The organism is Pedobacter cryoconitis, assembly GCF_014200605.1.
GTDB classification, from domain to species: Bacteria; Bacteroidota; Bacteroidia; order Sphingobacteriales; family Sphingobacteriaceae; genus Pedobacter; species Pedobacter cryoconitis_B.
The window spans coordinates 341,656-456,998 of the sequence record NZ_JACHCE010000002.1; the positions used below are offsets into that span (position 1 = coordinate 341,656).

Consider the following 115,343-nt stretch of genomic DNA (forward strand, 5'->3'; position numbering starts at 1 on the left):
GATGGTTTTATCTACTGTTTTTATGGCTTCTAAAAGATTAAATACACTGAGTGTATTCAATTGGAATGTTCCGATCGGTTGTTGAAAAGAGAGTGACACAGAACTTTGTGCAGCCAGATTGTAAATATGCGCAGGTTTAACCTGTTGAATAATCTTTATGATTTGTGAAATGTCTAGCAAATCGCATGGCATCAGTATAACTTTTTCTTTTATACCGAGGTAGGAAAGTCCGTTTAAATTGTCATTACCGCAACTACGTGTCAATCCGATTACTTTGAAATTTTTACGAAGTAATAATTGGGCAAGGTAAGCCCCGTCCTGTCCTGTAATACCGGTTATAATTACAGTTTTCTTCGTCATACTACTGATTGATAAATTTTCAAGCATTTATCTGCTGTTATTTTCCAGCTAAATTTACCTGACTGAACCAATCCTTTGAGTTTATATTCCTGCCTGATCCGGGTATCATCTAAAAGTGTGATTAGCTTTTCTTTTAACTCTGAAGCATTGTTAAGTTCGAAATAAATCCCTGCATCTCCAGCCACTTCTGGAAAAGAGCTGTTCTTTGTAAGTACTACCGGGCAACCGCATGCCATTGCTTCGAGTATAGGGATACCAAAACCCTCATATTCTGAAGGGAAAACGAAGCAGATGGCTTTTTTATAGTAACCGGCTAATTCTGAGTCTTTAAAGTTACGCTGTATAAGCTGATCTTTGACTCCTGATTCATTAATCAGTTGATTTTCTTCTTCATTAAAGCCGTTCCCACCCGCACAAAGGATAAAAAGATCCTTCCTACTCTTCAGAATAGGTAAAACGGCTTTCAGGAAGAAAATGAAGTTTTTATAAATCGTTCTGTTACCAACAAATAAAATATAGTTTTCAGGGGCCTCTATTTCTATTGGAGCCTCTGTGTTTATACTTGGTGCTAAATAAACAATATCAATTTTTGAAGCAGGTGTATCTGGATAGATTCTCAACAGATCTCTTTTGGTGTTTTCTGAAACAGTAATTATCCTGGCTGCTTTTTCTATTAATAATTTCTTGTTCGGAACAGTAATCTTATCATTTGTAAAATAATGAGGATATAATTCATGGATCATATCATGCACAGTAAGTACAAATGGTTTGTTTTTTATGTAAGGGAGAAAATAAGGATCATAATATGTAGGAACGAAAACATCGAACTCTTGCTTTTCCAGTATGCATATTGCCTCGGTTTTACTTTTCTTTTTTAGTTTTCTAGGTAAATAACCTCTGAATAACTGGCTGCATTTTACTAAAATAGATTTTCTTTTCTGGTAGCTGTTCTCTAAAAGAGAGCTTTCATTGAAATGAATATTATCTGTATAAAGAATTGGACAGATGACTTGTATTTCCGGATTATTTTCTAATGCATCATATACCTCTGTGTAATATCTGGAGATACCACCAAATTCCTGTGTAATAAATATTTCCGGGTCCAACAGTATTCTGGTCATGTTATGTATGCTGTTCTATGTAAGAGGTAAATGTAATGAAACTGTATTGACTGTGCTGTCTTTAATTAATTTGAATTTCTAATGAGTTGATTATATTTTCTTTCTTTGAATAAAAAACAGGATTGTTTTGATACATATCTTTAAAATTTTCCAGGCAAAAGGATGTTCTTTAATAAAAAAGAATTGCTTCACTCTCTTGTGTTCCAGTTCCGAAATCTGAGTATAATCACTTATGAAAGTGGGAAAGTGCTTCATCAGGGATATATTACGCTCCTGATACATCATTTTCAGATTTTCAGAATTCGATGAGATGCCATTCCCATCATAAATCGTCGTTAATATATCCAGATGTTTATAGGGTACATTCTGTTTACAGATTGCATAAATAAAGAATTCCCAGTCTGATACTATTTTAAAGTCCTCATTATACAAGAATATTTCATCGAAAAGTTTTCTTTTAATAAAGGTTGCCTGATGTGATAAGCTCTGTTTGAAAAAAAAAGTAAAGGATAAGGTATCAGGAAATACTACTTTCTTTTTTTGTTTGGGCTCATCAAAGATAATATCACAATAGTAAATGCCGTAAGTACCATCTATCTCATGATCCACCTGCTTTATTACCTCATTATCGAACAGTACATCACCGCTATTTAAAAACAGCAGGTATTTTCCGGTAGCCATTTGAATACCTTTATTCATAGCGTGATAAATTCCACGGTCAGGCTCACTTATCCAGCGTATAGAATGATCCCTGTTTTGCTGCAGAAATTCTTTACTTCCATCACTGCTGTTACCATCAATAATTATAAATTCAAAATTTCGGAGAGATTGATTTAAAACACTGTTAACTGTTTTTTGCAATCCTGAGTTGTCATTATAATTGACGGTAATTATTGATATTTTAGTGTCCATAATTACTCTTTAACGCCCCTTACTGCCAATTTAATAAGGCATATAAAAAAGCGAAGGTAAGGTTAATTTTATTCAATTACGGCCGAAATCAAACCAGTTTGTTTTTTTGTAAGTTTGTAAGCTAAAAGCATATGTTTATGAAAAAAATCGCCTTCATTGTGCAGCGATATGGTTTAGATGTGAATGGAGGTGCGGAATATCATTGCAGAATTCTTGCGGAAAAGCTGAGTTCAATTTATGAGGTGGAAATTCTGACTTCATGTGCTAAAGATTATTTCACCTGGGCTAATGAATACCCGGAAGGTATTACGACAATTAACGGGATAAAAGTAAGACGTTTTAATACACCTCAACAAAGGAATAAGCGTAAGGTACATCGTTTAGTCAGAAGATTACAATCCAGATCCCTTTCTCAAAAATTATTGCGGTTATTTGGACTTCCGGATCGTACAGATTTTGAACAGATCAGTTATGAGTGGTCCAAACAACAAGGGCCATTTACGCCAGGGCTGATTAGTTACCTGGAAACAAATCAGCACCAATATGATGCACTGATCTTCTTTACTTATCTCTATTTTCCTACTCTTTATGGACTTAAAAGTGTAGCTGACCGCTCTATTTTAATTCCTACTGCACACGATGAAGAATCAATTTATCTGCCTGCATACACCTCTTTTTTTAAATTGCCTAAAGCAATTTTATATAATTCACTTTCTGAAAAAAAACTGGTTAACCGTTTGTTCAATAATCAGGAGATCTATAGTGATATTGTTGGAGTAGGAATTGAGAATATAATACATGAACGAAAATTCGACTCTGCTGAGCTCTTAAAATCTGATCTGCCTTATCTGATTTATATCGGCAGAATTGATCCTGATAAAGGAGGCGAAATCCTGTTTCAGCATTTTTTAAAATATAAAGAAGTTACTCACAGCCCGGTTAAATTAGTGTTGGTTGGAACACCATTTATGGATATTCCTGCACATCAGGATATTATTAGTATGGGATTTGTTGATGATGATGTAAAGCAGGCTTTATTGGAAGGCGCAAAGGCACTGATCATGCCTTCATTTTATGAAAGTCTTTCACTGGTTACTTTAGAAGGAATGCTGGCAGGAGTTAATGTTATTGCTAACCGGGATTGTGAAGTACTTAAAGATCATATTGAAAACAGTCATGGAGGGTTTACTTTTAATGATTTCAAAAGCTTTAAGTTTGCTGTTGATAAGGTGTTAAGTAATGATGCAGATCTGCATATTTTGCAGCAAAATGCAAGAAAATATGTAAATGATAACTATAGCTGGGCTACCGTAATCAGGAAAATGACCAGTGCAATTGACTTTGTCTCAGCATAGATTTTATTGAGCCATTGTCTCTCTGTAAACTTTCCAATAGGCTTCAGCACTGTGCTGCCAGTTAAACTGTTTGGTATGGTTGATGATTTGCTGTATGGGTTGAGTTCTATTATAGTTATTCATCCCGTCCTCAAAAGCTTTTTTCATATCGGAGGGCTCAAAGGTGTTAAAATAATAAGCTGCATCCCCTCCGATTTCCGGTAATGAAGTAGCTCTGGAGAGAAAGGTTGGTTTCCCAAATCTCATAGCTTCTATAGGAGGAATACCAAATCCTTCAGCAATGGATGGAAATAAGAAGGCCTCACAATTTTTATAGTACCATAATTTTTCCTGATCAGAAACCGGACCTATAACTTTTACTCTGTCTGCTACCTGATATCCGGCTGCTTCTGACATTATTTTATCCCTGTAATCAGGTTCTATTTTTCCTGCGATAATCAATTCAAAATCATTACCAGCCAGCAAGGGTATTAAAACATGGAAGTTTTTCTTAGGGTTTACTGTGCCTAATGAAAAAAGAAATGGGCTTGCAGATACATATGCTGGTTTAGTATCAGCTGATAATATTCCTTCGGCACAGCCATTATAAATGACGGTTATCGGCTTATTTCGTATATCCAGATTTTTCAGGATATCTTGTTTTGTGAAATTTGAGATAACTACAATATGGTCTGCTAAATCAATGTTTTTCTGGTGTTTTGCCAGGTACTTCCGTGTTTTAGCAGAGGATTTATTTTCGTGTAAGAAATTCAGATCATGAACTGTAAGTACACGTTTAATCGCTTTACTGGTTGGGATATAGGACGATAACTGATAAGTGGTATGCCATAGGTCTATATCCTTATGTCTTGGAAAGATAAATTTCTGGAAGCTGTTCTGATCTAGAAATTTATCATTGCTATCAAAATATTGCTGAAGATTTGGATTGAGGTAATAACTAATCTGATCTGCAAAACCTTTGTCTTTCTTTAATGCCTGCCCTAATTGATGACAATACTCAAATATACCGGTATGGGAATATTTCATTCTTTCACAATCAAAGGCTAATCTCATTTCAGCTAAAGGGTTAAGGAGCTTTATTAATGTTTGTTAATCTACAAATGTTTGCATGTCAATAAGTCTTCTGTAAAGACCGTTCATCGCAAGTAATTCTGCGTGAGTACCTTGTTCCAGAACTCTTCCACTCTCTATTACTATAATTGTATCAGCATGTTGGATGGTACTTAATCTATGTGCGATTACAATAGAAGTTCTGTTTTTCATCAGGTTGTTTAGTGCATCCTGAACTAATTTTTCTGATTCGGTATCTAATGCCGAAGTAGCCTCATCAAGCAGCATGATAGGAGGATTAGCTAATACTGCTCTGGCGATGCATATCCTTTGTTTTTGACCGCCTGACAATTTATTTCCTCTATCTCCTATATTTGTTTCATATCCTTCATCAGTATTCAGAATAAAATCGTGCGCGTTAGCAATTTTGGCAGCGGCGATGATTTCTTCTTTGGTCGCTTCTGGTTTTCCAAATGCGATATTATTATAAATGGTATCATTAAAAAGAATAGATTCTTGATTTACAGTTCCCATCTGATGTCTTAAGCTATTGAGTGCAACATCTGTTAAGTTGATTCCGTCAATAAGAATCCTCCCGGATTTCGGGTCGTAAAATCTTGGAATAAGATCTATTAATGTGCTTTTTCCACCACCTGATGGACCTACTAATGCAACAGTCTGACCTTTAGTGATTTTAATATTAATATTTTTTAGAATTTCCTTTTCAGCATAGTTGAAATATACATTTTCAAATTGAATACAGTCCTTAAATTCATTGAGCTGGATTGCATTTTCTTTATCAGTTAATTCGGGTTTAATATCAACCAGATCAAGTACACGTTCACCAGCAGCTATTCCTGAATGGATGGCACTGAATGACTCTGTAAGAGCTTTAATTGGCTGCATTACCTGTGAAAACATGGCTATATAAACCAGAAATTTCGAAGGGGTAAGGTCTCCCTGGTTATTTAGGATCATAGACCCTCCGTACAATACGATAAATACCACAACCAGTACACCCAGTGTTTGAGATACCGGAGAAGCCAGTTGCTGCCTGCGGGCCATTTTTCTGGTTAGATCAGAATAGATAACATTTTCATGATTGAATTTATCCTTTATTCTTAAGGTTGCATTAAAGGCTTTAATAATTCTTATTCCTCCCAAAGCCTCATCCAGAAATCCAATCATTTTTGCAAAACTTTCATGAGCTTCTCTTGCCTGCTGTCTTAATCTTTTTACGATTTTACTGATAATAAATCCTGAAATCGGAATAACAAGCAAAGAGAAAACGGTTAGTTTAATAGAAATGGATAGTAGAACTACGATATAGAATATGACCTGAACAGGCTCTTTAAAAACAACCTGCAGCGTACTGGTAACTGTTCCTTGTACCACCTGAACATCTGACGCAATTTTTGATATAATATCGCCTTTTTTTTCATTGCTGAAATAACCGATATGCTGATCCATGACGTTATTAAAAACGGCCCTGCGTAGATTGAGTAAAGTATGAACTCTAAGATCTTCCATGAACCGCTGTGATAGATAGCGGAATAAATTGGAAAGAAACACGCAGATTACAATAGATCCGCATACTATTTTTAAGGTATATAATTTGCCATATTCTGTAATGGCAGAATTGATATAGTTATTAAACTGGCCGATAAAGTCAAAAGCTGAAGCTTTTTCTATTAAAGTTTCATGGCCTAATGACATTTTTGTAGTGGCGAATAAGGTCTCTAAAAGTGGGCCTAATAAAGTAAAAAGAAATGTATTGAAAAATATAGCCAGCAGCGTTACCAGAACATATGGAATGGCATATTTTTCAATTGGTTTTGCAAAGCTTAATAACCTGAAATAGATCTTCATTGGAATTTAAAAATTTTTCAAAGCTACGGATTTACTAGCTTTGTTTATAATAAGTGTGATTTACCGGATTTCTGTAGCTTATGCTGTGAACAACTATTTAATGAGCTTATAGTTTTTGTATTCTCCAATCCTTATTCCGGTTAGCTTATATATTTTTAATAAGAATTTGATACGAAAACTATCATTATTCTTTGTTTTAGTAGGATCAATGCTAAATTTCCAGTTAACCTTCTCTATGCGGGCTGCCATTACCGCAGGGTGGGTCCCTTTGAAATGAATTAGTTTATCAGCATTTCCATAGTCAAAAGTAGCAGTTACCGGCACTTCGCGGACCACGGCATCAGGATTATAAAAAGTATTAAAGTTTAGTCCTTTTTTTACGAGGCCATGAGGTGGTTTTACCCAGCCGTAGTGATTGATAAAAGCATCAATTAATTTAACGTTTATTTTTCTTCCATCAATTCTGAAGCCCTGAGCATCTCTGTAAGAGTTAACATTCAGATTTCTTCTGACAATGCGGATCTCTCTTCTGTACCATCTTCTTGATTCGGCGGTATAATCATAAGAACCATAGAAATGATTATATTTAAAAAGTAAGCCCTCCACTTCCTGGTTGTTCAGGTTATCATTCATCTGCTTCAGGATTTCGGGAAGATCATTCTCATGTACACATTCATCTCCTTGTATATAAAAAGCCCAGTCTATATCTTTTGAAATATTTGCAAAAGCTTTATTTGTTTCCGATGCAAAGACAGCTCCGCCCTCTCTGAGATTTTCTTCCCAAATGGTATCAATGATTTTTATTTTAGGAGAATCAATTCCTTCAATTAATTCTCTTGTTCCGTCTTCTGATTTACCGACTGCGACAATAAACTCGTCACAAATAGGAAGAATAGATGAAATTGCTTCAACAATAGAGTAATCATTTACTACTGCATTTTTAATAAAGGTAAAACCAGCAACTTTCATAGTTAATTTTGATTGGATTTTTTATGGTGACAAATATAGATTTATTCAGGCTTCAGAACCGGTTTTGTCAATTGTGTTTTTGTCCAATGTTCTTCTTTTGTGTAAAGTGCCTTGCTGAATTGATATTTGAATTTCAGATGATTTTCATAATCTACTCCTAAAACCCGGTGAGCAATGTCTGGTGATTCTTTTAAACATTCAAGAATAGCTTTTGTGTAAACTGTAGGCCCGGTCATTTGATGTACGTCATGCGGATATCTGTTGGTTCTGATGTTTTCACACATCAGGTCCAGTGTTTTTTGCATAAAAGGGTGGTTTGGCGAGAATACCAATGCCCATTGTACAAATAGGTCAGGATTTCCTTCCCGGGAAATTATTGCACTATCGCTGTCCAGAATGAAATCATCAAGACGGCCATTAATTCCACTATCAATATCAAGATAAACCCCTCCCTTTTTGAGTAGTACAGCGTATCTGAAAAAATCGGCTTTGGCAGCCCCTATATTAATCCTTTGATATAGAGACAGTATATCCTTACCAAATTCGTCTGATAAAAATGCTTCAATCCGTTCATCATCATAAAATTCGTACCAGTAACCAGGATTTTTCTTTCTGAATTTTGCTATATTCCAGCGTGTGATCAGTGGTAATTTAGAAGTTTTATAGGTTTGATGTATGATTTTTGGTATTGACATTATTTATAATTGTTACTGTTTAAATTTAACTGTTCATAATTTCTTCGATTTCTTCAGCATCAATGGGAATGTCTGCCATGAGATCAATGTTGCCATCTGCGGTTAATAAGATGTTATTCTCCAGACGAATACCAAAACCTTCTTCAGGAATATAGATTCCCGGCTCACAGGTTAATACATTTCCCGCCTGAAAAGGGGTATACCTGTGCGCAAAATCATGTACATCAAGACCAAGATGATGGCTTATGCCATGCATAAAATATTTTTTATAAGCAGGATAAGCAGGATTTTGATTTTTCACCTCTTCCATGGTAATTAAACCAAGTCCAACTAGTTGTGCAGTCATTAGCTCACTAACATTTTCGTTATAATCATTTCCTGAAATACCAGGTTTCAACAGTTTTTTAGCTTCCTTCAAAACATGTTGGACAGACTTGTACACACTTTTTTGTCTTGGTGTAAACCTGCCGCTAACAGGAATGGTACGGGACAGATCTGCATTATAATTTGCATATTCGGCACCAAAGTCCATCAGGATCAATTCATTTTCTTTACAAATCTGGTTGTTATCGCCATAATGAAGAATGTTTGCGTTATTTCCTGAGGCGATAATTGGAGGATAGGCATGCCCGGTAGCCCGCTGTCTGATAAATTCGTGTATGATCTCAGCTTCGATTTCATACTCAGTTACTTGCGGGCAGGTAAATTTAAGTACTCTGATGAAAGCATCTCTGGTGATATCACAAGCTTTTTGAATTAATTGTACTTCTGTCTCAGATTTCGTCTCACGCAAATGACGTAATATCGGTGCTGCCCTTTCATAATGATGCAAAGGGTATCTGGACTTCATTTCTTCAATAAACCGGATGTCACGGTAAGCTATAGGCTGAACAGTGTTGTTATTTTCATTTGTATTCAGGTAAATATGGTCTGCATAAGATATAATACTGTGAAGAATATGATCAAAATCTTCCAGCCAGCAGATTTTTTTGATACCCGAAGTCTGTTCTGCCATTGATTTGGTGTATTTAAGGCCTTCCCATATCTTAATATGCTCATTTGTCTGTCTTAAAAAAAGGACTTCTCTATATAAAGGATTAGGACAATCAGGATAAAGCAGCAGAATAGTTTTCTCCTGGTCTATTCCAGAAAGATAAAACAGGTCACAATTTTGTTTGAAAGGAAAATTCTGATCCCCGCTTCTAGGGAATTCATCATTAGCGTTGAAAATAGCTAATGAATTGTTTTTAAGATGTTTAATTAAGTTTATCCTATTGTTAACAAAGAGTTTGTTTTCTAAATTCTGATATTTCATATCCAGCCTAATGGGTAGGCAAATAAAGTCATTTATATCGAATTCTTAAAATCTGTTAAAATTGGAACGGAGTTTGTATATACCTTGTGAGAATTAAAAATTTGTTTAATTTTGCTACACAAAAAAATTATACATTTTTAAATTTGTTTAACCTTAAAAAAGAAAAATTATGAACTATTCTACTTTAAAGAAGGGTTTAGCAGTTTCTTTTGTTGCAGTAATGGGTGTTACCACTCTTGCTTCTGCACAAACAGATTCTACTTCTACTTCAACTTCAGCCAAAGTATTTGGCGGAAGAGGCCAGTACAGAACTTGGTCAATTGGTGTTAATGCTGGTGTTTTATCTCCATTCCTTGCGATTGGTGGGTCAAATGACTTCAAAAATGCTGACGTTAACTTAGGTTACGGTATCTCATTGAAAAAACAACTAGGTCATGCTTTTGGTTTAGAAGGTAACATTTTCCGCGGAAAAGTTTCTGGTTCAAACAAAGACATGCCAGGTGGTCAACAATTTGGTGTAACTAATTTTGAAACTCAAATCGGTTATGCAGCTGACATCCGTGGTGTTGTTAACGTTGCTACTGTAGATTTCTTACGTCGTGAAAACTCAGTTAACTTCTTCGTTACTGTTGGTTACGGTTTAGTTGCTTATGCTCCTAAAGTAACTTCAGTAGGTGGTGGTGTTAATGACTGGAAAGATCACGCTGGAAAAGACGGTAATAAAACTTACGTTAAAGAAGCTTATATCCCAGTTGGTGCTGGTGTTAAATTCAAAGTTTCTGACCGTGTTGCGTTTAACTTAGGTTACACTATGCACTTTATTGACAGTGATAACTTCGACGGAGTTTATGCTAAAGGAACTACTAAAGATAAATTCTCATACGGTTACGCTGGATTAGAATTCTCATTAGGTTCTAAATCTAAACCAAACCTGGATTGGGTTAACCCACTTGCAATGATGTATGATGAATTGAAAGATCCTTCATTACGTCGTGAAGTTGAAGCACTTAAAACTCGTGTTTCTAACGTTGAAAAATCTGTTGAAGATTTGAAAAAAGATAGCGATGGTGACGGTGTTTCTGATCAATTTGACAAATGCCCAGGAACTCCTGCTGGTACTGCAGTTGACGGATCAGGTTGTCCACTTCCAGTTGCTACAACTGTAGCTCCTGTTAATAACAACAACTTAACTGGTTTCGAAACTATCCAATTTGAATTCAACTCTTCAGTTTTAAAAACTGAATCATACCCAACTTTAGATAAATTATCTTCAGTGTTGAAAGAAAGCAATGGTAAAGCCTTAGTAAAAGGTTATGCTTCTAGCGAAGGTACTGCTGCTTACAACTTGAAATTATCTAAAGACAGAGCAAACTCAGTAAAAACTTACTTAGTTAATTCTGGAGTTAGTGCTAGCAAAGTTGCTACAAAAGGTTTAGGTGAAGCAAATCCAATCGCTTCTAACGATACTGAAGAAGGTCGTATCCAAAACCGTCGTGTTGAAACTTCAAGAAACTAATATTTCTTAAACAACATAGAAAAGGGTTCTGATTTATCAGAGCCCTTTTTTTATGCGCTGGATTTTATACATTTGTGATATGTACTTTTTTAGAAAAAAAGATCCTGAGAGGCCTACTAGTATTGACATCAAAATCATGCATGTCATCAATGCGCTTGCCATATCAATTTTCATAATTGGAATCACCCTGAAACTTTTACACTGGATATAATGAAGACAATCATCAACACCTCGAATGCACCAGCTCCAATCGGTCCTTACAGCCAGGCTGTATTAGCTAATGGATTTTTATATGTATCCGGACAAATTCCAATTAATCCTGCAACAGGAGAGCTTACACAGTCTTCTATTAAAGAAGAGACACAACAGGTTATGCGTAATCTGAATGCCGTATTATTGGAAGCTGGATTTGAATTCACACATATACTGAAATCAACTATCTTTTTATCAGATATGGATTTATTTGCAGAAGTTAATGAAGTTTACGGTTCATATTTTGAATCTGACTTTCCTGCACGTGAAACTGTAGCAGTAAAAGGACTTCCTAAAGGGGTAAATGTTGAAATCTCAGTGATTGCTTATAAAGGATAAATTGGCGAAGTCAAATGTACGTTACCTGCTGGCAGGATTCATTCCCTTTGTTATCTGGGGATGCTTTTCTATCCCGCTAAGGAATATCAAGGGCTTCCCGTCCGAGGAAATTCTGTACTACCGTATATTTACTTCATTGATCCTGCTCTGGATCGCGATCTTACTTTTTAGAAAAAAACAATTGAAGACAGATATCGCTTATGTGAAAGCTGTATCTAAAAAGCAGAAAGCGACCTATATGTGGCAGATCCTGGTGGCAACAGTATTTTTGGTGCTTAACTGGTATACCTTTATTTATGCAGTCAATAATGTCAGCCTGACTTCCGGAGCATTCGCTTACATGGTCTGCCCATTGCTGACTGCATTTGGTGGTTTTGTCATCCTTAAAGAGCAGTTGTCAACGCTTAAGCTGATTTCATTGGTTGTAGCACTGATTAGCGTAGTTTTTCTGGCTACAGGTTCATTGAGAGATGTGATATGGTCAGTGATCATTGCTGCTTTTTATGCTGGTTACCTGGTTATTCAACGGAAGATGCAGGGAATTGATAAGCTCAATGTACTGGCTGTCCAGTTTCTGGTAGCCTGTTCAATACTTCTGCCATTTTACATTTATCAGTTTCGGGGTGTCCCGCAAAGCGGATGGTTCTGGATGCATATTCTCATTATTGCTGTTGTTTTTACGATTATACCTTTATTTTTAAGCCTTTATTCGCTTATTGGTATACCTTCATCTACACTGGGAATTCTGATTTATATCAATCCGATTATTGCTTTTGCAATAGCTGTCCTGTATTTTGGGGAATCGATCAATGCTAATCAGTTATATTCATATCTGTTATTATTGTTTTCAGTAGTTTTATTCAACTGGAATCTGATCAAAGAAATGTTTAATGTCAAAATAGTTAATGCCTAATTTCAAACAACTTGTTCGCTTCTGATTTAGATACAACGATTGAATTTTTGAAAGGTGTAGGTCCTAAACGTGCCGAAATCTTACAAAAGGAGTTGGGTATATTTACTTATGCCGACTTACTGGGCTATTATCCTTTCCGGTATATTGACAGAACACGTTTCTATAAAATAAATGAACTCCATGCCGATTTACCTTATGTTCAGATCCTGGGACGTATTACCGGTAAAGAAACCATTGGTGAAAAACATAAAAAGAGAATTGTAGCCAGATTAACTGATGAGACAGGAACTATTGAGCTGGTTTGGTTTCAGAGTTTAAAATGGGTCGATGAAAATGTGATGCGCGGTAAGGTATATATCGCGTTTGGCAAGCCTGCTGTTTTTAACGGTTCTTACAGTATATCCCATCCTGAAATGGAGTCTTATCCAAGACCGGCCACAGTCACTGGAAACCTGACTTTACAACCAGTTTATAACTCTACAGAAAAGCTAAAGAAGTTTTCTCTGGACAGTAAGGGGATACAGAAAATGCAGGCATTAGTCATTGAACAATGTCTGTCTGAAATCAGAGAAACAATACCTGCTTATATTTTAGATAAATACCGGATGGTTAACCGCCGGGAGGCACTGCTGAATATTCATTTTCCAAAAGATACCACAGCTTTACAGAATGCAGAACGCAGATTAAAATTTGAAGAATTATTCTTTATTCAGCTGCAGTTATTAAGCAATAAACAATTCAGAGAGCTCAAGTTTAAAGGACATCTTTTTAGTACAGTAGGTGAAAGGGTCAATACCTTTTATAAGGATATTCTTCCATTTGCACTTACCGGGGCGCAGAAACGGGTGATCAAGGAAATCAGAACTGATACACAGCGTGGTATTCAGATGAACCGCCTGGTACAGGGGGATGTGGGAAGCGGAAAAACTGTAGTGGCCCTAATGAGCATGCTGCTTGCAAATGATAACGGTTATCAGGCCTGTATGATGGCGCCGACTGAAATTCTGGCCCGTCAGCATTATCATTCTATATCATCTTTACTGGATGGGGGATTAGTTAAGGTTGATATTTTAACTGGTAATACGACTAAAAAGCAAAGAATACAACTGCATGAGCAGCTCGAAGCAGGAGAAATTGATATCCTTGTGGGCACGCATGCATTGATTGAAGATAAGGTAATATTTAAAAACCTGGGCCTGGTAGTTATCGATGAGCAGCATCGTTTTGGTGTGGAGCAAAGAGCTAAGCTCTGGCGTAAAAACAGTATCCCTCCGCATATTCTGGTGATGACCGCTACACCTATTCCAAGAACGCTTGCAATGACCTTATATGGGGATTTGGATGTTTCCATGATTGATGAGCTTCCTGCGGGCAGGAAACCTATCGAAACTAAACATTTACTCGAAGGACAGCGTCTGAGAATGTTCGGGTTTATGAAAACTGAGATTGCCAAAGGCAGACAGGTTTACGTGGTGTATCCGTTAATTAAAGAAAGTGAAAAACTGGATTTACTTCATCTGGAAGCTGGAATTGAGCAGATGCGTTATCAGTTTCCATTACCAGATTATCAGATCAGTATTGTCCATGGGAAAATGTCCAATAAGGATAAGCAATTTGAAATGCAGCGTTTTATAGACGGGCAGACACAAATTATGGTGGCAACAACGGTAATTGAGGTGGGTGTGAATGTACCTAATGCTTCAGTTATGATTATCGAGAATGCGGAAAGATTTGGACTGTCACAACTGCATCAGTTGCGTGGGAGAGTAGGAAGAGGTGCTGAGCAGTCTTTTTGTATCCTGATGTCTGGAGAAAAACTAAGCAAAGAAGGAAGAAAGCGTCTGGAAACCATGGTGATGACCAATAATGGATTTGAAATCTCTGAGATAGATCTGGAATTGCGGGGCCCGGGAGATCTTTCGGGAACTATGCAGAGTGGAGTGCTTGACCTTAAACTGGCAGATCTGGTCAAGGATCAGCAGATTTTGCATGAAGCAAGAAATACAGTGATTGATGTTTTCCAGCAGGACCCTACACTTTCTTTACCGGAAAATGCTTTATTAAAGCGCTTTGTCGATAAAAAAAGCAGAGGGATCGCTTTGGATAAAATATCTTAATTTTTGTTTAATCTTCGTCGCTTCCTGGCATAGAACCGGTTCCTGTATAAGCGCCTTTTCTGATGACCGGAACACCAAGGTGTTTGTACAGATCATCCAGGTGCATCAGACTTCCGTTAGTCAGGTTACCGAGAAAAATAATTACAATGTTCTTTTGTATGTCGCGCACATAAATGTGGCGGAAACCATGCCACCAGCCAGTATGATAAACTACTTTACGTCCGTTTTCCCCATCATACATTCTCCAGCCGTAACCGTAATTAAAGTGGCCATTGACAGCTTTATTATGTCCTGTATAGGCAGAGTCCAGGCTGGATTGTTTTAATAGTCTGCCTTTCTTTAATGCATTGTCATACAGAACAAGATCATGAATTGTGCTGTAAATTCCCTTATCGCCAACCGGGCCGTCAAGGAAATTTTGTACGACTGAATATTTCCAGGTACGGTCATGGCCAACTACATCAACGGGGATTTTTGAATAAGCGGTTGTCGAATATACATGTGTATGTTTCATACCTGCAGGTTTGAATACATGTTCCATCATATAATCTGAATATTTTTTACCGGTTACTTTCTCAATAATTGCACCCAGTACCATGAAGTTGGAGTTGTTATAGTGAAATCTGGTATCTGGTTTAGCGTAACGGTTAGGTTTATATTGTGCAATGAGGTTCATCACATCAAGATTACTCATTGGTTTCTTTTTGTCTTTCCAGACACCATCACTGAAATAAACATAGTTCATCATTCCACTGCGGTGGGTAAGCAATAGCTTGACATTGATTCCTTCATAAGGGAAATCAGGATAAAACTTTTTCACGTCATCCGTTAATTTGAGTTTGCCCTGTTCAACCAGCTGCATAATAGCAACACCTGTAAATGTTTTGGTAATAGAAGCCAGTTCAAATTCAGAATTGATCTTCAAACTATCACGGTGAAGGTAATCGGCCCATCCGATAGCTTTTTCATACAGTATTTTACCGTCTTTAGCGACCAGCATATTTCCATTAAAACCAAATTTCTTATGCAGGTTGTCTACAAAATTGGCAATCCATTTATCCCCTTTGGCCGGATCGTATGCAATGAGAAGACTATCTGCCTTATCGTCGTGTACGGTTCTGATTTTAGGATCAGGAGCTTTTTTGTTAGCATGTGAACAGGCACTAATGAGAAAAGTGGCCAGTAAAGCCACGGGAAAAAAGGTACGGTAAGTCATGAATTAGATTAGTCTTTTTTGAAGGCCGAAAAATAAACAATATTAACCCTTTAAACGCAAAAGAGTTTTAAACATTATCATATACTTTACATTCTTCTATAGAGATAAAAGCTTATTTTTGAAAAAAAACAAAAGAAATGAATTTTAGAACCGAACACGACACCATGGGCGAAGTGCAGGTCCCTGCTGATAAGTATTGGGGAGCACAGACTGAACGTTCACGTAATAATTTTAAAATTGGTCCTGAGGCTTCAATGCCAAAAGAGATTATCCATGCTTTTGGTTATCTCAAAAAAGCTGCGGCCCTGGCTAATCAGGAACTAGGTGTACTTGCTAGTGATAAGGCAGAATGGATTGCTAAGGCATGTGATGAAGTGATCGCCGGGAAATTAGACGATCAGTTCCCACTGGTTATCTGGCAGACAGGTTCCGGAACGCAGAGCAACATGAATTCGAACGAAGTGATTGCAAACCGTGCGCATGTATTGAACGGTGGTAGTCTGACGGATGAGAAGAAAATTCTGCACCCTAATGATGATGTCAATAAATCACAATCTTCAAATGATACTTATCCTACAGCTATGCACATTGCGGCATATAAACAAGCTGTAGAGATTACTATACCAGGATTAGAAAAACTGGAGAAAACATTACAGGGTAAAGCAGCTGAGTTTGCTCAGATTGTTAAAACCGGCAGAACCCATTTTATGGATGCAACTCCATTAACGCTTGGGCAGGAGTTTTCAGGTTATGCACAGCAAATCACTAACAGTATCAGAGCAATTAAAAATGCTTTGGTGATGATTACTGAATTAGCTTTAGGCGGAACTGCAGTAGGAACAGGTTTAAATACACCAAACGGATATGATGTTTTGGTAGCACGCAAAATTGCTGAGCTGACTGGTTTACCTTTTGTAACTGCTCCAAACAAATTTGAAGCATTGGCTGCACATGATGCAATGGTAGAATTATCAGCTGCTTATAAACGTACTGCTGTAGCTTTAATGAAAATTGGTAATGATGTAAGAATGCTGAGTTCAGGCCCGCGTTCTGGTATTGGTGAGATCATCATTCCTGACAATGAGCCGGGATCTTCTATTATGCCTGGGAAAGTTAATCCAACTCAGCCTGAAGCATTAACTATGGTTTGTGCACAGGTAATGGGAAATGATGTAACTGTAGGTATTGGTGGCAGCAACGGACATTTTGAACTGAATGTTTTTAAACCGGTTATTGCGGCTAATGTATTACAGTCCGGAAGATTATTAGGTGATGCCTGTGTATCATTTAATGATAACTGCGCTGTAGGTATTCTGCCAAATTTACCTGAGATTAAAAAACATCTGGAGAATTCTTTAATGCTTGTTACAGCACTGAATCCGCATATCGGTTACGAAAATGCTGCTAAAATTGCTAAAAAGGCACATAAAGAAAATAAGACACTTCGTGAAGCTGCGGTAGAGCTTGGTTTATTAACCAGTGAGCAGTTTGATGAATGGGTAAGACCAGAAGATATGGTAGGTAGTTTAAAATAATATGAATAGATACCATTATCTGATTATTCTAATTTGTTTGACGGCGTTTCTCAGTTGTGAGAGACGCCCAAATGTTCAGGGTAATGGAGAGAAATTTTTACAGGGTGTCTGGAGCCAGGATAGTATTGCCAGTGCAGCTAAACTGATGAATTATACACAGCACCAGATAAAAATTACCTGTGATTCTTTCTATGTTGACCTGACTACGCACTCTAAAGTCAATTATTATGAAGATCCCTGTTACAATAACGGGGTTTGGAAAGAATATGCAAAAGGTGTATATCAGGTAAGAAAAGATAGCTTGTTTCTGGAAGGTACCTATACAAAATCCAATTATAAGCAAAAGGTTTCCGGTTGTTATACCATAGGCATATACAGGAAAAGTTTCCTGATTAAATCAAAAGATGCCACTCATCTTTCTTTACAAAGTTTAAGTGATCAGCGGGATGTTAATCTTGTCCTGAAAAAGAAAATCACGTGTATACCACAAGAATTATAAAATAAAAACAATGATTTCAGTAGTTAAAATAAAAAGGGTTTGTATCGCTGTCGCACTGATTGCCTACCTGCCATTGAACGCCGCTGCCTGGGGACAGACAGGGCATAGAATTGTTGGACAGATTGCTGATTATTATCTGACAGCAAAAGCCCGTAAAGCAGTAAAACAGGTTTTAGGAAATGAAAGCATGGCAATTGCGAGTAACTGGCCGGATTTTATAAAGTCAGATACAGCTTACAATTATCTGAATAGCTGGCATTATGTAAACCTTCCTGCTGATTTAGATCAGAATGGAGTGTTTAATTTCCTGGAAACAAGTAAAGAAGCTAGTGTGTATAATAAGATCCCTGAGATGATTGCGATCCTTAAGGATAAAAAAAGTACTGCAGAGAAGCAACAATGGGCTATGCGCTTATTGATACATATGGTGGGTGATGTTCATCAGCCGATGCATACAGCCAGAAAAGAAGACCTTGGTGGTAATAAAATAAGTGTCATGTGGTTTGGACAGCGTTCTAATCTTCACCGTGTCTGGGATGAGGACCTGATCGACAGACAGCAGTTGAGCTATACAGAATATGCGGAAGCGATTAATCATCCTTCAAAAGAGCAGTTTTCTAAATGGAGCCATGATTCTTTAAAGGAAACAGTTTATGAATCTTACATGGCTTGTAATAAAATATATGACAAGACTAAAGCGGATGATAAATTGAGCTACCGTTATAATTTTGATTTTATTGACCTGCTGAATGAGCAGTTGCTAAAAGGCGGTGTGCGTCTGGCACAGATTATTAACGAAATTTACGCTTAATAAAGATGAAGATCCTGATGGTTTGTTTAGGTAATATCTGCCGTTCTCCTCTTGCAGAAGGGATTGTGAGGCAGTTAATTGCTGAGGAAAAATTGAATTGGGAAGTGGCCTCAGCAGGGACAGGGGACTGGCATACCGGTCAGCCTGCTGATCATCGTAGTATAGCCATTGCTAAAAATTATGGCTATGACATTTCCAGACAGCGTGCCCGTCTTTTTGGAAAAGAGCTGTTTGATGAATTTGATCATATCCTGGTCATGGATAAAAACAATTTGCGGGATGTATTAAAACTGGCTGCAAATGAGGAGCATCGTAAAAAGGTGAGGCTGTTTTTAACAGAAGATCAGGAAGTTACAGATCCTTATTTTGATGATCAGTTATTTGATCCGGTTTTTTTAACTATTGAAGAAAGAGCGAAAAGATTGATTGAGGAATTAAAAAAATAAAGAATGGGATCTCTAAAATTATATCAATTATTATTGGGATGTAAACCTGCTGGAAGGAATACGGAACAGCATGATGTGTTGTTTGCTGTAGGAACTTGTTTAAAAGATTTGATTCCCGGGATATTGAATTTCTGGCCCGAAGCTGATGGTAGAATACATGTGGACGCCTGGAGGGAAGTTAACTTTGTTGAAGGATTCCAGATACAGATTGTTGAAAAAGAATCGGCTTCCGGACAAGCAGCAGAAGCTTTGTTCTTTCTTAACCTGGGCGGCTATAAAAAAGATGAATTTGATGAGCTGCATTATAAAATGCTTTTGATCGGAGCTGATAAAGCCGAAGTGATCAGAAAAGCTAAAGAATCTGCATTTTTTCTGCATACAGGTTTTGCCGGAGCGCCCTCTCATATCGATGATAAATATGGTGTTGATGTAGATGACTTATTTGAAATTGAAGATGTTTTGCCTTCCGGGGTGAAAGAAAAATACAGAATTTTAATATCAGCTTCTGAAACGGTTGTTAAGGACGAAATCCACCTGGGATATCTTCCATTGAAAAATTTGTAAAACTTTTCGTGGGGGAGCATGTTAACCTCTGACATCAATTTTGTTAGAGATATGGAAAATACTAAAGTAAACCCGGAGACACTGAATGACCTGATTCAAATTAACAATGATCGTATAGCAGGGTATGAAAAAGCTATTCATGAATTAACACCGGAAAATAGCGATCTGAAAGATTTATTTGTTAAAATGATCGCAGAAAGCCATAAAAACAAGTTGGCTTTAGCTTCTGCGGTTCAGGGTACGGGAACTGAATTAGAAACCGGAACTACAACTTCTGGTAAGATTTATCGTGCATGGATGGATATCAAAGCAGTATTCACAGGACACGATCGCAAAACGATACTGAACAATTGCGAAGCTGGAGAAGACGCAGCACAAAAAGCTTATAAAATGGCTTTAGAGGAAGAAGACTTGTCTGCTCCTACAAGAAGTCTGATTGAAGAACAAAAAGTTAATCTGCGTGCTTCACACGATCAGATTAAAGGATTAAGAGATCAGACTGCATAATATTTTGTAAATAAAAAAAGCCGGAGATAATCTCCGGCTTTTTTTATTTAGATACCGAATTCCTTATCCAGATATTCTGTTACCTTTTCTATTGCACTGTCAATAGTATCACTCAGAATAGTAATAAATGAGCCTGGTTTTGCTGTCGCAATCAGGAACCTTAAACAGTCAGCAGAATCATTATTAATGATAATTTCCATATTAGGTTTGACTTCCCTTATTCCGGAGATCAGCAGATCTATAATATCCTGCGGCTGACGGCCACGCAGATATCTTTCCTGACAAATAATAATCTTATCAAACATCTGTGCCGAAATACGGGCAGTTTCTTTAATATCTTCATCGCGTCTGTCACCAGTACCAGAAATTACCCCAATATGTTCAGTGGCCTCAATAGTTTTCAAATAGTCTTTGATCCCGTTGAATCCATTAGAATTATGGGCAAAATCTACAAGGATTTTAAACTCTTTGAATTTAAAGATGTTCATTCTTCCCGGAGTTTGTGCAGCCGAAGGGATGAAAGTCTCCAGTGACATCCTGATATCTTCAATCTTATATCCCCAAAGGAAAGTAGATAATGTTGCAGCCAGTACGTTTTGGATCATGAAATCTACGCTACCCCCAAAAGTCAGCGGGATATGGGTAACCTTATCAACCCTGATCTTCCAGTCTCCTTTTTTAATCGTGATATATCCATTTTCATAAATTGCTGCGGAACCACCTTTTTTACAATGTTCTACAATAACAGGATTGTTTTCATCCATACTAAAGTAAGCGACTTTGCAATCTGCATTTTCAGCTATTTTAACACAATATTTATTATCTGCGTTTAATACTGCCCAGCCGTCTCTTTTAACAGCACCAATCACCACTGCTTTTACCCTGGTCAGATCATTCAGGCTATGAATATCTGCAATTCCAAGGTGATCTTCCTGTATATTGGTTACCACGCCAATGTCGCAGCGTTTAAATCCGAGTCCGGCTCTTAAGATACCACCTCTTGCAGTTTCCAATACCGCAAATTCTACGGTAGGGTCTCTCAATATAAATTCTGCACTGACAGGGCCGGTAGTATCGCCCTTCATCAGCATGGTATTCTGAACATAAATACCATCCGAAGTAGTGAAACCTACTCTGGTACCATTGCTTTTTACGATATGTGCAATTAGCCTGGTCGTAGTTGTTTTTCCGTTGGTGCCAGTAACTGCAATGATTGGGATTCTGTTTGCTTTACCAGGAGGGTATAACATATCAATAACCGGAGCGGCAACGTTTCTTGGCAGGCCTTCACTTGGTGCAAGGTGCATACGGAACCCCGGTGCAGCATTGACTTCCAGAATTACACCGCCATTTTCTGTGAGTGGTTGTGTAAGGTTTTGTGCCATGACGTCAATACCGCAAATATCCAGACCAATGATACGGGATATACGTTCACTAATGAAAATGTTTTGAGGATGGACAAGATCTGTAACGTCTATAGATGTTCCGCCAGTACTTAAATTAGCTGTTGATTTTAAATAAACAAGCTCTCCGTTTGGTACAATTGTTTCTAATGTATAGTTCTTTTTAGAAAGCAGATCCATCGTGTCACGGTCAACAAGTATTTCTGTCAAGACATTTTCATGTCCATATCCGCGGCGTGGGTCTTCATTTTCTTTATCAATCAATTGCTGAACAGTCGCAATTCCGTTTCCAGTCACATGGGCTGGTACACGTAATGCTGCTGCTACCATTTTGTTATCAATAACCAGTATTCTAAAATCGTAGCCTGTAATGAAGCTTTCAATAATTATTCTTCTGGAATACTTTTTAGCATGTTCAAAGGCAAGTATTGCAGCTTCTGGTGTTTTTACATTGATAGATGCACCTTTACCATGATTACCATCGAGAGGTTTAAATACAAGAGGAAAACCAATGCTTTCAATGGCATCATTCAGTTCGCTGATATCAGAGATGGTAACTCCGTTTGCAACCGGTATGGCAGAATCTTTTAAAATACGTTTAGTTTCGTCTTTGTCACCTGCAATATCAACAGCAATACTATTTGTTTTTTCTGTCATGGTAGCTCTGAAGCGCACCTGGTTTTTACCGTACCCTAACTGAATTAAAGAACTTTTGTTCAGTCTGATCCATGGAATATCCCTTGCGATTGCTTCATCTACAATAGAGCCGGTACTTGGGCCAAGGCGTTCCATTTGTCTTAACTCTCTTAATCTGTGAATATCAAATTCAAGATCATAGTCCAGATTATCAATTAAGGCTTCGGCAATTCTAACACTGGCCTCAGCGGCATAAATGCCAGCTTTTTCTTCCAGATAACTGAAAACAACATTGTAAGTTCCTTCAGTTTTAGTCTGTCTTGTCCTTCCAAAACCAGTGTCCATTCCCGCCAGAGTTTGTATTTCAAGGGCAATGTGTTCTATGACATGGCCCATCCATGTCCCTTCTTTGATACGGGCAAAGAAACCTCCTGGCTCACCTTTCGAGCATCTGTGTGTAAATAAACTTGGAATCATTTTTTCCAGACGATCACCAAACCCATCAATTAAATTTGTAGGACGTTGTTCCATGTCCTCCAGATCCAATCTCATTTGTATTAGTTTTTTTCTGTTGACCGACCAGATATTTGGTCCCCTTAGCACTTGAATGCCGAGTATTTTCATATATTTTCTATTGTTTTTTTTCGAGGTACTTATTTTTTTAATTGTTCTCAAGAGCACTTCGTTGTTAATGGTGATGAAGCTTGCCGGCTAAAGGGCCAGGCAGGTTTCATATGTTGTCTATTGTTCGAAAGAATTATTGTTTTAACAGGTTGGGGCTGATCCGCCCGTCTTTAGGTAATGCGACTTATTTGAAGCCCATTTATGCTCATTTTTTTATAGATAACGTTTTTTAGCAAAAACCTGTTGTCCCTGAGGGGCACCTGGTTTAGGTTGTTCTGTTCTGAATTTCAATAATAACTATATATGGATAATGACCAGTTGTTGTCTGATTGGATTTTATTATCAAAAACACTTATTAAACAGGTAATTAATATACGATTTTTTTTTATAAATAGTGTAGGTTATCCGCTTAAAAACAATTAAACATAAACGTGCATAAATTTAAACAAAGAATTGGATTATAAAGGAATAATTGTTGTTTGCACACAGATTATTGATGAATTATGGTAATATTTAAAGTAATGCATATATATTTGAGATTTTAGGTTAAGAAAATAAATAAAATGGCTCCAAAAGGCAAATTGATAATTATTGGTGGTGCAATAAATACAGGAAGTTTTACTGAAACACAGTTTGGTCTGCCTCAGAATATGAATTTTTTTGAGCGTGGTATTTTAAAACGTATTACTACGGAATCTGTAAAAGATACATTATCCCGTTTCGAAATTATTACTACAGCCTCATTGGTTCCCGAAAAAGTCGGAGAAGAATATATAAAAGCCTTCGCACAACTTGACGTCCATGATGTAGGTGTATTAAACATCGTGAACAGAGAGCAGGCAAATGATCTGTTAAATTGTGAACGTGTTAAAGCAGCCGATGTATTAGTGTTTACAGGTGGAGATCAGCTCCGTTTGTCTTCTATTTTTGGAGGTACAGCTATACATGAGATATTACTTGATAAGTATGCAAACGAAGAAGTCGTAATTGCAGGAACATCAGCAGGTGCTGCGGCAAGTTCCAAAAACATGATCTATCAGGGCAACAGTAAAGATGCTTTACTGAAAGGCGAAGTGAAGATTACTGCCGGATTAGGATTTATAGACGGCGTAATTGTTGATACCCATTTTGTACAGCGTGGACGTATTGGTCGTCTGCTTTATGCAACGGCCAGCAGCCCGGGAATACTTGGAATTGGTTTAGGTGAAGATACCGGTCTGTATATCTCAAACGGAAATACGATGGAGGCGATAGGTTCTGGAATGGTTATCCTTGTAGATGGCAGAAGTATGTCTGATACGAACCTGACTGATGTTGAAATGGGGCAGCCTGTTTCTATCAAAAATATGATCGTACATGTGATGTGTGACGGAGATATTTATGACCTTACTGCACATCAGTTAACTATTCATCATCCTAAGGTTATACCTACAGCTTAATTCCTATGAAGTTAATTATTCACGGTGGTTTTTTTAGTGAATCCTCCACAAATCAGGAAACTAAAAAAGCAAAGCAAGATGCTTTAGCAGAGATTGCCACAATGTCTCATGCTTATCTGCAAGCTCATACCGCGTTGGAAACAGTAGCTTATGCAATTAAGCTGCTGGAAGATAATGTGCTGTTTAATGCTGGTTTAGGTTCACAGATTCAAAGCGACGGTAAAGTAAGATTAAGTGCATCTGTGATGGATGGAAAAACACAGAAATTTGCCGGTGTAATTAATATCGAAGATGTTCAGCATCCGATCGAAATAGCTTCCTTATTATTAAATTATGAAGACAGTGTATTAAGCGGGGAGGGGGCTTTGGCTTTCGCCAGGGAAAATGGATATACTTATTTTGATCCCATTATACCTCAGCGTTTAGCTGAATATGAATTGAAACTTAATCAGCAGCATAGACAAGGAACAGTAGGTTGTGTAGCTCTCGATGCTGCAGGGAACCTGGCTGCCGGTACCTCTACGGGAGGAAAAGGATTTGAAATTCCATGCAGGGTAAGTGATTCTGCTACTGTAGCGGGTAATTTTGCCAACGCCCACGCAGGTATCTCCTGTACTGGTGTGGGTGAAGATATTGTTAGCGTAGCCTTGTCTGCAAGGATAGTTACCAGGGTTACTGATGGCTTTACTTTGAAAGATGCCTGTGATAAATCTTTCACCGAACTTAAAGCTATAGATGGCTTTGCGGGTGTAATTGGCATAAGTGCTGCTGGCGAAATTTACCATACTGATTCACATCCTTATATGGTGTGGGCTTCTTTTGATCTTAGTTTACAGGTGTTTAACTAAAATATATATATATTTGTAATATGTATAAACTCTGTTTCGCTCTGCTATGCCTGGGATTCTCCGGTTCGGCAATGGCACAAACAAATACTTTTGTTCAGCAGGAACCACTGTCAAACAATGGTTCTATCACTATTGCTGTATCCGGAGCAGATGGTGATTTCTATTTTGAACAGGCCGAAAAGAATGAAAAGAGCGGAGATTTAAATGATGCAATTACCCTATTTGGAAAGGCTGCCTTTGAATATAATAACTCTAAGAATTTTTCCCGTTACGGTGCATCCCTGCTAAGGCTAAGCAATGTTCATTACTTAATGGAGCATTATACAGAGGCAGAACAGGTTACTTTAAATGTTGCGCTTAAAACCTATTCCCGTTATGGAAACAGGTCCGGACAAATGGCTTCTTATAATCAATTGGGTAAAATTTATCTGGCTGCGAATAAGCTGACACAGTCGATGTGGTTTTTTACTCAGCAGGGAATTTTAGCCAGACAGGTTAATAATAACCCGGCTTATATTGATTCGATATTAGGTCTTGTACAGGTGAAATTGAGAAAAAAAGAATTTTCACTTGCTTTAAAAGATGTTAACCGTGCAGAGTTATTCGCTAAAACATCAAAAATCAATCAGTTTAACGGGCAGTTTAAACAAGCAAGGACCTCTATCGCAGAAAAAAGATCGGTTTTAAAATAAAAATAATCCGTGTTTTTTTGGATGTAAAATGCTGTTTATTTGTGTGTTATCCTGTTTTTTAATCGTTAATTCAGGTCTTGTTATAGCGAATTTCATTATATTTGATAAAGATTACAGAAAAGAGACAGTATAATGCTGTCTCTTTTCTGTTTATTTGAGAAATTGGTATCATATTGGTTGTTATAATAAAAATGGATTTTAAATTATTTAAAGAGATGTTAAAAAGAATATTACTGGTAACCTTCACTGCAGCTGTACTTGCTTGCTCTGCCGCTCCAAAACCACAACAGCTGGTTGAAGGTATCCCTAATATTAAGCCTGATGAGCAACAGAGTTTGGTATGTAAGGAGATCGTTGCGCTCATAGAAAATTACAACTATAAGAAACTCACGGTAAATGATTCTATTTCATCTCTCGTACTTGATAAATATATCAAGGCATTAGATCCATACAGAAGTTATTTTCTGGCTTCAGATATTAAAGATTTTGAAAGGTTCCGTACGACACTGGATGATGCTTTCAGAGCAGGCGATTTAAGTGCCCCGTTTTATATCTTTAATGTTTATTCTAAAAGATATAATGAAACCCTTGATTATGCTATCGCTCATATCAAAGACAAATATGATTTCAATCAGAATGATACTTATGTTTTTGACAGAGAAAAAATGCCCTGGGTAACTTCTACCAATGCCTTAAATGACATTTGGAAAAAGAGAGTTAAATATGAACTGATCAATTTAAAAATAGCGGGTACACCAGAAGCCAAAAATGTAGAAACATTAACTAAAAGGTATCAGAACCTGAAGTCACAGTCTTCTAAATTAAATAATCAGGATGTATTTCAGATGATCATGGATGCCTTTACGGAAACTATTGATCCGCATACCAATTATTTTAACCCGGCTAAAGCTGTACAGTTTAATGAAGATATGGCACGTTCTTTTGAAGGAATTGGTGCACGTCTGCAATTAGAAAACGATATTCTGAAAATCTCGGAGATTATTCCGGGAGGACCGGCTTTTAAAAGTAAACAATTGAATTCCGGAGATAGGATCATTGCTGTAGCACAGGCTACCGGAGAGTTTGAAGATATTATCGGTTGGAGAATAGATAACTCTGTAGCAAAGATCAAAGGTCCTAAAGGGACTAAGGTAAGATTGAAAATTATTCCTGTAGGTCAGGATATGTCTTCTAAACCTATCATTGTTGAAATGACCAGAGAGAAGATTGTCATGGAAGATCAGTCTGCTAAAAAAGAAGTAAAAAGTATAGAGTCTAATGGTAAAACCTATAAAATAGGGATCATTAGTGTGCCTGCATTTTATGCCGACTTCAAAGCAGCTAATGCTGGTGATCCAAATTACAAAAGCACAACACGTGATGTAAAACTATTAATTGATACCCTGAAAAATAAAGATAAAGTAGATGCGATCGTAATGGACCTTCGTGCCAATGGCGGTGGTTCTTTACTGGAAGCAATTGACCTGACAGGGTTATTTATTGATAAAGGCCCTGTTGTTCAGGTTAAAGACTTAAAAGGAAATGTAGAGGTAAGCAATGATGAGCATCCTGGTACTGCATGGAACGGGCCTTTCGCTGTTATGGTAGATCGTTTAAGTGCTTCGGCATCTGAGATCTTTGCCGGTGCGATACAAGATTATGGCAGAGGAATTATTATCGGTACACAAACTTATGGTAAAGGAACTGTTCAGTCTTCTATTGATTTAAACAAACTGGTTAACCCTTCTATACTGCAGCGTTTAGCCAGTCTTGTTCAGAAAGGTAACCCGGGATCCGGCCTGACTATTAAAGGAGGAAAAGATACACCTCAGTTAGGACAGATTAACTTAACTATGGCTAAGTTTTACCGTGTAAATGGTAGCAGTACCCAGCATAAAGGGGTAATGCCTGATATCACTTTACCTTCTTTCTATCCTATGGATAAAATAGGTGAGGATACTGAAACGTCTGCATTACCATGGGATGAGGTTCAGAGATCGAATTTTACACCAGTTGCTAATTTGGCACCACTTAAACCAGAACTGGTTAAACTGCATGAGGCAAGAATGGAAAAATCACTGGATTATAAAGTATTGATTCAGGGGATTGCTGATATGAAAAAACGTGACCTGGAAACATCAGTAACGTTAAATGAGACTAAACTTAAAGCAGAAAGAGATAGTCTGGAAGCAAAATCTTTAGAAAAAACCAATAAGTTAAGAGCTTCGAGAGGTTTGCCACCAGTTAAAAAAGGCGATAAGATTAAGAAGAATGAAGACTTTGATTTCTTCCAGGATGAAAGTATGAGAGTGATGGCAGACTATATTCAGTTAAAGAAATAAGGCTTAAATCAATAAAAAAAATGGCCTTCTCTTAATCAGAGAAGGCCATTTTTTTTATAGACTATCCTTTAAAATTAATTCTTAGGTTTCTGGAATTGCATAGCCATCATTTCTTTCATTGTTTTGTTCATCCCATCAGTAGAACCATCCAGGAAAATCACATTACCATCGCTGTTTTCTGCAAAATGTTTGATAGACTCTGTCCACATGGTGAATAGAATTACTGAAATATCAAGGTTAGCCTGTTCCATTTCCTGAGCAGCTTTAGTCATCCCATGCGCTACTTCTGCCCTGAATAAAGCAATACCCTGTCCACGTAACTGTGCAGCCTCACGTTCGGCAGCAGCAGCGATCTTAATGGCATTACCATCAGCTTCGGCACCTTTAGTCTTTGTAATTAATAAAGCCTGACCTTCATTCTCTGCTGCTGCTTTAAGATTATTTGAGGCTACGACACGGCTCATGGAGCGCATAATTTCATCATCAAAAGTAATATCATTTAATTGCAGATCCTGCAAATGATAACCCCATGATTCCAGTACAATATCAATCTGTTCTTTTACGTGCATTACAATCTCATTTCGCTGCGCTAAAACATTAGCCTGGTTCTGAGTGGCTACATAAGCCCTGATAGAGCCTTCAATAGTACGGATCAGTGCCTGCATTAAATTGGTCGCATCTACGAATTTAAAGGCAACATTTTTAATAGTTTCCTCATCGTGATTCAATACCGAATACAAGAGCATGGCCTTAAAATAGACATTGGCCTGATCTTGCGTCACTGCCTGAAAGGACAGTTCTACTGAGCGGTTCTGAATTGAAATTCTAGAGTGAATAACCTCAACAAGAGGTATTTTAAAATTTAGTCCCGGCCTAAGCTGGCGTCTGTATTTTCCAAAGACCGTAACTACAGCGATTGTCCCTTGTTTTACCGTTACAAAAGAGCTTAACAGCACGACTATAACAAAGAAGAAAAAAATGTAAATGGCGTAATTCATGATTAATAATTAAATAAGTTAAACTTTTTCAAGATACGCAATAACTATCATATGCGAATCTTCTGATGCTGAAAGACTCCGGGCACAGATATTGTATAAGAAGATCTGAATTAACCTAATCATCATGAATGTAAAAAGAATTTTTGGTACAATCTTAACTATCCTTGGCATTATCGGTTTGATCTATGCAGGAGTTGGATTTGTAAAACACACGATGATGACGCGTGAACTTTTGGTTTCGGGCCTGATCAGTATAGTATTCTTTTTCTCAGGTATAAGTCTGATTAAGAACACAAAAGACGAAGCTTAATCCTGAACCCGGATCTTTTGGTCTGCAAACTTTAAACGATGCCCGGGAAAGTCCGCGTCTGTTAAAGCGCTCATTTTTTTGAAAGCCGTATTTGCGGTATCCAGCGTAAGCCTGTGAACTTTATCCTGCTTAACAGAAATTACATCAGCATAAAGGAAATCTCCTTTTCCATTGATCTTAACCGTTAAAAGGGGGGCAAAACCATTTGGCCCCTTTAAACTGAACATACCGTAGGTACAGAAATTTCCAAGACTGTAAGCAATAAATTTATTTTTATAAACTTCAACAGCACGGGTCACATGAGGGCCCTGGCCCAATACAATATCTGCACCTGCATCTATTACTGCATGGGCAAAAGCATAAACATTTCCCCTGTTTTCTTTATAAAAAATCTCATTTGCTCTGGGTACATGTTCAAATCTTGCCCCCTCACCACCACCATGAAAAGATACAATTACAATATCTACTTGTTTTTTAAGGAAAGCTACCAATTGTTTTGCACTGTCAACCTGGTTAATTGAAACTGTATTTTCATTAGGTGCAAAAGCGCAGAAACCATATTTCACACTATCCTTTTCAAAAATCGTATAAGGATGAGAAGTTAAACCAGCATATTTAATCCCAAGTGAATCCAATATTTCAGCACTGCGTTTTCTTCCTTTCCATCCAAAATCCCCAACATGGTTATTCGCAACACTCAATAAGTTAAAGCCCGCTTCCTTATAAATTCCCGCATAACGCTCCGGCATTCTGAAAGCAAAACAGCTGTTACCTATCGTGTCTTTACATTTTGTAGATTTTCCTGAGTTGAGAAAGCAACCCTCTAAATTACCAAATACAATGTCGCCCTTTAAAAAAGAAGCTACATTTTTGAAGCTGCCAACTGCATCATCGGCAGGAAGATTAGATTTTGAAGGGTAGGCAGAGCCCAGCATGATATCGCCGACTGCAGTAATGGTCAATGTATCTTTCCTGTTTTTTAACGTGGTATCCCTTTTTACGGCTGCTTCTGATGTGTTTTCGGCAGCCATATTCACATTTCCTGTACAGCTTAAAAGTATAAGGCTGGTTATTAAAGCAAGCAGAATAAAGCCCGTTATTTTTAGTTTCATGGAGATTGGTTGTTGTCTTAATACTTATGGCATAAAAAAATCCTTCTAAAAGAATCTAGAAGGATTGTATAGCTTTTTTGACAGAAGATGTTATTCCTCTATTAAATCTTTTTTGGCTGATTCTAATATCCGGCCCCCTTTATAGAAAAAGCGCGAATAATAAGGTTCATTCAGATTGCTGATCACGACTCCTCTTGACGAAGAAGCATGTGCAAAACGGTTGTCACCTAAATAAATTCCTATATGTGTAATTCTTGTACTTCTGATTTTAAAGAAGACCAGATCTCCTTCTTTTAGTTCATCTTTAGGTAGTGGGTCTACCATACTGAAGATGTCTCTTGAATTTCTTAACAATGTAGTGTTGAAAACTTTATCGTAGATCGCCTTTGTAAACGCAGAACAATCAATTCCTTTCTTAGTATTTCCTCCAAACCGGTAGGGAGTTCCAATCCATTCGTAGATGAATTTGTAGAGCTTCACGTTTGAAGTTGCGTCGACCGCGATACCCATAACCTGGGAGAAATATTGGGAAGCTAAGTTGTCAGGATCCTCTAATTTGTTGGTTTCTTTTGTTTTAGTTTGTGCGTTTAAAGCAGTTACGCTGCACAAAGCAATAAGGGCAGAAAACAAAAATTTTTTTATCATGTTACACTGTTAAGTTTGGGTAAAAGGTACTTGCACTTAAACGTACACCAGCTAAGGCTTATTGTCAGGTTGTCAAAACTATGTAAATTAGATATGTTATCCAAATGTATTTTGATGAATTGCATGAGTTATTAACATTTTACGGTCATTGATCACATCCATTTTACAGTAATGCTTCGATATATTACAATAAAAAAGTAGATTTGCTCTCATAAATAAAAATCAATAGCCAAAAATGAGTGCAGTAGAAATTAATAAGGATACCTATCTGAAGTGGTTTGAGTCGATGCTACTAATGCGTAAATTCGAAGAGAAAACTGGTCAACTTTACGGACAACAGAAAATCCGTGGTTTTTGTCATTTATACATCGGTCAGGAGGCTGTAGTTGCCGGAGCGATTTCTGCATTGCAACCTGAAGATTCTATGATTACCGCTTATCGTGATCACGCTCATGCTTTGGCAAAAGGTGTAAGTGCAAATAGTATAATGGCAGAGATGTACGGTAAAGCTACCGGCTGTTCCAAAGGTAAAGGTGGTTCAATGCACATGTTTAGCAAAGAACATAATTTTTATGGTGGTCACGGAATTGTGGGCGGCCAGATACCATTGGGTGCAGGTATTGCATTTGCTGAAAAATATAAAGGGACTAAAAACGTAAACGTTTGTTATATGGGTGATGGTGCAGTTCGTCAGGGCGCACTGAATGAAGCCTTCAATATGGCTATGTTATGGAAACTTCCTGTAATCTTTGTTTGTGAGAACAATGGTTATGCAATGGGAACTTCTGTAGAACGTACAACGAATATGTTAGATCTATATAAAATCGGTTTAGGATTTGATATGCCATGTGCTCCTGTTGACGGAATGGATCCTGTTGCTGTTCACAATGCAATGGACGAAGCTGCTCAGCGTGCACGTAATGGTGAAGGACCAACTTTCTTAGAAATGAGAACTTACCGTTACCGTGGACATTCCATGTCTGACCCGGCAAAATATCGTACTAAAGACGAATTAGAAGAATATAAAGCTAAAGATCCTATTGAATCAGTAAGAGAAACTATTCTTAAAGAAAAGTATGCTGATCAGGCATGGATCGAAGAAATTGAAGTTAAAGTGAAACAGATCGTGGATGAATCTGTGAAATTTGCTGAAGAGTCACCATGGCCGGAAGCATCAGAATTATATACTGATGTTTATGTTCAACAAGACTATCCATATATCCAAGATTAATTTTACAACCTATTTTCAATTGATATTATAGAATGGCTGAAGTAGTTAAGATGCCCAAAATGAGCGACACCATGACCGAAGGGGTAATGGCGAAGTGGCATAAAAAAGTTGGCGATAAAGTTAAAAGTGGAGATGTTCTGGCAGAAGTAGAAACCGATAAGGCGACTATGGATCTGGAGTCCTACTGGGATGGCACCATCCTTTTCATTGGTGTAGAAGAAGGTAAAGCTGTTCCTGTTGATGCTGTAATTGCAGTTATTGGTAAAGAAGGCGAAGATTATAAAGCTGCCCTTGATGCAGAAGGTGCTGCTGCACCAGCAAAAGAGGAAAAAGCTGCTGAAACAAAACCTGCTGAAGAAGCTCCTAAAGCTGAATCAAAAGGAGCTGCGGTAACTGATGCTGACCTTGAAAAACAAGGTGTGACAGTAGTACGTATGCCTTTGTTAAGCGATACAATGACTGAAGGCGTAATTGCTGAATGGCATAAAAAAGTAGGTGATAAAATTAAAAATGATGATATCCTTGCTGATGTAGAAACCGATAAGGCAACTATGGAAGTAATGGGTTATGCAGATGGAACTTTATTACATATTGGGGTAGAAAAAGGCGCTGCTGCTAAAGTAAATGGTATTATCGCAATAGTAGGTCCTGAAGGATTTGATATCAGCGGTATCTTAAACCAGGGTGATGCTCCGGCAAAACCTGCTGCGGACAAAGCTGATGCTCCTGTTAAAGAAGCTGCTGCTGCTCCTGCAGAAGCACACGAAGAAACACATACTGCTGATGGTTCACGCCTGAAAGCATCTCCTTTAGCCAAAAGAATTGCAAAAGAAAAAGGTATAGACCTTGCACAGGTTGCAGGTAGTGCTGATGGTGGCCGTATCATTAAAAAAGATATCGAAAACTTTAAGCCTGCTGCGGCAAAAGGTACTGAAGCTGCTTCAGCACCTGCTTCTGCTGAGAAATCAGCACCAGCTCTTGCACAATATATCGGAGAAGAAAAATATACAGAGAAACCAGTTTCTCAAATGCGTAAAGTAATCGCGAAAAGATTATCAGAAAGCTTGTTCACTGCACCGCACTTCTATCTTACGATGAGTATTGATATGGATGCTGCTATGGATGCACGTGTGAAGATGAATGAATTCTCTCCGGTTAAATTATCATTCAATGATTTAGTAATTAAAGCGGTTGCTGTTGCCTTAAAACAACATCCAAACGTAAACTCTTCATGGTTAGGTGATAAAATCCGTTACAATGAGCATGTTAACATTGGTGTAGCAATTGCAGTTGAAGACGGATTATTGGTTCCTGTAGTACGTTTTGCTGATGGAAAACCATTATCCCGTATCTCAGCTGAGGTTAAAGATTTCGCACAGCGTGCAAAAGCTAAAAAACTTCAGCCTTCTGACTGGGAAGGTTCAACTTTCACCGTATCTAACTTAGGTATGTTCGGTATTGATGAATTTACAGCTATTATTAATACGCCTGATTCTTGTATCCTTGCAGTTGGCGGGATTTCGCAGGTACCAGTAGTTAAAAATGGTGCTGTTGTTCCAGGAAATGTAATGAAAGTTACTTTAAGCTGTGATCACCGTACGGTTGATGGCGCTACAGGTGCTGCCTTCCTTCAAACATTCAAAGCATTATTAGAAGAACCAGTAAGATTATTGGTTTAATCCTATTGAAATATTTAAAAAGCTGCTCCGGCAGCTTTTTTTATGCCCTTTAGTTTTTGTACTTTTTGTACTTTTGCCCCCATGTCAAACATTAAACCGTCTTTAGCAAAAGGAACCCGTGATTTTTCACCTCAGGAAATGGTGAAACGTAATTACATATTCGATACCATTAAAAAGGTATTTAAGAAATATGGTTATGCTGAAATACAGACACCTGCGATGGAAAATCTCTCTACGCTGACAGGTAAATACGGGGATGAAGGTGATAAACTGATTTTTAAGATCCTGAATTCGGGAGATTACCTTTCTAAAGCTAATGCAGCTCATTTAAGCGCATTAAATTCCAATGCATTGATTTCCTCTATCAGTGAGAAAGCATTACGTTACGATCTGACAGTGCCCTTTGCACGTTATGTAGTGATGCATCAGAACGATATTTCTCTTCCATTCAAGCGTTTCCAGATCCAGCCGGTATGGAGAGCTGACAGGCCGCAAAAAGGACGTTACCGTGAATTCTATCAATGTGATGTAGACGTGGTAGGTTCAGAAAGCTTATTGAATGAAGCAGAGTTTGTGCTGATTTATCAGGAAGCCCTTTGTAATTTAGGAATGACTGATTTTACCATTAAGCTAAATAATCGTAAAATTCTTTCTGGAATTGCTGAAATCATTGGCAAACCAGAATTGATTATCGATATGACAGTAGCAATTGATAAACTGGATAAGATCGGTTTTGAAGGGGTGACCAAAGAGTTATTGGAAAGAGGGTTTACTGAAGATGATATTACAAGATTAAAGCCAGTTATTCTGTTAGAAGGTACTAATGCGGAGAAATTAGACAGGTTAAAAGAAGTTTTAGCAAGTTCTGAAGTTGGATTGAAAGGAATAGCAGAAATTGAAACTGTATTCACCTACGTGCATGGACTATTAAAAAACAGCGAGCTGAGACAACCGGATCTTGAACTGGATATTACTTTAGCCCGTGGTCTGAATTACTATACAGGTTGCATATTTGAAGTAAAAACAAATGAAGCAGCTATGGGAAGTATTTGCGGAGGTGGCCGGTATGACGACCTGACCGGAATGTTTGGATTAAAAGGACTGACAGGTGTTGGGATTTCTTTTGGGGCAGACCGTATTTATGACGTTTTACAGGAATTAAACCTGTTCCCTGAATCGGCAGCTGCCGGTACAAAAGTACTGATCAGCAATTTTGATACAGAATCTGAACTTTATGCTTTGCCCTTATTACAGCAATTAAGGGATGCAGATATAGCAACTGAACTTTATCCCTCAGCAGCGAAACTTAAAAAACAAATGAGTTATGCTGATGCTAAATCTATTCCTTATGTAATCCTGATAGGAAGTGATGAATTGCAGAGCGGTATATTAACTTTCAAAAATATGCATACTGGCGAACAGCAGAAAATCACAGCTGACGCTATTGTAGAAATACTTAAAGCAGAAATATTAGCCAGTTAACTGGCTAATATTTCATCGAAGAACAATAACAGGTGTTTCCATGATCTTTTGGCTGCAAGTTCATTATAGGCCGCGCCTTTTGAATTGTCATTGCCAGCCTCACGGTCAGTAAACGCATGTACAGCGTTTGCATATTCAATCATTTGCCAGTCTGCTTTAGCTGTCCTCATTTCCTGTTGAAAGCCTAAAACCTGTTCTGCAGTCATAGACGGGTCATCGGCGCCATGCAATACCAGTACTTTTGTATGAATAGGATTCACTGGTCTTTCTCCTGCATACTGTGCAAGGCCGCCATGAATAGACACTACACCTTTGACGGGGAAGCCTGCTCTCGCAGCTTCCAATGCGCCTGTACCTCCAAAGCAATAACCAATCACTATGATTCTTGAAGGATCAGCGCCAGCTTTAATCAGCTGATCCATAGCCAGCTTTATTCTTTGCTGATATTTAGTAACGTTCTTTTTGTAATGACCGGATTGCTGACCGGCCTCTTTGGTGTCTTTTGGATAATTACCTTCTCCGTAAATATCAGCGATAAAAGCATAATAACCCTGCTGTGCTAACCTGACTGCAGCTTCTTTTGAATTATTGTCTATTCCTTTCCATGCCGGAAGGATCAGTATCCCTGCTTTTTTCTGTGTGTTTTTTGCTGGTGTGATTACCAGACCTGTTAATTTTTGCGTACCATCCTGGTAAGGAACAGGTTTTAGCTGTGCAAAAGTGCTGGATGCGATAAGTGTCATAAGGATTGTAAGAACTGGTTTCATCTATCTATTTATTTAATTGTGTCGGGTTCATAAAGGTCTTTTTTAATAATAAAAACAGGCCTGGAATGTTTAATCCTAATTAAGTATTAGCTGCCATAAATAAACGCAGGTTTTCTGCTGCACGTTTACGGATTTTGTTTTTCAGGAAGTCTGTCCAGCCTAACAATATCCCTGGTAATCCCAATGCCTGGCTGGACCATTTATAAAAACTAAAGCTATCCTCATGTTTCACGATTTTGCCGTTTTCAAAAACGAAAGAAGCTTTGATTTTGTTTACCACTTTTTTTCCGGTTGCTGAAAATGTATAATGAGCTACCCATTCTGCAGTACCTGTATTCTCATCGGCCTGCACATGATTATACTCCAAACGCAGATCTTTGCCGCTTTTAATGAGCATTTCCCACATGCTGCGTACCTGTGTGGCATTTAGATTTCTAAATGCCTCATCATTGAAAGTAGCATGATCTGCATAACATTCCTGCATTCCTTTAAAGTCCTTGTTCTTAAAACAAGTGTAAAAATGATGAATAAGCTCTTCGTTAGTTTTCATTACACTAATATATGTATAATTCTATGGTACTAAATATGCTGATTACCAGTATATTCTTAGATTAAGATCTAACAACGCTGATTTGAGAGAAAACATGTTAAGATGTTTAAAAAAAATTATTATTGCATTGAAACCTTTTGAGTTCATTTACGTCTTATATACAAGTTTTTAGGTTAACAGAGGTATAGTTGTGGCGACTATACCTCTGTCTTTTTAACATAGGCAGTAAGCTGTCTGGCCATGCCTTTAAACAGAAAAAAGTGAAAAGGGTACATGGAATACCAGTAAATTCTTCCCCATAAGCCCGAAGGCCTGAATGTTGCAATCTGCGATAGAAAAGACTGTCCGTGAAAGCTGATCACTTTGAATTCAAGCCATGCTTCTCCGGGAACTTTCATTTCCGCATAAAGCAGTAATCTGGAGTTTTGCTGATCAGCAAGGAGTACCCGCCAGAAGTCAATCACATCACCCGCATGAATAGAAGTATTGCTTGTACGTCCTCTTCTGGTACCCACTCCGCCAAATAATTTATCTATAAAGCCTCTTAAATTCCATAACCAGTCTGCATAATACCAGCCTCTGGTGCCACCAATGCTCCAGATGTTTTCAAAGACCTCTTCTGGTTGTCGTTCAAAGGGCATTTTAACTTTATATTCTAATGTCCCATTTTGTGGTACTTTGATCTGATCCATAAATGACGTGTCCAGATATCCCCTGTTTAATGCATCTTTCCAGCTGGAAACAATAGAATGCTGTTCAATCTTTTCAAAAGCCAGCTTTAAAGCCTTTTTATAGGTGAAGCATGTTCTGGGCACAACCTCTTTAATCAGGTTATTTTTACAGATTACTTCATTTTTCATGCTGTCAACCAGGCTTCTCGCTAATGAATAGGGAACAGCGGTGACCAGATAGAGCCATAAGGAGGATAGTCTGGGTGTAAGTACAGGAACTGTTAATATCCAGCGTTTCAACCCTCTGGAAACAGCATACTGGAGAATCATTTCTTTATAAGTCAGAATATCCGGACCCCCGATATCAAAAATCTGGTTTAGTGCTTTCTCATTCATTAATACCCCAGTCAGATAACCCAGTACGTCTCGTATTGCAATAGGCTGGCATTTTGTATTCACCCATTTAGGCGCTACCATAACTGGTAATTTTTCTGCCAGGTCACGTATGATTTCAAAAGAAGCACTTCCTGAACCGATAATTATGGCGGCCCGTAAAATTGTGAAAGCAATTCCAGACTTTTTCAATTCCTCTTCTACGGTAAGCCTTGAAGTCAGGTGTACAGAAAGGTGGTCGTCATTTGCAATACCTGTCAGGTAAATCAGCTGCCGGCAGGTTGTTTTTTGTATGGCCTTAACAAAGTGCATAGCAGATTCAAATTCCTGTTCAGCAAACTTTGAACCTCCTGAGGACATAGAATGTACCAGATAATAAACAGCATCAATATCTGCAGGAATACTTTTCAATGTTTCTGGTTGGAGTAGATCGGCAGTAATGATCCTGACCTGATGATCAAAATCAGATTCTTCAGCAAACCGGCGTTTATCACGGACCATACAGACCACCTCATGCCCCTGTTCTAATAATACAGGTAATAATCTGGTTCCTATATAGCCGTTTGCACCGGTCAGCAGGATTTTCATGTAATGTGCGGATTGTAGGTATTTGTGTTGATGAAAGCCTTTAACTCCTGTAAAATCGTATATAAACCAAAATTTGTGCGGTTGACATAAATGAAATGTTTCACCCCTCTGGCCTGTTTAAACTCTGGCATTTTAGCGATCTTCTCTCCAAAAGCGTAGAGCTGAGCGAAAAACTCAGGCTGACTGAAGTCAAAAGTTTTACTCGTATAAGGTTTGGCAAATAACCGGATCATTTCAAGATAAGCTTTATAATAAAACTCAATCTGTGTTGCGTCATCATCCTGGTGGATCATTTCAAGCTTCCTGAAAGCTTCAATAGTTTTATCTTTATCCTTAATCACATCCGATGAAATCAATGAAAAGAATGGAATGTAGAAATCATCGGGCAACTCTTTAATACAGCCAAAGTCTATGACCCCTAATTTTTCATCCGGTGTAATCATGAAATTTCCTGGATGAGGGTCTGCGTGTACAGCTCTCAGTTCATGCTGCTGGAAATTGTAAAAATCCCATAAAGCCTGTCCGATTTTATTTCTGAGTTCCTGAGAAGGATTAGTCTGAAGAAACTCTTTAAGGTGCAAGCCTTCAATCCAGTCCATCGTGATGATCCTTTTACCCGAAAGTTCGGGATAGTAAGTAGGGAAAACTACATTATTTAAAACCTTGCAGGCTTCAGTAATTTCAATAGAACGGCGCACTTCCAATTCATAATCGGTTTCTTCCAGTAGTCTTTCTTCAACCTCTTTAATATAAATACTGAGTTCTTTCTCGCTCATTCCCAATAAACGGAAGGCAAAAGGCTTGACTAATTTCAGGTCTGAAGAAATACTGTCCCCAACTCCTGGATATTGAATTTTAACAGCCAGTTTTTTTCCATTCAGTTCAGCCTCATGAACCTGTCCGATAGAGGCAGCATTGGTAGAAACCAGGTTGAATTTATCATATATGGCCTCTGGCGTTTTGCCGAAGTTTTTAGTAAATGTCCTTACAATCAGCGGACCTGAAAGCGGGGGGGCATTATATTGAGATTGGGTGAACTTGTCAACATATGATTTAGGAAGTATGTTTTTATCCATACTCAGCATCTGTGCAATCTTCAACGCACTGCCTTTCAGTTCACTTAAGGATTTGTAAATATCGGTAGCATTGTCCTCATTGAGCTCATCCCTGCCCAATTGCGGGTTAAACAGTTTTTTGGAATAGTGCTTAATATAATTTCCGCCAATCTGGATACCGGTCTTTACAAATTTAGCGGAACGTTCTGTTTTAGTTACGGGAATACTGTTCTGTTCTGCCATGTTATCGGTTACTCCTATTTTCTGCAAACTTCCCATTTCTGGATAGAAACTTTCCATATTCAAACAGGTTGTCAATAGGAGATCTTTGAAATAAATCAAAAGTCACATTGATTCCCTTTTCAATAGCTTCATCTGTTTTTTCGAATTCGGCACTGTCATCATTAACCCAGAAGTTGATGATAAAAGCATATTGAATCCAGAGGGCATCTTTATATCTTTTGGAGAGGAATTTTCTGTCAGCCAGTTCGCCGGATTCTATTCCTTCATTGATCAGTCCTTCTGCAAAGTTCTCAAAAATAGGTTTTACACCAGATAACACTTGCGGGGTTGCAAACCGATCTGTATGACTCTTTAAACTATATACAATAAAACTCCTGTGCTTTTTTAGTAATTCAACATAACTGTAGAAAAAAGAAAGCATTCTGTCTCTTGAAGAATATTGAGACCAAACCTCTTGTTGTTCGATAGCGTCTATAGTTTCTACAGTGAGATCAACCCAGACCATTTTTTCAATGCTCTCAAAAGAGCTATAGAATTCATAGAACTCAGCTTCTGAAATCTTTAATTTTTTCACGAAACTATAAACAGACTTGGGTTTTTCGTCCTGCGTTAATACATAATCGATGTAAGCAGTTCTGATTTGTTGAGACGTTGCCATACCTTTTTTCTTTTATTAACGATTTATAGACTGGAATAGTTTCTCTATTGCTATAATAGGCTAAGTTTTAGTGGAATAAAAGCATTCGGATGACATATCTTTTGCAGAGATCTTTCAGGTTATTTTCATCCTATAAAATCATTGTTACCTGAAGATTACCTGAATTATGCAGATTTGTTTACTTTTGTGCCTCATTGAACAATAGACGCTTACATATCAACCGGATATTCGCAACGTTACTGCTTTGGGTATTTGCCATTGCACTAACACCGTGGAGCTCTCTTCATCACCATGAAGAGCTGCCAGACTATTGCGTGAAAGATGGTAGAGAATGTATGCATAAAGTGCATGTTGGAAGTGAAAGACATAACTGTCTGATCTGTTCCGCACATTTTGAAAAAGACTATTATACTCCAGCGGTACCTTATTATTCAAAACCCGAAAGCAAACCTGTAGTAAGAAACTATGCGCTTACAGGATTTGCTTATACTGCATTAATCGGTACCTCTCTCCGTGGTCCCCCTGCAGTCTGATTTTCCAGGACATTCTAATTTATTGATATAACTGAAGGGTTTTAACCGGATCGTTATAGGCAATTTATTCACAAGACACACATAAATACCATCTGAATGACCTCTTAAGCTCATGAAAGCTTTATGTCATTGAAAAAATAACGAATACTATGAAAAAGTTACATCTACTTTTAGTTGTACTGCTATCTGCTTTTATTTTCAACAGCACATTTGCTGCTGATGTTGCCGAATTTAAAGGCAAAATTATTGATGCTCAGACTAAGACGCCATTGCCAGGCGCTTCAATTACTATTCCCGATTTACGTACTTCGGCTATTACGAATCAAAACGGGGAATTTACTTTTAAAAATGCACCGGCGCACGGACGTTTTCTTGTGCAGGTAAGTTATATAGGTTATAGAACGATCACACAATCGGTAGATTTTTCTAATCCCGGGAAACTGGAATTTGCTTTAGAGCCAAGTGTTATTGAAGGCAGAGAGGTTGTGATTACAGGTTCAGCATCCAGTTCTGATAACCGTAAAAACAGTACCTCGGTAACCACGGTTAGTAAGGCCGATTTACTATACCGCCCGTCTACAAACCTGATGGATGCAATTTCACGCGTTCCGGGAGTATCTCAAATCACTACAGGGCCGGCAATTTCAAAACCGGTTATCCGTGGTCTGAGTTATAACCGTGTCGTTACTTTGAGTGACGGAGTTAAACAACAGGGACAGCAATGGGGAGATGAACATGGAATTGAAATCGATCAGTATAGCGCTGATCGTGTAGAGGTTTTAAGAGGCCCTGCAAGTTTAATGTATGGTTCGGATGCTTTGGGCGGTGTAATCAATATTCTTGATGGATTGCCAGCACCTGATGGTACACTGAGAGGTGAGTTTCTGACCAATTATGCGACCAACAATGGAATGTCAGGAAGTTCATTAATGCTTCAGGGTAATGAAAATGGATTGATTTACAAGGTTCGCGGGTCTTATAAAAATGCTTATTCTTATAAAACGCCTACAGAATATGTCCCTAATTCAGGTTTCAATGAGACTAATTTTGAAGGACAGATTGGTTTGAATAAAAAATGGGGATATGCACATTTAGATGCATCCAGTTTTCGTACTAATATTGGTTTCTACGATCCGGTAAGAAACGATGCTGGTCAGCTGGTAGATGCTGATGGAAATCCTTTTACAGATGCTCAGAATAAAGACAGAACGCTGGCTTATCCTAAACAGGACGTTCGTCACTACAAAATAGCTTTAAACAGTAATATCCTTTTGGGAGAAGGAAGTTTAAAAGCAACTTTAGGTTATCAGCATAACTTACGCAGAGAACTTGGTGAAGCAGGCGAAGGACCTGATTTGTTCCTGAACAGTTATACTTACAGTTACGACCTTAAATATTCATTCAAAGAAATCAATGGCTGGGCACCAGTAGTTGGTGTTTCAGGAGAATATATTCACAGTTTAAATACGACAGGAAAAGAACAGTTAATACCTGATTTTGATACCCAGGCAATTGGTGGTTTTGCTTTCGTTAAAAAAACGTGGGATAATGATACCTTCAATGCGGGTATTCGTTTTGACTACAGAAAAATGACTGGTAAAGAATTTAGCGGTGAGTCAAACTATCCTGCATTCAGCAACAAATTTTCACATATAACCGGTGCATTAGGTTATACGCACGAATTTAATGAAGCTTTTAGTTTTAAGGCGAACGCCGGAAGTGCTTTCAGGGCGCCGAATATTGCAGAATTAGCATCTAATGGTGTACATGAAGGCGTATTCCGTTACGAAGTAGGTAATCCAAATCTTAAGCCAGAGCAGAGTTACCAGTTTGATGCTTCTTTTGATTATCAGAACCAATATGTAAGCGCAAGCTTAGGTGGTTTCGCGAATTATATCAATGATTATATTTATTACAATACAGACGGAACAACTAAAACAGTAGAAGGCAGAGATTATCCGGTTTATAACTTTGTGCAGGATAATGCCTTTTTACGTGGCGTTGAGGCCTCATTAACTTTACATCCGGTTAGTTTTATCCATTTTGAAAACGGATTCTCTTATACCAGAGCAACTAACCGTACCACTAAACAATCCCTTCCTTTTATCCCGGCAGCAACTTTACATAACGAATTGCGTTTTGAACCGACTATTGCCGGAACGTCACATTCTTATGTTTCTGTAGGAATCGATAACTATTTTAAACAAACCAGGATTGATAGTTTTGAGACTCCAACTTCGGGCTATACTTTGTTAAACGCATCGATCGGAACAACTCTGAAACTAAGCAAACACCAGGACATCACTATTTATGCAGCTGGTAAAAACTTATTAAACAAAGCTTATTATGATCATTTGAGCCGTTTTAAACCTGGAAGACTGAGTGATGAAGATCCAACTCTTGGTATCTACAACATGGGCCGTAATATCACTTTTGGTGTAAACCTTCCATTTACATTAAAAAAATAACACACACAGACGATCATCACACACACACGTTTGAGACAAAGCCCCGCTTCCTGTTTAAGGAACGGGGTTTTTCTGTAAAATAATTGTTAGTTTTAGAACTTTCAGCCTCTTGTTTTGTTTGAAGGCTACAATCATAGAAATTATATGTTCAGAAAAATACTTCTTCCTGCTCTTTTTTTACTTTGCCTGTCTCTATCCTTATCTGCACAACAGACAGATACCTTGTCTATTACTTTAGAAAATGTGAAATACCCATATCCGGTAAAATACTTTCCAATTCATACCGAAGGACAGGATATCCGGATGGCTTATATGGACATTGCGCCGATACAAAATACAAATGGCAGAACGGTAGTCCTTTTTCATGGTAAAAACTTTGGTGGATATTACTGGACAAACGTAATCAAGGCTTTAACCGGCAGAGGGTTTAGAGTGATTGTTCCGGATCAGATTGGGTTTGGTAAATCTTCAAAACCCTATATTCATTATAGCTTTCATCAGCTGGCACGCTGGAATAAAGCGCTTTTAGATACTCTGGGTATACATAAAGCCAATATCCTTGGACACTCTATGGGAGGGATGCTGGCTACAAGGTTTGCTTTAATGTATCCGCAGACTACTGAAAAGCTATTATTGGAAAATCCTATTGGCCTGGAAGATTACCGTTCTTTTGTGCCTTATGTAACTACAGAAGATCAATATAAAACAGAGCTTAAATCAAATGCAGAAAGTATCAAAAAATACTATCAGAGCTCTTACTTCACCGTATGGAAACCAGAATATGATGAGCTGGTGAAAATTGCTGCTGGAGTAACCTTTAGCGCTGATTATGCGAGATGGGCAAAAGTTGCAGCCATGACCTTTACAATGATTTATGAACAGCCGGTTGTTTATGAATTTCAAAATATTACTGTTCCAACTATTCTCTTTATCGGGAAGGAAGATAAGACTATTGTTGGAAAGGGTTTATTAAGCCCACAGGAGCAGGCCATGCATGGCCAGTACAAAGTGCTGGGAAAACAGATTGCATCCAGAATACCGAATGCAAAGCTGATAGAATTTGATGGCAGCGGACATATCCCTCATCTGGAAGTGCCCACTGAGTTTACAGTAGCTTTATTAGGCGGGTTATAAAAGCTTGTGGGTCCGGGTTCCGGTCATTATTTTTTCGCCGGATCCTGTGAAAACGTAGCAGAAAGAATTTGATAAAGTTCTGGATGTTTATCCTTGAACTGTGCCGGCTTTTCAAAGAAATATTCTGAGACTACCGCAAGAAATTCTGCTTCATTGGTTACCGCATAAGGATTGATATCAGATTTTCCAGCCTCAATTTTATTAATCTCCTGGTGGATCATCTTTACCCAGGGGATAATATACTGGTGAGGCATCAGGTTTTCAGGAATGCCATCAGTTGCACCATCCGATTTATCCAGTAAATGTACAAATTCATGGATAGCCGTATTTTCTTTGTCAGCACTGATAGAAAAGCCTTCTAATAAGGCAGAACGCGATAAGATCATTTGCCCGTTCATATAGCCCGTACCTACCATTCCCAGAATATTACGGTCACCACCTTCAAACTGAAAATCTTTGTTAAATGTATCCGGATATAAAATTACGGCATGCAGATTCTGATATTTCCAGTGTCCAAATCCAAAGACAGGGATAATTGCACTGGAAGCAATTAATAAACGATCTGTAGCATCCGGAGTCAGGTCTATTCCTTCAATACGTACATAGCTTAAAAAGTCTCCGAGCATATGCTCAAACTTTGTCCGGTTTGCGGCATCCAGGTTCTGATAATAAGCGACATGACTGAGCAAAATTTGCTGGTCAGCTGTGTTGATCGTGTTTTCGGGGAGCTTTTTGGCTTTTTTATCTCTGAATATAAAATACAAAGCAATTAAAAATGCGGCGAGTAAAATGAGATATGGTGCCATTATTCAGCTTCCAGAATTTCAATTTGCTCCAGTATTTCTTCCTGTAAGACAGGGAATGGCTTGTCATTGACCAAAGACTGATATACAGCTTCAAAAAGAGAAATATAGCTTGCAGGTTTAGAAGGGATCAGACGTTCGGTTCTATCACCATTCTTATCGATCAGTGTCAGTTTTCCTTCTTTCCCTTTGGCTTCAATTCCAAAGCCAGGTTCATTTGGTTTGATACCTTTCAGTAGTTGTTCTTCCTGTACATCGGCCCTGTCTTTGATAAAACTGCCATTTCTTCCATGAAGTACAAAAGAAGGCTGTATATCAGTAATCATCATGTTAGAATGTACAAAAACATTCAGGCTGTCCGGATAACTCAAATGGACGGACAAAAAGTCATCGACCTGTGTGTTTTCCCTGTTTCTGCCTAAAATCTTATGGAATGAATCAGGTTGTCCGAACAGGCTGATTGCCTGATCCACTAAGTGAGGGCCTAAATCATATTGTAAACCACTGGCGGCAACACCAGACTCTTCCTTAAAGCTTTTGATGCCAATGCTTGCCTTATATCTGTCAAACCTGAAGTGAACTTCTGACAGTTTACCTAATTTATTACTTTTAACTATGTTTTTTACTGTCTCAAAATCACTGTCCCATCTGCGGTTCTGGTAAACAAAGACTTTTTTATCCAGGCTTTCTGCCAGTTCAAATATTTCAACCGCTTGATCGGAAGTCGCTGTAAATGGTTTTTCAACTAGAATATGCTTGCCGGCATTTAATGCTTGTTTAGCATAGTCGTAATGGGTATAGTTTGGGGTATTGATAATAATGAGCTCAATGCTTTGATCATTCAGCAAATCCTCTATATGGTCATAACTGGTGATTCCTGTGAAGTCTTTCTCCGCATTCTTTTGATTACGTTCCGTTACTGCATGGAGTTTAAACCCCGGATGTGCAGTAAGAAAAGGGCCATGAAATATCTTGCCTGACATGCCATAGGCCATCAGGCCAGTTGTGATTACTTTATTCATCAATTTCTATATTTTAGGGGCTAAATTAGTGAATCCAAAAGCTGATGTATTAATAATATTGTCATAAACCGTTTTTATATTTTTTATCTTTGGAGTATGAAGCCCGCAGAAATCAACGCAAAATGGAAGATTCTACAGCAAAAGATTGCTGAGGAATTTGATTCAGATATACCTGATTTAAAGGTAATGTTATTCTTGATAGGCGTTCAGGAACTCGGCAAGGGGCCAGGTAAGTATAGCAAACGTCAAAAAGAAGAGCTTATGCATATCGCAACCTGCCGTTTAATGAGTGAAATGGGATTTTATGAGCTTGAAGGACTGGATCAGGACGGGTGGCCACACTGGAAACTGGTCAAACAGGTTCCATCGTTTGCAATGATGGAACAGGAGTTGCTTTTAAAATCACTGGCTATTCATTACTTCGAAGACATCTATCAATAACAGGATAAAAATCTATCTCAATAAAAAGCCGGAGTATAATTACTCCGGCTTTTTTGTTATTAAAATAGGTAGATCTTAATATTTTTAGTTGTTAGCTTGTTGCGCTTGTTTTTTCAATTGATCATTTGCTACAATAACAATCTCAACCCTACGGTTAGCTGCTCTTCCTGCATCAGTTGCATTATCTGCAATCGGCTCAGAGAAACCTTTACCTACAGTAGTCATACGACCAGAAGGCACACCCTGAGAAACTGCATAAGCTTTAACCGCTGCTGCTCTTCTTTCAGAAAGGCTCATATTATATGTTTCAGTTCCTTTGCTATCTGTATGACCAATAACTTTGATCTCAGTATCAGGATATTTTTCTAAAGATCCGGCTAATGATTTTACATTGTCTTTAGCCTGTGCTTTTAAGTTTGCACTATCAAAATCAAATAAGATTCCACTATCAAATTTTACAATGATACCTTCACCTTCACGAACTACTTCTGCATTAGGTATCGCATTCTGAATTTCAGCAGCTTGTTTATCCATACGTTTTCCGATGAATCCACCAGCAGTACCACCAATAGCACCACCTAAGATCGCTCCAATTGCAGTGTTACCAGCTTTTTTTCCAATAATAGCACCTAGAACACCACCTGCAGCAGCACCAATACCAGCTCCTTTTTGTGTTTTAGTTAAACTGTCACAGCCTTGGAAAGCCATTGCGCTTAACGATAATGCAATACTGAATGTTGCTATTTTGAATTTCGAAGTAATCATGATAATAATTTATTTGTTTATAAAGGCATTTACTCAAAGGTAATGCCAATTGTAAGTTTTTTGTGATTTCTTATATAAAGACAGAGATTTTGCATAAATTCCGATGCACAACTGACGTAAGATTGTCTGAAAATGTTGAGATTGACTACAATTCTGTACAATTTATTTTAAAGGATATATGCAATTGGCATAAATATTCTTCACTGCCAAATAACGTTTCTTTGCTGGCAGTTATCCTGTTCCATTGCTGGCATTAACCGCTCAGCTAATCAGGAACTAGTAGTCATATTTATCCTTCCAGTTCTGCTTTAATTTTTCTCTGAGTTTATTTTCAGCCGGATTATTGCCCGGATCATAAAGTTTAGTGCCGCTGATCAGGTCAGGTAAATATTCCTGAGGGGCAAAATTTCCTTCATAGCCATGCGCGTATTTATAATCTTTTCCATAACCAATATTCTTCATCAGTTTGGTGGGCGCATTTCTGATATGTAAAGGGACAGGTAAATTTCCGGTTTGTTTGACCAGTTGCTGTGCATGATTGATGGCTTCATAAGAAGCATTGCTTTTTGCTGAAGACGCGAGATAAGTAACTGCTTGCGCAAGAATAATCCGGGCTTCCGGATATCCGATTACATTGACCGCCTGGAAACAGTTATTAGCCAGTAATAAAGCATTGGGATTGGCATTGCCAATATCTTCAGAAGAGAGGATAAGTAATCGTCTTGCGATAAATAGAGGGTCTTCACCGCCTTCTATCATCCTGGCCAGCCAGTAAACAGCTGCGTTCGGATCACTTCCTCTGATCGATTTAATAAAGGCAGAAATAATATCATAATGCTGTTCACCTGCTTTATCATACAGGGCAAGGTTCTGCTGGGCATGCTTTAATACGTTTTCGTTGGTCAGGACAATAGTCTCTCCTCCGATACCATTAATGGCAATTTCAAGTACATTTAATAATTTTCTTGCATCCCCGCCAGATAAGCGGATCAGTGCCTCATGCTCTTTGATTGTGATTTTCTTTTCTTTAAGGATCACATCTTCGCGGATTGCTGTTTGCAGCAGACCTGAAAGTTCCTCTTCATCCAATGATTTCAGGATGTATACCTGGCAGCGGGATAGTAAAGCGGAAATAACTTCAAAAGAAGGGTTTTCTGTTGTGGCACCAATAAGTGTAACCAGGCCGCGTTCTACCGCTCCAAGCAGGCTATCCTGCTGAGATTTACTGAATCTGTGGATCTCATCAATGAATAAGATGGGTAAACCAAGAAAGCTATCTTTTAATAGTGCCGCTTTGTCAATAACGTCACGTATATCCTTTACTCCTGAATTAATTGCACTCAGATTAAAGAATGGACGGTCAAGCGTTTGAGATATAATATATGCCAAGGTCGTTTTCCCGACTCCCGGAGGGCCCCAGAAGATCATAGAAGGAAGCTGTCCGCTTTGTATAGCTTTACGCAGAACTGCATCAGGACCTACCAAATGTTGTTGTCCAACATATTCGTCCAGATTTTGCGGACGCATGCGTTCTGCTAATGGAGGTAGGTTTTGCATAAATGTAAAGATAAAAAAACAGGAGCAATAAAAATTACTCCTGTTTTGGAACTGCTTAATTTTACACAAATAAGCATTAACTGGTTTGAAAATAGAATTTTCTTATGTTATTCAGCTTGTGGTGCTGAGCCTTCTCTTTTTGGCGCTGTATTTTCTGCTCTTGTTGTGGCGCCCTCTGCTCCTGAAGCAGTACCTCCGGTTTTGGGTTTCTTTTTCCAGAACTTACGCTGAGGTGCTTTTTTATGCTTGCGCTCTGTTCCTGAAGATGGTGTCGCAGCCGTTTCTACAGGTGCCTCGCCCAAATGTTCAGGTAAAGGCATTCTGTCAATCGTTTTGTCAATCAGCTTTTCTATGTTCGCAAACTTACGTTTATCCTTATCATTCACCAGAGTGATTGCAGTACCAGTCGTTGCAGCTCTTGCTGTACGGCCAATTCTGTGGATATAATCTTCCGGATCATGCGGTACATCAAAATTGATGACCAGTGAAATTCCTTCTACATCAATACCTCTTGATAATACATCGGTCCCGATCAATACAGGAACACGTTTATTCTTAAATTCTGATAGAATAGCTTCTCTTTCTTTTTGTCCCAGATCTGAGTGAAAAGCTTCTGCTTTAAAGCCAAGTCCACGGAAAACTTTACCCAGGTTTTTAACTTTTTCTTTAGTAGAAGCAAAGATTAAGATACTTGGGAAGTCTACATTTTTCATCAGCTCTGTCAGTAATTTTACCTTTTGGGTATCATGTACTAAATAAGCCTGCTGATTGATTCCTGCGGCAGGTTTTGAAATTGCAATACTGATCTGCTCTGGATCTTTTAATAAAGTACCTGCAAGCTTTCTTATTTTAGGAGGCATTGTAGCCGAAAACAATACGGTTTGTCTTTTCTCAGGAAGGAAGCTTACGATACGCATAATATCATCGTAAAAGCCCATATCCAGCATTCTGTCTGCTTCATCTAAAACAAGGTGCTGTAACTGATCCAGTTTAAGTAATCCTGAAGAAAGATGAGAGATCAGTCTGCCTGGTGTAGCTATGATAATATCAACACCTTCACGCATACTGCGTTTCTGCTGTTCATAGGCAATGCCATCACCACCTCCATATACGGTAAGCGAACTGATATTGGTGAAATAAGAAAGTGCTTCAACCTGTAAATCGATTTGTTGTGCAAGCTCACGGGTAGGAGCAAGAATAAGCGTATTGTTATGTCGGTTCTCCGTCTGGCTGATCATATTCATGACCGGCAGCAAATAAGCACCTGTTTTTCCTGTACCCGTTTGGGCACACGCTATCAAGTCCTTTTTTGCTAAGATAAGGGGAATTGCTTCCTGTTGTATAGGGGTTGCATTTCTGAAACCCATTGCTAATAAACCCTCTAATAAATCAGGGTTAAAATTAAAATCTTTAAAATCCAATATACTTGTATGTTATTCGTAATTGTTCTGCATAAAAGTAGCCTTTATTTCTGGCTTTTTTATTTTTTCTGATCGGCATATCCGAATACCTTTTGAAGTACCGAAGTTGTGCGTCCGCCTAAGTTATTTCTGATCGTTAATTCTTCCTGTGCAACCTGGATGAACATCCCTTCTACAGCTTTTTGAGTTACATAACCCGAAAGGTCTGTTGTTACTGGTTTAACCATTGGTAATTTATTGTACTGATTTGTGGCGTCTCCCCAGTATTTGGCCGCGCCAACTTTACTTAAGCTCGTATTCACAACAGGCCTGAATTTTTCCATCAGCTGTGCTGTAGTCGCTTTTTTAAAATATTCAGTTGCTGAGTTTTCACTTCCCAGTAAGATATTTGTTGCATCTGTGATGGTCATTTGTTTAATCGCAGAAACGAATATAGGCTTAGCCTCTTTCGCAGCATCCTCTGCGGCTCTGTTTAAACTGGTAATTACATTGTCAGCCAGCGAGCCCAAACCAATACTCCTTAATGTTTTCTCTACTTTTTGTGCTTCCGGAGGGAATAAAATTTTAACGGCCATATTGCCCAAAAAACCATCTTTCATGGACAACTGATCTGCGCCTTTAGAAATCCCTGCTTCCAGTGCCTGTTTAATCCCTGTTCCAATTTCTGAGGTGGTTGGTTTATCTGCTGTAGAAGTCGTTGCCGTAGCTGCGGACTGATTTCCTGACTGTGCTGCCGGGGTTTTAGTCTCTGTTGCTGATTTTACTTTCTTTAAAATGCTTCCAAGTGATTGGCTTTGTGCATTGTAGCTAAACATTGTGAGTGCTGCAAAAGCCAGGGATAATAGTTTGATTTTATTCATGTTTTTTGTGTAAAGCCAATAGTAAGCAAATTTCCAGCCATTAAATGCTGATTATCAATTTTATCCGTTGATAATCATATCCTTTTGATGATTTTTGAGATAGAGTCAGAAAATATTTTTATACTTGAAGAGAATTTTCCTCCATAAATACTTTGAAATTTATAAAAAATACAACAGGAATCAAAGATCTCGATGATGCAGCCCTTCTTTTACGGTACAAAAGTACAGGGAGTCTGGATGCATTGGGTATGCTTTATAATCGCTATATGCACCTTGTTTATGGAGTTTGTCTTAATTACTTCAAGGAAGAAGAAGCGAGTAAAGATGCAGTGATGCAAATCTTTGAAGAATTAGTTGTAAAGCTGAAGATCCACGAAGTGCAGAATTTCAAGAGCTGGCTGCATGTGCTGACAAGAAATCATTGTTTGATGGCATTGAGGAAGTTAGCAAAAAACAATACAGTCTCAATTGATGATACTTTTGTGGAAAATACCGATTTTGTGCATCTGGATATAGACGATACCAAAGAGAAGCAATTGACCGTTATGGAAAAATGCATGGAGACGCTGACAGAAGAACAACGCAAGAGTGTGGATTTATTCTATCTCCAGGAAAAATGTTATAAAGAAGTGGCGGAGCTAACGGGTTATGAAATGGTTAAAGTAAAGAGCTATATTCAAAACGGAAAACGCAATTTGAAAATTTGTATAGAGAAAAACAGCAGTGAATAACGATTGGTTAGATATAGAATTACTGGAAGATTACCTGGATGGTAAACTTGATAGCAAAGCTATGCATAAGCTTGAAAAGCAGGCGCTAGAAGATCCTTTTGTTGCGCAGGCCCTGGCGGGATTAAGTGAATCCAAAGGAAAAGCCGGACATACTGTATCTCTGCTTCAAAAACAATTATACGAAAGGATAGCACAGCAGCAGGTTACTAAAAGAGAAACTGTGTTTACCTGGCAGCGGTTAAGTGTTGCTGCGGCTGCAGCTGTTGTATTTATTTCGGTGAGCATCATATTCTTTATGAAGGATAGGGCAAAACGAGAAGAAATAGCCAGAAATAATCCTAAAAAGGTCGAAGTTAATATCGCTCCTTTACCTAACCAGGCGGTTATAGATTCTGCTAAAAATGATATTTATGCGGCTAATGTTCCGTCAAAAAGAGAAAAGACAGTCGTTGCCGGACAAGCAAATCCGAAAAAAGAGATGCACGAAGAAATAGCTATGGATAAAGCTGTTCAGTCTTATGCGATCCAAAGTGCGCCGGTCAATAGGGGGGATAGTACCCAGGTGCCTGTACAAGCAGCAATGCGTAAAATGAGTAAAGCAGTGCCGGCAGCAGAAGCAGCACCGCTGGCAGGTAAAGTTGCTGGAGTAGCTGTGGCTACGGCTATGCCTGCAGTCTCTACTCCGGTGGGTGGATGGGTTAATCTGGATACTTATCTGAATGATCACAATAAATTGCGCGGTGCAGGTGATCAACTGGTAGAATTAAGCTTTTTAGTAGATAACGAAGGAAAGCCTGTTGATTTGAAAGTTACCAAAGGCATTAACAAAGAATTTGATGAAGAAGCTATAAGGCTGATTAAGGAAGGCCCTAAATGGGAGCAACCTAAAAATAAAGAAACCAGGGTAACTTACACGGTTTCATTTTAAAAGAAAAATCCCTTGAATATATATTCAAGGGATTTTTTATGTTTGAAGTATTAAGTACTATCTAGATAACCACGCCTAAACCAGGGAAGAAGAAATCAACCAGTTTAAAGATAATTGCGGCTAATAATGCTGAAACAGGAATGGTTAATACCCATGCCCAAAGCAAACTTACCGTTACTCCCCATCTTACTGCTGAAACTCTTTTTAATAAACCAACCCCAACAATAGAACCTGTAATAGTATGCGTTGTAGATACCGGAATACCAAAGTGTTCTGTGATTCCCAACGTTACCGCACCAGCAGTTTCTGCGGCAACACCTTCAAAGGCATTTACCTTGGTAATTTTTGAACCCATTGTTTTTACTATTTTCCATCCGCCACTCATCGTTCCTAAAGAGATCGCTGCATAACAGGTAAATGGAATCCACTCTGGCATAGTGTCACCTGTCTTTAAGACTTTAGCTGCAACCATAGCTACGTAAATGATACCCATTACTTTCTGTGCATCATTTCCACCATGGGTGAAACTTAAGGCTGCAGAAGAGATCAATTGTAGTTTCTTAAACCATTTCTCTGCAACCGAAGGTCTTGCATTCTTAGAAAGATGTAATAAGATGATCGAAATAATCACCGATATAAACATCCCGATCACAGGGGCAAGAACAATAAATGCAATGATTTTAAGGATTGGAGCAAGGTTAATTGCAGACATTACACCAAAACCCAGTGAACCAGCCTTAGCCATACCAGCTCCGGCAAAACCACCAACTAAAGTATGTGATGAACTGGAAGGAATACCGTACCACCAGGTAAATAAATTCCAGGTGATCGCTGCAATCAGTCCGGCAAGGATAACCTCGAGCGTAATGAAATTCTCCACAACCGTTTTAGCAATTGTGTTTGCAACTTTATGATCCGTGAAATAGAAGTAAGCAGCAAAATTAAAAAGTGCTGCCCATAGTACCGCCTGAAAAGGGGTAAGTACTTTTGTTGATACAACCGTTGCAATAGAGTTGGCTGCATCGTGAAAACCATTGATATAATCGAAACCGATAGCCAGTACAATTACGACGATCAATAAGGGTGTAAGCATTTCGTTGAATTTTAAGCGTTTTTAACCAATATAGATTCCAACACATTTGCTGCATCTTCACATTTATCTGTAGCCATTTCAAGTGTCTGAAGAACTTCTTTTTGCTTGATCAGTTCAATTGCATTGGTTTCAAATTCAAATAACCTTGCAATTGCGATATTACAAACGTAATCCGCCTGATTCTCGCCACTATTAATACGTACACAAGCATCAGCAATTACACGGATATTTTTAAAGCTTCTCAATTCTTTGATCGCTTTATCTAAATCTGTACACATCTCAACCAGTAGTTCTGCCAGTTTAATCATGGCATCACCGATATTCGTGATGTTATACAATTCAATATTACTAGCCGAAGCATGAATATAATCTGCAATATCATCTACTGCACTTGCCAGTGCATGGATATCTTCTCTGTCGAAAGGAGTGATAAAATTTTTGCTTAATTCTAAGAAGATAGAGTGAGTGATATCATCACCAACGTGCTCAAGGCGTTCAATCTCTTTTATATATTCTTTTCTTTTTTCCAGATCTTTGGTACTTAAAGCAAGAAAAAGTGCTTCTGAGATCTTTAATACATTACTTCCGGCTTGTTCAAACAGCGGTTGGAATTTTTTGTCTTTTGGTGTAAAGAACTTAAAAATATTATTCATGTTAACTATAAGATATGGTTACAAAAGTAGGATCGCAATGTTAAGTTAGTGTTAAGTGTTAACATAAAAGGAATATTTCTTTAAATTTTAACCAACTTTTTGCAATGTAAAAGCAAAAGTTGTCCCGATCTGAAGCGTACTTCTTACCGATATAATTTGCTGGTGCGCTTCCAGAATGTGTTTTACAATAGCCAGTCCCAGGCCTGTCCCGCCTACTTCTCTGGAACGGTGAGAGTCTATTCTATAGAAACGCTCAAAGAGTCTTGGCAAATGTTTTTCATCAATTCCAATTCCATCGTCTGTGACTTCAATCAGATACTGATCATGCAGTTCAAAGATTTTAATTGCTGTAGATCCGTTCTCTTTTCCGTATTTAATTGAATTGGAGATCAGGTTAATCATGACTTGTCTGATCTTTTCGCGGTCGGCATTTACAAACGCAGGGTGCATATATTTTTCTTTGAAGGCGAGGTGAACCTTTCTTTTACCCGCTTTATCTTCTAAGGCTTCCATCACTTCTTTGGCCAGCAATACAAAATCGAATTTCCGGTAATCAATAGGTACTTCACCCGATTCCAGTTTAGAAATTGCATCCAGGTCATTGATCAGATAACTGAGTCTTTCTACGTTTTTCTCTGCTTTTTTTAAGAATTTCACTGCCATTTCAGGATCATCAAGTAAACAATCCTGTAAAGTTTCTATATAGCCCTGTATCGCAAAAAGTGGGGTTTTAAATTCGTGAGAGACATTAGACAGAAACTCTCTTCTGAACTGTTCCTGTTTTTTCAGCAGATCAATCTCTTGTTTTTTTGCGCCTGCCCATTCCTTTACTTCATGTTCTACATCATTGATAGGGTCAGTACTGACATATTCACCCAATGCATCTTTCAGGTCTTTACCTAATTTAAGATTATGGATCAGTTTATAAATCAGTTTGATTTTGGAATAGATATACTTTTCCAGAAGATAATAAAACATAATAAAACTTGTCACAAACGAGACCGCGAAGGAGACAAGCATAAAATACCAGCTTTGCTGGAAATGGAAATTCACCAACCCGATAGACAGGCCGACTGCGAGGGCAGTAATTAGCACAAGGACACTTAACTTCATAGAGGCAATTTACAAGATAATTTTAAATGCAGATGGGAGTCTGTTTAAAATTCATCTAAATTTAAAATAGGCTTGTCTATAAATCAGTCTAATCCTGATCAGCTTGTTTTTCAGTCAGATATTTCCAATATCTTTTAGGAACATGCTGAACATGTAATTTCGTGTTCTTCCTGGCCTGGATATTGGTACTTTTAAAATAGTCTTTCCAGAGTACGGCATACAGGCTCTCTTTTTCTGCTAACACAGGATTTGAAATCCCTTTCATGCCTGGCTGCTGCTTAAAATCTATCTGTATCTCTTCTACCTTTTCCAAATCATAGAACAAGCCATAATCTCTTTTGATATCATAAATGATCCACTGCTGATCGGCATAGCGGTCTTTGAAATGTTTGACAATTAAAGGCAGTACATTGAAGTCCGGGTCTATGCCGCAATAATATACACCATCTGCGTTTTGCTGAAAGCGGATGAAAGCTTCCATCCTGTGTTTCTCCCGTTCTACTTTTTTTGCAATCTGGCTTAAGGCCAGGACATGAGGGTTGCCGTAATTTTTTTCTATCTCTGCGCCTGCTGTGAACAGGTAACAGGCAAATTCAAATAATGAAGTATAACCTTCATCAAGCTCGGATAAATAGGTGCAATAAAATTTCCGGATTGAACTTTTGGATAAATGAGCTTGCAAACCTTTCCAGACCCTATCCGCTTTTTCCCGTTCATTGACTATATGCAGACAGGGTGTAAAAGCATCCGGTTGAAAAGCTGCCGCTGTCTGTAACTTTACAAGACCAGGTTTGCGTTCAAACCAGTTAAATACAGCACACAGCAAACCTTCAAAACTTCCGTCAAAAACGTAGCTATACATTTAAAAAAGAATAAGCTGGCTGGTGTCGTATTTCAAATATTTACTTTGACTTTCGGCCTGTATAAATGATTTGATCTGATTGCCCTGGTAATCTTTTAACTGATAAGGACTGTCAGCACATTGAATAAAATACTTAGCCCGGTTATAAGCTACTCCAATCTTTTTGAGCTGATCGATGCGTAATTTCCCAAATTTACGTGCCTGTACAATTTTCTTGGCAGAAGTCACCCCGATCCCTGGGATACGAAGAATAACCTTATAAGCTGCGACATTAATGTCAACCGGGAAATGCTGTAAATTACGTAAGGCCCAGCTTAATTTGGGATCAATGTCGATATCCAGATGTGGATTGGCATCATTAAGCAGTTCATTGACATGAAATCCATAAAAGCGCATCAGCCAGTCAGTTTGGTACAACCTGTTTTCTCTGATTAATGGGGGCTGAGAACCGAGCATAGGTAACCTTGAATCGTTACTAATTGGTATATACCCTGAATAATAAACTCTTTTTAATGAGAAATTCCTGTAAAATGTATCAGCCGTCTGCATAATTTCCTGATCTGTTTCGGGAGTTGCACCAATAACCATTTGGGTGCTCTGGCCTGCGGACACGAATTTTGGGGTGCTTTTAATGAGTTTGCGTTCCTCTTTAAACTGTACAATCTGGTTCCTGACAAAATTCAGCGGCTGGATCACTTGCTGATGACTTTTTTCTGGTGCCAGCAATTTGAGGCCGCTTTCGGTAGGCATCTCCAGGTTAATACTCATCCTGTCTGCATATAAACCGGCCTCCATAATGAGTTCTTCACTTGCGCCAGGAATAGTCTTTAAATGGATATAGCCATTGAAGCGTTCTTCCAGCCGGAGTTTTTTTACAACGCGCAATAAACGCTCCATAGTGAAATCGGCATTCTTGAAAATGCCCGAGCTTAGAAACAAGCCTTCAATATAGTTTCTTCTGTAAAAATTCATGGTCAGCTCTACCACTTCCTCTACAGTAAAGGCGGCCCTTTCGATATCGTTGCTTTTTCTGGAAACGCAGTACGCGCAATCAAAAATACAGTGATTGGTAAGCAGGATCTTGAGCAGAGAAACGCATCGGCCATCCTCAGTATAAGTATGGCAAATTCCAGAAGCATGGCTGTCTCCTAAACCTTTATTGTCATTTTTTCTGTTTCCTCCGCTAGAGGAGCAGGATACATCATATTTGGCAGCGTCTGCCAGGATATTTAGTTTTTCTCTAAGACGTTCAGACATAATACTATATTTGCTAACAAATATAGTATTATATTACTAACTATTTTAGTTTAAACCTTCCCATTCTGCATAAAAATGATCCAGATAGAGCAGCATGAACTCATGGCGCTGTGCGGCAAGTTCTTTACCTGCTCCAGTTTTCATCAGATCTTTTAGACGCAGCAATTTTTCATAAAAGTGATTGATTGTAGGCGCTGTAGAATTTTTATAGGCTTCTTTGCTCATATTCAGGTCGGGCTGAATTTCAGGGTCATAGAGTACTCTGTTTTTGAATCCGCCATAAGTGAAGGCCCGGGCAATTCCGATAGCACCTATGGCATCCAGGCGGTCTGCATCCTGTACAATGTCCAGCTCCTTAGAAGAGAATTCTATTTTGCCAAGACTTGCTTTATAACTCAGGTTTTTAATAATCTGCTGTACCTGCAAAATAAGTTCGTCAGCAATGTTTATTGTTTTTAGGAACTCACCTGCAATCCTGGGGCCTATTTCTTCATCCCCGTTATTGAATTTACTGTCTGCAATATCATGTAATAATGCAGCAAGAGTAACAATAAGCAGGTCACCGCCTTCTTTCGCGTTGATGCTTAAAGCTGTTTTATAAACCCTTTCGATATGAAACCAGTCGTGACCCGCTTCCGCTCCTTCGAGCGTTTTTTTGACGAAGCTGATCGTTTTTTCTTTAATATTATCCAAGTCCATTTGCATGAAACAAAGATATTATATTCCCGGTTATTCGGTTAACTGATTCAGATTAACACCGTGGCTATGATCTACGACAATAAGCTGCATAACTTTAACGTCAAGTACAGCTGCAATCTGGAACAGCCTCTCTACAGTAAGTTTGCTGTAGCCCAGTTCAATTTTGCTATAAGCATTCTGAGAAATTGCCAGCTTGGCGGCAAGGTAATCCTGAGTATAATTTCTGAACTCTCTGATTTTTCTAATATTAGCTGCTACAATTTCCGGTTTTAAATCCAGGACATCTTTCATAATTGTAAGTTAAGCGTACATAATGCCTAACTAACGTAAATTAAGAATGCGCGGATTTAGAATTGAAAAATATATTCCTGATGGGGGTATAGGAACGTATTTGACGTATAAGTTCAGGCTATATAAGTCCTTTATGTTGAGAGGGGGTTGAAAGGGTCATTGACCCTTTCAACCCCCTCTCAACATAAAGGACAATACGACCAAAATAGGTCTCTGATAGGATTGCCTGTTTTAAAAACAGGTTAGTCTTCTGTATTTTCCGCTTTAGGCGTCTGTGGCTTAGGCTGAGGTCTTTCTTCTTCAGCTCTGCGGGTACCATCATACAATTCATATTCCATCATACGGCAATCTAATTTACCATTATAGAATTCAACTTTGCGTGATGCTTTTAAGCCGATTTTCTTAGCCAGATCAGGATTACCAGTGAAAATATAACCACTATAACCTTTACAGTCTTTCTTTAAGAAGTCACCGATACGTTTATAGGTAAGTTCAAGCTGAGAGTGAACACCTAAACGCTCGCCATATTCAGGATTAAATACAACGACACCTTTTCCACCTTCAGGAACCTGTGTGTCTGCGAAATCACAAACTTCAAATGTGATTAAAGTATCTACGCCAGCTGTCTGCGCGTTTTTACGGCTCACTTCAACTGCATCTTCAGATAAATCTGTAGCGACAATCTGCAGCTCAATATTTTTAATAACCTGTTCTTTAAGAATCCTGCGTTCAGCAAAGAATACTTCTTCGTCATAACCGATAACATGCATAAAGCCATAGTTCATACGAAATAAACCAGGTCTTCTGTTTGTTGCGATTAAAGCCGCTTCAATTGCAAGCGTTCCGGAACCGCACATCGGGTTGATAAATGGTGATTTCTGATCCCAGTTTGTACTCATCACCACCCCTGCAGCAAGTGCTTCGAGCATAGGTGCTTTTCCAGGGATTTTACGATAACCGTGTTTAGCTAAAGTTTCTCCCGAAGTATCTAAGAAAATATCTGCTTCGTCATCTTTCCAGTACAGGTGAACGACAGTTTTATTCGCATCTGAACCTGAATTCGGACGCATTCCTTTTTTATCTTTTATTCTGTCAACGATAGCATCCTTAACTTTTAAATTGGTAAAAAGAGGGGTAGTTATCGTTGGGTTATCTACGTTAGAAGTAACCGAGAAATAGCCCGAAAAATCAATCAGATCTTCCCATGGCATATCTACCAGTTCGCGGTATAATTCTTCGGGATTATTGACTTTAAAGCTGTTTAAACAGTATAAAATCTGACTCGCACATCTTAAGTTTAAATTCAGTTTAATACACTCAGTCAGCGTGATATTCAGCTCAACCCCGGTAGGGAAATCCCTTACGATTTCATAGCCAAGCGCTTTTACCTCTTCTACCAAATAAGGAGAAAGTCTTTTGTTACAGGTTAAAATAACCTTACTTTTGTTGTGGAAAACTTGCATAATTATTGTGCTAAGTTATCAATAATAATATAGAGATTTGAACTAGTCAATAGAATAAAAGAGTTATTGTTATGGAATTAAAAGGAAAAGTGCACGAAATTGGTGCATTACAGCAGGTGAGTGAGACTTTTAAAAAGCGTGATCTCATTATTGAATATGCAGAAAACCCAACTTATCCTGAATATATCAGGTTCGAGGCTTTACAAGATAAAACTGCTTTATTTGATAGCTTAAAAACTGGTGATGATGTTGAGGTTTCATTCAATCTTCGCGGTCGTCCGTGGACAGATAAAATGGGAAAAGTTTCTTATTTCAATAGTTTAGTAGTTTGGCGTATCAATGCATTGACTAACAGTGCAGCTGCGGCTTCTACTCCACAATATGCTCCACCTGCAGATTTAAACAATGCACCAGGTGAAGAAGATGATTTGCCATTCTAAGAGATCTTTTTACAGAAAGCAAATGGTATAAAATTGCCGGGAATCAGTTCCCGGCAATTTTTTTTTGCCCCCGATATTAAACCACTCGTGTTAAATATTGTTAAAATAGAACTTATTGCTTCACTCTTCCTTATTTTTGATTCCAATAAATGAAGAAAAGAAGTCTTTGGCTGATTACTGCCCTGATGACCATAGCTTTGCTTGGCGTGTTTGTAATGCAATTGTATTACATCAGGGAAGCCTACAGGCTTAAATCCCAGCTTTTCGAACAGGAAGTAAACCAGGTATTAAGTTCGGTAGCCGATAAAGTCCAGCGTTTAAATGCCGTCAATCATATCAATAAAAAAGGTCTGGAATGGCAGATTAAATTAGAAAATCAACGCCGTGACCGGACGCGTCAGCTGATAGATCTGGATCAGAAGTATAAAGAAGAAGAGCGTAAAAGAAAGTATGATCAGCGAAAACAGATGATTGATGAACTTAATTATCAGGATGCTATGATCAGAAAAATGTATCTGAGCCCTACAATCATTTCTGAAACTGATTTTTACAACCTGGCCAACCAGGAAAGTACCCCTTTAAATGTAGATGTGAACGTTGGTTTTGATGCAAACCTGAATATGATTGGAAGTAACGTGCAAAAGACTTTCAAACTCGGTTCTGCTAAAACCTTTGATATAGAACCTAAAAAATTACCTGATAGCATCCGTTACCTCGTATACAGCCGTTATGACAGCCGGCCTTTAAGGGTTTCTCTGCCTAGTCTGAACGGAGACATGCGCATCAAATTCAAGGTAGAAGATGAAATTGCTGCCAGAAGAAGAAACCATGCTTTAAAAGAATTACAGGCAGATACAGTCCGCTTACTGGATGAACGTAGTTTTAGTGTAGTAGAAGCAGCAGCTAAAGAGATGAGCCAGATTGCAGTCCCCTTAACTGACCGGGTTTCAAAAGCAACGCTGGATACTTTGCTTCGTGCAGAGCTGATCAATAAAAATATTGACCTGGCTTATAATTTCTGGCTCAAAAGTACGGTAAATGATTCTGTGCTGTTTCGTAAAGTATCTTCTGTTTCTGGAGAGATGCTGCCTGCCAATACCTATAAAACAACACTTTTCAGTAATGATGTGATCCGGGATCCGGGCATGCTGTATATTAACTTTCCTGACAAGAATACTTTAATTTTTAACAATCTTAGCGTAACAATGGCCTCGTCCGCAGGACTATTAATTGTGTTGATTTCTATCTTTTCTTATACGCTTTATGCCATATTAAGACAGAAAAAAATTGCGGAGATGAAAACGGATTTCATTAATAATATGACCCACGAGTTCAAAACTCCTGTTTCCACAATTATGATTGCCAGCGAAGCACTGAGAGATCCTGATATTCTGGAAGATAAAACCAGGATAGGCAGACTTGCAGGCATTATATATGATGAAAATGTGCGTCTGGGTAATCATATCGAGCGTGTGCTGAGTATCGCCAGGCTGGATAAAAAGGAATTGAAGTTAGAGGCAGAAGATGTCGATATGAATGAGCTGATTGCCGCTGTAGCAGACAGCATGAGTTTGCAGCTGCAAAAAAGGGGTGCTGTTTTAACTTTAAACCTGGACGCTGTTTGTCCGGTAGTTACAGGAGATGAGCTGCATTTATCAAATGTAATCTATAACTTAATAGATAATGCAAACAAGTATAGTCTTGAAACGCCTCAGATTATAGTCACTACAAGAAGTACGGGTAAAAGTCTTTTTATAGATATAGAAGATAAGGGTATAGGAATGACAAAAGAACAGTGTAAGCGTGCTTTTGATCAGTTTTATAGGGTCCCTACTGGTAATTTACATGATGTAAAAGGGTTTGGGCTTGGCTTAAACTATGTTCTGGACATCGTTACACAGATGAACGGAACAATTAAGGTAAAAAGTGAAAAGGATAAAGGAACAGTATTTGAAATAATTATACCGCTGAAATAACATGAAAAAAATTCTATTAGTCGAAGATGATCCTAACCTGGGAATGCTGCTGCAAGATTATTTACAGCTAAAGGGTAAATTTGATGTCGTGTTATGTGTAGATGGCGAAGAAGGCCTGCGTACTTTTAATAAACAGGCTTTCGATTTATGTATTCTGGATGTGATGATGCCTAAAAAAGATGGTTTCGCATTGGGTAAAGAGATCCGGAAAGTCAATGAAAATATCCCTATTATTTTTGCTACTGCAAAAGCAATGATGGAAGATAAAGCTTCTGCCTATGATCTGGGGGGGGATGATTATATTACCAAGCCATTCCGGATAGAGGAGCTGCTGCTGAGGATTAATGCGTTATTGAAACGTGTTTCTGCTAAGGAAACCAAGGTTACTGAGCCTGTTCAGTCTCAATTCCAGATAGGCAGTTATACTTTTGATTATACCACACAGCTGATTCAGCATAACGGCCAGCAGCAGAAACTTTCGACTAAAGAAGCGGAGTTATTACAACTGCTTTGTTTAAAACAAAATGCAGTGCTTACACGCGAAGAAGCTTTGCTAAGTATCTGGCATGATGATAATTACTTCAACGGAAGAAGCATGGATGTTTTCCTGAGCAAGCTCCGTAAGTATTTAAAAGAAGACCCAAAAGTGGAAATCTTAAATGTACATGGCAAGGGCTATAAACTTTTGATTAATTAGTTTCTAGAAAGCTTTAGTACCTTTGCTTTTCAAAATTGGTACAAGATATGTCTGAATACAACCCTGCTGAGATAGCGGCTAAATTTATCAATTATACTTCCCGGCACATTTTCCTTACGGGGAAGGCTGGAACCGGGAAGACTACTTTTTTGAGAAATTTAATTGAGCTGACGCATAAAAAGGCAGTTATTGTGGCGCCTACAGGTATTGCCGCAATTAATGCTGCAGGGGTAACTATTCATTCACTTTTTCAGCTTCCATTTGGTACCTATCTGCCTAAACAGCCTGCAGCTGAGCCTGTTAATCAGCAGTATAATACGCCAAGATCTATTGTTCGTCATTTACAGATGAACACCACTAAAAGAAGAATATTTCAGGACCTTGAATTATTGATCATTGATGAAGTGAGTATGCTGCGTGCAGATTTACTGGATGCAATTGATATGGTGCTACGTTATATCAGAAAAAATAACGCGAGTTTTGGCGGGGTACAGGTTTTGTTTATCGGAGATTTACATCAGTTACCTCCGGTAGTTAAATCTAATGAATGGCAGCTTTTAGGCGAATTTTATCAAAGTGTTTATTTCTTTGATGCGCATGCCTTACATCATCATCCGCCAGTATATATAGAGCTGGAGAAAATATACAGGCAGGCTGATTCTGTCTTTATTAATTTATTGAACAACCTGCGTAATAATGAGATTACAGCAGAAGATATCACCCTGCTGGATAAATATTATAAAGCTGGATTTGAACCTGCAAAACAAGATAAATACATCACACTGACCACCCATAATCAGCGTGCAGATACTTTAAATAAGAAAAGCCTGGAAGAACTGGGCGGGAAGTCTTATTTTTTCAAAGCTACTGTTGAAGATGAATTTTCTGAAAATTCTTATCCTGCCGAAAATATACTGGAGCTAAAGTTGGGTGCGCAGATCATGTTTATTAAAAATGATCAGAGCGGGGAACGCCGTTATTTCAATGGTAAGATTGCAACGGTTATCGGGCTTAGAGAGGATGGCATAGAAGTAGAAACAGAAGGGGAACGGGAAAAGATTATTCTGGAGAAGTTCACCTGGAAAAATATAAAATACACCAACCATAAAGTTACCAATGAAATTGAAGAAGAAGTAATCGGTAAATTTATCCAGTACCCAATCAAGCTGGCCTGGGCAATTACTGTCCATAAAAGTCAGGGTTTGACTTTTGATAAAGCAATCATTGATATTGGAAATGCTTTTGCGCCCGGACAGATTTATGTAGCACTTTCACGTTTGCGTTCACTGGACGGCCTGGTGCTGACCTCTCAGATTTCAAGAATAGGGATCAAGCAGGATCAGAATGTAGCGCTGTTTTCAAAAAATAAACAGCTGGAAGAAGAACTGAATACTCAGATTAAACAAGAAAGTGAGGCCTTCCTGAAAAGTTATCTGCTTACTTGTTTTGATCTGACTCCGCTTGATAACTATGTTTATGAACACGTTCATTCTTACAGCAAGGATATCAATAAATCTGCAAAGCAAAAACATGTGAAATGGGCGCAGCAGTTGCTAAAAGATCTGAGTGAGATCAAAGCAAATGCGAATAAATTCCTTGCGCAAATCCAAAGATTAAGTAATGACCAGTCTGAAGAAGGGCTTGCCAGTTTGCTTTTGAGGACTACTGCTGCAGAGAATTATTTTAATCCGCTGATTCTGGATCTTTCTAAACGGATCTTTGACCGGATGGAACTGGTTAAGCAGGATAAGCAGGTAACGGCTTTTCTGACTGAACTGCTGGAAATGGAATCACTGTTTTATGAACAGTTCAAAAAGATAAGAAAAGCAACCGGGTTATTACAGGCCACGATCAACGGGACCGATTTTACAAAGACTGATGTCGGTTCTTTATTGAATCAGAAAGAACGGGAGGCACAAATGAAAACGGTTTATGCGATGCCGAATAAACTGGATTTTACAGCTAAAAAAGAAAGAACTAAAAAACCTGCTGCTGTTAAAGCGCCTAAAGAGGATACTAAAGTTGTTTCTCTGCAGTTGTTTCAAAAAGGAAAGAGTATTACTGAAATCGCTGAGGAGCGAAAGATGGTTATAGGGACTATAGAAGGGCACCTTGCTCATTATGTAGCTTTACAGGAGATTTCTGCTAAAGATATCCTGGGCCGTAAAAAGCTGGAAAGTATTCTGGAGGCTATTAAAGAATTGAAAACAATGAGTCTTGCACCGATCAGGGATCATTTAGGCAAGAGCTTTACTTTCGGTGAAATCAAGATAGGCATTGCTGCCCATCTTGCTGAAAATTAGCTGGTGTCCGGCAGGAATTAAATCCGTCCTGCCTTAAAATTATTTAATGTTTCCTTCAAAAACCAGTTCTGCAGGACCGCAAAGAAATACGTCTGTGAATTCTTGACCGTCATAATTGAAACTTACCCGGAGATTTCCTCCCAAGACTTCTATTTCAGTCACCTGTTTTCCGGTTTTTCCGTTGTGTTTCGCTATCGCAAGTGCAACTGCGGTTACTCCGGTGCCACAGGCAAAAGTTTCATCTTCTACACCCCGTTCAAAAGTGCGGACAAACAGATGATCGCCTTTGTCTTCTGCAAAATTTACATTGATGCCATTTGCTTTATAGGTAACATTATTGCGGATTGCTTTACCTTTTTCATAAACATCCATTTCTTTGAGTCCGGTAACCTGTTCCACATAATGCGGAGAACCAGTATTCAAAACATAGGCTGATCCATCAATACTGATGTCACGAACGTTAATCATTTGCAGGTCTACCCAATTCCCCTCAGCTGTAATTTTGGCATAATGAGGACCGTCTACTGCCAGAAAGTTAGTCTCATTGTCAATGATACCCAGGTGTTTGGCGAAGGCTACAATACATCTTCCTCCGTTTCCGCACATGCTGCCTAAATTTCCATCTGCATTAAAATAAAGCATTTCAAAATCGTATTCCGCATGGTTTTGCAAGAGCATTAAGCCATCGCCCCCTACGCCAAAACGCCTGTCACACAATTGGTGGACAATATTATTATCCTTATATTCAAATGTTTGACTACGGTTGTCTATAAGAACAAAGTCGTTTCCTGCTCCCTGGTATTTATAGAAATGAGGTTTTAGCGGGTCAATGGATTGGATATTTAACATTTTTTAACAATTAAGGGATGCTTGGGTGACACAAATATCGTTCTATTGGTATTAAATTTGACTTGTTTGATAAAAGAAATTAAATTAACACACAAATGAGACCTGTATGAGCTTATTTTGCTCAAATTAAAGAATAAACCTAAGCCCATGCAAGCTTCAACACCATTAAAATAATAAATTAACAAACTGATGAAAAAAATAGCATTGATAGTTTTAGCTGCATTCATTGGAGGTGCAGTAGCAATTGGCGGTTATAAAATGTTAGAACGTAATACGAGCGGAATGACACTGGCTGAAAAGCAAAATGTTCTTTTTGCAAGTAATCCATCAAAAATCTCCTCTACAGGAGCGGTAGATTTCGTACAGGCTGCTGCTGCGGTTTCCCCGGCAGTAGTACATATCAGAACAACTTTTAAATCGGAAGGTTCAGATGGAGGCTCAGGTTCTCCAATGGATATGATGGAAGAGTTTTTTGGTGGCCGTGGCGGCAGAAGATCACGTGCACCAAGAGCAGCTTCTGGTTCAGGGGTAATTTTGACGCCTGATGGTTATATCGTTACCAATAACCACGTGGTAGACAATGCAGAGAAAATACAGGTAGTTTTATCTGATCGCCGCAAAGTTGACGCTAAGGTAATTGGCAGAGACCCTAATACAGATCTTGCTTTAATTAAAGTGGATGCTACAGATTTACCAGTGGTAAAAATGGGTAACTCGGATAATGTTCAGGTAGGTGAATGGGTATTGGCAGTAGGTTTCCCTTTAGACTTACAGACTACGGTAACAGCTGGTATTGTAAGTGCGAAATCACGTGCAATCGGTATCTTAAACAGAGATCAGCAACCTACAGAAGAAGAATATGAAGAGTATCAGCGTACTGGTAAAGCACCTGCAAGAACAAATAGCGCGATAGAATCTTATATTCAGACTGATGCGGCAATTAATCCTGGGAACAGTGGTGGTGCATTAGTAAACGCTAACGGTGAGCTGGTTGGTATCAATGCAGCAATTGCTTCTCAAACTGGTACAAATGAAGGTTATGGTTTTGCGATTCCGGTAAATCTTGCTAAAAAGATTCTGGAAGACTTTAAGAAATACGGAAGTGTAAAACGCGGTTATGTAGGCGTTACTTTCCAGGAACTGAATGCTGATGCTGCAGATAATCTGAAGATCAAAGATATTTCAGGTTTATATGTAAATGACGTGATGCCAAATGGCGGTGGTGCAGCAGCAGGAATCAAAAAAGGTGATATTATCAAAAAGGTAGAAGGTAAAGAGGTATTTGCATCTCCGGATCTGCAAGAAAAAATAGGTCGTATGAGTCCTGGTGATAAAGTGCAACTGACTATTTCAAGAGATGGAAAAGAGCAGAATGTCAATGTAACTTTAAGAGGCGATGAAAGCATAAATAAAGCTAAAAGTGCTTATGCTGCAAAAACAACAGGAACAACAATGAGCAAATTAGGTGCTTCATTTGCACCTGCTTCACCTGAAATTAAAGCTAAGTTTGGCGCTAAAAATGGAGTAGTTGTAACTGCAGTTGAACCAGGTAAAGCCTTTGATAACCTGGATATCCCTAAAGGATTACTGGTAACCAGCATTAATGGTAAACCTGTTAACAGTGCAAAAGATGTGGAAGCAGCATTACCAACTTCTAAAAACGGAAAAACGACTGTTTCGGGAGTTGGACCTAATGGAAACTATACTTTCAGCTTTAACTAATCGTTCAGAGTTTAAAGATTTTATAACGGGGGGCAGTGACAATTGCTCCCCGTTTTTTTATGCCTTCTAATTCGTGTGAATTGTACAATAACCCCTTAAAACCATAAAACTTAGAACGTTTCTAAATAGTTTATTTATTGATTTTAACTGGAATTCTTGTATAAATTAAGTCATTTATTAAATACTTTTGCAGGAATAGAACTCAAAAATATAAATCTAATGGCTAGTTTCGGAAACGCTTTTTCCTCGTCTATAGGAAAAAAACTAATAATGGGTATCACCGGCCTGTTTCTTATTTTATTTCTAATTGTGCATTGCTTTATCAATTCGTTGATATTTCTGAATGACGGTGGATTAACATTTAATATTGGTGCTCACTTTATGGCAACTAACTGGTTAATCAGAGGATCTGAAGTTATCCTGATGGCTGGTTTGCTTTTACACATTGTACAGGGCCTTCGTCTGACTTTCCAGAATCAGGCTTCCCGTCCGGTAAAGTATGCTGTAAATGATGGAAATGCAAATAGTAAATGGTATTCCCGCTCTATGGGATTATTAGGGACATTATTGCTGATCTTTTTGATTGTGCATTTATCTAATTTCTGGGTAGTATCGCGTTTTACAGGTATCCCGACTACAGATTCAAATGGACATGAAGATTTGTACGCTGTAATGAGAGAGACTTTTCAAAATGTTTGGATCGTGGTTTTATATGTCCTTGCAATGGCTTCATTAGCTTACCATTTATTACATGGTTTTGCTTCTGCATTCCAGACATTGGGCTGGAACCACAAGAAGTACAGTCCGCTTATTAAAGGATTTGGTGTATGGTATTCAATTATCATCGCTATACTTTTTGCAGCTATGCCGATTGCAGTGCATACAGGACTTATTAAATAAAATTTCGAACGTATAAAACGCTAAATAAAATGGCAGATTTTAATGCAAATATACCGGAAGGGGAACTGACCGTGAAATGGACTAAACTGAGGTCTTCAATGCCTCTGGTTAATCCGGCAAATAAAAGAAGTATAGAAATTGTAGTAGTAGGTTCAGGACTTGCAGGTGCTTCGGCAGCAGCGACCCTGGCTGAAATGGGATATAAAGTTAAATGTTTTTGTTTCCAGGATTCACCTAGAAGAGCGCACTCTATTGCGGCTCAGGGTGGTATCAATGCGGCAAAAAATTATCAGAATGATGGTGACAGTGTTTACCGTTTATTCTACGATACCATTAAAGGTGGTGATTACCGTGCCCGTGAAGCTAACGTTCACCGTTTAGCTGAAGTGAGTGCAAATATCATTGACCAGTGTGTGGCTCAGGGTGTTCCCCTGGCCAGAGAGTATGGTGGATTACTGGATAACCGTTCATTCGGTGGTACCCAGGTTCAGCGTACCTTTTATGCTGCCGGACAAACTGGTCAGCAATTGCTTTTAGGTGCATACTCTGCTTTAGAGCGTCAGATTGGTATGGGTAAGGTGGAGATGTTTACCCGTCACGAAATGCTTGAAGTTGTTAAAATTGAAGGTAAAGCACGTGGTATTATTGCACGTAACTTAATTACAGGTGAACTGGAACGTCATTTTGGTCATGCTGTATTGTTAGGAACAGGTGGTTACGGAAACGTATTTTACCTTTCTACCAATGCCATGGGAAGTAACGTGACTGCTGCCTGGAAAGCGCACAAAAAAGGGGCTTTCTTTGGTAATCCTTGTTTTACCCAGATCCACCCTACGTGTATCCCGGTATCAGGAGATCACCAATCTAAATTAACCCTGATGTCAGAGTCGTTACGTAATGACGGACGTATCTGGGTTCCTAAGAAAAAAGACGATCAGCGTAAAGCAACCGATATTCCGGAAGACGAAAGAGATTATTATTTAGAACGTCGTTATCCTGCTTTTGGTAACCTTGTACCACGTGATGTGGCTTCAAGAGCTGCTAAAGAGCGTTGTGATGCAGGTTATGGTGTGGGTGTTTCCAAACTTGCTGTATATCTGGATTTCAAAGCAAATACAGAGCGTTACGGACGTATTGAAGCTTCAGTGCACAATATCCACAATCCGGATAAAGAAACCTGCATGCGTTTAGGACGTGACGTGATCAAAGAGAAATACGGAAACTTGTTTGACATGTACAAACAAATTACCGGTGAAGATCCTTACGATTTACCAATGCGTATTTATCCTGCGGTTCACTATACCATGGGCGGACTTTGGGTAGATTATAACCTGATGACAACTGTACCGGGCTTATATGCTTTAGGTGAAGCTAACTTCTCAGACCATGGTGCTAACCGTTTAGGTGCTTCTGCTTTAATGCAGGGACTTGCGGATGGTTACTTTGTGATTCCTTATACTATTGGTTCTTACATCTCTAAAGAATTGGCGACTAAAGCAATTCCTTTAGATCACCCTGCATTTGTAGAGGCAGAGGCCAGTGTTAAAGCTATCCTTGATAAATTCATCTCTATTAAAGGATCTAAATCTGTAGATTTCTTCCACAAGAAATTAGGTAAAATCATGTGGGAAAAATGTGGAATGGCCCGTAATGCAAAAGGACTTTCTGAGGCGATTGTTGAGATTCAGCAGTTGCGTAAAGAATTCTGGTCTGATTTACGTGTTCCAGGTTCAATAGATGAGTTCAACCCTGAATTAGAAAAAGCTGGCCGCGTGGCTGACTTTATTGAGTTAGGTGAGCTGATGTGTATTGATGCATTAAACAGAAATGAATCATGCGGAGGTCACTTCAGAGAAGAATATCAGACTGAAGAAGGTGAGGCTTTAAGGGATGATGAAAACTATGCTTATGTATCTGCATGGGAATACAAGGATGATGTGAAATTTGAACTTCATAAAGAAGAATTGAAATTCGAAAACATCAAAATTGCACAAAGAAGTTATAAATAATCTAGTACTAAAATCTCAATACCATGAGTACAGGAAATATGAATTTAACGCTGAAAATCTGGCGTCAGAAGAATAACAAAGCCAAAGGTAATTTGGTAGACTATAAAATATCAGAAATTTCTCCTGATATGTCTTTCTTAGAGATGTTCGACGTTTTAAATGAGCAGCTAATTAATAAAGGTGAAGAACCGGTTGTTTTCGACCATGATTGCAGAGAAGGTATTTGCGGTGCATGTTCAATGTATATCAACGGAAGACCACATGGACCAAAAGAGGGTATTACTACCTGTCAGCTGCACATGCGTTCTTTCAAAGATGGCGATACCATTGTTGTGGAACCATGGAGAGCAAAGGCTTTTCCGGTAATTAAAGATTTAACCGTAGATCGTACTGCATTCGATAGAATTATTGCAGCAGGAGGGTTTATTTCAGTAAATACGGGTAATGCACAGGATGCAAACGCATTGCCAATTCCAAAGTTTCAGGCGGATTTGGCTTTTGAGGCTGCGGCTTGTATTGGTTGTGGTGCTTGCGTGGCTACCTGTAAAAATGCTTCAGCGATGTTATTTACTTCTGCTAAGATCTCACAATTAGCGTTATTGCCTCAGGGTCAGCCAGAACGTTACCGTCGTGTACAAAGTATGGTTGCGCAGATGGATGCAGAAGGTTTTGGTAACTGTACCAACACAGGTGCCTGTGAAGCTGAATGTCCTAAAGGAATTTCTTTAGAAAACATTGCGAGAATGAATAGAGACTTTTATTCAGCAAAATTTGTTTCTGAGGAAGAAGTTTAATAGATTTAGACAACGAGACAAGGATTTAACACAAAACCCCGGCTATTTTAGCTGGGGTTTTGTGTTAAATAGCTCAGGGAATTTAATTCTTCTTTTTAGTGGTAATGACGATTACCCCGTTTTTGCCTGCTTCACCATAAAGTGTTGTGGCATTTTCATTTTTTAAAACGGTCATTGATTCAATATCATTTGGGGATAGATCCTGCATCGCTTCCTGATCTGTTACCTTTTTACCATCTATAATATATAAAGCATTTGCCGGTGGTCTGGCTGGTGGCGGTGGCGGAACTTTATGATCCGGCCCTGTCATTGTAAAAGAGATCGGGATATTATATTTCACACGAACCGGGGATTCATTCTGATAACCTGGTGTCCATTTTGGAGAATTCTGTAAAAGCCTTACTGCTTCTTCGTCAGTTCCTCCCCCAAGTTTACGTTCTACTTTGATATCCTTTAATTGTCCATCTTTTTCTACAATAAACGATAGAAATACTTTCCCCTGGATGTTGTTCCTGATGGCTTCTTCCGGATATCTGACGCTTGCTGCAAGGTATTTATAAAATTTATCCATTCCTCCCGGGAATTCGGGCTGTTTAGTGATGGAAACAAAATCATAAACTTTAGCATCATTGTTCTCAGGTTTTTTGCTATTGTAAGCCGTAATGGTGATTAATTTCAAAGGTTTATAACCTTTTAATGTGATGTTAGCTTTATTTTCCACTGGGGTATTTGCACCGTCAAGTCTGAAAGCCACTGTAATGGTAAACTGTCCATTCTCAGCCGACTTAAAGTCTTCAAAATCCAGGATAGTCTTCATGACTGCAGCATCACAGCCAGAACCCAGTTGATTGATTGCACCGACATTCTTAATTTCGCCATTTTGAAGCGCAAACTTAATCGTTACATTTCCTTGCAGCTGCTCCTGATAAGCAATAGCCGGATACTTGATGTTTTTAGCCAGATATTGATAAAACGGGCCCCATATGCCTGTTTCTTTTTTAACAATGCTGCGGGTCGGTGTTGGTAATGCTGATTCAAATGGTGACGCTGGAATAGAAATCGGGGCAGAGATTTTTTCTGCTGCCTCCTTTAAGCTTTCATTCCTGCTGATTGTCGCAGACGATAATAGTAAAGTGACTGCGAACAGGGGTAAAAACAAGCCATATTTCAATATAGCTGTTTTTGCGGAGCGTTGTTTGTACAGCATAAATACTCGTTTTTTAATTAGTGATTTGTTGAAAAAACTATTGGTTAATACATTTTGATCTACTCCAAATGACTGGCTCAGGATCAGCATAGCATAAGCTTCTTTGTCCCCCTGAAATATTGCGGCTTCTTCGTCTGCCAGATATTCATGGATATTCCGGATAGTCGTTTTATATAAAAAGATCACCGGATTACACCAGACAAGAATTCCGAGCAGTTCGAAAAAGAGGATATCCAGTGTATGGTGCTGTCGGATATGGATATCTTCATGCCTTTCGATCGTAGCTAATCCCGGGATTGCAGGATCGATTACTTTCTGACCAAAGAAGGAAAAGGCCATGCCTGTGGTGTGTGTTCCTGTAAGCATTTTTTTAACCGCATACAGCTGAAAAATAAACCGGACAAGGAAAAATAGTACTCCAATAAGATAAACGATTACAAGCGCTTTAATCAGGCTGAACTGATGATTTTCATCTGGTGAGACAGTACCTTGTGCCATCATCATATTCAGCTGGTCGATACTGATCTTGATTTGTTGGGTTGCTGGCTGTCTGACGAACCATTCGGGTCTTAAAAATGGGATAATCAGAGAGAGTCCGCCTGCAGCAATCAGGTATATCCTGTTCAGCACAAAGTAGGTTTCTTTATCCAGTAACAATTTATAGAATGCGTAAAATATAACCAGGTATATATTTACTTGCAGAAAGTAATGGGCCCACGTCATTTTGATTTGTCTTTAAGTTTGCTGATCATTTTAAGAATTTCATCCACATCACTTACATCCATCTTTTCTTCCTTCACAAAAAAGGAAAACATACTCTCTACTGAGTTTTCGAAATAGCTACCCAATAATTTTTCGGTTGCATGTCGTTTATAATCTTCTTTTGATATCAGGGCATAATAGCGGTGTGCTTTTCCAAAGGCCTCATGACCAATAAAACCTTTAACTTCCAGTATCCTGATAATAGTGGAAACTGTATTGTAAGCAGGTTTGGGGTCGGGTAAGAAATCCATCACATCTTTGACGAATCCTTTTTCAATTTGCCAGACAATCTGCATCAGTTGTTCTTCGGCTTTTGTGAGATCTTTAATTTCCATATAGCTAGTTTTCTTGGGTTTAGGTTAGAACTAAAAAAGTAGTTATATAAATGTATAAACTAATTCTTTAGTTTCAAAATATAATAACAAAAAAAAAATGGGGACCATCCAGTCACCATTTTAATTAACTATTAACTAAAAACTAAATTATAAGGGAGTGCCCAGGGTTATTTCACCTGGTAATAAGTAGTTTTTGCAATTTCATTTACCGGAGCAGATTTCACACTCAGCTCATCATGCTGAGTGATGCTTTTATTTCCGGTTACTGCAAAAATCATCATTACAAAAACTGGGATCAGCAAAAGGATAAATGGAGAGACATTCGTTAATTTTTTCATGATATAAGTATTTACATTATTCAGTTTGCTGATTTCTAAACGATATGAATCCTGCAGTCTGTTATTTAAACTATTGTTATATGTAATAGATGCTGTTTTCATAATTGTTTCGTTTTGATGAAACAAATAGACTTATAAAATAATTCTCACTAAAATGTTTTATACCAAGTGGATATTATTATAGATAAACGGGTAATTTTGCTGATCAAGATGGGCAGGTGTTGTTTTTAAGAGTTCGTAGAAGAAAAATGCCAGTTCGTCGAAAGCTATGGATGAAAAACGTTACTTTCACTACTTTGGAACCTTAAGCAGAGAAGTCTGCAGCTAATAATAAATTCAAATGAACGATAAAAGAGCATTGATAGCGCATTCTGTTTACTGGCTGATTATCGGCGGAATTATAGGGCTGGCGATGCTTTTTAGTAAAGAACCGATAACCAGATCAGAATTACTGGTAGGTTTTGGTTATTACTCTATTATTAACATTTCTATATTTTATATTAACTATACGCTGCTCATCCCTCAGCTGCTCAAGAGATACTGGTTTTATGTAATCTCTATCATTGTGCTGATCATCTTAATGGCTGGAGTTAAAACAGTTTTGGCGGTACTTTACAGGGACATAATCCTTCAATATAACAACCCTAAAACTGGTGCGATTGAATATAAGAGCCTGACTTCTTATCTGACTGTGACTGTATTTGTTTCCGGATTCTTTATCATTTCGAGCTGTCTGATTAAGTTCATGCTTGACTGGTTTAGCAACACCCGTATTCAGCGTAGCCTTGAGACAGAAAAAAAGGATATGGAGCTGCAATTTCTGAAGTCGCAGCTTAATCCGCATTTTCTATTCAATTCATTAAACAATATCTATTCGCTGGCTTATCAGAAATCAGATAAAACGGCAGATGCTATCCTGAAGTTATCAGAAATTATGCGTTATATGATTTATGAGAGTAATGATAGCTGGGTGGCCTTAAGTAAAGAAATTGAGTATGTGCAAAGTTATATTGAGCTGCAAAAGTTAAGATTCAAAAATGGTGCTGCTGTAGAAATGACGCTGAATGGCGAAATTGATGATCAGCAGATCATTCCATTGATTCTGATCTCTTTTGTGGAAAATGCCTTTAAGCATGGGGTTGCAAACGATCCTAATGATCCTATCCGTATAAATATTATTGCTAACCAGAAGATCCTGCATTTCAGCATCACGAATAAGAAAAGTAATGGGAATAAAGATCAGGTAGGTGGGGTAGGCTTAAATAATGTAGAGCGTCGTCTGCAGTTACTTTATCCTGAAAGGTATAAGTTAAATATTGTAAATTCGGCTACCCATTATACAAGTGAGCTGATGCTTGATATATAAAGACAGTCAAAAAAATAAAATAATTACAAATGATATTAAAATGTATAGCCGTAGATGATGAGCCTTTAGCGCTGGATATCATTGAAGATTATGTCTCAAAAGTACCCTTTCTGGAGTTGGTTAAAAGGACAGAAAATGCGATTGAGGCTTTGCAGCTTGTTCAGGCCGGGGGGATAGATTTAGTGTTTTTGGATGTACAGATGCCGGATCTGACGGGAATTCAGTTTCTTAAAATTGCTAATAATAAGGCCAGTTACATTTTAACCACCGCTTATTCACAGTATGCGCTGGAAAGCTATGATTTGAATGTTTCCGACTATTTACTAAAACCGATTGCTTTTGACAGATTTTATAAAGCTGTTGAAAAGGTGCATAATCAGTATAAAAATAATACAGAAACTATAGCCGTGCCTGCTCCGGTCGCTGTGGTAACACCTGTGCCTGCGGCAATACAGCCAGTTCAGGATTTTATCTTTGTAAAGACGGAACATAAAATTCAGAAGATTGAGCTGAATGATATTCTTTATATTGAAGGGCTGAAAGATTACATTTCAATTTTCACAAAGTCTGAGCGGGTAATTACGCTTCAGAATATGAAAAAGATGGAAGAGACATTGCCATCGGCCCAATTTATCCGGGTACATAAATCTTATATTATTGCGCTCGATAAAATAGAGAGTATAGAGCGCAGCCGGATTGCGATCTGCGGAAAGATAATTCCAATAGGAGATACCTACCGGGATGAATTTTTTAAGCGTATAGAGAACAAGAATATCTAATCCTGCAATCAGCTTTAAATAAATTATTGATTTAAGGCTTTTCTGATAGCCTGTTCAGCTGCCAGTGTCAATTCTTCGGGATTCAGACCTGCCGTTTGAACAGGACGAAGGACAGTCCATTTAATCTTTTCTCCACAACTTAACGGGAAAGCCCCGTACTGTACAATTTTCCATGAGTTCTCGATAGCTATCGGAACGATCATTGCATTGGGCGCAGCCTTCAGTAAGGTTGCAATCCCACCAACCTGGAAAGGTTTCATCCGGCCATCTTTTGCCCTGGTACCTTCGGCAAAGATCATTGCAGACCAGGTATTATCTTTCATTCTGCGGCCTAATTTAATAATCTCAGACACTGCCTGTTTGCTATCTTTACGGTTAATGTTGGCACCACCCCCATGTTTCAGGTTAAAAGATATCGATGGGATCCCCTTTGTCAGTTCAATTTTTGAGATGAACTTCACATGATGTTTCCTTAAAAACCAGATGATTCCGGGAATATCGTACATACTCTGGTGATTGGCTACAAAAATAATCGGTCTGTCAGCCGGCAGGTCCTGCTGATTAACAAACGTTGTTGAATTACCTAAAAACACCTGGCAGTAGGTCAGGAAAAAATTCAGGTAATCTACCGATACCTTATGTGCTTTATAGCCAAAAAAGCGAAAGCATATCCATTGAATTGGCTGAAAGATGATCAGGGTGAGGAAAAAGAAAATGTAAAATACAGGAGTAAAGATATATCCCAAAAATTTGTTCATATGATTTCTATAGTTTGCCTTCGAGTAATAATATTTTGGTTTTCAATAATGCTGCAACGCTCATACTATCTGTGATCCTGCCGTCCATTGCCATTTGATAAGCTTCTTCAAAGGGCAACTTCCGTAAAACGAGCTCTTCAGTTTCTTCTGGCTCGGCCTGTCCCATAGTGAGTCCTTTTGCCACATAAATGATCGCAAGCTCATTGCTTACTGAGTTTGACAGATGCATTCTTTGTATCTCTGTCCATTCACTGGCAGCCAGACCGGTCTCTTCCTGCAGCTCACGTTTAGCGCTATCCAGCGGCGGTAAATCCAATGGGCCGCCTCCTTCAGGAATCTCCCAGCTATAGGCTTTAAGCGGAAAACGGTATTGACCCACAATCCAGGTATTCATCTCTTCGTCCAATGGTAAAATGCCTATGGCATAATTCCGGAAATGGACCTCTCCATAAATACCTTTCCCGCCAGAGGGATTGATTACCTGGTGTTCGGTTAGCCCAATCCAATTATTCTCATAAATCTTGCGGCTATCTAAAATAGTCCAGGGATTGTGGTCTTCCATGTCCGCAAGTTACAAAATTTCTAAAAACCGGCTATTGTATATTTATAATAGGAGCCCCAAAGGCCTTTAACAAAAGCAGTAGAAGTTCATAACTGTATAGTGAAATCTGAAAAATTACTATGTTTAGCGGAAGAAATAGCAACAATTTGTACAATAAACTGTTCTACTACTAATTAACAATTCAGACAAATCAAAAATCATATGTGGGGAGATCAACCATGGGATAATGATGGCGCTGCCGACTGGTATGGCTTGATGATGAAAAAAACAGGCCTGCCAGCTTACGTCCGTAAAACCTTGTCAGAAGAACTCAACAAAGATAGTGCTGATGTACTTAGAGCTGCGGCTTTTTGTCTCGTACAATTTGGTCGTGTTTATGTATGGCCAACCGGGGAGCTGAAAGATGATCTTAAACTTGGAATAGCGGCATTGCAGCAGGTTCTGAATGATGACGATTATTGTCATTCTATAGAAATCACTATGGATGTCCGTAATGAACTGGCACAGCTCGAAGAGCGGTTGAAAACTATCATCTGGAACGCTTAATCGGGGGGATTCCCTGAAAATTATGTTTCGCGCTGTCTAAAATATCTTCAAGATGCTATTCCTAAGGCGCTGTCTAAAATATCTTCAAGAGGCTATTCCTAAGGCGCTGTCTAAAATATCCTCAAGAGGCTATTCCTAAGGCGCTGTCTAAAATATCCTCAAGAGGCTATTCCTAAGGCGCTGTCTAAAATATCTTCAAGAGGCTATTCCTAAGGCGCTGTCTAAAATATCCTCAAGAGGCTATTCCTAAGGCGTTGTCTAAAATATCTTCAAGAGGCTATTCCTAAGGCGCTGTCTAAAATATCTTCAAGAGGCTATTCCTAAGGCGCTGTCTAAAATATCTTCAAGAGGCTATTCCTAAGGCGCTGTCTAAAATATCTTCAAGAGGCTATTCCTAAGGCGCTGTCTAAAATATATTTAAAGGATTATCTCCAGAACGTTGTCTGGAATTATAGGTCTCGCCTAAACGTACCTCTTAAAAATAACATATTATCCGGTAGGTTTTTATTTCCCATGACGCAGAAGGAAAGCCCGATGTCATGTGTGATTTACTTATGAGTTTTAAAAAAAAACAGTTCAAATTTCTGGCCTTATTCCTCGTTTCAGAGGAATTCCGTCAGAAATCTGAACTGTTTTTTTTAAAACCTTTCAGAAAATCCCCTAGACGAAGCTTCCTTAAAAGGAACCTTCGTCCGGTTTACTCTCCTGTTGTTCTGGTTTCTTATTTTTCTTTGTAAAACTGGTTTTTCCAAATCTGTAAGAAAAGGTCAGGTTTCCTACTGGTCCTTGCTGGTATCTTTGGAATGCGACAATAGAGTTTGCGTCTTCCGTAATTATGCCCCATTTCCTGGTATTAAAGATATCCCTCACATTTAAGCTAAGTGAAGCCTTCTTATTTTTAAAATCGTATTTCGCACCACCATCAACCCCGTACATCGCCTTTCTCGTGCCCTGAGCCATAACCTGCGATGAATTATAATCCGCTCTGATCTGAAGCGTAATACTATGTGGCAATATAATATTATTAGTCAGGTTAGCATTCCAGCTAAAGCCTGAATTGCCAGCAATCTGATAAGCAGGTACTGCATCAATCTTACTGTGGTAAATATTTACGTTTCCTGTGAAATTCCAAATCTTTAGTGCATCAACTTTCGCGATAAACTCCAGTCCGCTTGAAAGATCTCTCGTTAAATTCTGAGGGGTAGTGATAATAACACCATCTGCATCAGGAATAGAGCGTACCCTTTGGATCAGATCATTCGTTTGTCTTACATAGGCGCTTGAAATTAAAGTCACTTTAGGCCAGAATTTACTATATCCTAACTCAAAAGAGTGTACATCTTCAGGCAGCAGGTTTGGGTTACCCTTACGCCAGTTCAGCGGGTCAGAATAATCAATAAACGGGTTCGTGTCCCAAGGTCTCGGCCTGTTTACCCTTCTTGTATAGCTCAGTTGGATTTGCTGTTCACCCTTAAACTTCTGCGTTAAATAAACACTTGGATATAACCTTGTATAAGCGATACGGGCAGGCGCAGTACTAAATTGATTCGTCTGATCATAACCACCAGAATTTGTATTCAGTAAAGCATCCTCAGCTCTCAGGCCAAACTGGTAACCGAAATTCTTAATCTGGTTCTGATAATTTAAATAAATCGCATGAACCTGATCTTTACTATCAAAAGTATTTGACAAAGGGAGGTTATCTACATAAGTTCCCGAAGCATTGTCAAACTTTTTAGCTACTGTATTGGCATCAGAAAACTTGATCTGGCTTCTGTAGCCCGTCTCTATTTTTCCTAATTTGCCCAGCGGCATGGTATAATCCAGCTGTATATTGTAGTTCTTATTATTTCCGTCATTCGTATTGTTCAGTAAATTGGGGTCCTGTGAAACAGGCAGCCCGTTTACACTATATACCGAAGTATTGTAAAGCTGAAAATTATCATTTGTTCCGGTTGCGTAGCCAAAATTAAAAGTCAGTTCCTGGTTAGGTTTAAACTTATGGCTATAATCGAAATTTAAATCATAGCTATGTCCTGTCCCGTTATTCGTATTCACCCGCTTGCTAAATTCAAGGGGAACCCTTCCTTGCCTGTATTTATTAATATCAATAAATTCTGTACGGTCATTTTCCCTGCTATTGAATCCTGCCGAAAAGCTTAAAATATCTTTATCTGTCAGGTAATAATCCAGGCCAGCTTTTGCATTATGGGTTTTATCAACTGATTTCCATTTATTAAGCTGATCTGCATAAGCCAGAGAGTCTTTGCGGGTCAGGTACTGGATATTATTATAACCACCACCTGGACGGTTGCCATAGCGATAACCATAATTTCCATAGATATTAACTTTCTTATTCTGGAAACTTAAACTCATATTCCCATTATAATTATCTCTGTTACCAGCTGTCAGGGCAACATTTCCGTTAAAGCCCAGTTTCGTATTCTTTTTCAATACAATGTTGATAATACCAGACTGGCCTTCTGCGTCATATTTTGAAGAAGGATTGGTAATCACCTCTACAGTTTCAATAGAGCTGGCGGGAATAGAAGCCAGTACCTGCGCCACATCACCACCTGCAATCAGAGAAGGTTTACCGTCTATTAAAACTTTTACACCAGTAGAACCCCTCAGACTCACATTGCCATCAACATCAGTTTGTACAGAAGGGACATTCTGTAATAAATCACCAGCAGAACCACCTTCACTGACCAAACTCTGGTCTACAGCGAAAACTTTCTTGTCAATCCCCAGCTGGATCGGGCTTTTTTGACCTGTAATAGTTACTTCACTCAGCACATTTCCTTTTGCGGGTTTCATTTTTATGGTACCTAAATTAATCAGCCGCTGAGTTTTGGTGATAGCAACAGAATCTCTCACCATGGTCTGGTAGCCAACATAGCTGATTTTAAAGGTAAATACACCCGCAGGTACATCATTCATAATTAATGCCCCGTCTGCATCCGTCTGAGCTACTTTTACTGTTGCTTTTGTTTTTCTATTAATTAATACTGCTGTCGCAAAAGGAACTGTTTCATTATTTTGGATGTCTACTACTTTTCCTGTAAGTTTACCGTTAGGCAGATTTTGTGCATGTAGCTGAAAGATTACAGTGCAAATAATGAGTGTTACAAATAGAAATTTATAAAGATATTTCTTCATTTAGAATAGTCTGTATTTATGGTTTTTATATAGCGGCAAAGTAACGGCGTGGGAATGAAAAAAACAGGGGGTAACTATTTTATTACAGCGGAATTATGATGAATTACAGTAATATTTTTGTGAATGAAGGATTGACCTATTCTCAATATAGAGATTTGATAGATTCTCTTCTTAAAAGCAATAAAACAACAGGTGAAGACAATAGCGATGCTATGCTGCACTATAGTAAAATGAACGTACAGCGGATGCGCAGGGTTGATAAAACTGCTGTGCTCAGCGAAGATTTTATTCAGGCTATTGGTCAACTGAAAAATAACTATCAGTTACTGGTAATTTCCGAGGGTTGGTGCGGAGATGCGGCACAGATTGTACCTCTCTTTGATAAAATGACTCAGCTCGCACCAGATAAATTTACTTTACGTTTAGTGCTCAGGGATAAAAACCTGCCATTGATAGATGCGCACCTGACTAATGGGGGCAGGGCTATTCCAGTATTGTTAATATTGGATGCAAATGGTGAGCTGATTTCGAAATGGGGCCCAAGGCCCGATGTCCTGCAGCATTTATTAAATGAGTGGAAAACTGAGATATCCGATATGTTTGAACTGGCCGAACGCCTGCACCTATGGTATGCCAGAGATAAAACACAGGCTACCCAGCAAGAGTTAACTACCTTAATCAGTAAGCTGGAATAAGATTTTAGTCTACAGTTACCGTTAATCCTTCCTGCTGAAGGATTTTACGGTAAACTTCCATTTCAGTGAAAGAACCTTCCAAAACAGCACATTTACCTTTATTGTGTACTTCCCAGGCAATTTTCTCTGCTTGTGAATCCGTATAATCAAGATATTTTGTCATACAGTAAATTACATGGTCAAAAGTATTTACATCATCATTCCATAAAATCAACCTGTGTGAGGTTTTAAGTGAGGTTAAGATCTCTTCGAGTGTAAATGTTTCTTCTTTTGTTTCTGTTGACATGACACAAAAATAAGTTATTATTAAGAGACTGTTTAAAAATAATTTTAAACAGTCTCTTATCTTTAAGAATTATAGCTTTAAGAGCAGTTTAACTTCCTTTAGCTGATCGGGTCATTTGTTCAAAAGCATCCCACATCTCATTCGGAATTGCTTCCAGTCCATTGAATTGTCCGGCTCCCTGCAGCCATTCACCGCCATCAATACTAATCACTTCACCGTTAATATATCCGGAGAAATCGCTGACCAGGAAGGCTGCGAGATTGGCCAGTTCCTGATGTTCACCAACACGTTTCAGGGGAACACGGTTTTTAAAATCAAATTTTTCTGCCAGATCGCCTGGAAGCAGACGTTCCCATGCACCTTTAGTAGGAAAAGGACCAGGTGCAATCGCATTCGTCCGGATTCCATATTTCCCCCATTCAACAGCCAATGAGCGGGTCATAGCCAGTACGCCACCTTTAGCACAGGCCGAAGGCACAACGAAAGCCGAACCCGTAAAAGCATAGGTAGTCACAATATTTAAAATGCTTGCCGCTTGTTTTTCTTTGATCCAGTGTTTACCAAACGCAAGCGTACAATTAACGGACCCTTTTAAAACGATATCTATCACTGTAGAAAAGGCATTGGCTGATAAACGTTCAGTAGGAGAGATGAAATTTCCCGCTGCATTGTTCAGCAGGCTATCCACCCGTCCAAATGTCTTAAGCGTTTCTGCCAGTACATTTTCTACCTGCTCGTAATCACGTACATCACAGGTTACAGCCAGCACTTTGCCACCTGTCTCTTTTTCCAGCTCATCAGCTGTCTTTTGTAATACATCACCTTTACGGCTCGTAATGACCAGGTTTGCGCCAAGTTTTAGAAAGTACGTTCCCATAGCCTTGCCCAGACCAGTACCGCCGCCTGTAATTACAATTGTTTTGCCTTTTAAAGCATCATCTCTTAACATCGGTTGATTATACATAGCTTATTTCTTTTGCAGGTTATCAATGATCATTTTCAAAATATTTCTGGTGGATGGAGACCACCATTGTGCGAGCATAATTTTTAAGGCCTCAGACTGATCAGCAGCAGTTGCAGTAATCAGCTCTTTTCTGATGTTCAGTTTACTCTGCTGCCAGGTATTAGGCTCTAAAGCCATATATTTTCTTATCCTGCGTTCAGCAGCAGTCATAATGCTATCCTGGTTAACCAGTTCATCTACCAGGCCAATTGCTAAAGCTTCTTCCGGACTGAATAATTTCCCTTCCAGCAGACTCCTTGCCGCATGTCCCTTTCCTAGCCAGAAAGCGTATAGGCTGAAAATACTTTCAGGTACAATAATTCCAACAGGAACTTCATTCAGACCAATAATAAATTTGCCTTCGGCCATTATTCTGGCATCACAAGCCAGGGCGATGACACATCCTCCGGCAGGGGAATGACCATTGATTGCAGCAACCATAGGTTTTTTAAAAGCTGTGATTTTTGCGATGAAATCAAGAAATAAATGCCAGAAAGATTCAGCCTCTTCTTCATTATAACCATACAGCTCAATCAGGTCGAGGCCGGCAGAAAAGAAATTCTCCCTGCCTGCGATGATTACACCGCCAATATTGTCATCATTGGCTATATTATGGAGCATATCAGTAAGCTCAGTAATCATTTCCCTGTTCAGGGCATTAGACTTACCCCTGTTAAGAGTTATTAGCGCTAAACGGTCTTTTATTGTCACATTTATTGTGTTCATAGCTTATTTATTTTACTTCGTAAGTATATACTTTTCTGGCCGGATGACCTTCGGCATTGATTCCTTCTATAACAACTCTATAAGTTCCGGATTCGTCTGTATTGTAGAAATTAAATTTAGCAGTACCTGTAGTGGTAGTTGTTAAATGCGGGTTCCAGTAAACTGTAGTTCTCTTATCGGCGGCTCTTATGGTTTGCGGATTATCGTATTTAGGAGAATAAAACTGTCTTACGGCATAGTAACCTGCTGGTGTAGTCGTAACCACTCCGGGTGCATATCTGGTATAGCCAGTATCTCCGCCTCTTTTTGTCGTGATGATTAAAACCCCTCCTGCTCCCTGAGATCCATATATAGCTGTATTACTACCACTTTTTAAAACCTCAATAGTTTCTACATCGGTAGACTGAATGTTGTCCAGGAAATCTACGCCGACGCTGGTTCCATCCAGAACAATGTTCATTGGTATATTATTATTTCTGATCAGAAAAGCCTTTCCATCCCGGATCACTAACCCGGCAACCCTCCCTTGTAAACATTGAGATAAAGTTGTGCAGTAACTTAAATCTGCAGCTCTGATAATCGCATCGGCACGGCCGGCACCATTTAAATTCGCGGAGTTTTTTGCCTGTATTTTCTGTTGCACAATATTTACCTGATCAAGCGTATGACTTCTTTCCAATAAGCCCCTTTTGGTCAGATCGTCAAAATAATTCTCACTCTTGATGATATAGCTTTGTATAGCCTCATTTACATTGACTTCAATATCGCCTGTATTTTTATTTTTGGTAACTATTTGTCCTGGAACACGGTCTATGCTAATTTCTACAAACTTTTTGTCTTTTGCATTTCTTGCCTGGACAACAAATTTTGTGCTGTCCCCAAACGTAAGGTTATCAAAGTTAAAGTGACCTTTTGCATCTGTTAAAGTATCAAGCATGAAAATCCCACCGGCGTTCGAAAATATGGTAACCTTGCCATTAGGAATTGGTTTTCCTCCGGGGGTGGTCACTGTTCCACTAACTTTTAGAGACTTCTCGGCAGAGAAAACAGGTTTTGTCAGTGTATTGCCCATAACATCTTTCCAGAGTAATCTGCTCCAGCCTTGTGTCAGCATCAGCTGATCCAGATTCTCCCTGGTTTGTTTACTGTTATCGCGGAAATACTGATTGGGTTTTTCAATATATCCTTTCAGGTCTGAACTCAATAATAAAGAGGTGAAAATATTACTCTCATTGTCAGCATCGGGGGCAATAATGCTGGCATTAGTTACCGCAACAGAAAAGCTGCCTATAGTTGGTTTTCCTTCATCTTTAGCAGATATCTCCAGCGGTACATTTTCTCTGATACCATATGTTTTCTTTAAATTCAGCAATTCGGCATCCATCTGATCTGCAGAGTTATTAATAAAGATTAGTCTTTCACCTACGGGAATATTGTCTGGTGTAAACAAAGTGAAATGGAGTATTCCCGAAGGCAGATCTTTTTTATTCAGTGCAAGCATGCTGACCTGTTTGATGGTCGCTACTTTTAATACGGTCGATACCGCATTGTTATGCTGGATAACCAGTTTCATTTCCCCTTTATTCAATAAAGGTTCACTGATCAGAAGTTTAACATTTACTTTGTTGCTATCTGTATTGTTTACCGTCATTACATAGCCGGTAGTAAGTGCTTTAGGTAGGGGAACGTTCTGAACAGTACCGTCTTTCAGCTTAATTTTAGCCGTATAGGTTTTTCCCGGCTGGGGGTTCAGCACGAAACTACCCATGCCCAGGTGTGTAGTTTTGAAGGTCAGTACTTCTGCGCCGTCATTATCTGCAATAACACCCGAAACGTTTTCACCAAGACCAGAAGAATTAACTGCTTTTATACCCACCCTTGAAGGCAGGTCTTCTACCAGGTTCCCGCTTTCAGGAAACAGCTGGACAGAAACTGCATCTGAGACTGCTTTAACCGGAATAGTCTTTACTATTTTTTCTTTGCCCGGTAAAGTAAGTGTCGCAGTTATTTTACCGGATACAAAGCTATCTGATAATTTACTGTTGAACGAAATCGTCACAGCTCCCTGTGCATTGGTCACCGCTTTACCTCTTTCTACTGTTTTATCTTTGAGCTGTACAATATAATTCACAGAGGCCTCTGCATAAGGCTGTCCTTTTTTGTCTGTAAACGTAATTACTGCATTTACATGATCTTCATTGCCAGTTTTGCTATAAGTATATTTCGTGCTGGTTAAGACCTTGTTCGACCATGCATTGCCAATTTTTATGGTCTTATCGTAGAAAAAATCAGGACCGGCATTTCTCATCCACTGGGTGTAGGCCCTGATCCTGTAATTCCCTTCCGGCAGGGTATCAGTCAGCTTGAAATCTCCCCAGGATAATCCGGATTCCAGCGGAAGTTTGAGCTGGCGTTTTACGGAGTCATTTTCATTAATCAGGTCTACATATAAAATATTACTGATTTTAGAGAGCTGATTAGTAGAGTTATCGGTTACATAAGCTTTGAACCATATATTATCGCCGATGGCATAATAAGGTTTGTCCAGGTGCAGGTGAACTTTTTCCTGAGGGTTCTCCTCATTGTAATCCGTAAGTTTTTTTAGAAGCGTTTCGAAGGGGTCATCTGCTAATCTGAAAGCGGAAGAAAGTGCGCATACCAGTAAAAAAAGGCAGGCGTAAATATATTTGGTTTTCATAATATAGAGTAAAAAATAGAGCCTCAATATAGTTATATTGAGGCTCAAATGCTATATTATTAATGCAAAGTTTAAAAATGGTTCTTCCACATCATGCTTTCTACCGGCTTGGTAGTTTTGTTACTATATTTCGCATCATCTTTAGCATTATACATCTTTTCGATGTCCCCTTCCACCACAAAATAAATCAGTTGCCCGATAGGCATACCCGCATAAATTCTGACTGGCTGTGCACATGAAATTTCAAGTGTCCAGGTATTGCAGAAACCTACGTCGCCTTTTCCGGCGGTAGCATGGATGTCAATTCCTAAACGTCCGGTGCTCGATTTTCCTTCAAGAAAAGGAACATGTGCATGTGTTTCTGTATATTCAAGGGTTACACCCAGATATAAAGTTCCCGGCTGTAAAACAAAGCCGTCTTTTGGGATTTCAAAATGCTGAATTTTATTATGTGCCCTGGCATCAAGTACCCTGTCAGTATAAGTCGCCAGGTATTTTCCCAAATGAACATCATAGGAATTTGTGCCTAAACAACCTGGATCAAAGGGTTCAATAATTATTGCACCTTTGTCAATCTCTTCTAGAATACGCTTATCGGAAAGTATCATTTGTAAAGTCTTTGGGCGAAATTATGATTAATTTAAGATACTTTTGCATTGATTTTTTAAATACGATGCCTGTAATCTATAATAAAGACGTTGACGATCAAACCACGCTTGCGGTATGGAAAATTGAAGAGCGGGAAGAAGACCTGATTTCAGGGTTGCAGTTAAAGCAGCATGAACTGGATTTTCTGGCTACTCTGAACAACGGTAAACGGCTGTTGCACTGGCTAAGTACGCGATTACTTTTGCGAACCATGCTAAATACAGCAGACTATATCGATTGCCGGATTGATGAACATGGCAAGCCGTATCTGGTTAATTCTGATTATACGATTTCATTAAGCCACTCTTTTGATTACGCTGTCGTTATGATTGGTAAAAAAAATGGGGTAGGCGTAGATATTGAAAGGATCGAACCGAAAATTCACCGTATTCAGCAAAAGTTCCTGTCCGCTCCCGAGTTGTTACATATCGGGGATAATACCGATGGGCTTTATGTTTGCTGGTGTGTAAAAGAAGCTATCTATAAATGGTACGGTAAAAAAGGACTGGAATTTAAAAAACATATTCATATACAGCCTTTTGACTTGAAGGAAGAAGGAACACTGACTGCTTTTGTAGATTTGCCGCAGGGGAGAAGAATTTTAACAGCGAGCTATTTTAAAACTGCAGATGGTTATATGCTCGGATACATAGTTGCCTAAACTTTGATAGAAATGAACAAGAAAGTGAAATTTGTTGACTGGGGATTGGTGGATTATCAGGATGCCTGGAATAACCAGGAACTTATTTTCAAAGATACTATTGCCGTTAAAACAAACAACAGAATACAGGAGATAACTGATGAAACTCCTAATTTCCTGATATTTTGTGAACATCCTCATGTTTATACGCTGGGAAAAAGCGGACATCCGGAATATCTTTTACTGGACGAAGAAGGTCTGAAAGAAAAAAATGCTTCTTATTATAAAACTAACCGTGGTGGTGATATTACCTATCATGGGCCTGGCCAGATTGTAGGATACCCGATCCTGGATCTGGATAATTTCTTTACCGATATCCATTTATACCTCAGAACACTCGAAGAAGCAGTTATCCTGACACTTGGTGATTATGGAATTACCGCTGGCAGATATCCTGGATTTACAGGGGTATGGCTGGACGCTGACAATGAAAAAGCAAGAAAAATATGTGCATTAGGTGTTCGCTGCAGCCGCTGGGTAACGATGCATGGCTTTGCCTTTAACGTAAATGCAGACCTGGATTATTTCAAAAATATAATTCCCTGTGGGATAGATGATAAGGATGTGACTTCTATGCAAAAGGAACTTGGTCACGAATTAAATTTGTCTGAAGTGAAAAATGTGCTTAAAAAACACATAGCTACTCTATTTCAAATGGAGTTATATTAATTTATTGTTATTTGTCAGATTTTAGTAAAACAATTATTTATTTTTTTTCTTATATTACCAAATAAAAAAAATAAATTATGGATTATAACTCTTCAGGAACTTCACCGCTGTCTACAGGAGTAGGCGTCTTTGGGGGATTATTGTATTTTGCTATTCTTGTGCTTGTGGTCTACTCCATGTGGAGAGTCTTCGAAAAAGCAGGTAAACCAGGATGGGCGGCAATTATTCCGATCTACAACCTGATCATTTTACTGGAAATTATTGGTAAGCCACCGATCTGGATATTATGGTTGATCCTTCCATGTACCAACGTGATTTTCTATGTCTGGTCATTGAACCTGTTAGCCAAGAGCTTTGGTAAAAGTGAAGGTTTTACAGTTGGTTTGATTTTGCTTCCTTTTATATTTTATCCTTTACTGGCTTTCACAGATGCAAGATACCTTGGCCCGTCAGCTAAAGAAGCAAATGGGTTTGGTCCTAATAATCAATTTGGTGCAAACAATCCTTTTGGAGGAAATAATCCTTTTGGGGCAAATAATCCATTTAATCAGCCACCAAATACACCGCCTAACACGCCGCCAACACCTCCATCGTCAACACCTATACCTCCACCAGAGGCTTAATTTCAATGCATAAAATATTTATTTTATCTGCTTTCTCTTCTATTCTAGAGAAAGCAGATAATTATATGCTCCCTTGCCCTTTTAAATATCTTACCGGATATGATTGTCCCGGCTGCGGGTTTCAGCGGTCTTTTCTGGCCTTGCTTAAGGGTGATTTTCATCATAGTTTTTATCTATATCCTGCCACTGTTCCTATATTGATAACCCTGATAACCGGGCTTTCTGCTCATTTCTGGTGGGGTCCGAAAAGTAAAAGCCTGATTAATGTGATGTACATGATTACCGCATCAATCATTACTGTGAGTTATCTCTTTAAAGTGTTCACGCCTCATATTCATTAATAATTTATTACCTTCAACATCTGATTCTGCATATCTCCCGTAAATTTCTATATGAAGCTAACGACAACATTTATCCTGCTGATTTTTTTGTCAGGATGCGGAAAGAATTTAACAAATGGCATGAATAAAACTGTGATACCTCCAAACGATCCGCATACAGACCAGTTGACTTACCTTGCATTGGGAGACTCCTATACGATTGGGGAGCAAGTAAGCCCAAATGAAAGTTTTCCTTATCAGTTAAGGGCAAAGCTGAATAAACAATCCATCAACTTAGCTATACCTCAAATTATTGCGACAACAGGCTGGACTACCGGAGAACTCATTGCTGGAATTAAAGCAGAAACGACTGCGCCGAAATATGATCTGGTTACCCTGTTAATTGGCGTTAATAATCAATACAGGGGTAATTCAATAGCTGTTTACCGTACAGAGTTTCAGGAACTGCTTAAAACTGCCATTAGCTTTGCAGGTGGAAATGCAGCACATGTATTTGTAGTCTCCATACCAGACTGGGGCGCTACACCTTTTGGGGCGCAAAGCGGGAGAGACGTCAAAACTATTGCTAAAGAAATAGATGCTTTCAATGCGGTCAATAAAGAGGAGGCATTAAAAGCGGGAATAAATTATACCGATATCACGCCCGGTTCGAGAAATGCATCAGCAGATGCCTCACTGGTTGCGGGTGACGGGCTTCATCCTTCCGGAAAAATGTATAAAGAATGGGTCGATAGTCTCAGCCCATCCATTCTTAAAACATTTAAATAATTAACATTCTGGTAAGCTGATAGGGATATTGGTTGCTAAACCACCATCCGAAGTCTCTTTATATTTAGAATTCATATCCAGGGCAGTTTCCCACATGGTGTTTACAACTGCACCTAAACTTACTTTTGCTTTATCAGGATTGCTTTGTAAAGCCAGCTGACTTGCAGTAATAGCTTTAATCGCGCCCATCGTATTCCTTTCAATACAAGGAATCTGTACCAGGCCACCAATAGGGTCGCAGGTTAAGCCCAAATGATGTTCCATGGCAATTTCTGCAGCCATCATCACTTGTCGCTGAGAACCGCCCATACATTCTGTTAATGCGGCTGCGGCCATGGCAGAAGAAACGCCTATTTCGGCCTGACACCCACCCATTGCAGCTGATATTGTTGCGCCTTTCTTGAAAATACTCCCTATTTCGGAAGCACAGGCAATAAACCGGATTATTTTTTCTTCATCAAAACCATCACAGAATGCGATATAATATTGTAGTACTGCCGGAATTACACCTGCAGCACCATTGGTTGGTGCAGTCACTACACGGCCAAATGAAGCATTTTCTTCATTCACTGCCAGCGCAAAACAGCTCACCCAGTCTAAAGTATAATGAAAACTGTTCCCTCCAGCTCTGATCGCGTTAATCCAGCTTTCATAATCTGTATAAGGCCTGTTTCCGATCAGTCTTTTATTTAAAGCAGAAGCTCTGCGGCCTACATTTAATCCTCCCGGTAAAAAGCCACCTGTATGACAACCACGGAAAGTACATTCTTTCATGACTTTGAAGTGCTGCAGAATGCCTTTTTTAGTTTCAGCTTCGGTGCGCCACATCAGTTCATTTTCCATGACCACCTCAGAAACTTTTAAACCTGTAGTGAGGCACCAGTGCAGTAAATCACCGGCAATTTCAATAGGGAATGGCAATTCTACCTGTTCTTTATCACTGCCGGTTTCGCCTTCTTTGACGACAAAACCACCGCCAATAGAATAATAGGTTTCAGAAAATGCAGTCCCATTAGTGAGGAAGGCCTGGAAAGTAACTGCATTAGGGTGAAATGGCAGGCTTTCATTGAATAAGAAAATCAGGTCATCTGTATAACTAAAAGAGATCTGATGGCTGCCTGCAAGTAATAACTGCTGTTCACTTTTAATAGAGGCAATGGTAGAATCAATCGCATTCACATCGAAAGTTACAGGGTCGGCACCCACCATACCCAATAAAATAGCGATATCAGTACCGTGACCATGACCTGTTTTAGCAAGAGAACCATAAAGCAATATTTTTATCTGTTCTACACCGTCCAGCAGATTTTTGCTGGCTAAGGAAGCTGTGAACTGCTGTGCTGCCCTCCAGGGTCCAAGGGTGTGTGAACTTGACGGGCCTATCCCGATTTTAAAAATATCGAATACGGAGATTTGTTCTCTATGCATAGTGCAAAGCTAAATAGTTTAGGGTAATTAAGGGAGGTTAGAATTGAAATTCAAGAATTTTTTCATCCTGCAGCATATGGTCCACAAATAGTTTGTGGCTTTTCTGGCTTCCTGCAGCAATCCAGGTACCGCTGATAATCCCTTCACAGAGATTTTGCGGTCCGCGGCTTAACTTTAAGCCAGCAATTTTAAAATGCTCTTCATAGCTGTCCAGACCTTCATCTTCATACTTTTTGACAATTTTATATACTCTGGAAGTGGATCTTTTTTGTACAAAGTCTTCTACATAGGGGAACAGGATCAGTGCAAGCAAAACTACGATAGTTACTCCAATAGCCTGTTCACTATAGCCAGCGCCAATAGCCATCCCGATGGCGGCTACAATCCAGATTACACAGGCGGTAGTTAAGCCCCTGACATGGTTGTCTTCTTTGAAGATAACTCCTGCACCCAGAAAACCTATACCTGTAACAATGTTAGAAGCAATACGATCCTGACTGCTTAAGCCTATTTTAACAGATAAAACTGTAAATAGCGTAGAGCCAAGACCAATCATAATCATGGTTTTCAGTCCGGCCTGTTTAGCCCTTAACTCACGCTCAAAACCAATGAAACCACAAAGTAAGATGGCCAGTAAAAATTTATATACTTCACTTTGGGTAAGAAAGTGATTACCCTCAATTAATTGTTCCATTGTCTTTAACAAGCTGGCTGAAATTTCAAAATCTTATAAAGATAATGAAAGAATTTCAGATAGTTTAATAGAAGTCATAACACCTTAAACCATTAAATTTATTATAGTTGGAACTATTGGGGAAATATTTTTGATAACCGACACTGGCTTCTGTGGTTCCATTGGTATTGGTATAATTGATTTTTGATGTGGTTGCATCATGGCTGACCCCCAGTCTTAGTTTTTCTCCGTTTTCACGACCGGTGAAGATGTCAAAGATCAGTGAAACCACAATAGCATCAGGCCCGCCCTCACCGGCAGTACGATACCACAAGCCAGAATTCAGTCCCTTATGTTTAAACTGCATACCTGCACTCATAGAAGATACATTGCCCTGTTTATAATAAACGACGGATGGAATGAGGTAAGAGGCTTCATCTGCACCATAAGTATAGTTTTGCGTTAAAGCGATCCGGTAACTGGCATAACCTGTAAGCCGCCTGGGGAGCTTGGCCTGCGCACCACTAAAAGACTCATCAGGCTGGTTAATATGATACATGGCAGTGCCTGCCATGAAATTTCTATAAACCAGGTTTATTCCTGCAGCGGGGTCAAAGTAAAACCGATGTGCCTGATCGGGCGGTTGTGCCGAACTGATACTGCCCGGAATATAACCCAGCCGGTTATCAATCTGATCTGAGAACACCAGTTTGTTCCAGTCGATCTGTCTGCTGGTAAAACCAGCCTGTATGCCAAAGGATAAGACAAAATCATCAGCTCCTACACTATAAGAGTAAGTGGCTGCTATATTGTTCTTAACCAGAAAGGCAGTTCCTTCCGAACTTCGGTTGAATTGCAAGCCTACACCACCGCCAAAGCGGGGGATATTCAGGTCAGCAGAGGCGTTGATATAAGATAGTGTACCATTTAATCCGGTCCACTGATTTCTATAGACCATATTCATCCTGATATCACCTTCAAATTGTCCGGTCAGCGATGGGTTGAGATATAATGGCGCATTAAAAAATTGAGAATAGATATGGTCCTGGGCCAAAGCAGCAGTAATTGATCCGGCAGAAAAACAGAGCAGCAATATACATTTGGAGAGTGTTTTCATTTTCTGGTTATCGGATCAAGTGAATAATTCCTGTTCTTTTTGGTGCTGAAGAGTCATAAGTCATCCCCTTCCATTCAGTACCATTAATCATCTCGACATCAATCTTCCAGAAGTATACGCCTTGTGGGACGGGTGTTCCGTTGAAAATACCATCCCAGCCTTCAGCCGGCCGGCCTTCGTCAAGTTTTGTGGTTTCCCAGAGATCCTGGCCCCATTTGTTAAAAATGCTCATCTTCCATTGCTTAATCCCCGATCCTTTAGCCTTAAAGACCCTGAGTTCAGGAGTTTCACTTCCTGGCATAAATGAATTGGGCAGATATAAATATCCTGGTACACCAGCTATAGTTACCTTTTTAAAAGTACTGGTAAAACATCCCTGCTGATTACTGACTCTTAAGGTAACCACATAGGTCCCTGTATCCGGATAAGTATGTGAAGGGTTCTTTAGAGCAGAAGATTGTTTGTCGCCAAAATCCCATGACCAGGTTCCGGGGTTTCCGGTACTCTCATCCTGAAAATTGAATGTATAATCGGGAATGCTGATCAGTGTTGAAGGCAAAACGTTGAACCGGGCAATAGGTGGGGGGACGATATGGATATATTCGTTCATGACCAGCATATTCGTACAGCCTAAAGTATTGGTTGCCTGTAAGGTGACTGTATAAAACTCCTGCTGTCCGTTAAAGATATGTTTAGGTTCAAATTCGGCGGAGGTAGTGCCATCACCAAAATCCCATAGATAGCTAATCCCGCCCGTACTTGTGTTCTTAAACTGAACCATCAGCCCCGGGCAACCCAGTGTTGCATCTGCCGAGAAGGTAACCGCTGGTTGCGGGAGCACTTTAATCGTTTCGGTAGTTGTGGTGTCAGAGCAGCCATTGGAAGCCGTTAGTGTAACGGTAAAGGTTCCTGAGGTCGTAAAAGTATGGGTAATAACTTCTGGCGCAGTTCTGGTTACCAGTGTGCTCCCATCTCCAAAGTCATATTTAAAGTTGCCTGCCCCTTTGCTGTTGTTATAGAAATTAACTTTCAGCGGTGCACAGCCTTGTTTTTCATCTGCATTCACTACTAATTCCGGTAAAATGGTATTTGGGGATACACGGATGGTATAAGAGCTCTCCTGGCTGCCACAATCATTTTTGGCCAGCATTTTAACCACATAATCTTTTACAGCTCCGGTGATATAGGTATGCGTTACTGATGATTTATCAGTTTTTGTTAATAAAGTACCATCTCCGAAATCATAATAATAGGTGTTTGTTCCTCCCGGTGAGGTGTTGGTAAAAGTCACTTTCATTGGGGAGCAGCCTGTCGTTTTATCGGGAGAAAAAACCGACACCGGCTGCGCTTTAACAAATACACTATTGACTACCGTAGTTACCCCGCAAGAAGTCGTTGCGGTCAGCGAGACATTATACGTGGTATCTTTGCCCAGCGGATCAGGTAAAAAAGTAATCTGGCCCGGCATTACCTGTGTTGTGGTGATCCCATTTCCAAAGTCCCATTTAAAGGTCGCATTGGTTAAAGAAGTAGAGGTATTGATGAAATTGACTTTCAATGGACCACAGCCTTCTTTTGCACTCTGCGTAAAAGCCGGGACAACATTTTCTATCGTACTGAATGTATGGCTGAATTCATCTTGCGTACAACCCAGGCTGCTGGTTACAACCAATTTAATAATCACGGTGGCGTTGCTGTTTTTCATCGTATAACCGGGGAAATTCACACCGGTTCCAAGAAGCGTATTATCAGCATACCAGGTATAGGTATCATTGCGGTCGGGATAAGGAACAGCCTTAAGATCTAAAACAAAAGGGATACAGCCGTTATCTGCTGTAAAAGTATACACTGCTTTAGCATTTGGTTTGATCGTAATTTGAACAGAAGGACTAATACTCTTTAAAGCACCGTTACAGGCTTGCGTGCTTACTTTGCGTCTGTAATAAGTCGTTGTTGTTAATGCTCCCGGACTATAATCCGGGAATACAGCGCCACTGATTTCCGTCCAGGTTATATTATCGGTACCAGATTCCCACTGGTAATTGAAATGACCGTCAGATCCTGCCGGAATATTGCCGGCCAGCGGAACAGGGGCATTGCCTGTACAAATCGTCTGAGCCGTAGCAATCGTATTGCCGGTAATTGGAGGTTGTGCAGTAATGCTGATGCTATTACTTATTTTCGGACAGGGGCCGCTGGTTACTGTTCTTCTGAAGCTTAAAGTTTTGAGCAATTGGAAATTCAGGTCCTTCTGGGTTTGTCCGTCAATTAATGTCCATGTAGTTCCGTTATCCGTACTGCTTTCCCAGCCATAAGTATAAGTCCCATTGCCACCTGTTGGTATGTCTCCTGTAATTGTAATATTTTGCCCATTACAAACCTCTGTACTGTTACTGGTAATGGTATTGCTGATTGGAAGGAGGTTGGTGACCGTTACCTCCGCATAAGTTGGTGTGCAATTGGGTGCCCCTTTGATAGTCCATCTTAAAACATAAGTCTGTCCTGCGGTTAATCCGGTAATGGTAGTCAGCGGGTTTGATGGGTCAGTAATGACGGGTGTTCCTGAAACAGCTGACCACAGGCCGGTCTCCGTGGCTTTTGGGCTGTTTGCTGACAGTGTTGTACTCCGCTGATCACATAAAGTTTGTGCAGGTCCGGCGCTGGCAATGGTAATTGCCGGATCCACTTTTACGGTTACAGTGACTGGGGTACCCTGGCAGCCAGTTGCAGAAACAGGGGTAATTATATAGGTAACAGTCCCCTGTACAGCACTGCTGTTTACTAAAATATCATTGATAGCGGTCAGGGCAGCGGGAACAGGCTGGCTGGTATTTCCACTGATACCCGCAGAGGCCGTGCTTGTCCAGGTATATTTTGTGTTGGTAATTGTTGAACTCAGGGTAATCCCAGCCTGCTCATTACCGCAAACCGTAGGTTGTGCTGTAACAGCAGTGGCCACAGGAATTGGTGTAACAGTTACAGTGAAGGTATAGGGGACGCCATCGCATCCATTGCTCTTGGGTGTAATCGTATAAACGACTATCGTATTGACTGTCGCATTTGTATTCGTAATGACCTCATTGATGGGGCCTGTTCCGGTAGCTGAGAAGCCGGTAGCAAAACCATCAGCATTTACTGCTGTCCAGCTAAAGCTACTTCCTGCTACACTGGATGAAGGGTTATGAAACGCGCTTTGACCAGAACAGATATTCTGTGTCACATTTGTACCCGTATTATTTGGTAAGATTTGAACAGTCAGATTGGCCTCGACCTGTGCACAGGGTGCAGGAAGGCCGGTTTTGACCCTTAAAATCAAAATTGCGGCCCCGGCAATACGTTCGGCAGCTGTAGGGGTATAAGTTGTAGTCAGGCTCCCGGGGGCAGAGAAAACACCTCCATTACCAACCCATTCAAACTGAGTATCCGGGCTGCTATCTGCAATACTACCCTGTAAACTGATTGCCGCATTATAACAGATGGGATTAGACGGCGTTGTTATCGCTGGTACCGGAGATTTTGAAAGCGTAATATTTTGTGTTTTTGTTATAGTGCCGCAATTGTTTTTGTGGGTCAGTGTGATTGTATAGGCTGCATAATCAGTAAAGTTGATGGTCGGATATTTTGTGGATGCTCCATCAGGAGCAACGAAATTAAAGGCGCCTCCGCTAACCGTCCAGTTATAAGTTCCGGTTATTTCATCAGCAGTACCGCTTAAAGTGGTCTGGGTGGGCCCGGCGGTAGGATTAAAAGTGTAATTGCCAGTGGCGCAAAGTTTAACATCCGGCGATAGGGACGCCTGGGGCTGTGTATTGACTACAACCTTTTGCGAAGGGCTGGTTACCGAGCAGGTCCCGGTCTGAATGGCAAGGGTGATATTATAAATTCCAATTTGAGTAAATTTAAATTGCGGGGTAACACTATGCGGATCAAAAGTAACACCTGTTGCAGGGCTAACCGTCCAGGTATAAACAGGAGCAGCAGCCGGGCAGGTATTATCCAGTACAGAAGTATTCACAGGAGTTAGAGTTCCGGGTGTCAGACAAATGGGTGAACTTCCTAAATCAAAGGCTGGTTTTGGAGGGTCCTGTACACAGACAACCTGTTCTGCATCGTCCGGCTGACAGTTGCCGGCACTCTTTGCAGAAAGCCGTATTTTATGTGTGCCTTTAGTGGTGAATACAATATCCGGAATAAAAGAGAATGGTTTATCCACAGCAACGGCAACGCCATCTGCATACCAGGTATAGAATATCTGGTTGTCAGTACAGCCCGAAGAGTTTACATTTGGATTTTGCCCGGCAGTTGACTGATTCGTTACTGTGATATGATCTCCAAGGCAAGCTACCCCCGGTGCGCTGAATTGGTTCATGGGTCTGGATACTACCCTTGCTGTTGTAGAAATAGGCGTGCCGATCGCTCCGCAATAAGGACTGTAAACACCGACATTGATTCCGAAAGCATTATAAGTAGTACTATTGCCTGTTGTATAAGTAAATCCGCAGGATGATTTGGAGAAAGTATGCTGTACCTTATTGTTATTGGATTTGATATCACAAATTGTATACTCATCCGATTTCCCATCCCCCCAGTCTATTCTGTAAGTATTACCCGGAAAATTTGCTGCGATACCAGTTTGCTGATTAACCTCTACACCATATTCAAAAGAACCAATAGGATAACAGACCGTATTGCTGCTGGTAGTTGTAAATGCTGTTACTGCGAGATTATTAATTAAGAAGTAGGCCTGCGTAGCTACCGTTCCATCAGGCGTGGTTGCCTTGACAAAAATAGTATAGTGCGCCTGATTTGCTTTAAAAACATTGGTAGTGGTGGCTGCGGAGTAAGTCAGTACAACCGGTGCCCCTGGATTTAATTCGTTGTTAATCGTTGCAGTTACCTGGTTAGTGCCAGATACATTGGTGAGGTTGAAATCGGTATTGTTTGCGCTGTTACAGGAACCAAAAGTTACCGGATTGTTGCTAATGGTAGAGGCGACACTGTTCAGCCCTGCTGTAACAGGTGTTCCTGCCCTGATTTCAAAAGGAATTGACAAATCGGATACTAAAGCAGGGGTTGAAGATTTAATTCTTACTTTATAGCCTGTGCCGGCGGGGGTGCCAGCTGGTATCAGTCCATTGACAAAAGTAGAATAGAAGCCATTGTAAGAACCAATGTTAATTTCATTGCCGCCAGGGTTAACTAAATACAGGTTAAACGTATTACCGATCCTGATGCAGCTGCCATCTCCAATAGTAAAAGTGGCACTGAGGCTTGAACCGGGCGTATAAGGTCCGGCATCCACCATTCCAATCGTTAGCTGAGCATTGGAATGAAAGGATATAATATTAAGGAAGAGAGCGAAAAAGACAGTTAGAATTTTCCTCATATTGTATCGGTATATCAATTTAGAAAATAGAATCTAATTTTCCAAGTATCTGCCTAACAACGAGTTGAAATTTCTAAAACATAAAAAACCTCCAGTTTTTAGACTGGAGGTTTTAATTAGTGATTAACAGAATTGACTTACATCATTCCGCCCATTCCACCGCCACCCATTGGAGGCATAGCAGAACCACCTGTATTTTCTTCAGGATCATCAGCTAATACACATTCTGTTGTTAACAACATTGCTGCGATAGAAGCTGCGTTTTCTAAAGCTACACGACCAACTTTAGTTGGATCGATAACACCTGCACTGATTAAGTTTTCATAAACATCAGTACGGGCATTGTAACCGAAATCACCTTTACCTTCTTTAACTTTTTGAACTACGATTGAACCTTCAATACCTGCGTTCTGGCAGATTTGACGTAATGGCTCTTCGATAGCGCGTTTAACGATTGCGATACCAGTAGTTTCGTCTTCGTTAGATCCTTTCATGCCTTCTAATGCTTCGATAGCACGGATGAAAGCAACACCACCACCAGCAACAATACCTTCTTCAACAGCCGCACGGGTTGCATGTAAAGCATCATCAACACGGTCTTTTTTCTCTTTCATTTCAACTTCAGAAGCTGCACCTACATAAAGAACTGCAACACCGCCAGCTAATTTAGCTAAACGCTCCTGTAATTTCTCTCTGTCGTAATCAGAAGTAGTCGTTTCGATCTGAGCTTTGATCTGGTTAACACGTGCTTTGATATCATCAGATGAACCAGCACCGTTAATTATAGTAGTATTGTCTTTATCAACAACGATTTTCTCAGCAGTACCTAAATAAGTAAGGTCAGCGTTTTCTAATTTGTAACCTCTTTCTTCAGAAATTACAGTACCACCTGTTAAGATAGCAAGATCTTCTAACATTGCTTTTCTACGGTCACCAAAACCTGGAGCTTTAACAGCAACAACTTTCAGGGAACCACGGATTTTATTTACTACTAAAGTAGCTAAAGCCTCACCATCTAAATCTTCAGCGATGATTAATAATGGTTTACCAGTTTGAACTTGTTTCTCTAAAATTGGCAACAATTCTTTCATGTTGCTGATTTTTTTGTCATAGATCAAAATGTAAGCGTTTTCTAATTCCGCTTCCATTTTATCAGCATTAGTTACAAAGTATGGAGACAAATAACCACGGTCAAATTGCATACCTTCAACTGTTTTTACTTCAGTTTCAGTACCTTTTGCTTCTTCTACAGTGATTACACCATCTTTACCTACTTTACCCATTGCCTCAGCAATCAGTGCACCGATTACTTCATCATTGTTTGCAGAGATAGACGCAACCTGTTTGATTTTGTTGTTGTCTTCACCAACAGTTTGAGACTGAGCTTTTAAGTTTGCTACAATTGCAGTAACAGCTTTATCGATACCACGTTTCAAATCCATTGGATTTGCACCAGCAGCAACGTTTTTAATACCCGCTGTAACGATCGCCTGAGCCAATACAGTTGCAGTTGTTGTTCCGTCACCTGCGATATCTGCAGTTTTAGAAGCAACTTCTTTAACCATTTGAGCACCCATGTTTTCGATTGGGTCTTTTAATTCAATTTCTTTTGCTACAGTAACACCATCTTTAGTGATAGCTGGTGAACCGAATTTTTTATCAATAATTACGTTACGTCCTTTTGGACCTAAGGTTACTTTTACTGCATTAGCCAAAGTATCAACTCCTCTTTTCAGGGCGTCACGGGCTTCTACGTTATATTTTACTTGCTTTGCCATTTGTCAAATTTTTTTTAATATTTGGTGGGTTTCGCCGGAATTAAGCCAGCAATTAAAGAACTGCGTAAAGATCAGTCTCACGCATAATAAGATACTCTTTACCTTCAAAAGTAATTTCAGTACCTCCGTATTTGCCATATAAAACTACATCACCAACCTTAACGCTCAATGGTACTAAGTTTCCAGTTAACTCTGCATATTTACCAGGGCCAACTGCAACTACTGTTCCTTGCTGAGGTTTTTCTTTAGCTGTATCCGGGATATAAATACCCGAAGCAGTTTTTTCTTCGGCAGGAGCAGCTTCAACAACTACTCTATCTGCAATGGGTTTAATGTTTAAAGCCATAACTTAATTATTGTTTTAATTTAAAGGTTAACGTATAAATTCTATAATAACGTTAAAGGCACATCAGTTTTTATGCCAAGGACCTTTGGGTTGCCAAATTTACACAGGCTTGTCAGCTAATAGATTAAGCACCTATTTTTTTTGTGTCAGACTGGCAGGGATAAAACGAAAGAAGCCCGTCAGAAATATTTCTGACGGGCTTCCCGGCTCAGGTAAATGAGCTTATTTTTTTGGTGCTTCCGGCGTAGTTGCAGGAGCAGGAGTTGTAGCTGGTTTTAAACCGCCGCCAATTGGTGAAGGTGTAGGAGTTTTATCCAATTGTTGCTGAATTTTAGAATCACCACCGCCAGTAGCTCCGGTTGATCCTGTTTTTCCAATAGCAGTAATTGCCAGGGAAACAACAACGATTAAAGTTAAAAGAACCCAGGTGCCTTTTTCAAGTACATCACCAGTACGTTGCACGCCGAACATATTGCTGCCCGATCCGCCTGTTGCCAGACCACCGCCTTTAGGATTTTGTATTAAAACAAACAGGCCTAATGCAACACAAATAATGATCAATAAAATAATTAAAAAAAGCATAGTATGTTAAAGGGTTAAATTTTCTTTTCTATAGATTGGATAAGGTCGGCAAAGTAACGTCTTTTTTCTGGAAACTTCAAACTTAATTTTTCATAAGTATCTATCGCCTTGTCGTAAAGCATTTGCTCGATGTAAATATTGGCCAGTGTTTCAGATACCAGGTCATTCTGATCTTCTGCACTTTTCTTGGCCTTGTTTTCATTATCGATCTGCTCTGCTTTAGGAGGCATAATCTGCGGATCGTTTTTGATAAAGCTTTCTATGATCTCAGCGTCTTTTGTTGCCGGTCTGTTTTCTTCTGTGTTTTCCAGTAAAGCGTCGCTTCCTGTCAGGTGGCTTTGTATATGGAAAATGTGCTCTACATATTGCTGCTGTAATTCCTGAGCATTATTCGTTTTAGGCAAAGCATAAGGCTGAAATATACTCTGATGCTCTTTCCTGGTTTTTGCCAGCCACCATAAAAAGGTGTAAGGCAGATTTTCATCATGGTAATTACTAATCTGGCTGGTCTCTGCTTCGGCTGCTGCCACTGATTCATGTTCTTCAATGACTGGTGCTGCTGCAACCTGATCTTCAGCCGCGTTTTCCTGCGGATCAGCAGCTTCGGTACTAAAGTTCTGTTCAAATGCGAAAAAATCTGTAGCAACAATGCTTTCGAATACAAAATCATCCTCCAGAGAATTTTTGCGTTCAGTGGTTTCCTGAGGCCTTAAGTTCTCAGCAGAATGCTCTGAATTTTTAAAAGGACGGTAATTGGTATGATCAGCTTCTGCAATTTCTTCATAAACCTGTTCCAGCTCATCAAAAGCTTCCTGCTCATTTTCTTCTCTTACACCAGGACAGCCATTGACAATCAGGAAATTTGTCTTTGCACGCTCTTTTTTAAACAGAAAGTGGTGCAATAAGGAGCCATGGGTATAGAGTGAAGCCTGAGCAAGCTGATTGGTGTCTTTTGCACGCTGCACATCCGCTTTAGCCAGTAATAAATGTAAAGGTTGATAATAAGGGTATACCTCCAACAAATTACTCAACATAGCAGAATGCTGCGGAGATACCTTTTGAGGGTCCGCAATTAATTCAGCAAGTTGTTGTTGTATGTCTTTATCCAGCTCCACGAGACTAAGTTAATAATTGAAATTCATTTTCATGAGTATAATAATTGTTTTACATCCGTTTCTTCCGGCACATTACCATTGCGCAAAAGCCCGGTTGAATATATCCTCACTAAGTTGAGCGATGATGTCCTTGTTTAACTGGTTCTGAACCGACTCTAAACTCTGTGACCCCATATTGAACTCTCTGAATTTTTCAAACGACTCTTCAAAACTTTGCTTAGGGCTCAGGTTGTTTGTGTATTTTACACTTACCCTGATCGTCAGTCTGTTTGCACCTGCGGTTGGTGCATTGTTGTTTTGCAGGGCGACTGGCTTGATATCGTAACCCGTAATTCTACCTTCAAAAATTGCATCAGCGTTATTTTGGGTAACAGCCAGGCGTGTCTGATTCCGGATACGCAGTTTTAATGCCTCAGTAAAATCGGCACTTAATGTTGGAATAACCAATGGGGCATTATTCTCAAAATAGGCTACGGTCACTGTTTTCATCTCTGCCGGAATCGAAGCTCCGTTTAATTTTACTGAACAGGAGTTCAACAAAGTGACTGCGGGAAGCAAAAGCAGTAAACATATTTTTTTTATCGGTGTAGATTGTTTCATCACTAATTTAAATTTAGTTCCTTGATTTTTCTATACAATGTACGTTCTGAAATCCCCAGTTCCTGGGCTGCAAATTTACGTTTGCCTTTATGCTTTTTAAGTGCTTTTTTAATCAGGTCAGACTCCTTGTCAATCAGAGAAAGTGATTCTTCCACCTCTTCTGCGTCATGCGTGTAGTTATAATCGACAGGTGTGTTTTGCGGAGACTTTTTAATGGTGAAAGTAGATTCATTGTTGACCGTCTGATCTACTTCCTGGTAAAGCTGATTGATATAATGCGGGTTCTCTTCCATAATATGTGAAGTATTTCCACCACTCTGAATAATCTCAGCAACCAGTTTTTTAAGATCCATCATATCCTTTTTCATATCGAAAAGGACTTTATAAAGGATATCTCTTTCAGAAAAATCTTCTTTATTATTTCCATTTAAAGCCACCGGCAAATTGCTGCCGCCTTCATTCGGAATATAATTCAATAAAGCACCAGCTGTTACATTGCGGTCTTTCTCCAGGACACAAATCTGCTCTGCAATATTTTTAAGCTGTCTTACGTTTCCAGGCCAGCTGTAATTACTCAGCATTTGTATCGCATCCGGTTCCAGGTGGATACCCGGACTGCGGTATTTATCACTGAAATCGGCCGAAAACTTTCTGAACAGCAGGAAGATATCTTCCTTACGTTCATGTAAAGCAGGGATACGCAAAGGGACAGTGTTCAAACGATAATATAAATCCTCACGGAACTTACCAGATTTTACCCTGTTGTATACATCTACGTTTGTTGCTGCAATAATACGGACATCAGTCTTCTGTACTTTAGAAGAACCTACACGTAAGTATTCGCCGCTTTCTAATATCCTTAATAAACGTGCCTGCGTGCCTAAAGGCAGTTCTGCAACCTCATCTAAAAAGATTGTACCTCCATTCGCAACCTCAAAATATCCTTTACGGGCTTCATGTGCACCTGTAAAAGAGCCTTTCTCATGTCCGAACAATTCTGAATCTATTGTGCCTTCCGGAATTGCACCACAGTTTACGGCAATAAAAGCACCATGTTTACGGGTGCTCATCTGATGGATAATGTGTGAAAAGACTTCCTTTCCACTACCACTTTCCCCAGTAATTAATACCGACATATCCGTTGGTGCTACTTGTCTGGCAATATCAATAGCACGGTTTAAAAGTGGGGAACCACCAATAATACCAAATCGGTTTTTAATATCTTGTACGTCCAAAATAATTTATATTTAAATATTCATCAGTATAAAATTGTCTTTTAACTGGTTCACCAGGATGTATTTTCTTCTAATCTGTAATTCTGCCCAGTAATGTTGCTGATGTACAACGTTCAATAATGACGTTTACATATTGCCCTGGTCTAACATTTTCTACTGCAGGGAATACAATCATTGCATTCTGGTCATTTCTGCCACAAAGATCTTTGTCAGATTTTTTAGAGAAACCTTCTACCAGAATCCTAACGGTCTTTCCTACAGACTTTTCTAATCTGTAATGAGAAGTGGCCTGTTGTTTTAACAGAATTTCCTGTAAACGGCGTTTTTTCACGTCTTCGGGAATATCATCTTCCAGTTTTCTTGCTGCCATTGTGCCTGGTCTTTCAGAATAACTGAAACAGAAAGCGAAATCATAGCGTACATAATCCATCATGCTCAATGTTTCCTGATGCTCTTCTTCAGTTTCTGTGCAGAAACCTGCAATAATATCTGTAGAAATTGCGCAATCAGGAATAATATTTCTGATCGCATCTATCCGGTTGATGTACCATTCACGTGTATAAGTACGGTTCATCAGTTCCAATATCCTTGTATTGCCCGATTGTACAGGCAAGTGGATATTGTTACAGATGTTATCATACTTTTTAATGGTATATAATACTTCGTCTGTAATATCTTTAGGATGAGAAGTAGAGAAACGTACACGCAGTTCAGGACTTATCAAAGCTACTTTTTCCAATAACTGGGCAAAGTTAACCATGATCTCTGCTCCATCTTCTGCTTCTTCCTTACCTTTCCATTTGTAAGAGTCAACATTCTGTCCAAGCAAAGTCACCTCTTTATAACCGCGGTCATGCAGGTCCTGCGCTTCGGCCAGAATAGAATGCGGATCACGGCTGCGTTCACGTCCCCTTGTAAAAGGGACTACGCAGAAAGAGCACATATTATCACAACCACGCATAATGGAAATGAAAGCAGTAATGCCGTTTCCATTTAAACGGACAGGGCTGATATCTGCATAAGTCTCTTCTCTTGATAATAAAACATTAATAGCTTTCTGACCTTCACCCACCTGTTCTATCAGCTGTGGCAAATCACGGTAAGCATCAGGTCCTACAACCATATCTACCAATTTCTCTTCTTCAAGGAATTTAGATTTCAAACGTTCAGCCATGCAGCCTAAAACCCCGACAATTAGTTTAGGATTTTTACGTTTTTCTATACCAAACTGTGATAACCGGTTACGGACACGCTGTTCTGCATTTTCCCTGATTGAGCAGGTATTGATAAATATTGCATCTGCTTCCTGATAATTACCTGTAGTTTCAAAACCCTGATCTAATAGGATTGAAGCAACGATTTCACTATCAGCGAAGTTCATCTGGCAACCATAACTTTCAATATATAGCTTTCTGGCATTAAGCAGTTTTGGGGCATCAACAATCAGAGCTTCACCCTGGCGCCCTTCATCATGTGTTTTGTCTGTTAGCTGTAAATCGATCATAAATGGTAACATTCTTAAGGGGACAAAAATACTAAATTTAATTTATAAATGACAAATTGGCAGAATTTAAATAGGAGGGGCAGGCTAAATTATTACCCCCTGTAAACATATAACCGGGTCTTACCCGTTTCAAATATCGAAAACATTATATAGTCCTGATTGTAATCTTAAGGAAAAGATATAAATATGACAGACAAAAGATCAGGGAATAAAAAGATATGGAAATGGATAGCTGCAGTGGTTATCACCCTGGCTGTCATTGTTGGCGGTGCTGCTCTTTACCTCAGTCTGAGCTGGAAGCCGATACTTACAAAGAAGATTAAAGAAGTCGTTTATAAAGGATCGGAACATTTGTATCGAATTGATTTTAAGGATCTTCATTTGAATTTGCTTTCGGGCAGTCTGACCGCCGACAGTATTTTACTCGCTCCTGATACCGCTGTTTTTAATGCAAGAAAGAAAATCGGGACTGCACCAACACACTTATTTCAGGTTAAACTGGCCCGGTTAAGGCTGCGCCGGATAGGGATATTTAAAGTCTATTTTCAAAAAGAGATAGATATGAATGATATCATTCTTGAAAATCCTTCGATCAACATGATCTATAATAAGGTTTATAAAAAGCCGGATACGGTTAAAGATGAACGCAGTCTTTATGAGCGGATCTCAAAAACACTGGCGTCCGTTCATATCAGGGGAATTAAGATTGCAGATGCCGATTTTGATTATATTGATGGGGCAACCGGCCGTTTGCTTAACTCGGTAAAACATCTTAACCTGCAGATCAGGGATTTCAGACTGGATGCGCATGCGGAAGATGATACCACAAGATTTTATTATACTAAAGATGTTTCCTTTGAACTTGCAGGATATCATTCCTTATCAAAAGATAAGCTTTATACGATGAAAGCTGATACCGTTACCGGATCTGCAACAGGCAAAATAATTCGTGTTAAAGGATTTAAAGTAATCCCGATGTACCCTGACCTTGCTTTTAGCAGGAAACTAAAGACTCAGAAAGATCGTTACGACCTGGTCTTTGGACAGATCAGCTTCAAAGGACTTGACTTTATGAAATTTAATACTGATGGTATAATCCATGCACAGAGTTTGAAAATTGAGGATACAGAAGCTAAAGTCTTTATGAACCGGGAAATGCCCCCCGGCCATGCAAATAAAGGGAACAATTTCCCGCATATGGCATTACAGCGATTGTCTTTGCCGGTTACAATCGATACACTCAGGTTAAAAAAGGTGAATGTTGCTTATACAGAGTATAATCCAATAGCGCAGCAACGCGGAACAGTGAATATTGATCATTTGAATGGAAATGTGTTGAATGTGACGAATGATTCCTTATCTCTCGTTAAAAATCATTATGCTGTGGCAGATCTGAATGCCTTGTTAATTAAGGCTGCACAGCTGCATATCCTGATTAATTTTAACCTGTCTTCTAAAATTGGTGCATTTACTTTCAAAGGCAATATCGGGAAACTGGATATGGTCAAATTAAACCCGCTGGCCAAACCACTGGGAATGGTAGAGATTGAAACAGGAAACATACAGAAAATAGATTTTCAGGTCGCTGCGAACGAAAAAGGTTCTGATGGAATTATGCACCTGCATTATACTGATCTGAAAGTGAAGCTGCTTAAAGAGGGGGAAGATGGGAAGCCAGCTAAAAAGAAAGGGTTACTTTCTTTCCTGGCCAATACATTGATTATTAAAGATGCAAACCCTTCTAAAGGAGGTGCATTGCGAACAGCTAAAATTCATTTTGAGCGTCCTGCTGGTGCCTCTTTTTTCAACTTGTTATGGAAAAGTGTTTTTGTCGGTATGCGTGAAACGGTTGGTTTAGGAATAATCCCGATGCAGAGTCCTGAAAAAGGCAGAACAGAAGTTGTCCGCAAAATGAAGGAACGTAAGGAGAAAACAGCTGAAAGGAAGCAGCAGAGCAAAGAAAAAGGAAAATGATTTTGTTTTATAGCATGGTTAAAAAACGTATATTGGAAGAGTCTGTCCGAAATTTAAACAGGCTATAATTTTATTCTCAGGTTAGGCATGATTGGAAAAACCCGAAAAGCATTTACGGTATTTAAGTGGGTTGCCGGAGTCATGTTTCTGCTGTTTGTCGCAGCAGATGCGATGTCCTGGTATCTTAGTGTGAAACTAAGGCCCGTTATTACAAAAGAATTAAAAGATCTGGTGCTGAATGCCACAGATAGTTTATATCGTATTGAGTTTACCAGGGTAAATACTAATTTCCTGCTGGGAAATGCTTCTGTCAGTGATGTAAAGATTATTCCTGATACCAATATTTTCAATAAGCTGATTACCCTGAAGCGCGCACCGAATAATATTTATGAAGTAAGCCTGAATAAACTGACCATCCGGAATTTTCATCCATGGAGGATTTACAGGGACAAAAAGCTGAATGTCGGCCAGCTTTTATTTGAACACCCCAAAGTTGTAATGATCAATAAACAGTTTGATTTTAATGAAAACAGACCTCCAAGACCAAATAAATCACCTTTTGAATATATCTCTAAATTTCTGAAAGAGGTAAGTGTCGATCAGATCAACCTGAAAGATGTGAGCTTCAAATATGTCAATAAGAATGACGCTATACCAGAGGTTGATTCTGTCAATAAACTGGATATTACACTTAAAGACTGGCTGATTGATGAAAAGTCAGCGACAGATCCATCCCGCATTTATTTGTTAAAAGATGTGCTGATTGATTTAAATGATTATCAGTTCGCAACGCCCGATAGTTTATATTATGTCCAGCTGAATGAACTTTCTTTTGCTGCATCTACAGGGAGATTGAATATTAAAAAATTCGGTGTGGTTCCAAGATATTCTGAGATGGATTTCGGACGTAAAGTTGGGTTCTCTAAAGAACGTTTTAATATTCAGCTGAGCGATATTAATCTGAATGGTATTGATCTGCCTTTGTATGTAAAAAAACAGGAGTTAGCCGCCAATGAAATGAATATCGCCAATGGTTATGTATCGGTATTTAATAACAATGACCTCCCTGCGCGTGGTGTAGTACGGATGGGTAAGTTCCCGCATCAGCTTTTACAGCTGGTCAAAGCACCACTGACGGTAAAGAAGTTGAATTTGAGTGATGTGGATATCAGCTATGCTGAATATGATGGAGATAGCAAGCAAAAAGGAACGATCACGTTTGAAAAGACCTCAGGAACGATTTTGAATGTGACGAATGAACAAAAGGTGAAGGCGAAGAATCCTTTTATGATAGCAGACCTGAATACATATATGATGGGACAGGGGAAACTGATGGTTAATTTTAAGTTTGATCTGAATGCTAAGAATGGTGCTTTTTCTTATCGGGGTGAACTGACTAATCTGGATGGAAAAGTGCTGAACAGGATTACTAAACCTTTAGGGATGTTACAGGTGAATAGTGGTGTGGCTAAGAAGTTGAGTTTTAATGTTATTGCTGATGAAGCTAAAGCGAGTGGAGATCTGAGCTTTCAATATCATGATCTGTCAATTGGTTTGCTGAAAAAGGTAGAGGGCAAAAACAGATTGGTTAAATTAGGATTGTTTTCTATGCTGGCAAATTCTCTGGTTATCAGACCGGATAATCCTGACGGGAAAGGGAAAATGGTTTCTGCCGCTATATATTTTCAAAGAGACCCGACAAATTCTTTTTTTAGCTTTATCTGGAAGACCCTGCTGCAGGGGATTAAGTATACGGTTGGGTTGACGCCAGAGAAACAGGCGGAAATTGATGGGCAGATTGCAAAGTTTGAGAAAATGAAGAAGGATAGGGAGTTGAGGAGAGAGGCAAGGAGGAGGCGTCAATTAAAAAAATAGTTTAGACCACATTCCGGCTTCGTCCCCCTGAAGAGGGGAACAGCTATGCCGGAATGTGGTCTAAACTATTTTTTTTCGTGCAACACCATGGTTGATGTGTTATGTGATGGTGCGTTAGTTGTTTACTTGATAGTGCCTTAGTTGGATTATTTGATGGCGCCTTAGTTATTTGCTTGATAGTGCCTTAGTTGAATTATTTGATGAAGCCTTTTGTTTTACTCCGAGTCTTTTTTTGCTACTTTGAAGATTGATTGCGCCACCTCTTCATCACCCAGGTAAATCCAGATGGCCCCTTTAAGGTATTTACTGAGGGCTGCATTTATTTGCTGAAGGGTTACCCTGTTGATGCTGACAATTTTATATTCTTCTAATTTGTAATCCCCAAATACTTCTGCTCTTCCCAGGTCACGGACTATAGCAGTGGAGCTTTCCTGGTGTCTGTAGTAGCTGCTGCGGTGAGACTTTTTTATAACTTCTAAGAAATCAGGGTTATTGATGCCATTGATACGCAGGCTACGATATACTGTGGTTATACCTGTATGGGCTTTAGCAGGCTGTGTAGTACTCACGAAAATAGAGGTGTAAGGTATTTGCTGCATTTGTATGGTCGCACCAGCAGAATAAGAAAGGCCCTGTTTTGTTCGCAGCTCATAATGAAGGCTCCCGCTAAGGGCATCTACTCCCAATAAAAAGGCATAGTAATCGGGACTGTTCAGGGTAGGTGCATTTAGGATGCAGTTCATATAGTTTGTTGCAAGGGAGCGTGACTCCGTTAAGATTTTTTCGCCCTTTAATTCAGTTTGATTGTAGGTGATTGGTGTGTATGGGTATTCCCTGATAGCTGCAAATGATGCTGTAATCTTCTTTTCCAGCTCTTCTTTGGTTATTCTTCCTGCAACAACCAGGAACATGTTTTTCTTGTTCAGCAGCTTGTTATGGTAATAAATGCTTGTACTGTCTGCTGTCTGCCGGCCAATGCTCTCTACTGTACCCATTGGGTCTGTAGCATAGGGAGTGCCGTAAAACATGGCAGCAGCTGAAAGTTGTTCCATCCTCTCTTCAGGATCGGATTCCTTCGCATGGATCGAAGAGATAGCTTTGGCTTTAAGCTTTTGGAAATCTACAGGGTCAAATATAGGGTTGATGACAGCATCAGCAAATAGTTTCCACCCCTGGTCGAAATACTTGTCTGTACAATTCATACTGATTGTTCCGTAGTCTTTTTCTGCATCTCCTTTGATCTCAATCCCATACTCATCTGCCAGTTCATGATAATCATGGGCACTATAATTTTTTGTTCCACAGGAAGATGCTGCCGCAAGGGCCAGATACTCTATCCCGGCCTGCTCTGGAGCATAGTTCATTACCCCGCCCCTGTAGTACATACTTATGCTCAGGGTTTCTTTTTGTGTAGGCCTGAAAATTACTTTAAGCCCGTTGACCTCAAATAGCCGGGCCTTATTCTGTGCATGAAGCGGGATGATAAAGAAAGATAAAAGTGTTATTAATAGAGAACGTTTCATAAAAATGCCTGATTATTTTGAATGGAAGAATTCCTGAGGTTTAACTTTACTTACACTTTCGCTGTTGAGCATCATTCCAGCGCAATAAGGTTTATCCCTGATGTATTTCCTGATGTAATCAACCAGATCTTTTCGGGTGATCTTATTCAGGTTTTCTTCGTAATGTAAGTAATAGTCTACAGAGGCTGATGCCCACCAAAAGGATAACAGATGTGAGTAATCTGAGGTTACTTCTCTTTCTCTTATCTGCTTGATAGAAAGTAAACGTTTAGCTCTTTCAATCTGGGCATCTGATAAATAATCTTCCCGATCCCAAAGCGAAATCTGCCGCAGCACTTCCTGATAACAAGCTTCAATCTTGTCCGGGTTCGGACTAACCATAAAGCTGATCGGACCGGTATACTTCTGTGTATAATAATTAACATCTGCAGTTTGTGCGAGGCCAGAATTGATGAGCGCCTTCTTCATTTTTGATCCGTTCTGATTCACGATGAGTGAGAAGACGTCAGCAGCATAGGTTCCCGGAATATCCCCCCTGGTATCAGGCCCATGCCAGCTAAATAGTAAATATGGGTTCTGACTGTGCTGTGATTCGACAATATAATAGTCATTGGCCCTGAGTGGCTTGAACTCAGGAACAGGCCATTTTTGAAAGGGATCTGCACCCAGGCTTTTCCAGCTGCCGAAAATGTTTTCTGCCTGCTGAAAGGCTTCTTCAACATTTATATCGCCCGCAATAACCAGAACAGAGTTATCCGGCCAGTAATATTTGTTCTTAATGGAATCCATTTTTGCCGGCGTGGCCGATAAAATTACCTCATGACGGCCAATCACGTTTTTACGGGAATAATTTTCTCCCCACATATGCCTGGAATTAGCCTCTATCAATGCAAATATGGGAGAAGACTCATGTCTTGTAAATTCAGCGTTCACAATCTCATTTTCATTCTTCATATCTGCTTTGGCAAATCTTGGAAACCGGATCGCAGAATTCATGAATTTCATACCCTGCTTAAATTTTTCAGCAGGAAGGGTGAAAAAATAATTGACAACTTCTTCGCGCGTTGTCGCATTGGCATGAATATCCAGCTCATTTATCCTTGCGTTGAAACTATCATAATTGGGATAATCTTTATTCGCTTTGAAAAATAAATGCTCATAAAGATGACTCAATCCATTATACTCGTCTGTCTCTGTACAGGAGCCATTTTTACAGGCTATTTCGAGTGTGACCAATGGGACAGTACTGTCCTGGATCACCAGAATTTCCAGACCATTGGCAAGTTTTTTAGAATGGATGTTTTTGAGCGGTTGCTGAGAGAATGCTACATTCAGACACATTGTAAACAATGCGGTGAAAAACAGTGAAGAGCGCATAATTATAATTTAGAAATATACAAGAGAATATGCTGCGAATCTATTTATAATTCTTGTTAAATAAATATATGTTTACCGAAATAATTCTGGATGTTATAAAAAAAGCATGCCCTTTTAAAGGACATGCTTTTTTTATACGGGCTTTAGTGATAATCGCCTGAGTGTGACTGCAGAATAATTCTGAATCAGACCTCTTTTATTTTAATACTTCCTCAGGAGCTGGTTTATCAAGCAGGTTCGTATAATAGAAGCGTGCGCGTTCTGAAAAGTCATGTTTACTTTTAGCCGGTCTCCAGCTGTGTCTGCCACCAGGGTAAATCATCAGTTCGAAGTGTTTGTTTTCGTCTTCTAATTTATTGATTAGCTGAATCGTGTTTTGCATGTGAACATTGTCATCCATATCACCGTGCATAATACGTAAAAGACCTTTGTATTTAGGGGTATAGGTTAATACAGAAGCATTTTTATAGCCTTCCGGGTTTTCTTGTGGTGTATCCATAAAACGTTCTGCATACACGGTGTCATACAGCTCCCAGCTGGTAACCGGCGCGCCCGAATAACCATAGTCAAAGTAATCTGCTCCAAAAGTCAGGGCCATAGCTGTCATATAACCTCCGTAACTGTGACCAGTGATCAGAAGTTTTTTGTTGTTTACCCACGGTTTTGCTTTTAGCCATTTCGCCGCAGTGATATAGTCTTTCATTTCCCATTTCCCAAGGTTTCTGTGCATCAGGGCTACGCCTTCTTTACCAAATTTACCTGAGGCACGGTGATCGACTTCAATCTGGATGATCCCTTCATTTGCCCACCATTGCAGGTCGGCTTTTTTCCAGGTGTTTTTTACCGTTCCGGCATTAGGGCCACCATAAATACTGAAGATTACCGGATATTGTTTGGTGGCATCAAAATCAACAGGATAGGTAATTACTGCCGGCAAATTATAACCATCATCTGTTGGAATAGTAATCATCTCAGTCTTTCCAATTTTATAGCTGGCGAAATCTGCTGACTTACTGTCTGCAATTTCTTTAATGATCTTTCCGTTGTTGTCTACCAATGTGCGTTTAGGCGGAGTAGATACATTAGAGTAAGTTGTGATAAACTTACTGCCCGAAGGGGACATTTCTACTTCGTGTGTGTAATCACCAAAAGTCAGTCTCTTTAAATCTTTACCATTATAGTTTACACGATATAAATCGGTTCTGGTAGAAGCTTCTTTAAAGGCGGTGAAATAAACCACTTTGTTTTTCTCATCAACTTTAACGAGATCCTTTACCTGCCATTTGCCACTGGTTAAAGGGTTGACCAATTTGCCATCGAGCGTGTACAGGTAATAATGTGCCCATC

103 protein-coding genes (2 of these 103 only partly in view) are annotated in these 115,343 nt (G+C 39.2%); 45 read left to right on the forward strand and 58 right to left on the reverse strand.

The genetic code is table 11. The annotated features are described in order from the left end of the window. From HDE68_RS07545 to HDE68_RS07555, 3 genes are all read right to left on the reverse strand, one after another. On the reverse strand, window positions 1–360 hold the 5' portion of the coding sequence (locus HDE68_RS07545; RefSeq protein ID WP_183880576.1) for a GDP-mannose 4,6-dehydratase. It extends 624 nt beyond the left edge of the window; 360 of the gene's 984 nt are visible here — the first part of the coding sequence; the start codon lies at window positions 358–360; its stop codon lies off the left edge, out of view. Further along, window positions 357–1,481 carry a glycosyltransferase family 4 protein gene (locus tag HDE68_RS07550; RefSeq protein ID WP_183880578.1) on the reverse strand — a complete coding sequence of 375 codons (1,125 nt, stop codon included), beginning with the start codon at window positions 1,479–1,481 and terminating at the stop codon, window positions 357–359. Before HDE68_RS07550 ends, HDE68_RS07545 begins: the two co-directional genes overlap by 4 nt. 90 nt (window positions 1,482–1,571) lie before the next feature. Further along, window positions 1,572–2,393: a glycosyltransferase family 2 protein gene (locus HDE68_RS07555; protein WP_183880580.1), complete on the reverse strand. Its 822-nt coding sequence runs from the start codon at window positions 2,391–2,393 to the stop codon at window positions 1,572–1,574. 137 nt (window positions 2,394–2,530) lie between these two features. On the opposite strand from HDE68_RS07555, the gene HDE68_RS07560 reads away from it, so the two are divergent. Further along, a complete protein-coding gene (locus HDE68_RS07560; RefSeq protein WP_183880583.1) occupies window positions 2,531–3,748 on the forward strand; it encodes a glycosyltransferase family 4 protein in 1,218 nt (405 codons plus the stop codon). A gap of 3 nt (window positions 3,749–3,751) precedes the next feature. On the opposite strand, the gene HDE68_RS07565 is transcribed toward HDE68_RS07560, so the two are convergent. The 5 genes from HDE68_RS07565 to HDE68_RS07585 all read right to left on the reverse strand — a co-directional run bounded on the left by HDE68_RS07565 (window position 3,752) and on the right by HDE68_RS07585 (window position 9,646). Continuing rightward, window positions 3,752–4,801, reverse strand: coding sequence for a glycosyltransferase family 4 protein (locus HDE68_RS07565; RefSeq protein ID WP_183880585.1), 1,050 nt, complete (start codon window positions 4,799–4,801; stop codon window positions 3,752–3,754). A gap of 36 nt (window positions 4,802–4,837) precedes the next feature. Next, window positions 4,838–6,667 (reverse strand): ABC transporter ATP-binding protein, encoded by a 1,830-nt coding sequence (locus HDE68_RS07570; protein ID WP_183880587.1) that lies wholly within the window; start codon window positions 6,665–6,667, stop codon window positions 4,838–4,840. A 93-nt stretch (window positions 6,668–6,760) separates the two neighbouring features. Beyond that, complete coding sequence (locus HDE68_RS07575) at window positions 6,761–7,636, reverse strand: glycosyltransferase family 2 protein (protein WP_183880589.1); 876 nt, start codon at window positions 7,634–7,636, stop codon at window positions 6,761–6,763. Window positions 7,637–7,677: 41 nt separating this feature from the next. After that, entirely contained in the window at window positions 7,678–8,331 is a 654-nt protein-coding gene (locus HDE68_RS07580) for a glycosyltransferase family 32 protein (protein WP_183880591.1), read from the reverse strand. A 25-nt stretch (window positions 8,332–8,356) separates the two neighbouring features. After that, window positions 8,357–9,646 carry an aminopeptidase P N-terminal domain-containing protein gene (locus tag HDE68_RS07585; protein ID WP_183880592.1) on the reverse strand — a complete coding sequence of 430 codons (1,290 nt, stop codon included), beginning with the start codon at window positions 9,644–9,646 and terminating at the stop codon, window positions 8,357–8,359. 169 nt (window positions 9,647–9,815) lie between these two features. On the opposite strand from HDE68_RS07585, the gene HDE68_RS07590 reads away from it, so the two are divergent. The 5 genes from HDE68_RS07590 (at window position 9,816) to recG (ending at window position 14,783) form a co-directional block, all read left to right on the forward strand. Beyond that, window positions 9,816–11,162, forward strand: a complete 1,347-nt coding sequence (locus HDE68_RS07590; RefSeq protein WP_183880594.1) for an OmpA family protein — start codon at window positions 9,816–9,818, stop codon at window positions 11,160–11,162. Window positions 11,163–11,241: 79 nt separating this feature from the next. Further along, window positions 11,242–11,373 (forward strand): DUF6728 family protein, encoded by a 132-nt coding sequence (locus HDE68_RS26635; RefSeq protein ID WP_317617690.1) that lies wholly within the window; start codon window positions 11,242–11,244, stop codon window positions 11,371–11,373. Next, window positions 11,373–11,753 (forward strand): RidA family protein, encoded by a 381-nt coding sequence (locus tag HDE68_RS07595; RefSeq protein ID WP_183880596.1) that lies wholly within the window; start codon window positions 11,373–11,375, stop codon window positions 11,751–11,753. Before HDE68_RS26635 ends, HDE68_RS07595 begins: the two co-directional genes overlap by 1 nt. A gap of 1 nt (window position 11,754) precedes the next feature. Further along, entirely contained in the window at window positions 11,755–12,666 is a 912-nt protein-coding gene (locus tag HDE68_RS07600) for an EamA family transporter (protein WP_183880598.1), read from the forward strand. Between the two features lie 11 nt (window positions 12,667–12,677). Continuing rightward, window positions 12,678–14,783 carry an ATP-dependent DNA helicase RecG gene (gene recG / locus HDE68_RS07605; protein ID WP_183880600.1) on the forward strand — a complete coding sequence of 702 codons (2,106 nt, stop codon included), beginning with the start codon at window positions 12,678–12,680 and terminating at the stop codon, window positions 14,781–14,783. Window positions 14,784–14,790: 7 nt separating this feature from the next. Here recG and HDE68_RS07610 read toward each other — a convergent pair whose 3' ends face one another. Next, on the reverse strand, window positions 14,791–15,999 hold the full coding sequence (locus tag HDE68_RS07610) for a serine hydrolase domain-containing protein (RefSeq protein ID WP_183880602.1): 1,209 nt from the start codon (window positions 15,997–15,999) through the stop codon (window positions 14,791–14,793). Window positions 16,000–16,136: 137 nt separating this feature from the next. Here HDE68_RS07610 and fumC point away from each other — a divergent pair, with 137 nt between their 5' ends. Genes fumC through HDE68_RS07640 form a run of 6 tightly spaced genes read left to right on the forward strand, consistent with a single transcriptional unit; the run spans window position 16,137 to window position 20,361 of the window. Next, on the forward strand, window positions 16,137–17,534 hold the full coding sequence (fumC, locus tag HDE68_RS07615) for a class II fumarate hydratase (protein WP_183880604.1): 1,398 nt from the start codon (window positions 16,137–16,139) through the stop codon (window positions 17,532–17,534). A 1-nt stretch (window position 17,535) separates the two neighbouring features. Further along, window positions 17,536–18,033, forward strand: coding sequence for a fumarate hydratase (locus tag HDE68_RS07620; protein ID WP_183880606.1), 498 nt, complete (start codon window positions 17,536–17,538; stop codon window positions 18,031–18,033). 10 nt (window positions 18,034–18,043) lie between these two features. After that, window positions 18,044–18,844, forward strand: coding sequence for a S1/P1 nuclease (locus HDE68_RS07625; protein ID WP_183880608.1), 801 nt, complete (start codon window positions 18,044–18,046; stop codon window positions 18,842–18,844). 5 nt (window positions 18,845–18,849) lie between these two features. After that, window positions 18,850–19,290, forward strand: a complete 441-nt coding sequence (locus HDE68_RS07630; RefSeq protein ID WP_183880610.1) for a low molecular weight protein-tyrosine-phosphatase — start codon at window positions 18,850–18,852, stop codon at window positions 19,288–19,290. 3 nt (window positions 19,291–19,293) lie between these two features. Then, window positions 19,294–19,854, forward strand: coding sequence for a DUF1543 domain-containing protein (locus HDE68_RS07635; RefSeq protein WP_183880612.1), 561 nt, complete (start codon window positions 19,294–19,296; stop codon window positions 19,852–19,854). A gap of 51 nt (window positions 19,855–19,905) precedes the next feature. After that, window positions 19,906–20,361: a PA2169 family four-helix-bundle protein gene (locus HDE68_RS07640; protein WP_183880615.1), complete on the forward strand. Its 456-nt coding sequence runs from the start codon at window positions 19,906–19,908 to the stop codon at window positions 20,359–20,361. 47 nt (window positions 20,362–20,408) lie between these two features. Here HDE68_RS07640 and cphA read toward each other — a convergent pair whose 3' ends face one another. Beyond that, on the reverse strand, window positions 20,409–23,024 hold the full coding sequence (gene cphA, locus HDE68_RS07645) for a cyanophycin synthetase (protein WP_183880617.1): 2,616 nt from the start codon (window positions 23,022–23,024) through the stop codon (window positions 20,409–20,411). A 563-nt stretch (window positions 23,025–23,587) separates the two neighbouring features. Here cphA and HDE68_RS07650 point away from each other — a divergent pair. From HDE68_RS07650 to HDE68_RS07665, 4 genes are all read left to right on the forward strand, one after another. Beyond that, window positions 23,588–24,463 (forward strand): cyanophycinase, encoded by an 876-nt coding sequence (locus tag HDE68_RS07650; protein WP_183880619.1) that lies wholly within the window; start codon window positions 23,588–23,590, stop codon window positions 24,461–24,463. 5 nt (window positions 24,464–24,468) lie between these two features. After that, window positions 24,469–25,311, forward strand: a complete 843-nt coding sequence (locus HDE68_RS07655; protein WP_183880621.1) for an isoaspartyl peptidase/L-asparaginase — start codon at window positions 24,469–24,471, stop codon at window positions 25,309–25,311. Between the two features lie 20 nt (window positions 25,312–25,331). Then, window positions 25,332–26,003, forward strand: a complete 672-nt coding sequence (locus tag HDE68_RS07660; RefSeq protein WP_183880623.1) for a hypothetical protein — start codon at window positions 25,332–25,334, stop codon at window positions 26,001–26,003. A gap of 215 nt (window positions 26,004–26,218) precedes the next feature. Next, complete coding sequence (locus tag HDE68_RS07665) at window positions 26,219–28,345, forward strand: carboxy terminal-processing peptidase (protein WP_260171689.1); 2,127 nt, start codon at window positions 26,219–26,221, stop codon at window positions 28,343–28,345. A 74-nt stretch (window positions 28,346–28,419) separates the two neighbouring features. Here the strand turns inward: HDE68_RS07665 and HDE68_RS07670 are convergent, their stop codons facing one another. Next, window positions 28,420–29,343, reverse strand: a complete 924-nt coding sequence (locus HDE68_RS07670; protein WP_183880627.1) for an SPFH domain-containing protein — start codon at window positions 29,341–29,343, stop codon at window positions 28,420–28,422. 124 nt (window positions 29,344–29,467) lie between these two features. Between HDE68_RS07670 and HDE68_RS07675 the strand changes: the two genes are divergently transcribed. After that, window positions 29,468–29,653 carry a hypothetical protein gene (locus HDE68_RS07675; RefSeq protein ID WP_183880629.1) on the forward strand — a complete coding sequence of 62 codons (186 nt, stop codon included), beginning with the start codon at window positions 29,468–29,470 and terminating at the stop codon, window positions 29,651–29,653. On the opposite strand, the gene HDE68_RS07680 is transcribed toward HDE68_RS07675, so the two are convergent. Both HDE68_RS07680 and HDE68_RS07685 read right to left on the reverse strand, forming a co-directional pair. Next, a complete protein-coding gene (locus HDE68_RS07680; protein ID WP_183880631.1) occupies window positions 29,650–30,765 on the reverse strand; it encodes a CapA family protein in 1,116 nt (371 codons plus the stop codon). The two genes, HDE68_RS07675 and HDE68_RS07680, sit on opposite strands and share 4 nt — an antisense overlap. Before the next feature lie 90 nt (window positions 30,766–30,855). Then, window positions 30,856–31,410 carry a C40 family peptidase gene (locus tag HDE68_RS07685; protein ID WP_041878629.1) on the reverse strand — a complete coding sequence of 185 codons (555 nt, stop codon included), beginning with the start codon at window positions 31,408–31,410 and terminating at the stop codon, window positions 30,856–30,858. A 235-nt stretch (window positions 31,411–31,645) separates the two neighbouring features. On the opposite strand from HDE68_RS07685, the gene pdhA reads away from it, so the two are divergent. The 3 genes from pdhA (at window position 31,646) to hisS (ending at window position 35,802) form a co-directional block, all read left to right on the forward strand. Beyond that, entirely contained in the window at window positions 31,646–32,641 is a 996-nt protein-coding gene (pdhA, locus tag HDE68_RS07690; protein ID WP_183880633.1) for a pyruvate dehydrogenase (acetyl-transferring) E1 component subunit alpha, read from the forward strand. Between the two features lie 32 nt (window positions 32,642–32,673). Next, complete coding sequence (locus tag HDE68_RS07695; RefSeq protein ID WP_183880635.1) at window positions 32,674–34,320, forward strand: pyruvate dehydrogenase complex dihydrolipoamide acetyltransferase; 1,647 nt, start codon at window positions 32,674–32,676, stop codon at window positions 34,318–34,320. Window positions 34,321–34,401: 81 nt separating this feature from the next. After that, window positions 34,402–35,802 (forward strand): histidine--tRNA ligase, encoded by a 1,401-nt coding sequence (hisS, locus tag HDE68_RS07700; protein ID WP_183880637.1) that lies wholly within the window; start codon window positions 34,402–34,404, stop codon window positions 35,800–35,802. On the opposite strand, the gene HDE68_RS07705 is transcribed toward hisS, so the two are convergent. From HDE68_RS07705 to HDE68_RS07725, 5 genes are all read right to left on the reverse strand, one after another. Continuing rightward, window positions 35,799–36,569 (reverse strand): dienelactone hydrolase family protein, encoded by a 771-nt coding sequence (locus HDE68_RS07705; protein ID WP_183880639.1) that lies wholly within the window; start codon window positions 36,567–36,569, stop codon window positions 35,799–35,801. The two genes, hisS and HDE68_RS07705, sit on opposite strands and share 4 nt — an antisense overlap. 79 nt (window positions 36,570–36,648) lie before the next feature. Further along, a complete protein-coding gene (locus tag HDE68_RS07710) occupies window positions 36,649–37,119 on the reverse strand; it encodes a nuclear transport factor 2 family protein (protein ID WP_183880641.1) in 471 nt (156 codons plus the stop codon). A gap of 197 nt (window positions 37,120–37,316) precedes the next feature. Next, on the reverse strand, window positions 37,317–38,771 hold the full coding sequence (locus tag HDE68_RS07715; RefSeq protein ID WP_183880643.1) for an SDR family oxidoreductase: 1,455 nt from the start codon (window positions 38,769–38,771) through the stop codon (window positions 37,317–37,319). Further along, a complete protein-coding gene (locus HDE68_RS07720; RefSeq protein ID WP_260171691.1) occupies window positions 38,768–40,126 on the reverse strand; it encodes an ABC1 kinase family protein in 1,359 nt (452 codons plus the stop codon). The genes HDE68_RS07715 and HDE68_RS07720 overlap by 4 nt, the downstream gene beginning before the upstream one ends. Then, the gene (locus HDE68_RS07725; RefSeq protein ID WP_183880645.1) at window positions 40,071–40,727 is read right to left on the reverse strand and encodes a TetR family transcriptional regulator C-terminal domain-containing protein; all 657 of its coding nucleotides are present in this window, start codon (window positions 40,725–40,727) and stop codon (window positions 40,071–40,073) included. Before HDE68_RS07725 ends, HDE68_RS07720 begins: the two co-directional genes overlap by 56 nt. 194 nt (window positions 40,728–40,921) lie before the next feature. Between HDE68_RS07725 and HDE68_RS07730 the strand changes: the two genes are divergently transcribed. The 3 genes from HDE68_RS07730 (at window position 40,922) to HDE68_RS07740 (ending at window position 44,862) form a co-directional block, all read left to right on the forward strand. Next, window positions 40,922–41,260: a hypothetical protein gene (locus tag HDE68_RS07730; RefSeq protein ID WP_183880647.1), complete on the forward strand. Its 339-nt coding sequence runs from the start codon at window positions 40,922–40,924 to the stop codon at window positions 41,258–41,260. Between the two features lie 149 nt (window positions 41,261–41,409). Beyond that, the gene (locus tag HDE68_RS07735) at window positions 41,410–43,728 is read left to right on the forward strand and encodes a TonB-dependent receptor (protein ID WP_183880649.1); all 2,319 of its coding nucleotides are present in this window, start codon (window positions 41,410–41,412) and stop codon (window positions 43,726–43,728) included. A 144-nt stretch (window positions 43,729–43,872) separates the two neighbouring features. Beyond that, window positions 43,873–44,862 carry an alpha/beta fold hydrolase gene (locus HDE68_RS07740; RefSeq protein ID WP_183880651.1) on the forward strand — a complete coding sequence of 330 codons (990 nt, stop codon included), beginning with the start codon at window positions 43,873–43,875 and terminating at the stop codon, window positions 44,860–44,862. Window positions 44,863–44,888: 26 nt separating this feature from the next. On the opposite strand, the gene HDE68_RS07745 is transcribed toward HDE68_RS07740, so the two are convergent. Next, window positions 44,889–45,668, reverse strand: coding sequence for a zinc-dependent peptidase (locus HDE68_RS07745; protein ID WP_183880653.1), 780 nt, complete (start codon window positions 45,666–45,668; stop codon window positions 44,889–44,891). Next, the gene (locus HDE68_RS07750; RefSeq protein ID WP_183880655.1) at window positions 45,668–46,687 is read right to left on the reverse strand and encodes a Gfo/Idh/MocA family oxidoreductase; all 1,020 of its coding nucleotides are present in this window, start codon (window positions 46,685–46,687) and stop codon (window positions 45,668–45,670) included. The genes HDE68_RS07745 and HDE68_RS07750 overlap by 1 nt, the downstream gene beginning before the upstream one ends. Window positions 46,688–46,783: 96 nt before the next feature. On the opposite strand from HDE68_RS07750, the gene HDE68_RS07755 reads away from it, so the two are divergent. Further along, window positions 46,784–47,128, forward strand: coding sequence for a hypothetical protein (locus HDE68_RS07755; RefSeq protein ID WP_183880657.1), 345 nt, complete (start codon window positions 46,784–46,786; stop codon window positions 47,126–47,128). 84 nt (window positions 47,129–47,212) lie between these two features. Here HDE68_RS07755 and HDE68_RS07760 read toward each other — a convergent pair whose 3' ends face one another. From HDE68_RS07760 to HDE68_RS07775, 4 genes are all read right to left on the reverse strand, one after another. Then, complete coding sequence (locus HDE68_RS07760) at window positions 47,213–47,893, reverse strand: OmpA family protein (RefSeq protein WP_183880658.1); 681 nt, start codon at window positions 47,891–47,893, stop codon at window positions 47,213–47,215. A 276-nt stretch (window positions 47,894–48,169) separates the two neighbouring features. Continuing rightward, window positions 48,170–49,450, reverse strand: coding sequence for a replication-associated recombination protein A (locus HDE68_RS07765; protein WP_183880660.1), 1,281 nt, complete (start codon window positions 49,448–49,450; stop codon window positions 48,170–48,172). Window positions 49,451–49,557: 107 nt separating this feature from the next. Next, window positions 49,558–50,871: a DEAD/DEAH box helicase gene (locus tag HDE68_RS07770; protein WP_183880662.1), complete on the reverse strand. Its 1,314-nt coding sequence runs from the start codon at window positions 50,869–50,871 to the stop codon at window positions 49,558–49,560. Between the two features lie 59 nt (window positions 50,872–50,930). Next, window positions 50,931–51,731 carry a DUF4197 domain-containing protein gene (locus HDE68_RS07775; protein WP_183880664.1) on the reverse strand — a complete coding sequence of 267 codons (801 nt, stop codon included), beginning with the start codon at window positions 51,729–51,731 and terminating at the stop codon, window positions 50,931–50,933. A 152-nt stretch (window positions 51,732–51,883) separates the two neighbouring features. Here HDE68_RS07775 and HDE68_RS07780 point away from each other — a divergent pair, with 152 nt between their 5' ends. Beyond that, window positions 51,884–52,462: an RNA polymerase sigma factor gene (locus tag HDE68_RS07780; protein WP_183880666.1), complete on the forward strand. Its 579-nt coding sequence runs from the start codon at window positions 51,884–51,886 to the stop codon at window positions 52,460–52,462. Beyond that, entirely contained in the window at window positions 52,455–53,390 is a 936-nt protein-coding gene (locus tag HDE68_RS26640) for an energy transducer TonB (RefSeq protein ID WP_221300694.1), read from the forward strand. Before HDE68_RS07780 ends, HDE68_RS26640 begins: the two co-directional genes overlap by 8 nt. Before the next feature lie 61 nt (window positions 53,391–53,451). Here HDE68_RS26640 and HDE68_RS07790 read toward each other — a convergent pair whose 3' ends face one another. The 8 genes from HDE68_RS07790 to HDE68_RS07825 form a co-directional block, all read right to left on the reverse strand. Further along, window positions 53,452–54,483, reverse strand: coding sequence for an inorganic phosphate transporter (locus HDE68_RS07790; protein WP_183880668.1), 1,032 nt, complete (start codon window positions 54,481–54,483; stop codon window positions 53,452–53,454). A gap of 11 nt (window positions 54,484–54,494) precedes the next feature. Then, window positions 54,495–55,136, reverse strand: a complete 642-nt coding sequence (locus tag HDE68_RS07795) for a DUF47 domain-containing protein (RefSeq protein ID WP_068404177.1) — start codon at window positions 55,134–55,136, stop codon at window positions 54,495–54,497. Between the two features lie 87 nt (window positions 55,137–55,223). Continuing rightward, the gene (locus HDE68_RS07800; protein ID WP_183880670.1) at window positions 55,224–56,249 is read right to left on the reverse strand and encodes a sensor histidine kinase; all 1,026 of its coding nucleotides are present in this window, start codon (window positions 56,247–56,249) and stop codon (window positions 55,224–55,226) included. Between the two features lie 88 nt (window positions 56,250–56,337). Then, window positions 56,338–57,111, reverse strand: a complete 774-nt coding sequence (locus tag HDE68_RS07805) for a TIGR03915 family putative DNA repair protein (RefSeq protein ID WP_183880672.1) — start codon at window positions 57,109–57,111, stop codon at window positions 56,338–56,340. Beyond that, entirely contained in the window at window positions 57,112–58,368 is a 1,257-nt protein-coding gene (locus HDE68_RS07810) for a putative DNA modification/repair radical SAM protein (RefSeq protein WP_183880674.1), read from the reverse strand. It abuts the gene before it with no gap. A 45-nt stretch (window positions 58,369–58,413) separates the two neighbouring features. After that, on the reverse strand, window positions 58,414–59,073 hold the full coding sequence (locus HDE68_RS07815; protein WP_260171693.1) for an HD domain-containing protein: 660 nt from the start codon (window positions 59,071–59,073) through the stop codon (window positions 58,414–58,416). 24 nt (window positions 59,074–59,097) lie between these two features. Continuing rightward, entirely contained in the window at window positions 59,098–59,358 is a 261-nt protein-coding gene (locus HDE68_RS07820) for a helix-turn-helix domain-containing protein (RefSeq protein ID WP_183880676.1), read from the reverse strand. Window positions 59,359–59,600: 242 nt separating this feature from the next. Further along, window positions 59,601–60,821: a class I SAM-dependent RNA methyltransferase gene (locus tag HDE68_RS07825; protein ID WP_183880678.1), complete on the reverse strand. Its 1,221-nt coding sequence runs from the start codon at window positions 60,819–60,821 to the stop codon at window positions 59,601–59,603. 71 nt (window positions 60,822–60,892) lie between these two features. On the opposite strand from HDE68_RS07825, the gene HDE68_RS07830 reads away from it, so the two are divergent. The 4 genes from HDE68_RS07830 to HDE68_RS07845 all read left to right on the forward strand — a co-directional run bounded on the left by HDE68_RS07830 (window position 60,893) and on the right by HDE68_RS07845 (window position 66,237). Continuing rightward, window positions 60,893–61,261 (forward strand): DUF3127 domain-containing protein, encoded by a 369-nt coding sequence (locus tag HDE68_RS07830; RefSeq protein WP_183880680.1) that lies wholly within the window; start codon window positions 60,893–60,895, stop codon window positions 61,259–61,261. A gap of 149 nt (window positions 61,262–61,410) precedes the next feature. Continuing rightward, window positions 61,411–63,237, forward strand: a complete 1,827-nt coding sequence (locus HDE68_RS07835; protein WP_183880682.1) for a sensor histidine kinase — start codon at window positions 61,411–61,413, stop codon at window positions 63,235–63,237. A gap of 1 nt (window position 63,238) precedes the next feature. Continuing rightward, window positions 63,239–63,934, forward strand: coding sequence for a response regulator transcription factor (locus tag HDE68_RS07840; protein ID WP_183880684.1), 696 nt, complete (start codon window positions 63,239–63,241; stop codon window positions 63,932–63,934). Between the two features lie 47 nt (window positions 63,935–63,981). Then, window positions 63,982–66,237, forward strand: a complete 2,256-nt coding sequence (locus HDE68_RS07845; protein WP_183880686.1) for a helix-turn-helix domain-containing protein — start codon at window positions 63,982–63,984, stop codon at window positions 66,235–66,237. A 39-nt stretch (window positions 66,238–66,276) separates the two neighbouring features. Here the strand turns inward: HDE68_RS07845 and dapF are convergent, their stop codons facing one another. Further along, window positions 66,277–67,086, reverse strand: coding sequence for a diaminopimelate epimerase (gene dapF, locus HDE68_RS07850; protein WP_183880688.1), 810 nt, complete (start codon window positions 67,084–67,086; stop codon window positions 66,277–66,279). A gap of 189 nt (window positions 67,087–67,275) precedes the next feature. Between dapF and HDE68_RS07855 the strand changes: the two genes are divergently transcribed. The 4 genes from HDE68_RS07855 to HDE68_RS07870 all read left to right on the forward strand — a co-directional run bounded on the left by HDE68_RS07855 (window position 67,276) and on the right by HDE68_RS07870 (window position 72,511). Continuing rightward, a complete protein-coding gene (locus tag HDE68_RS07855; RefSeq protein WP_183880690.1) occupies window positions 67,276–68,808 on the forward strand; it encodes a Do family serine endopeptidase in 1,533 nt (510 codons plus the stop codon). Between the two features lie 156 nt (window positions 68,809–68,964). After that, window positions 68,965–69,708 (forward strand): succinate dehydrogenase cytochrome b subunit, encoded by a 744-nt coding sequence (locus tag HDE68_RS07860; protein WP_260171694.1) that lies wholly within the window; start codon window positions 68,965–68,967, stop codon window positions 69,706–69,708. A 29-nt stretch (window positions 69,709–69,737) separates the two neighbouring features. Further along, window positions 69,738–71,717: a fumarate reductase/succinate dehydrogenase flavoprotein subunit gene (locus tag HDE68_RS07865; protein WP_183880692.1), complete on the forward strand. Its 1,980-nt coding sequence runs from the start codon at window positions 69,738–69,740 to the stop codon at window positions 71,715–71,717. A gap of 23 nt (window positions 71,718–71,740) precedes the next feature. After that, the gene (locus tag HDE68_RS07870) at window positions 71,741–72,511 is read left to right on the forward strand and encodes a succinate dehydrogenase/fumarate reductase iron-sulfur subunit (protein WP_068404143.1); all 771 of its coding nucleotides are present in this window, start codon (window positions 71,741–71,743) and stop codon (window positions 72,509–72,511) included. Between the two features lie 82 nt (window positions 72,512–72,593). On the opposite strand, the gene HDE68_RS07875 is transcribed toward HDE68_RS07870, so the two are convergent. The 3 genes from HDE68_RS07875 to HDE68_RS07885 form a co-directional block, all read right to left on the reverse strand. Beyond that, window positions 72,594–74,441 (reverse strand): TonB family protein, encoded by a 1,848-nt coding sequence (locus tag HDE68_RS07875; protein WP_183880694.1) that lies wholly within the window; start codon window positions 74,439–74,441, stop codon window positions 72,594–72,596. Beyond that, window positions 74,438–74,815, reverse strand: coding sequence for a BlaI/MecI/CopY family transcriptional regulator (locus HDE68_RS07880; RefSeq protein WP_183880696.1), 378 nt, complete (start codon window positions 74,813–74,815; stop codon window positions 74,438–74,440). The genes HDE68_RS07875 and HDE68_RS07880 overlap by 4 nt, the downstream gene beginning before the upstream one ends. 167 nt (window positions 74,816–74,982) lie before the next feature. Continuing rightward, complete coding sequence (locus tag HDE68_RS07885; protein WP_183880698.1) at window positions 74,983–75,255, reverse strand: hypothetical protein; 273 nt, start codon at window positions 75,253–75,255, stop codon at window positions 74,983–74,985. A 238-nt stretch (window positions 75,256–75,493) separates the two neighbouring features. Here HDE68_RS07885 and HDE68_RS07890 point away from each other — a divergent pair, with 238 nt between their 5' ends. Together HDE68_RS07890 and HDE68_RS07895 are read left to right on the forward strand one after the other, a co-directional pair. Further along, window positions 75,494–76,519, forward strand: a complete 1,026-nt coding sequence (locus HDE68_RS07890; RefSeq protein ID WP_183880700.1) for a sensor histidine kinase — start codon at window positions 75,494–75,496, stop codon at window positions 76,517–76,519. A gap of 29 nt (window positions 76,520–76,548) precedes the next feature. Then, window positions 76,549–77,298 (forward strand): LytR/AlgR family response regulator transcription factor, encoded by a 750-nt coding sequence (locus HDE68_RS07895; RefSeq protein ID WP_183880702.1) that lies wholly within the window; start codon window positions 76,549–76,551, stop codon window positions 77,296–77,298. Between the two features lie 23 nt (window positions 77,299–77,321). On the opposite strand, the gene HDE68_RS07900 is transcribed toward HDE68_RS07895, so the two are convergent. Next, a complete protein-coding gene (locus HDE68_RS07900; RefSeq protein ID WP_183880704.1) occupies window positions 77,322–78,056 on the reverse strand; it encodes a lysophospholipid acyltransferase family protein in 735 nt (244 codons plus the stop codon). Between the two features lie 7 nt (window positions 78,057–78,063). After that, window positions 78,064–78,618 carry an NUDIX domain-containing protein gene (locus HDE68_RS07905; protein WP_183880706.1) on the reverse strand — a complete coding sequence of 185 codons (555 nt, stop codon included), beginning with the start codon at window positions 78,616–78,618 and terminating at the stop codon, window positions 78,064–78,066. A gap of 201 nt (window positions 78,619–78,819) precedes the next feature. Between HDE68_RS07905 and HDE68_RS07910 the strand changes: the two genes are divergently transcribed. Continuing rightward, entirely contained in the window at window positions 78,820–79,164 is a 345-nt protein-coding gene (locus HDE68_RS07910; protein WP_183880708.1) for a hypothetical protein, read from the forward strand. 675 nt (window positions 79,165–79,839) lie between these two features. On the opposite strand, the gene HDE68_RS07915 is transcribed toward HDE68_RS07910, so the two are convergent. Continuing rightward, entirely contained in the window at window positions 79,840–82,326 is a 2,487-nt protein-coding gene (locus tag HDE68_RS07915) for a TonB-dependent receptor domain-containing protein (RefSeq protein WP_183880709.1), read from the reverse strand. Between the two features lie 95 nt (window positions 82,327–82,421). Between HDE68_RS07915 and HDE68_RS07920 the strand changes: the two genes are divergently transcribed. Continuing rightward, window positions 82,422–83,021, forward strand: coding sequence for a thioredoxin family protein (locus HDE68_RS07920; RefSeq protein ID WP_260171695.1), 600 nt, complete (start codon window positions 82,422–82,424; stop codon window positions 83,019–83,021). A 4-nt stretch (window positions 83,022–83,025) separates the two neighbouring features. Here HDE68_RS07920 and HDE68_RS07925 read toward each other — a convergent pair whose 3' ends face one another. The 5 genes from HDE68_RS07925 to dcd form a co-directional block, all read right to left on the reverse strand. Further along, a complete protein-coding gene (locus HDE68_RS07925) occupies window positions 83,026–83,307 on the reverse strand; it encodes an ATP-dependent Clp protease adaptor ClpS (protein WP_041878221.1) in 282 nt (93 codons plus the stop codon). 88 nt (window positions 83,308–83,395) lie between these two features. Beyond that, entirely contained in the window at window positions 83,396–84,271 is an 876-nt protein-coding gene (locus HDE68_RS07930; protein ID WP_183880712.1) for an SDR family oxidoreductase, read from the reverse strand. 3 nt (window positions 84,272–84,274) lie between these two features. Next, entirely contained in the window at window positions 84,275–85,036 is a 762-nt protein-coding gene (locus HDE68_RS07935; RefSeq protein ID WP_183880714.1) for an enoyl-CoA hydratase/isomerase family protein, read from the reverse strand. A 7-nt stretch (window positions 85,037–85,043) separates the two neighbouring features. Beyond that, on the reverse strand, window positions 85,044–87,734 hold the full coding sequence (locus tag HDE68_RS07940; protein WP_183880716.1) for a carboxypeptidase-like regulatory domain-containing protein: 2,691 nt from the start codon (window positions 87,732–87,734) through the stop codon (window positions 85,044–85,046). 71 nt (window positions 87,735–87,805) lie between these two features. Continuing rightward, the gene (gene dcd, locus HDE68_RS07945; RefSeq protein ID WP_183880718.1) at window positions 87,806–88,342 is read right to left on the reverse strand and encodes a dCTP deaminase; all 537 of its coding nucleotides are present in this window, start codon (window positions 88,340–88,342) and stop codon (window positions 87,806–87,808) included. A 65-nt stretch (window positions 88,343–88,407) separates the two neighbouring features. On the opposite strand from dcd, the gene HDE68_RS07950 reads away from it, so the two are divergent. The 5 genes from HDE68_RS07950 to HDE68_RS07970 all read left to right on the forward strand — a co-directional run bounded on the left by HDE68_RS07950 (window position 88,408) and on the right by HDE68_RS07970 (window position 91,483). Beyond that, window positions 88,408–89,043, forward strand: a complete 636-nt coding sequence (locus HDE68_RS07950) for a 4'-phosphopantetheinyl transferase family protein (protein ID WP_183880720.1) — start codon at window positions 88,408–88,410, stop codon at window positions 89,041–89,043. A gap of 12 nt (window positions 89,044–89,055) precedes the next feature. Beyond that, a complete protein-coding gene (gene lipB, locus HDE68_RS07955) occupies window positions 89,056–89,751 on the forward strand; it encodes a lipoyl(octanoyl) transferase LipB (protein WP_183880722.1) in 696 nt (231 codons plus the stop codon). 77 nt (window positions 89,752–89,828) lie between these two features. Further along, window positions 89,829–90,374: a DUF5684 domain-containing protein gene (locus tag HDE68_RS07960; protein ID WP_183880724.1), complete on the forward strand. Its 546-nt coding sequence runs from the start codon at window positions 89,829–89,831 to the stop codon at window positions 90,372–90,374. 5 nt (window positions 90,375–90,379) lie between these two features. Next, window positions 90,380–90,715: a DUF2752 domain-containing protein gene (locus HDE68_RS07965; RefSeq protein WP_183880726.1), complete on the forward strand. Its 336-nt coding sequence runs from the start codon at window positions 90,380–90,382 to the stop codon at window positions 90,713–90,715. Between the two features lie 120 nt (window positions 90,716–90,835). Then, window positions 90,836–91,483 carry an SGNH/GDSL hydrolase family protein gene (locus tag HDE68_RS07970; RefSeq protein ID WP_260171696.1) on the forward strand — a complete coding sequence of 216 codons (648 nt, stop codon included), beginning with the start codon at window positions 90,836–90,838 and terminating at the stop codon, window positions 91,481–91,483. On the opposite strand, the gene HDE68_RS07975 is transcribed toward HDE68_RS07970, so the two are convergent. The 11 genes from HDE68_RS07975 to miaB all read right to left on the reverse strand — a co-directional run bounded on the left by HDE68_RS07975 (window position 91,484) and on the right by miaB (window position 107,247). Next, window positions 91,484–92,911: an L-serine ammonia-lyase gene (locus HDE68_RS07975; RefSeq protein WP_183880730.1), complete on the reverse strand. Its 1,428-nt coding sequence runs from the start codon at window positions 92,909–92,911 to the stop codon at window positions 91,484–91,486. 37 nt (window positions 92,912–92,948) lie between these two features. Next, window positions 92,949–93,605, reverse strand: coding sequence for an MgtC/SapB family protein (locus HDE68_RS07980; protein ID WP_183880732.1), 657 nt, complete (start codon window positions 93,603–93,605; stop codon window positions 92,949–92,951). 64 nt (window positions 93,606–93,669) lie between these two features. Further along, complete coding sequence (locus tag HDE68_RS07985; protein ID WP_183880734.1) at window positions 93,670–94,701, reverse strand: PorP/SprF family type IX secretion system membrane protein; 1,032 nt, start codon at window positions 94,699–94,701, stop codon at window positions 93,670–93,672. Between the two features lie 7 nt (window positions 94,702–94,708). Beyond that, window positions 94,709–100,087 (reverse strand): PKD domain-containing protein, encoded by a 5,379-nt coding sequence (locus tag HDE68_RS07990; RefSeq protein ID WP_183880736.1) that lies wholly within the window; start codon window positions 100,085–100,087, stop codon window positions 94,709–94,711. A 137-nt stretch (window positions 100,088–100,224) separates the two neighbouring features. Further along, the gene (gene groL / locus HDE68_RS07995) at window positions 100,225–101,865 is read right to left on the reverse strand and encodes a chaperonin GroEL (protein WP_183880738.1); all 1,641 of its coding nucleotides are present in this window, start codon (window positions 101,863–101,865) and stop codon (window positions 100,225–100,227) included. Window positions 101,866–101,917: 52 nt separating this feature from the next. After that, window positions 101,918–102,211, reverse strand: coding sequence for a co-chaperone GroES (gene groES / locus HDE68_RS08000; protein ID WP_041878207.1), 294 nt, complete (start codon window positions 102,209–102,211; stop codon window positions 101,918–101,920). Window positions 102,212–102,433: 222 nt separating this feature from the next. Continuing rightward, window positions 102,434–102,793: a preprotein translocase subunit SecG gene (secG, locus tag HDE68_RS08005; RefSeq protein ID WP_183880740.1), complete on the reverse strand. Its 360-nt coding sequence runs from the start codon at window positions 102,791–102,793 to the stop codon at window positions 102,434–102,436. A gap of 14 nt (window positions 102,794–102,807) precedes the next feature. Beyond that, window positions 102,808–103,908: a hypothetical protein gene (locus tag HDE68_RS08010; RefSeq protein WP_183880742.1), complete on the reverse strand. Its 1,101-nt coding sequence runs from the start codon at window positions 103,906–103,908 to the stop codon at window positions 102,808–102,810. A gap of 72 nt (window positions 103,909–103,980) precedes the next feature. Further along, complete coding sequence (locus HDE68_RS08015) at window positions 103,981–104,508, reverse strand: LptE family protein (protein WP_183880744.1); 528 nt, start codon at window positions 104,506–104,508, stop codon at window positions 103,981–103,983. Window positions 104,509–104,510: 2 nt separating this feature from the next. After that, the gene (locus HDE68_RS08020) at window positions 104,511–105,743 is read right to left on the reverse strand and encodes a sigma-54 interaction domain-containing protein (protein ID WP_183880746.1); all 1,233 of its coding nucleotides are present in this window, start codon (window positions 105,741–105,743) and stop codon (window positions 104,511–104,513) included. Window positions 105,744–105,813: 70 nt separating this feature from the next. After that, window positions 105,814–107,247, reverse strand: a complete 1,434-nt coding sequence (gene miaB, locus HDE68_RS08025; protein ID WP_183880748.1) for a tRNA (N6-isopentenyl adenosine(37)-C2)-methylthiotransferase MiaB — start codon at window positions 107,245–107,247, stop codon at window positions 105,814–105,816. Between the two features lie 186 nt (window positions 107,248–107,433). Here miaB and HDE68_RS08030 point away from each other — a divergent pair, with 186 nt between their 5' ends. Beyond that, window positions 107,434–109,221, forward strand: a complete 1,788-nt coding sequence (locus HDE68_RS08030) for a hypothetical protein (RefSeq protein WP_183880750.1) — start codon at window positions 107,434–107,436, stop codon at window positions 109,219–109,221. An 87-nt stretch (window positions 109,222–109,308) separates the two neighbouring features. Then, window positions 109,309–111,096, forward strand: coding sequence for a hypothetical protein (locus HDE68_RS08035; protein WP_183880752.1), 1,788 nt, complete (start codon window positions 109,309–109,311; stop codon window positions 111,094–111,096). 215 nt (window positions 111,097–111,311) lie between these two features. Here the strand turns inward: HDE68_RS08035 and HDE68_RS08040 are convergent, their stop codons facing one another. From HDE68_RS08040 to HDE68_RS08050, 3 genes are all read right to left on the reverse strand, one after another. Beyond that, window positions 111,312–112,619 carry a M16 family metallopeptidase gene (locus HDE68_RS08040; RefSeq protein ID WP_183880754.1) on the reverse strand — a complete coding sequence of 436 codons (1,308 nt, stop codon included), beginning with the start codon at window positions 112,617–112,619 and terminating at the stop codon, window positions 111,312–111,314. A gap of 12 nt (window positions 112,620–112,631) precedes the next feature. Beyond that, window positions 112,632–113,996, reverse strand: a complete 1,365-nt coding sequence (locus HDE68_RS08045; protein ID WP_183880756.1) for a M16 family metallopeptidase — start codon at window positions 113,994–113,996, stop codon at window positions 112,632–112,634. Window positions 113,997–114,192: 196 nt separating this feature from the next. Beyond that, on the reverse strand, window positions 114,193–115,343 hold the 3' portion of the coding sequence (locus tag HDE68_RS08050) for a DPP IV N-terminal domain-containing protein (protein ID WP_183880758.1). The gene runs 967 nt beyond the window's last position; the window shows 1,151 of its 2,118 coding nt (coding positions 968–2,118); its start codon lies beyond the right edge, outside the window — the gene reads right to left on this strand; its stop codon occupies window positions 114,193–114,195.

Coding starts and splice junctions, on each gene's coding strand:
- HDE68_RS07550 (WP_183880578.1), bottom strand. CDS start 1,481: ATGACCAGAATACTGTTGGACCCGGAAATATTTATTACACAGGAATTT.
- HDE68_RS07555 (WP_183880580.1), bottom strand. CDS start 2,393: ATGGACACTAAAATATCAATAATTACCGTCAATTATAATGACAACTCA.
- HDE68_RS07560 (WP_183880583.1), top strand. CDS start 2,531: ATGAAAAAAATCGCCTTCATTGTGCAGCGATATGGTTTAGATGTGAAT.
- HDE68_RS07565 (WP_183880585.1), bottom strand. CDS start 4,801: ATGAGATTAGCCTTTGATTGTGAAAGAATGAAATATTCCCATACCGGT.
- HDE68_RS07570 (WP_183880587.1), bottom strand. CDS start 6,667: ATGAAGATCTATTTCAGGTTATTAAGCTTTGCAAAACCAATTGAAAAA.
- HDE68_RS07575 (WP_183880589.1), bottom strand. CDS start 7,636: ATGAAAGTTGCTGGTTTTACCTTTATTAAAAATGCAGTAGTAAATGAT.
- HDE68_RS07580 (WP_183880591.1), bottom strand. CDS start 8,331: ATGTCAATACCAAAAATCATACATCAAACCTATAAAACTTCTAAATTA.
- HDE68_RS07585 (WP_183880592.1), bottom strand. CDS start 9,646: ATGAAATATCAGAATTTAGAAAACAAACTCTTTGTTAACAATAGGATA.
- HDE68_RS07590 (WP_183880594.1), top strand. CDS start 9,816: ATGAACTATTCTACTTTAAAGAAGGGTTTAGCAGTTTCTTTTGTTGCA.
- HDE68_RS26635 (WP_317617690.1), top strand. CDS start 11,242: ATGTACTTTTTTAGAAAAAAAGATCCTGAGAGGCCTACTAGTATTGAC.
- HDE68_RS07595 (WP_183880596.1), top strand. CDS start 11,373: ATGAAGACAATCATCAACACCTCGAATGCACCAGCTCCAATCGGTCCT.
- HDE68_RS07610 (WP_183880602.1), bottom strand. CDS start 15,999: ATGACTTACCGTACCTTTTTTCCCGTGGCTTTACTGGCCACTTTTCTC.
- fumC (WP_183880604.1), top strand. CDS start 16,137: ATGAATTTTAGAACCGAACACGACACCATGGGCGAAGTGCAGGTCCCT.
- HDE68_RS07620 (WP_183880606.1), top strand. CDS start 17,536: ATGAATAGATACCATTATCTGATTATTCTAATTTGTTTGACGGCGTTT.
- HDE68_RS07625 (WP_183880608.1), top strand. CDS start 18,044: ATGATTTCAGTAGTTAAAATAAAAAGGGTTTGTATCGCTGTCGCACTG.
- HDE68_RS07630 (WP_183880610.1), top strand. CDS start 18,850: ATGAAGATCCTGATGGTTTGTTTAGGTAATATCTGCCGTTCTCCTCTT.
- HDE68_RS07635 (WP_183880612.1), top strand. CDS start 19,294: ATGGGATCTCTAAAATTATATCAATTATTATTGGGATGTAAACCTGCT.
- HDE68_RS07640 (WP_183880615.1), top strand. CDS start 19,906: ATGGAAAATACTAAAGTAAACCCGGAGACACTGAATGACCTGATTCAA.
- cphA (WP_183880617.1), bottom strand. CDS start 23,024: ATGAAAATACTCGGCATTCAAGTGCTAAGGGGACCAAATATCTGGTCG.
- HDE68_RS07650 (WP_183880619.1), top strand. CDS start 23,588: ATGGCTCCAAAAGGCAAATTGATAATTATTGGTGGTGCAATAAATACA.
- HDE68_RS07655 (WP_183880621.1), top strand. CDS start 24,469: ATGAAGTTAATTATTCACGGTGGTTTTTTTAGTGAATCCTCCACAAAT.
- HDE68_RS07660 (WP_183880623.1), top strand. CDS start 25,332: ATGTATAAACTCTGTTTCGCTCTGCTATGCCTGGGATTCTCCGGTTCG.
- HDE68_RS07665 (WP_260171689.1), top strand. CDS start 26,219: ATGTTAAAAAGAATATTACTGGTAACCTTCACTGCAGCTGTACTTGCT.
- HDE68_RS07670 (WP_183880627.1), bottom strand. CDS start 29,343: ATGAATTACGCCATTTACATTTTTTTCTTCTTTGTTATAGTCGTGCTG.
- HDE68_RS07675 (WP_183880629.1), top strand. CDS start 29,468: ATGAATGTAAAAAGAATTTTTGGTACAATCTTAACTATCCTTGGCATT.
- HDE68_RS07680 (WP_183880631.1), bottom strand. CDS start 30,765: ATGAAACTAAAAATAACGGGCTTTATTCTGCTTGCTTTAATAACCAGC.
- HDE68_RS07685 (WP_041878629.1), bottom strand. CDS start 31,410: ATGATAAAAAAATTTTTGTTTTCTGCCCTTATTGCTTTGTGCAGCGTA.
- pdhA (WP_183880633.1), top strand. CDS start 31,646: ATGAGTGCAGTAGAAATTAATAAGGATACCTATCTGAAGTGGTTTGAG.
- HDE68_RS07695 (WP_183880635.1), top strand. CDS start 32,674: ATGGCTGAAGTAGTTAAGATGCCCAAAATGAGCGACACCATGACCGAA.
- hisS (WP_183880637.1), top strand. CDS start 34,402: ATGTCAAACATTAAACCGTCTTTAGCAAAAGGAACCCGTGATTTTTCA.
- HDE68_RS07705 (WP_183880639.1), bottom strand. CDS start 36,569: ATGAAACCAGTTCTTACAATCCTTATGACACTTATCGCATCCAGCACT.
- HDE68_RS07710 (WP_183880641.1), bottom strand. CDS start 37,119: ATGAAAACTAACGAAGAGCTTATTCATCATTTTTACACTTGTTTTAAG.
- HDE68_RS07715 (WP_183880643.1), bottom strand. CDS start 38,771: ATGAAAATCCTGCTGACCGGTGCAAACGGCTATATAGGAACCAGATTA.
- HDE68_RS07720 (WP_260171691.1), bottom strand. CDS start 40,126: ATGGAAAGTTTCTATCCAGAAATGGGAAGTTTGCAGAAAATAGGAGTA.
- HDE68_RS07725 (WP_183880645.1), bottom strand. CDS start 40,727: ATGGCAACGTCTCAACAAATCAGAACTGCTTACATCGATTATGTATTA.
- HDE68_RS07735 (WP_183880649.1), top strand. CDS start 41,410: ATGAAAAAGTTACATCTACTTTTAGTTGTACTGCTATCTGCTTTTATT.
- HDE68_RS07740 (WP_183880651.1), top strand. CDS start 43,873: ATGTTCAGAAAAATACTTCTTCCTGCTCTTTTTTTACTTTGCCTGTCT.
- HDE68_RS07745 (WP_183880653.1), bottom strand. CDS start 45,668: ATGGCACCATATCTCATTTTACTCGCCGCATTTTTAATTGCTTTGTAT.
- HDE68_RS07750 (WP_183880655.1), bottom strand. CDS start 46,687: ATGAATAAAGTAATCACAACTGGCCTGATGGCCTATGGCATGTCAGGC.
- HDE68_RS07755 (WP_183880657.1), top strand. CDS start 46,784: ATGAAGCCCGCAGAAATCAACGCAAAATGGAAGATTCTACAGCAAAAG.
- HDE68_RS07760 (WP_183880658.1), bottom strand. CDS start 47,893: ATGATTACTTCGAAATTCAAAATAGCAACATTCAGTATTGCATTATCG.
- HDE68_RS07765 (WP_183880660.1), bottom strand. CDS start 49,450: ATGCAAAACCTACCTCCATTAGCAGAACGCATGCGTCCGCAAAATCTG.
- HDE68_RS07775 (WP_183880664.1), bottom strand. CDS start 51,731: ATGAATAAAATCAAACTATTATCCCTGGCTTTTGCAGCACTCACAATG.
- HDE68_RS07790 (WP_183880668.1), bottom strand. CDS start 54,483: ATGCTTACACCCTTATTGATCGTCGTAATTGTACTGGCTATCGGTTTC.
- HDE68_RS07795 (WP_068404177.1), bottom strand. CDS start 55,136: ATGAATAATATTTTTAAGTTCTTTACACCAAAAGACAAAAAATTCCAA.
- HDE68_RS07800 (WP_183880670.1), bottom strand. CDS start 56,249: ATGAAGTTAAGTGTCCTTGTGCTAATTACTGCCCTCGCAGTCGGCCTG.
- HDE68_RS07805 (WP_183880672.1), bottom strand. CDS start 57,111: ATGTATAGCTACGTTTTTGACGGAAGTTTTGAAGGTTTGCTGTGTGCT.
- HDE68_RS07810 (WP_183880674.1), bottom strand. CDS start 58,368: ATGTCTGAACGTCTTAGAGAAAAACTAAATATCCTGGCAGACGCTGCC.
- HDE68_RS07815 (WP_260171693.1), bottom strand. CDS start 59,073: ATGCAAATGGACTTGGATAATATTAAAGAAAAAACGATCAGCTTCGTC.
- HDE68_RS07820 (WP_183880676.1), bottom strand. CDS start 59,358: ATGAAAGATGTCCTGGATTTAAAACCGGAAATTGTAGCAGCTAATATT.
- HDE68_RS07825 (WP_183880678.1), bottom strand. CDS start 60,821: ATGCAAGTTTTCCACAACAAAAGTAAGGTTATTTTAACCTGTAACAAA.
- HDE68_RS07830 (WP_183880680.1), top strand. CDS start 60,893: ATGGAATTAAAAGGAAAAGTGCACGAAATTGGTGCATTACAGCAGGTG.
- HDE68_RS07835 (WP_183880682.1), top strand. CDS start 61,411: ATGAAGAAAAGAAGTCTTTGGCTGATTACTGCCCTGATGACCATAGCT.
- HDE68_RS07840 (WP_183880684.1), top strand. CDS start 63,239: ATGAAAAAAATTCTATTAGTCGAAGATGATCCTAACCTGGGAATGCTG.
- HDE68_RS07845 (WP_183880686.1), top strand. CDS start 63,982: ATGTCTGAATACAACCCTGCTGAGATAGCGGCTAAATTTATCAATTAT.
- dapF (WP_183880688.1), bottom strand. CDS start 67,086: ATGTTAAATATCCAATCCATTGACCCGCTAAAACCTCATTTCTATAAA.
- HDE68_RS07855 (WP_183880690.1), top strand. CDS start 67,276: ATGAAAAAAATAGCATTGATAGTTTTAGCTGCATTCATTGGAGGTGCA.
- HDE68_RS07865 (WP_183880692.1), top strand. CDS start 69,738: ATGGCAGATTTTAATGCAAATATACCGGAAGGGGAACTGACCGTGAAA.
- HDE68_RS07870 (WP_068404143.1), top strand. CDS start 71,741: ATGAGTACAGGAAATATGAATTTAACGCTGAAAATCTGGCGTCAGAAG.
- HDE68_RS07875 (WP_183880694.1), bottom strand. CDS start 74,441: ATGACGTGGGCCCATTACTTTCTGCAAGTAAATATATACCTGGTTATA.
- HDE68_RS07880 (WP_183880696.1), bottom strand. CDS start 74,815: ATGGAAATTAAAGATCTCACAAAAGCCGAAGAACAACTGATGCAGATT.
- HDE68_RS07885 (WP_183880698.1), bottom strand. CDS start 75,255: ATGAAAACAGCATCTATTACATATAACAATAGTTTAAATAACAGACTG.
- HDE68_RS07890 (WP_183880700.1), top strand. CDS start 75,494: ATGAACGATAAAAGAGCATTGATAGCGCATTCTGTTTACTGGCTGATT.
- HDE68_RS07895 (WP_183880702.1), top strand. CDS start 76,549: ATGATATTAAAATGTATAGCCGTAGATGATGAGCCTTTAGCGCTGGAT.
- HDE68_RS07900 (WP_183880704.1), bottom strand. CDS start 78,056: ATGAACAAATTTTTGGGATATATCTTTACTCCTGTATTTTACATTTTC.
- HDE68_RS07905 (WP_183880706.1), bottom strand. CDS start 78,618: ATGGAAGACCACAATCCCTGGACTATTTTAGATAGCCGCAAGATTTAT.
- HDE68_RS07910 (WP_183880708.1), top strand. CDS start 78,820: ATGTGGGGAGATCAACCATGGGATAATGATGGCGCTGCCGACTGGTAT.
- HDE68_RS07915 (WP_183880709.1), bottom strand. CDS start 82,326: ATGAAGAAATATCTTTATAAATTTCTATTTGTAACACTCATTATTTGC.
- HDE68_RS07920 (WP_260171695.1), top strand. CDS start 82,422: ATGATGAATTACAGTAATATTTTTGTGAATGAAGGATTGACCTATTCT.
- HDE68_RS07925 (WP_041878221.1), bottom strand. CDS start 83,307: ATGTCAACAGAAACAAAAGAAGAAACATTTACACTCGAAGAGATCTTA.
- HDE68_RS07930 (WP_183880712.1), bottom strand. CDS start 84,271: ATGTATAATCAACCGATGTTAAGAGATGATGCTTTAAAAGGCAAAACA.
- HDE68_RS07935 (WP_183880714.1), bottom strand. CDS start 85,036: ATGAACACAATAAATGTGACAATAAAAGACCGTTTAGCGCTAATAACT.
- HDE68_RS07940 (WP_183880716.1), bottom strand. CDS start 87,734: ATGAAAACCAAATATATTTACGCCTGCCTTTTTTTACTGGTATGCGCA.
- dcd (WP_183880718.1), bottom strand. CDS start 88,342: ATGATACTTTCCGATAAGCGTATTCTAGAAGAGATTGACAAAGGTGCA.
- HDE68_RS07950 (WP_183880720.1), top strand. CDS start 88,408: ATGCCTGTAATCTATAATAAAGACGTTGACGATCAAACCACGCTTGCG.
- lipB (WP_183880722.1), top strand. CDS start 89,056: ATGAACAAGAAAGTGAAATTTGTTGACTGGGGATTGGTGGATTATCAG.
- HDE68_RS07960 (WP_183880724.1), top strand. CDS start 89,829: ATGGATTATAACTCTTCAGGAACTTCACCGCTGTCTACAGGAGTAGGC.
- HDE68_RS07965 (WP_183880726.1), top strand. CDS start 90,380: ATGCATAAAATATTTATTTTATCTGCTTTCTCTTCTATTCTAGAGAAA.
- HDE68_RS07970 (WP_260171696.1), top strand. CDS start 90,836: ATGAATAAAACTGTGATACCTCCAAACGATCCGCATACAGACCAGTTG.
- HDE68_RS07975 (WP_183880730.1), bottom strand. CDS start 92,911: ATGCATAGAGAACAAATCTCCGTATTCGATATTTTTAAAATCGGGATA.
- HDE68_RS07980 (WP_183880732.1), bottom strand. CDS start 93,605: ATGGAACAATTAATTGAGGGTAATCACTTTCTTACCCAAAGTGAAGTA.
- HDE68_RS07985 (WP_183880734.1), bottom strand. CDS start 94,701: ATGAAAACACTCTCCAAATGTATATTGCTGCTCTGTTTTTCTGCCGGA.
- HDE68_RS07990 (WP_183880736.1), bottom strand. CDS start 100,087: ATGAGGAAAATTCTAACTGTCTTTTTCGCTCTCTTCCTTAATATTATA.
- groL (WP_183880738.1), bottom strand. CDS start 101,865: ATGGCAAAGCAAGTAAAATATAACGTAGAAGCCCGTGACGCCCTGAAA.
- groES (WP_041878207.1), bottom strand. CDS start 102,211: ATGGCTTTAAACATTAAACCCATTGCAGATAGAGTAGTTGTTGAAGCT.
- secG (WP_183880740.1), bottom strand. CDS start 102,793: ATGCTTTTTTTAATTATTTTATTGATCATTATTTGTGTTGCATTAGGC.
- HDE68_RS08015 (WP_183880744.1), bottom strand. CDS start 104,508: ATGAAACAATCTACACCGATAAAAAAAATATGTTTACTGCTTTTGCTT.
- miaB (WP_183880748.1), bottom strand. CDS start 107,247: ATGATCGATTTACAGCTAACAGACAAAACACATGATGAAGGGCGCCAG.
- HDE68_RS08030 (WP_183880750.1), top strand. CDS start 107,434: ATGACAGACAAAAGATCAGGGAATAAAAAGATATGGAAATGGATAGCT.
- HDE68_RS08035 (WP_183880752.1), top strand. CDS start 109,309: ATGATTGGAAAAACCCGAAAAGCATTTACGGTATTTAAGTGGGTTGCC.
- HDE68_RS08040 (WP_183880754.1), bottom strand. CDS start 112,619: ATGAAACGTTCTCTATTAATAACACTTTTATCTTTCTTTATCATCCCG.
- HDE68_RS08045 (WP_183880756.1), bottom strand. CDS start 113,996: ATGCGCTCTTCACTGTTTTTCACCGCATTGTTTACAATGTGTCTGAAT.